General features: G+C 67.9%; 107 protein-coding genes, 1 tRNA gene and 1 riboswitch (1 of these 109 only partly in view). Of the genes, 74 read left to right on the forward strand and 34 right to left on the reverse strand.

What is annotated here, in order from left to right:
* The first annotated feature begins 77 nt into the window (after positions 1-77).
* The 7 genes from thiC to AC1Q6V_RS01140 all read left to right on the forward strand — a co-directional run bounded on the left by thiC (position 78) and on the right by AC1Q6V_RS01140 (position 6,565).
* The gene (gene thiC / locus AC1Q6V_RS01110; protein ID WP_010813323.1) at positions 78-1,958 is read left to right on the forward strand and encodes a phosphomethylpyrimidine synthase ThiC; all 1,881 of its coding nucleotides are present in this window, start codon (positions 78-80) and stop codon (positions 1,956-1,958) included.
* Positions 1,959-2,094: 136 nt separating this feature from the next.
* Positions 2,095-3,288, forward strand: a complete 1,194-nt coding sequence (locus AC1Q6V_RS01115) for an FAD-dependent oxidoreductase (protein ID WP_011614417.1) — start codon at positions 2,095-2,097, stop codon at positions 3,286-3,288.
* A gap of 12 nt (positions 3,289-3,300) precedes the next feature.
* On the forward strand, positions 3,301-3,498 hold the full coding sequence (thiS, locus tag AC1Q6V_RS01120) for a sulfur carrier protein ThiS (RefSeq protein ID WP_211982083.1): 198 nt from the start codon (positions 3,301-3,303) through the stop codon (positions 3,496-3,498).
* Positions 3,499-3,501: 3 nt separating this feature from the next.
* On the forward strand, positions 3,502-4,338 hold the full coding sequence (locus AC1Q6V_RS01125; RefSeq protein ID WP_010813326.1) for a thiazole synthase: 837 nt from the start codon (positions 3,502-3,504) through the stop codon (positions 4,336-4,338).
* Entirely contained in the window at positions 4,335-5,471 is a 1,137-nt protein-coding gene (locus AC1Q6V_RS01130) for a thiamine phosphate synthase (protein WP_454750760.1), read from the forward strand. The genes AC1Q6V_RS01125 and AC1Q6V_RS01130 overlap by 4 nt, the downstream gene beginning before the upstream one ends.
* 14 nt (positions 5,472-5,485) lie before the next feature.
* Positions 5,486-5,995 carry a GNAT family N-acetyltransferase gene (locus AC1Q6V_RS01135; RefSeq protein WP_010813328.1) on the forward strand — a complete coding sequence of 170 codons (510 nt, stop codon included), beginning with the start codon at positions 5,486-5,488 and terminating at the stop codon, positions 5,993-5,995.
* Positions 5,996-6,112: 117 nt separating this feature from the next.
* Positions 6,113-6,565, forward strand: a complete 453-nt coding sequence (locus tag AC1Q6V_RS01140) for a PaaI family thioesterase (protein WP_010813329.1) — start codon at positions 6,113-6,115, stop codon at positions 6,563-6,565.
* Between the two features lie 21 nt (positions 6,566-6,586).
* Here the strand turns inward: AC1Q6V_RS01140 and AC1Q6V_RS01145 are convergent, their stop codons facing one another.
* Entirely contained in the window at positions 6,587-7,021 is a 435-nt protein-coding gene (locus tag AC1Q6V_RS01145) for a PGDYG domain-containing protein (RefSeq protein ID WP_011614421.1), read from the reverse strand.
* Between the two features lie 5 nt (positions 7,022-7,026).
* Complete coding sequence (thiD, locus tag AC1Q6V_RS01150; protein ID WP_051398454.1) at positions 7,027-7,854, reverse strand: bifunctional hydroxymethylpyrimidine kinase/phosphomethylpyrimidine kinase; 828 nt, start codon at positions 7,852-7,854, stop codon at positions 7,027-7,029.
* Between the two features lie 58 nt (positions 7,855-7,912).
* A riboswitch (S-adenosyl-L-homocysteine riboswitch) is annotated at positions 7,913-8,028 on the forward strand.
* Between the two features lie 122 nt (positions 8,029-8,150).
* Between thiD and ahcY the strand changes: the two genes are divergently transcribed.
* From ahcY to AC1Q6V_RS01175, 5 genes are all read left to right on the forward strand, one after another.
* Positions 8,151-9,569 carry an adenosylhomocysteinase gene (ahcY, locus tag AC1Q6V_RS01155; protein WP_011614423.1) on the forward strand — a complete coding sequence of 473 codons (1,419 nt, stop codon included), beginning with the start codon at positions 8,151-8,153 and terminating at the stop codon, positions 9,567-9,569.
* A gap of 71 nt (positions 9,570-9,640) precedes the next feature.
* On the forward strand, positions 9,641-9,991 hold the full coding sequence (locus AC1Q6V_RS01160; RefSeq protein ID WP_011614424.1) for a phage holin family protein: 351 nt from the start codon (positions 9,641-9,643) through the stop codon (positions 9,989-9,991).
* 61 nt (positions 9,992-10,052) lie between these two features.
* On the forward strand, positions 10,053-10,883 hold the full coding sequence (gene metF, locus AC1Q6V_RS01165) for a methylenetetrahydrofolate reductase [NAD(P)H] (protein WP_011614425.1): 831 nt from the start codon (positions 10,053-10,055) through the stop codon (positions 10,881-10,883).
* An 8-nt stretch (positions 10,884-10,891) separates the two neighbouring features.
* Complete coding sequence (locus AC1Q6V_RS01170; RefSeq protein ID WP_058698558.1) at positions 10,892-11,251, forward strand: TfoX/Sxy family protein; 360 nt, start codon at positions 10,892-10,894, stop codon at positions 11,249-11,251.
* A 97-nt stretch (positions 11,252-11,348) separates the two neighbouring features.
* On the forward strand, positions 11,349-12,107 hold the full coding sequence (locus AC1Q6V_RS01175; protein ID WP_011614427.1) for a Mut7-C RNAse domain-containing protein: 759 nt from the start codon (positions 11,349-11,351) through the stop codon (positions 12,105-12,107).
* On the opposite strand, the gene AC1Q6V_RS01180 is transcribed toward AC1Q6V_RS01175, so the two are convergent.
* Positions 12,104-12,688 (reverse strand): 5-formyltetrahydrofolate cyclo-ligase, encoded by a 585-nt coding sequence (locus AC1Q6V_RS01180; RefSeq protein WP_011614428.1) that lies wholly within the window; start codon positions 12,686-12,688, stop codon positions 12,104-12,106. The genes AC1Q6V_RS01175 and AC1Q6V_RS01180 overlap by 4 nt on opposite strands.
* 105 nt (positions 12,689-12,793) lie before the next feature.
* Between AC1Q6V_RS01180 and AC1Q6V_RS01185 the strand changes: the two genes are divergently transcribed.
* From AC1Q6V_RS01185 to AC1Q6V_RS01200, 4 genes are all read left to right on the forward strand, one after another.
* A complete protein-coding gene (locus AC1Q6V_RS01185; protein WP_010813338.1) occupies positions 12,794-14,746 on the forward strand; it encodes a lytic transglycosylase domain-containing protein in 1,953 nt (650 codons plus the stop codon).
* 106 nt (positions 14,747-14,852) lie between these two features.
* The gene (locus AC1Q6V_RS01190) at positions 14,853-15,875 is read left to right on the forward strand and encodes a complex I NDUFA9 subunit family protein (RefSeq protein WP_011614429.1); all 1,023 of its coding nucleotides are present in this window, start codon (positions 14,853-14,855) and stop codon (positions 15,873-15,875) included.
* A 185-nt stretch (positions 15,876-16,060) separates the two neighbouring features.
* Entirely contained in the window at positions 16,061-16,759 is a 699-nt protein-coding gene (locus tag AC1Q6V_RS01195) for a glutathione S-transferase family protein (RefSeq protein WP_011614430.1), read from the forward strand.
* A gap of 55 nt (positions 16,760-16,814) precedes the next feature.
* The gene (locus tag AC1Q6V_RS01200) at positions 16,815-18,050 is read left to right on the forward strand and encodes a multifunctional CCA addition/repair protein (RefSeq protein ID WP_011614431.1); all 1,236 of its coding nucleotides are present in this window, start codon (positions 16,815-16,817) and stop codon (positions 18,048-18,050) included.
* A 188-nt stretch (positions 18,051-18,238) separates the two neighbouring features.
* Here the strand turns inward: AC1Q6V_RS01200 and AC1Q6V_RS01205 are convergent, their stop codons facing one another.
* The 4 genes from AC1Q6V_RS01205 to AC1Q6V_RS01220 are packed head-to-tail and all read right to left on the reverse strand — an operon-like array spanning position 18,239 to position 20,470.
* Positions 18,239-18,676: a universal stress protein gene (locus AC1Q6V_RS01205; RefSeq protein WP_010813342.1), complete on the reverse strand. Its 438-nt coding sequence runs from the start codon at positions 18,674-18,676 to the stop codon at positions 18,239-18,241.
* 41 nt (positions 18,677-18,717) lie between these two features.
* Positions 18,718-19,005, reverse strand: a complete 288-nt coding sequence (locus tag AC1Q6V_RS01210) for a hypothetical protein (protein ID WP_454750265.1) — start codon at positions 19,003-19,005, stop codon at positions 18,718-18,720.
* Between the two features lie 54 nt (positions 19,006-19,059).
* A complete protein-coding gene (locus AC1Q6V_RS01215; protein ID WP_010813344.1) occupies positions 19,060-19,254 on the reverse strand; it encodes a DUF2905 domain-containing protein in 195 nt (64 codons plus the stop codon).
* 16 nt (positions 19,255-19,270) lie between these two features.
* Positions 19,271-20,470 (reverse strand): class I SAM-dependent methyltransferase, encoded by a 1,200-nt coding sequence (locus AC1Q6V_RS01220; protein ID WP_010813345.1) that lies wholly within the window; start codon positions 20,468-20,470, stop codon positions 19,271-19,273.
* Positions 20,471-20,485: 15 nt separating this feature from the next.
* Between AC1Q6V_RS01220 and AC1Q6V_RS01225 the strand changes: the two genes are divergently transcribed.
* From AC1Q6V_RS01225 to ttcA, 3 genes are all read left to right on the forward strand, one after another.
* Positions 20,486-21,340 (forward strand): SDR family oxidoreductase, encoded by an 855-nt coding sequence (locus AC1Q6V_RS01225; RefSeq protein WP_010813346.1) that lies wholly within the window; start codon positions 20,486-20,488, stop codon positions 21,338-21,340.
* Positions 21,341-21,426: 86 nt separating this feature from the next.
* Positions 21,427-21,828 (forward strand): dihydroneopterin aldolase, encoded by a 402-nt coding sequence (locus AC1Q6V_RS01230; protein WP_011614433.1) that lies wholly within the window; start codon positions 21,427-21,429, stop codon positions 21,826-21,828.
* Between the two features lie 109 nt (positions 21,829-21,937).
* Positions 21,938-22,882 (forward strand): tRNA 2-thiocytidine(32) synthetase TtcA, encoded by a 945-nt coding sequence (ttcA, locus tag AC1Q6V_RS01235; RefSeq protein ID WP_011614434.1) that lies wholly within the window; start codon positions 21,938-21,940, stop codon positions 22,880-22,882.
* A gap of 64 nt (positions 22,883-22,946) precedes the next feature.
* Here ttcA and AC1Q6V_RS01240 read toward each other — a convergent pair whose 3' ends face one another.
* Positions 22,947-23,774 (reverse strand): DUF6279 family lipoprotein, encoded by an 828-nt coding sequence (locus AC1Q6V_RS01240; protein WP_010813349.1) that lies wholly within the window; start codon positions 23,772-23,774, stop codon positions 22,947-22,949.
* Between the two features lie 290 nt (positions 23,775-24,064).
* Between AC1Q6V_RS01240 and glmU the strand changes: the two genes are divergently transcribed.
* A complete protein-coding gene (gene glmU / locus AC1Q6V_RS01245; RefSeq protein WP_454750103.1) occupies positions 24,065-25,429 on the forward strand; it encodes a bifunctional UDP-N-acetylglucosamine diphosphorylase/glucosamine-1-phosphate N-acetyltransferase GlmU in 1,365 nt (454 codons plus the stop codon).
* Positions 25,430-25,546: 117 nt separating this feature from the next.
* Positions 25,547-27,385 (forward strand): glutamine--fructose-6-phosphate transaminase (isomerizing), encoded by a 1,839-nt coding sequence (glmS, locus tag AC1Q6V_RS01250; RefSeq protein ID WP_011614436.1) that lies wholly within the window; start codon positions 25,547-25,549, stop codon positions 27,383-27,385.
* 76 nt (positions 27,386-27,461) lie between these two features.
* On the opposite strand, the gene AC1Q6V_RS01255 is transcribed toward glmS, so the two are convergent.
* Positions 27,462-27,848: a TetR/AcrR family transcriptional regulator gene (locus AC1Q6V_RS01255; RefSeq protein ID WP_232626213.1), complete on the reverse strand. Its 387-nt coding sequence runs from the start codon at positions 27,846-27,848 to the stop codon at positions 27,462-27,464.
* On the opposite strand from AC1Q6V_RS01255, the gene AC1Q6V_RS01260 reads away from it, so the two are divergent.
* Positions 27,833-28,021 (forward strand): hypothetical protein, encoded by a 189-nt coding sequence (locus AC1Q6V_RS01260; RefSeq protein WP_454750104.1) that lies wholly within the window; start codon positions 27,833-27,835, stop codon positions 28,019-28,021. The two genes, AC1Q6V_RS01255 and AC1Q6V_RS01260, sit on opposite strands and share 16 nt — an antisense overlap.
* A gap of 29 nt (positions 28,022-28,050) precedes the next feature.
* Here the strand turns inward: AC1Q6V_RS01260 and AC1Q6V_RS01265 are convergent, their stop codons facing one another.
* Entirely contained in the window at positions 28,051-28,992 is a 942-nt protein-coding gene (locus tag AC1Q6V_RS01265; protein WP_058698562.1) for a LysR family transcriptional regulator, read from the reverse strand.
* Positions 28,993-29,098: 106 nt separating this feature from the next.
* Between AC1Q6V_RS01265 and AC1Q6V_RS01270 the strand changes: the two genes are divergently transcribed.
* The 4 genes from AC1Q6V_RS01270 (at position 29,099) to AC1Q6V_RS01285 (ending at position 31,781) form a co-directional block, all read left to right on the forward strand.
* Positions 29,099-30,091 carry a Bug family tripartite tricarboxylate transporter substrate binding protein gene (locus tag AC1Q6V_RS01270; protein WP_010813354.1) on the forward strand — a complete coding sequence of 331 codons (993 nt, stop codon included), beginning with the start codon at positions 29,099-29,101 and terminating at the stop codon, positions 30,089-30,091.
* 294 nt (positions 30,092-30,385) lie between these two features.
* Positions 30,386-30,862, forward strand: coding sequence for a bacterioferritin (gene bfr / locus AC1Q6V_RS01275; RefSeq protein ID WP_010813355.1), 477 nt, complete (start codon positions 30,386-30,388; stop codon positions 30,860-30,862).
* 82 nt (positions 30,863-30,944) lie between these two features.
* Positions 30,945-31,019, forward strand: a tRNA-Cys gene (locus tag AC1Q6V_RS01280).
* A gap of 318 nt (positions 31,020-31,337) precedes the next feature.
* Positions 31,338-31,781, forward strand: coding sequence for a GNAT family N-acetyltransferase (locus tag AC1Q6V_RS01285; RefSeq protein ID WP_010813356.1), 444 nt, complete (start codon positions 31,338-31,340; stop codon positions 31,779-31,781).
* A gap of 24 nt (positions 31,782-31,805) precedes the next feature.
* Here the strand turns inward: AC1Q6V_RS01285 and dmeF are convergent, their stop codons facing one another.
* Both dmeF and AC1Q6V_RS01295 read right to left on the reverse strand, forming a co-directional pair.
* Positions 31,806-32,795 carry a CDF family Co(II)/Ni(II) efflux transporter DmeF gene (dmeF, locus tag AC1Q6V_RS01290; protein ID WP_011614438.1) on the reverse strand — a complete coding sequence of 330 codons (990 nt, stop codon included), beginning with the start codon at positions 32,793-32,795 and terminating at the stop codon, positions 31,806-31,808.
* Positions 32,796-33,172: 377 nt separating this feature from the next.
* A complete protein-coding gene (locus tag AC1Q6V_RS01295; protein ID WP_439671183.1) occupies positions 33,173-34,633 on the reverse strand; it encodes an aminotransferase-like domain-containing protein in 1,461 nt (486 codons plus the stop codon).
* A 329-nt stretch (positions 34,634-34,962) separates the two neighbouring features.
* On the opposite strand from AC1Q6V_RS01295, the gene aptA reads away from it, so the two are divergent.
* From aptA to AC1Q6V_RS01310, 3 genes are all read left to right on the forward strand, one after another.
* Positions 34,963-36,294 (forward strand): omega-aminotransferase AptA, encoded by a 1,332-nt coding sequence (aptA, locus tag AC1Q6V_RS01300; RefSeq protein ID WP_010813359.1) that lies wholly within the window; start codon positions 34,963-34,965, stop codon positions 36,292-36,294.
* Between the two features lie 108 nt (positions 36,295-36,402).
* Complete coding sequence (locus AC1Q6V_RS01305; protein WP_492344478.1) at positions 36,403-37,920, forward strand: CoA-acylating methylmalonate-semialdehyde dehydrogenase; 1,518 nt, start codon at positions 36,403-36,405, stop codon at positions 37,918-37,920.
* A 13-nt stretch (positions 37,921-37,933) separates the two neighbouring features.
* Positions 37,934-38,284 (forward strand): glyoxalase superfamily protein, encoded by a 351-nt coding sequence (locus AC1Q6V_RS01310; protein ID WP_439671185.1) that lies wholly within the window; start codon positions 37,934-37,936, stop codon positions 38,282-38,284.
* A 6-nt stretch (positions 38,285-38,290) separates the two neighbouring features.
* On the opposite strand, the gene AC1Q6V_RS01315 is transcribed toward AC1Q6V_RS01310, so the two are convergent.
* Positions 38,291-39,268 carry a GlxA family transcriptional regulator gene (locus AC1Q6V_RS01315; RefSeq protein WP_011614442.1) on the reverse strand — a complete coding sequence of 326 codons (978 nt, stop codon included), beginning with the start codon at positions 39,266-39,268 and terminating at the stop codon, positions 38,291-38,293.
* A 157-nt stretch (positions 39,269-39,425) separates the two neighbouring features.
* Between AC1Q6V_RS01315 and AC1Q6V_RS01320 the strand changes: the two genes are divergently transcribed.
* From AC1Q6V_RS01320 to bcaP, 3 genes are all read left to right on the forward strand, one after another.
* Positions 39,426-40,676, forward strand: coding sequence for an MFS transporter (locus AC1Q6V_RS01320; protein ID WP_439671186.1), 1,251 nt, complete (start codon positions 39,426-39,428; stop codon positions 40,674-40,676).
* 7 nt (positions 40,677-40,683) lie between these two features.
* Entirely contained in the window at positions 40,684-40,887 is a 204-nt protein-coding gene (locus AC1Q6V_RS01325) for a hypothetical protein (protein ID WP_454749512.1), read from the forward strand.
* A 176-nt stretch (positions 40,888-41,063) separates the two neighbouring features.
* Positions 41,064-42,461 (forward strand): branched-chain amino acid transporter BcaP, encoded by a 1,398-nt coding sequence (bcaP, locus tag AC1Q6V_RS01330; RefSeq protein WP_439671187.1) that lies wholly within the window; start codon positions 41,064-41,066, stop codon positions 42,459-42,461.
* Positions 42,462-42,467: 6 nt separating this feature from the next.
* On the opposite strand, the gene AC1Q6V_RS01335 is transcribed toward bcaP, so the two are convergent.
* Positions 42,468-43,874 (reverse strand): aminotransferase-like domain-containing protein, encoded by a 1,407-nt coding sequence (locus tag AC1Q6V_RS01335; RefSeq protein ID WP_010814886.1) that lies wholly within the window; start codon positions 43,872-43,874, stop codon positions 42,468-42,470.
* A gap of 225 nt (positions 43,875-44,099) precedes the next feature.
* Here AC1Q6V_RS01335 and AC1Q6V_RS01340 point away from each other — a divergent pair, with 225 nt between their 5' ends.
* The 5 genes from AC1Q6V_RS01340 to AC1Q6V_RS01360 all read left to right on the forward strand — a co-directional run bounded on the left by AC1Q6V_RS01340 (position 44,100) and on the right by AC1Q6V_RS01360 (position 50,024).
* Positions 44,100-44,438, forward strand: coding sequence for a DUF2917 domain-containing protein (locus AC1Q6V_RS01340; RefSeq protein ID WP_010814885.1), 339 nt, complete (start codon positions 44,100-44,102; stop codon positions 44,436-44,438).
* Positions 44,439-44,721: 283 nt separating this feature from the next.
* Positions 44,722-48,012, forward strand: coding sequence for a fused isobutyryl-CoA mutase/GTPase IcmF (gene icmF / locus AC1Q6V_RS01345; RefSeq protein WP_011614445.1), 3,291 nt, complete (start codon positions 44,722-44,724; stop codon positions 48,010-48,012).
* A 142-nt stretch (positions 48,013-48,154) separates the two neighbouring features.
* A complete protein-coding gene (locus AC1Q6V_RS01350; RefSeq protein WP_010814883.1) occupies positions 48,155-48,592 on the forward strand; it encodes an HIT family protein in 438 nt (145 codons plus the stop codon).
* Positions 48,593-48,643: 51 nt separating this feature from the next.
* Positions 48,644-49,498, forward strand: coding sequence for a 3-hydroxybutyryl-CoA dehydrogenase (locus AC1Q6V_RS01355; RefSeq protein ID WP_010814882.1), 855 nt, complete (start codon positions 48,644-48,646; stop codon positions 49,496-49,498).
* A gap of 184 nt (positions 49,499-49,682) precedes the next feature.
* Positions 49,683-50,024, forward strand: a complete 342-nt coding sequence (locus tag AC1Q6V_RS01360) for a hypothetical protein (protein ID WP_454749513.1) — start codon at positions 49,683-49,685, stop codon at positions 50,022-50,024.
* 49 nt (positions 50,025-50,073) lie between these two features.
* Here the strand turns inward: AC1Q6V_RS01360 and AC1Q6V_RS01365 are convergent, their stop codons facing one another.
* Together AC1Q6V_RS01365 and AC1Q6V_RS01370 are read right to left on the reverse strand one after the other, a co-directional pair.
* Entirely contained in the window at positions 50,074-50,496 is a 423-nt protein-coding gene (locus AC1Q6V_RS01365; protein ID WP_010814880.1) for a DUF3293 domain-containing protein, read from the reverse strand.
* A 1-nt stretch (position 50,497) separates the two neighbouring features.
* Positions 50,498-51,166 (reverse strand): Crp/Fnr family transcriptional regulator, encoded by a 669-nt coding sequence (locus AC1Q6V_RS01370; protein ID WP_010814879.1) that lies wholly within the window; start codon positions 51,164-51,166, stop codon positions 50,498-50,500.
* Positions 51,167-51,403: 237 nt separating this feature from the next.
* On the opposite strand from AC1Q6V_RS01370, the gene AC1Q6V_RS01375 reads away from it, so the two are divergent.
* The 7 genes from AC1Q6V_RS01375 to AC1Q6V_RS01405 all read left to right on the forward strand — a co-directional run bounded on the left by AC1Q6V_RS01375 (position 51,404) and on the right by AC1Q6V_RS01405 (position 60,029).
* A complete protein-coding gene (locus tag AC1Q6V_RS01375; RefSeq protein ID WP_010814878.1) occupies positions 51,404-53,362 on the forward strand; it encodes an AMP-dependent synthetase/ligase in 1,959 nt (652 codons plus the stop codon).
* 14 nt (positions 53,363-53,376) lie between these two features.
* Positions 53,377-54,339, forward strand: a complete 963-nt coding sequence (locus tag AC1Q6V_RS01380) for an ABC transporter ATP-binding protein (protein WP_037025387.1) — start codon at positions 53,377-53,379, stop codon at positions 54,337-54,339.
* An 11-nt stretch (positions 54,340-54,350) separates the two neighbouring features.
* A complete protein-coding gene (locus AC1Q6V_RS01385) occupies positions 54,351-55,265 on the forward strand; it encodes a branched-chain amino acid ABC transporter permease (protein WP_010814876.1) in 915 nt (304 codons plus the stop codon).
* 24 nt (positions 55,266-55,289) lie between these two features.
* Positions 55,290-56,366, forward strand: a complete 1,077-nt coding sequence (locus AC1Q6V_RS01390) for a branched-chain amino acid ABC transporter permease (RefSeq protein ID WP_454749514.1) — start codon at positions 55,290-55,292, stop codon at positions 56,364-56,366.
* Between the two features lie 91 nt (positions 56,367-56,457).
* On the forward strand, positions 56,458-57,795 hold the full coding sequence (locus AC1Q6V_RS01395; RefSeq protein ID WP_010814874.1) for an ABC transporter substrate-binding protein: 1,338 nt from the start codon (positions 56,458-56,460) through the stop codon (positions 57,793-57,795).
* A 78-nt stretch (positions 57,796-57,873) separates the two neighbouring features.
* On the forward strand, positions 57,874-58,692 hold the full coding sequence (locus tag AC1Q6V_RS01400; RefSeq protein ID WP_010814873.1) for an ABC transporter ATP-binding protein: 819 nt from the start codon (positions 57,874-57,876) through the stop codon (positions 58,690-58,692).
* An 86-nt stretch (positions 58,693-58,778) separates the two neighbouring features.
* Positions 58,779-60,029, forward strand: a complete 1,251-nt coding sequence (locus AC1Q6V_RS01405) for a phenylacetate--CoA ligase family protein (protein ID WP_010814872.1) — start codon at positions 58,779-58,781, stop codon at positions 60,027-60,029.
* 140 nt (positions 60,030-60,169) lie between these two features.
* On the opposite strand, the gene AC1Q6V_RS01410 is transcribed toward AC1Q6V_RS01405, so the two are convergent.
* The 8 genes from AC1Q6V_RS01410 to AC1Q6V_RS01445 all read right to left on the reverse strand — a co-directional run bounded on the left by AC1Q6V_RS01410 (position 60,170) and on the right by AC1Q6V_RS01445 (position 70,235).
* Positions 60,170-60,538: a YbaN family protein gene (locus tag AC1Q6V_RS01410; protein WP_454749523.1), complete on the reverse strand. Its 369-nt coding sequence runs from the start codon at positions 60,536-60,538 to the stop codon at positions 60,170-60,172.
* 119 nt (positions 60,539-60,657) lie between these two features.
* Positions 60,658-61,635, reverse strand: coding sequence for an NAD(P)H-dependent flavin oxidoreductase (locus AC1Q6V_RS01415; RefSeq protein WP_010814870.1), 978 nt, complete (start codon positions 61,633-61,635; stop codon positions 60,658-60,660).
* 126 nt (positions 61,636-61,761) lie between these two features.
* Positions 61,762-63,198 carry a two-component system sensor histidine kinase CreC gene (gene creC, locus AC1Q6V_RS01420; RefSeq protein WP_454749515.1) on the reverse strand — a complete coding sequence of 479 codons (1,437 nt, stop codon included), beginning with the start codon at positions 63,196-63,198 and terminating at the stop codon, positions 61,762-61,764.
* Positions 63,199-63,207: 9 nt separating this feature from the next.
* Positions 63,208-63,906, reverse strand: a complete 699-nt coding sequence (gene creB, locus AC1Q6V_RS01425) for a two-component system response regulator CreB (RefSeq protein WP_011614449.1) — start codon at positions 63,904-63,906, stop codon at positions 63,208-63,210.
* 250 nt (positions 63,907-64,156) lie between these two features.
* Positions 64,157-65,284 carry an NAD(P)/FAD-dependent oxidoreductase gene (locus tag AC1Q6V_RS01430; protein WP_010814867.1) on the reverse strand — a complete coding sequence of 376 codons (1,128 nt, stop codon included), beginning with the start codon at positions 65,282-65,284 and terminating at the stop codon, positions 64,157-64,159.
* Between the two features lie 238 nt (positions 65,285-65,522).
* On the reverse strand, positions 65,523-66,848 hold the full coding sequence (locus AC1Q6V_RS01435; protein ID WP_041687124.1) for a sigma-54-dependent transcriptional regulator: 1,326 nt from the start codon (positions 66,846-66,848) through the stop codon (positions 65,523-65,525).
* Between the two features lie 8 nt (positions 66,849-66,856).
* Positions 66,857-68,854 (reverse strand): sensor histidine kinase, encoded by a 1,998-nt coding sequence (locus tag AC1Q6V_RS01440; protein WP_439668502.1) that lies wholly within the window; start codon positions 68,852-68,854, stop codon positions 66,857-66,859.
* An 82-nt stretch (positions 68,855-68,936) separates the two neighbouring features.
* The gene (locus AC1Q6V_RS01445; protein ID WP_010814864.1) at positions 68,937-70,235 is read right to left on the reverse strand and encodes a dicarboxylate/amino acid:cation symporter; all 1,299 of its coding nucleotides are present in this window, start codon (positions 70,233-70,235) and stop codon (positions 68,937-68,939) included.
* A gap of 393 nt (positions 70,236-70,628) precedes the next feature.
* Between AC1Q6V_RS01445 and AC1Q6V_RS01450 the strand changes: the two genes are divergently transcribed.
* The 5 genes from AC1Q6V_RS01450 (at position 70,629) to AC1Q6V_RS01470 (ending at position 74,678) form a co-directional block, all read left to right on the forward strand.
* On the forward strand, positions 70,629-70,949 hold the full coding sequence (locus AC1Q6V_RS01450; protein ID WP_010814863.1) for a (2Fe-2S) ferredoxin domain-containing protein: 321 nt from the start codon (positions 70,629-70,631) through the stop codon (positions 70,947-70,949).
* 148 nt (positions 70,950-71,097) lie between these two features.
* Positions 71,098-71,739 (forward strand): alpha/beta hydrolase, encoded by a 642-nt coding sequence (locus AC1Q6V_RS01455; RefSeq protein WP_010814862.1) that lies wholly within the window; start codon positions 71,098-71,100, stop codon positions 71,737-71,739.
* A gap of 62 nt (positions 71,740-71,801) precedes the next feature.
* Complete coding sequence (locus AC1Q6V_RS01460) at positions 71,802-73,001, forward strand: D-alanyl-D-alanine carboxypeptidase family protein (protein ID WP_010814861.1); 1,200 nt, start codon at positions 71,802-71,804, stop codon at positions 72,999-73,001.
* A 61-nt stretch (positions 73,002-73,062) separates the two neighbouring features.
* Positions 73,063-73,368 carry a YbeD family protein gene (locus tag AC1Q6V_RS01465; protein ID WP_454749516.1) on the forward strand — a complete coding sequence of 102 codons (306 nt, stop codon included), beginning with the start codon at positions 73,063-73,065 and terminating at the stop codon, positions 73,366-73,368.
* A 113-nt stretch (positions 73,369-73,481) separates the two neighbouring features.
* On the forward strand, positions 73,482-74,678 hold the full coding sequence (locus tag AC1Q6V_RS01470; RefSeq protein WP_454749517.1) for a class I SAM-dependent rRNA methyltransferase: 1,197 nt from the start codon (positions 73,482-73,484) through the stop codon (positions 74,676-74,678).
* Positions 74,679-74,697: 19 nt separating this feature from the next.
* On the opposite strand, the gene AC1Q6V_RS01475 is transcribed toward AC1Q6V_RS01470, so the two are convergent.
* The 3 genes from AC1Q6V_RS01475 to AC1Q6V_RS01485 form a co-directional block, all read right to left on the reverse strand.
* The gene (locus AC1Q6V_RS01475; RefSeq protein ID WP_454749518.1) at positions 74,698-76,797 is read right to left on the reverse strand and encodes an ATP-dependent helicase; all 2,100 of its coding nucleotides are present in this window, start codon (positions 76,795-76,797) and stop codon (positions 74,698-74,700) included.
* Between the two features lie 159 nt (positions 76,798-76,956).
* Positions 76,957-77,493, reverse strand: coding sequence for a TlpA disulfide reductase family protein (locus AC1Q6V_RS01480; protein ID WP_439671195.1), 537 nt, complete (start codon positions 77,491-77,493; stop codon positions 76,957-76,959).
* Positions 77,494-77,604: 111 nt separating this feature from the next.
* Complete coding sequence (locus AC1Q6V_RS01485; RefSeq protein WP_454749519.1) at positions 77,605-78,108, reverse strand: SoxW family protein; 504 nt, start codon at positions 78,106-78,108, stop codon at positions 77,605-77,607.
* A 154-nt stretch (positions 78,109-78,262) separates the two neighbouring features.
* On the opposite strand from AC1Q6V_RS01485, the gene AC1Q6V_RS01490 reads away from it, so the two are divergent.
* The 3 genes from AC1Q6V_RS01490 to AC1Q6V_RS01500 all read left to right on the forward strand — a co-directional run bounded on the left by AC1Q6V_RS01490 (position 78,263) and on the right by AC1Q6V_RS01500 (position 79,862).
* Positions 78,263-78,865, forward strand: coding sequence for a hypothetical protein (locus AC1Q6V_RS01490; RefSeq protein WP_010814855.1), 603 nt, complete (start codon positions 78,263-78,265; stop codon positions 78,863-78,865).
* Positions 78,866-78,947: 82 nt separating this feature from the next.
* Entirely contained in the window at positions 78,948-79,595 is a 648-nt protein-coding gene (locus AC1Q6V_RS01495; protein WP_010814854.1) for a LysE family transporter, read from the forward strand.
* Between the two features lie 78 nt (positions 79,596-79,673).
* Positions 79,674-79,862, forward strand: coding sequence for a hypothetical protein (locus AC1Q6V_RS01500; RefSeq protein WP_081050386.1), 189 nt, complete (start codon positions 79,674-79,676; stop codon positions 79,860-79,862).
* Here AC1Q6V_RS01500 and AC1Q6V_RS01505 read toward each other — a convergent pair.
* Entirely contained in the window at positions 79,844-80,566 is a 723-nt protein-coding gene (locus AC1Q6V_RS01505; RefSeq protein ID WP_010814853.1) for a GntR family transcriptional regulator, read from the reverse strand. The genes AC1Q6V_RS01500 and AC1Q6V_RS01505 overlap by 19 nt on opposite strands.
* A gap of 392 nt (positions 80,567-80,958) precedes the next feature.
* Between AC1Q6V_RS01505 and ptsP (AC1Q6V_RS01510) the strand changes: the two genes are divergently transcribed.
* The 6 genes from ptsP (AC1Q6V_RS01510) to zwf all read left to right on the forward strand — a co-directional run bounded on the left by ptsP (AC1Q6V_RS01510) (position 80,959) and on the right by zwf (position 90,175).
* On the forward strand, positions 80,959-83,511 hold the full coding sequence (ptsP, locus tag AC1Q6V_RS01510; RefSeq protein ID WP_454749520.1) for a phosphoenolpyruvate--protein phosphotransferase: 2,553 nt from the start codon (positions 80,959-80,961) through the stop codon (positions 83,509-83,511).
* A gap of 57 nt (positions 83,512-83,568) precedes the next feature.
* Positions 83,569-85,278 (forward strand): N-acetylglucosamine-specific PTS transporter subunit IIBC, encoded by a 1,710-nt coding sequence (gene nagE, locus AC1Q6V_RS01515; protein WP_011614455.1) that lies wholly within the window; start codon positions 83,569-83,571, stop codon positions 85,276-85,278.
* Positions 85,279-85,394: 116 nt separating this feature from the next.
* Entirely contained in the window at positions 85,395-86,459 is a 1,065-nt protein-coding gene (locus AC1Q6V_RS01520; RefSeq protein WP_011614456.1) for a porin, read from the forward strand.
* 42 nt (positions 86,460-86,501) lie between these two features.
* On the forward strand, positions 86,502-87,605 hold the full coding sequence (gene nagA, locus AC1Q6V_RS01525) for an N-acetylglucosamine-6-phosphate deacetylase (RefSeq protein ID WP_454749521.1): 1,104 nt from the start codon (positions 86,502-86,504) through the stop codon (positions 87,603-87,605).
* Positions 87,598-88,629 carry an SIS domain-containing protein gene (locus tag AC1Q6V_RS01530; RefSeq protein ID WP_010814848.1) on the forward strand — a complete coding sequence of 344 codons (1,032 nt, stop codon included), beginning with the start codon at positions 87,598-87,600 and terminating at the stop codon, positions 88,627-88,629. Before nagA ends, AC1Q6V_RS01530 begins: the two co-directional genes overlap by 8 nt.
* Before the next feature lie 58 nt (positions 88,630-88,687).
* Entirely contained in the window at positions 88,688-90,175 is a 1,488-nt protein-coding gene (zwf, locus tag AC1Q6V_RS01535) for a glucose-6-phosphate dehydrogenase (protein WP_010814847.1), read from the forward strand.
* A 59-nt stretch (positions 90,176-90,234) separates the two neighbouring features.
* Here the strand turns inward: zwf and AC1Q6V_RS01540 are convergent, their stop codons facing one another.
* Both AC1Q6V_RS01540 and AC1Q6V_RS01545 read right to left on the reverse strand, forming a co-directional pair.
* Positions 90,235-91,779, reverse strand: a complete 1,545-nt coding sequence (locus AC1Q6V_RS01540; RefSeq protein ID WP_010814846.1) for a YifB family Mg chelatase-like AAA ATPase — start codon at positions 91,777-91,779, stop codon at positions 90,235-90,237.
* A gap of 80 nt (positions 91,780-91,859) precedes the next feature.
* Positions 91,860-92,138: an accessory factor UbiK family protein gene (locus AC1Q6V_RS01545; protein WP_010814845.1), complete on the reverse strand. Its 279-nt coding sequence runs from the start codon at positions 92,136-92,138 to the stop codon at positions 91,860-91,862.
* 386 nt (positions 92,139-92,524) lie between these two features.
* Here AC1Q6V_RS01545 and AC1Q6V_RS01550 point away from each other — a divergent pair, with 386 nt between their 5' ends.
* The 11 genes from AC1Q6V_RS01550 to mnmH all read left to right on the forward strand — a co-directional run bounded on the left by AC1Q6V_RS01550 (position 92,525) and on the right by mnmH (position 103,104).
* Positions 92,525-93,322: a TorF family putative porin gene (locus tag AC1Q6V_RS01550; protein ID WP_010814844.1), complete on the forward strand. Its 798-nt coding sequence runs from the start codon at positions 92,525-92,527 to the stop codon at positions 93,320-93,322.
* 52 nt (positions 93,323-93,374) lie between these two features.
* Positions 93,375-93,713: a P-II family nitrogen regulator gene (locus tag AC1Q6V_RS01555; protein WP_010814843.1), complete on the forward strand. Its 339-nt coding sequence runs from the start codon at positions 93,375-93,377 to the stop codon at positions 93,711-93,713.
* A 32-nt stretch (positions 93,714-93,745) separates the two neighbouring features.
* The gene (gene amt, locus AC1Q6V_RS01560) at positions 93,746-95,302 is read left to right on the forward strand and encodes an ammonium transporter (RefSeq protein ID WP_010814842.1); all 1,557 of its coding nucleotides are present in this window, start codon (positions 93,746-93,748) and stop codon (positions 95,300-95,302) included.
* A 552-nt stretch (positions 95,303-95,854) separates the two neighbouring features.
* The gene (gene gshA / locus AC1Q6V_RS01565; protein WP_011614459.1) at positions 95,855-97,150 is read left to right on the forward strand and encodes a glutamate--cysteine ligase; all 1,296 of its coding nucleotides are present in this window, start codon (positions 95,855-95,857) and stop codon (positions 97,148-97,150) included.
* Positions 97,151-97,158: 8 nt separating this feature from the next.
* A complete protein-coding gene (gshB, locus tag AC1Q6V_RS01570) occupies positions 97,159-98,112 on the forward strand; it encodes a glutathione synthase (RefSeq protein ID WP_010814840.1) in 954 nt (317 codons plus the stop codon).
* A gap of 68 nt (positions 98,113-98,180) precedes the next feature.
* A complete protein-coding gene (locus AC1Q6V_RS01575) occupies positions 98,181-98,636 on the forward strand; it encodes a PTS sugar transporter subunit IIA (protein WP_010814839.1) in 456 nt (151 codons plus the stop codon).
* Positions 98,605-98,874, forward strand: a complete 270-nt coding sequence (locus AC1Q6V_RS01580; RefSeq protein ID WP_010814838.1) for an HPr family phosphocarrier protein — start codon at positions 98,605-98,607, stop codon at positions 98,872-98,874. The genes AC1Q6V_RS01575 and AC1Q6V_RS01580 overlap by 32 nt, the downstream gene beginning before the upstream one ends.
* A gap of 49 nt (positions 98,875-98,923) precedes the next feature.
* Entirely contained in the window at positions 98,924-100,684 is a 1,761-nt protein-coding gene (gene ptsP / locus AC1Q6V_RS01585) for a phosphoenolpyruvate--protein phosphotransferase (protein ID WP_010814837.1), read from the forward strand.
* 214 nt (positions 100,685-100,898) lie between these two features.
* Complete coding sequence (locus tag AC1Q6V_RS01590) at positions 100,899-101,204, forward strand: (2Fe-2S)-binding protein (protein WP_010814836.1); 306 nt, start codon at positions 100,899-100,901, stop codon at positions 101,202-101,204.
* Between the two features lie 125 nt (positions 101,205-101,329).
* Positions 101,330-101,809, forward strand: coding sequence for a bacterioferritin (gene bfr / locus AC1Q6V_RS01595; RefSeq protein WP_010814835.1), 480 nt, complete (start codon positions 101,330-101,332; stop codon positions 101,807-101,809).
* A gap of 191 nt (positions 101,810-102,000) precedes the next feature.
* Entirely contained in the window at positions 102,001-103,104 is a 1,104-nt protein-coding gene (gene mnmH / locus AC1Q6V_RS01600; RefSeq protein WP_010814834.1) for a tRNA 2-selenouridine(34) synthase MnmH, read from the forward strand.
* 9 nt (positions 103,105-103,113) lie between these two features.
* On the opposite strand, the gene AC1Q6V_RS01605 is transcribed toward mnmH, so the two are convergent.
* The 3 genes from AC1Q6V_RS01605 to gpmA form a co-directional block, all read right to left on the reverse strand.
* A complete protein-coding gene (locus tag AC1Q6V_RS01605; protein ID WP_010814833.1) occupies positions 103,114-103,878 on the reverse strand; it encodes a HesA/MoeB/ThiF family protein in 765 nt (254 codons plus the stop codon).
* 140 nt (positions 103,879-104,018) lie between these two features.
* Positions 104,019-105,626, reverse strand: a complete 1,608-nt coding sequence (locus AC1Q6V_RS01610) for a S41 family peptidase (protein ID WP_011614461.1) — start codon at positions 105,624-105,626, stop codon at positions 104,019-104,021.
* A 179-nt stretch (positions 105,627-105,805) separates the two neighbouring features.
* The gene (gene gpmA / locus AC1Q6V_RS01615) at positions 105,806-106,552 is read right to left on the reverse strand and encodes a 2,3-diphosphoglycerate-dependent phosphoglycerate mutase (protein WP_010814831.1); all 747 of its coding nucleotides are present in this window, start codon (positions 106,550-106,552) and stop codon (positions 105,806-105,808) included.
* A 187-nt stretch (positions 106,553-106,739) separates the two neighbouring features.
* Between gpmA and AC1Q6V_RS01620 the strand changes: the two genes are divergently transcribed.
* From AC1Q6V_RS01620 to AC1Q6V_RS01640, 5 genes are all read left to right on the forward strand, one after another.
* Positions 106,740-107,153 carry a rhodanese-like domain-containing protein gene (locus AC1Q6V_RS01620; protein WP_010814830.1) on the forward strand — a complete coding sequence of 138 codons (414 nt, stop codon included), beginning with the start codon at positions 106,740-106,742 and terminating at the stop codon, positions 107,151-107,153.
* A gap of 85 nt (positions 107,154-107,238) precedes the next feature.
* Complete coding sequence (gene grxC, locus AC1Q6V_RS01625) at positions 107,239-107,496, forward strand: glutaredoxin 3 (protein ID WP_010814829.1); 258 nt, start codon at positions 107,239-107,241, stop codon at positions 107,494-107,496.
* Positions 107,497-107,695: 199 nt separating this feature from the next.
* Positions 107,696-108,214 carry a protein-export chaperone SecB gene (secB, locus tag AC1Q6V_RS01630; RefSeq protein ID WP_010814828.1) on the forward strand — a complete coding sequence of 173 codons (519 nt, stop codon included), beginning with the start codon at positions 107,696-107,698 and terminating at the stop codon, positions 108,212-108,214.
* Positions 108,215-108,307: 93 nt separating this feature from the next.
* Positions 108,308-109,324, forward strand: a complete 1,017-nt coding sequence (locus AC1Q6V_RS01635; protein WP_010814827.1) for an NAD(P)H-dependent glycerol-3-phosphate dehydrogenase — start codon at positions 108,308-108,310, stop codon at positions 109,322-109,324.
* Positions 109,325-109,360: 36 nt separating this feature from the next.
* A complete protein-coding gene (locus tag AC1Q6V_RS01640) occupies positions 109,361-110,338 on the forward strand; it encodes a Bug family tripartite tricarboxylate transporter substrate binding protein (protein ID WP_010814826.1) in 978 nt (325 codons plus the stop codon).
* A gap of 16 nt (positions 110,339-110,354) precedes the next feature.
* Here the strand turns inward: AC1Q6V_RS01640 and trmL are convergent, their stop codons facing one another.
* A protein-coding gene (gene trmL / locus AC1Q6V_RS01645) for a tRNA (uridine(34)/cytosine(34)/5-carboxymethylaminomethyluridine(34)-2'-O)-methyltransferase TrmL (protein WP_011614463.1) crosses the window boundary here: on the reverse strand, positions 110,355-110,498 show its 3' end. Its footprint extends 327 nt past the window's final position; the window shows 144 of its 471 coding nt (coding positions 328-471); its start codon lies off the right edge, out of view — the gene reads right to left on this strand; the stop codon is at positions 110,355-110,357.

A 110,498-nucleotide genomic window follows, 5' to 3' on the forward strand; every position in this document is an offset into this window, starting at 1 on the left:
GCCTCAGGCCTCAGGCCCCGGGCAGCGCTCACAAGGCTCCTGGTTTCGTCCACCCCGCAAGAGAGAGGACGACACCCATGGCCCGTACTGCCCCCGCTGCATCCTTCGAATCGCTCGAAAGCGACCTCGACCAGAAATTCGCCTACCCGGCTTCCAGCAAGACCTACCTGACGGGCAGCCGCCCCGATATCCGCGTACCGCTGCGCACCATCCTGCAAACGTCGACGCGCACCGACAAGGGTGAGATGCAGAATCCGCCGATCCCGGTGTACGACACCTCGGGCCCGTACAGCGATCCGGACGTGCATATCGACCTGAAGGCCGGCCTGCCCGCCGTGCGCGCCAAGTGGATCGAAGAGCGTGGCGACACCGAAGTGCTGCCGGGCCTGTCGTCGGAATACGGACGCGACCGTGCCAACGACCCCGCCACCGCACACCTGCGCTTTGCCCAGCTGACCAATCCGCGCCGCGCCAAGGCCGGTGCCAACGTGTCGCAGATGCACTATGCGCGCAAGGGCATCATCACGCCTGAAATGGAGTATGTGGCGCTGCGCGAATCGCTGAACCTGCAGGCGCTGTACGACAAGCCCGACTACAAGGCGCTGCTGCGCCAGCATCCCGGCAATGCGCTGGGCGCCGGCCTGCCGCTGCGTCCGGAAGACATCACGCCGGAATTCGTGCGCCAGGAAATCGCCTCGGGCCGCGCCATCATTCCCGCCAACATCAACCACACCGAACTGGAGCCGATGGCGATCGGGCGCAATTTCCGCGTCAAGATCAACGGCAACCTGGGCAACTCGGCGGTGACCTCGTCGCTGGCCGAGGAAGTGGAAAAGATGGTGTGGTCGATCCGCTGGGGCGCCGACACCATCATGGACCTGTCCACCGGCAAGCACATCCACGAAACCCGCGAATGGATCCTGCGCAACTCGCCGGTCCCGATCGGCACGGTGCCGATCTACCAGGCGCTGGACAAGACCGGCGGCATCGCCGAGGACCTGACCTGGGAGATGTTCCGCGACACGCTGATTGAACAGGCCGAGCAGGGCGTGGACTACTTCACCATTCACGCAGGCGTGCTGCTGCGCTACGTGCCGCTGACCGCCGACCGCGTCACGGGCATCGTTTCGCGCGGTGGTTCGATCATGGCCAAGTGGTGCCTGGCACACCACAAGGAAAACTTCCTGTACACGCACTTCGACGAGATCTGCGAAATCATGAAGGCCTATGACGTGTCGTTCAGCCTCGGCGACGGCCTGCGTCCGGGTTGCATCGCCGACTCGAACGACGACGCCCAGTTCGGCGAACTGCGCACACTGGGCGAACTGACCGCCAAGGCATGGAAGCACGACGTGCAGGTGATGATCGAAGGCCCGGGCCACGTGCCGCTGCAGCGCATCCAGGCCAACATGGACGAAGAGCTCAAGCATTGCTACGAGGCGCCGTTCTACACCCTGGGACCGCTGGTGACGGACATCGCCCCCGGCTACGACCACATCACCAGCGGCATCGGCGCGGCCAATATCGGCTGGATGGGCACCGCCATGCTGTGTTACGTCACGCCCAAGGAGCACCTTGGCCTGCCGGACAAGGAAGACGTGCGCGAAGGCATCATCACCTACAAGATCGCTGCCCACGCTGCCGACCTTGCCAAGGGCTGGCCCGGCGCGCAGCTGCGCGACAACGCGCTGTCCAAGGCACGCTTCGAGTTCCGCTGGGAAGACCAGTTCAACCTGGGCCTCGACCCGGAACGCGCGCGTTCCTACCACGACGCCACGCTGCCGGCCGAGGGCGCCAAGATCGCCCACTTCTGCTCGATGTGCGGGCCGAAGTTCTGCTCGATGAAGATCACGCAGGAAGTGCGCGACTACGCGGCGTCGCTGCCCAAGGAAGCGCAGCAGGGCATGGAAGAGAAGTCGATCGAGTTCCTGAAGAAGGGCAGCAAGATCTACTCGTGATGCAGTGACTGGCAGTACGGGCATGGCTTCGCATCCATGCCCGCTCGTGTTTCGCCGCCGCGCAGCGCCTCGCGCGGCGGCACCGACAACAAGGAGGCCGGCGCGGCCGCACGCGCCGTCCGGCACAACACCCCTCATGACAGCAGTGCAGTCGTTTGACGTCGCCATTCTCGGGGCCGGTCTTGCCGGGCGCCTGGCCGCCTGGCAACTGGTACGCAGCGGCGCCCGCGTGGCGCTGGTGGAGCGGGCCGGTCCGGACGGCGCGGGCTCGGCCGCCTATGTGGCCGCGGCCATGCTGGCGCCGCTGGCGGAATCGGCCATCGCCGAGCGCCGCATCGTCGACCTGGGCATCGCCAGCGTCGACCTGTGGCGCGCGTGGCTGGCCGAGTTGCCTGAGCCGGTCTTCTTCCAGGAGGACGGCACGCTGGTGGTCTGGCATGCGCGCGACCGCGCCGAGATGTCGCTGTTCACCAGCCGCGTGCGCGCGGTGGCGCCGCCCGAACTGGTGTCGCAGCGGCTGCGCGCGCTGGACGGCAAGGGCGTGGGCGAAGTCGAGCCCGCGCTGGCGGGCCGCTTCCCGCAGGGCCTGCTGCTGGCCGGCGAAGGCCAGCTCGACAACCGTGGCGCGCTGCGCGCGCTGTTGTCGTGCGCGGTCAGCGAAGGCGTGCATTGCGTCTGGGAGGCTGGCGAGGTCGATGCCGAATCGCTGCCCAAGCTCGGCATCCGTGCCGACGTGGTGCTGGATTGCCGCGGCCTGGGCGCGCGCTCGGCCTGGCCCGCACAGCCGGGCGGCGACAAGCCGGGCCTGCGCGGCCTGCGCGGCGAAGTGGTGCGCGTGCATGCGCCCGACGTCAGGCTGCATCGGCCGGTGCGGCTGCTGCATCCGCGCTACCCGATCTATATCGCGCCCAAGCCCAACGACCTGTACGTGATCGGTGCCACCGAGCTGGAAAGCGAGGATGATTCGCCCATGAGCGTGCGTTCCGCGCTGGAGCTGCTGTCGGCGGCGCATTCGCTGCATCCCGCCTTCGGCGAGGCCCGCGTGCTGGAACTGAACGTGCAGCGGCGCCCGACGCGGCCCGACCACCTGCCGGCGATCCGCGTGGACCAGCGCGCGCGCGTGGTGCGCGTCAACGGCTTGTACCGGCATGGCTTTCTGATTGCGCCGGCGGTGACCGAGGCCGCGTGCGCGGTGGTTGGCGCGCTGCTCAAGGGCGATCCCGCGGCCCATGCCGTGCCGGCCGCGCTGCGCTGGCCTGGCATGATCGAAGCCGTGACCGAAGCGCCCGCTGCCGCTACCATGGCCGCACCCGGCGGGCTGCTGCACTAACGCATGACTGACATGGAAATCCTGCTCAACGGCCGACCGCTCGCCCTTGCCGATTCCGCCACGCTGGCGGACGCGGTGAGCGCGGCGCAGATCGTGCCCCCCTTTGCCGCGGCGGTCAACGGCCAGTTCGTGCCGCGCGGCGCCCACGCCAACACCCTGCTTGCGGCCGGCGACCGCATCGACCTCGTGCAACCCGTAACGGGAGGCTGACCCATGACATTCGAACCTTCCGAAACCTTGCGCGACCCGTTCGTGCTGTATGGCGAGTCGTTCGGCTCGCGCCTGCTGCTGGGCACCGCGCGCTACCCGTCGCCGGCCACGCTGGAGGCGGCCGTGCAGGCCTCCAGGCCCGCCATGATCACCGTTGCGCTGCGCCGCCAGGGCGCGGTCGGCGCCGGCGAGGGCGGCCAGGCCTTCTGGCAGATGCTCAAGGCGCTGGACGTGCCGGTGCTGCCCAATACCGCCGGCTGCTTCACCGCGCAGGAAGTGATCACCACTGCGATGATGGCGCGCGAGGTCTTCGAAACACCGTGGATCAAGCTGGAGCTGATCGGCGACGACTACACGCTGCAGCCCGATACGCTGAACCTGCCGGCCGTGGCCGAGACCCTGATCAAGGAAGGCTTCAAGGTGCTGCCGTACTGCACCGAGGACCTGGTGCTGTGCCGCCGCCTGCTCGACGTGGGCTGCCAGGCGCTGATGCCATGGGCCGCGCCGATCGGCACCGGCCGCGGCGCGGTCAACCCGCACGCGATGCGCGTGCTGCGCGAGCGCCTGCCCGACACGCCGCTGATCGTCGATGCCGGCCTGGGCCTGCCGTCGCATGCGGCGCAGGTGCTGGAGTGGGGCTACGACGGCGTGCTGCTCAATACCGCGGTGGCGCAGGCCGCCTACCCGGTCAATATGGCGCGCGCCTTTGCGCAGGCCGTTGAGGCTGGCCGCACCGCCTACCTGGCCGGGCCGATGCCCGAGCGCGAGGTGGCGCAGGCCAGCACCCCGGTGGTCGGCATGCCGTTCTGGCACGCCGACAGCACGGAGCAGCGCGCATGACCCGCCGCGCCGTGCATGCCGCCAGCGACGGCCCGCTGCGCCAGGCGGTGCTGGAACACTATGGCGAGACCTTCGGCGTCGATGACAAGCCGTGGCAGGCCTGGCGCCTGGCCGACGCGCCCGCGCAACCCGGCGCCCACGACGTGCTGCTGTTCGACGGCGAAGCCGACGCAGGCACGATCGCGCGCGTCGCCGCCGCGGGCGCCACGCTGATCGAGACCGATCGCGAGGGCGGCCAGTGGATCGACACCGTGCGCTCGCCGATGGGCACGTGGGTCTTCTCCGTCGCCGCCGACACCGACCAGCCGCATTCGCCCGCCTTCGTCGCGGTGCTGCTGGCCAGCCTGGCGCTGCATTTCCCCGCGCACGACGCGCTGTGCCTGGCGCGCGCCTGGGAGCCGGGCTCGGCCGACTGGCCGTCTGACTTTGCCCGCTTCCCGCATGTACGGCACGCCGCCCTGGTGGCACCCGAGCAGGCCGCGGCGCCGTTCGCGCCGTGCCCCGCGCTGGGCCTGTACGTGGTGGTGCCAAGCGCCGAATGGATCGAGCGCCTGGCGCCACTGAACGTACCGACGGTGCAGCTGCGCTTCAAGTCCGAAGACCCGGCCGCGGTGCGCGCCGAGATCGCACGCGCGGCGAAGGCCATGCAGGGCTCGTCTTCGCGCCTGTTCGTCAACGACCACTGGCAGGCCGCGATCGACTACCGCGCCGCCAACGGCGGCGATCAGAGCGGCATCTACGGCATCCACCTTGGCCAGGAAGACCTGGATGATGCCGACCTCGATGCGATCCGCGCTTCGGGCCTGCGCCTGGGTGTCTCCACCCATGGCTATGCCGAGATGCTGCGTGTGGCCGCGATCCGCCCCAGCTACCTGGCGCTGGGCGCGATCTTCCCGACCACCACCAAGGTGATGCCGACCCAGCCGCAGGGCATGGGCCGCTTCCGCGCCTACGTGAAGCTGATGCAGCCGGTGATCCCGTCGCTGGTGGGCATCGGCGGCGTCAACGCGGCCAATATGCGCGAGGTGCTGGCGGTGGGCGTCGGCAGTGCCTCCGTGGTGCGCGCGGTGACCGAGGCTGACGACGTGCCGGCCGCGGTGGCCCAACTGATCAGCCTGTTCCCGGCTGCCTGAGCGCGGAGCCAGCCATGGCTGCTGCTGCGCACATCCGCCTGGCAGCGGCGGACGAGGTGCCGCGCCTGGCCGATATCGAACTGGCCGCCGCGGCGCTCTTCCCTGATACGGACCTGCCGGCACTGCTGCGCCTGGTCAGCACGCCCGAGCCGGTGCTGGCCGCCGCGCAGCGCGAAGCGCGCCTGTGGGTAGCCGAGCGCGATGGGGAACTGGCCGGCTTTGCGCTGGCCAGCCGCAACGGCGAGTGCGCCTACCTTGATGAAATGGATGTGCACCCCGACCACGGGCGCCGCGGCATTGGGCGGGCGCTGGTAGGGGCGGTGCAGGGCTGGGCGCGGGCGGGGGGATCGCACTCGCTCAACCTGACCACGTTTGCCCACCTGCCCTGGAATGCGCCGTTCTATGCATCGCTCGGGTTTCGCCAGTTGCGTGACGACGAGCTGTGTCCGCTGCTGGCCGATGCATTGGCGGCGCAGCGTGCTGCGGGGCTGCGGCAGCGGGTGGCGATGCGGCAGGTGCTCTGAAGGGCGCGCGCGGTGCCAGGATTTGTGCGACATTCGCCCAGCCGCGGGAACCGAACGGGACCCCGCCGTTATGATGTTGGGCAGCATTCCCCCGCCAACCACCCAGCATCCCCCATCATGTCCAGCCAGACCGCCCCCGAAATCACCCCCGTCGCCCCCGGCACGCCCGAGAAGCCCTACTTCGGCATCGACGTGCCGCTGATGCGCTATTTCGGCCTGCAGCCGGAGCTTATCGAGGAGGGCTATTGCCGCACGCGGCTGCCGGCGCACCCGTCGCTGGTCAACAGCCGCGGCGATGTGCATGGCGGCACGCTGATGGCGACGCTGGACTTCACCCTGAGCGGCGCCGCGCGCTCGCATGCGCCGCTGGAAACCGGCGTGATCACGATCGACATGTCCACGCATTTCCTGGCGGCAGCGCGCGGCGAGCTGATGCTGGAGGCGCGCTGCCTGCGCCGCGGCGCGCGCATTGCATTCTGCGAGGGCGAGGTCAAGGATGCTGCCGGCACCGTGGTGTGCGTGGCGCGGGCCGCGTTCAAGCTGGTGCCGCTGTCCGCCGGCGGCAACTGACCCCGGCATCGGCCTGGTCGCTCAGTCCTGCAGCGGCCGGTACACCTGTTCGAAACGAGCGCGCTCGGTGATGCCATAGTCGCCGGGCGCGTATTGCATCAGCCAGTCGCCCGGCTTGCCGTGCAGCACGTCGCCGCCGGCGCTGCGCGCGATGCTGAAGGCCTCGTGCATTTCGCGCGCCAGTACCGGGATCGGCTTGTTGCGGTAGGCGCCGTCCTGGCCGTGCGCCAGCGGCGGCACGGCCTCGTATTTCGGGTCGAAGCGGTCGCGCGAGACGCACCAGCGGTCGCCGCCGCGACTGGTGATCAGCGCATCGCCAGGTTGGTAGCGGTTGGGTCCCTCGCGGCTGATCAGCTCGCCGGGTTCGGTGGCGAACACCACGTCGACAACTTCATGCTTGAGGTAGAACGCGGCAGCCGGGTCGCTGCGCAGGTCGATATCGGCCAGCATCGGCATGTCCGTCAACCCAGCGCGCGCGGCGCGAACAAGTGGTTCAGCGGGCCGTTGCCGGCACCCAGCCGCAGCCCCGCGCCCGCCGCGATGGCCTGCGCCACGTAGTCCAGCGCCGTGCCCACCGCCGGCTCCAGCGCATCGCCGCGCGCAAGCTGCGCGGCAATCGCGGCGGCCAGCGTGCAGCCGGTGCCGTGCAGGTTGCGGGTATCGACACGCGGATGCGTGAACACGCGCACGCTGCCGTCGGCCAGCATCAGCAGGTCATCCAGGCCGCCGGCGGCGGCACCGTCTTCCAGGTGGCCGCCCTTGAGCAGCACCGCGGGGCAGCCCATCGCGATCAGGTCGGCGGCGGCCTGTTCCATCTCCGCACGGCGCGTGATCCTGCGGCCCAGCAGGTAGGAAGCCTCGGGCAGGTTGGGCGTGACCAGCAGCGCGCGCGGGAACAGCAGCCGCACCATCGCCTGCGTGGTGGCGTCATCGGACAGCGTCGCGCCCGAGGTCGAGATCATCACCGGGTCCACCACCAGCTTGCTGATGCCGTGCCGGTCAGCCGCCGCGGCCACGGCCTCGACGATGGCGGCGGTGCCCAGCATGCCGGTCTTGGCCGCGTCCATGCCGATATCGCTGGCCACGGCATCGATCTGCGCGGCCACCATGTCGGCGGGAATGGCGTGCACGCCGGTCACGCCCAGCGTGTTCTGCGCGGTGATCGCGGTGATGGCGCTCATGCCGAAGCAACCCAGCGCGGAAAAGGTCTTCAGGTCGGCCTGGATGCCGGCGCCGCCGCCGGAGTCGGAACCGGCGATGGTCAGGGTACGGGGTGGCGTTGGGATCATCTGTGCAGGAATCGGAGGGAGCCGGTGCGCAAGGCGCCCGGGCACGCTACAATACCGCCACTCCGAGGAGCGTTGCAACGGATGGAGGCCTGCGAAGCACATCGCGCGGCCGGCGGCACAGCCGCCCCATGCCATCCGCCAGGCTCGGACTGTCTTCAACGGCGCTCGCTGATCCGTGGTCCGCACGGAGGCGAGTCGACCTATCCGCGTGCTTCGCATGTGCCCTTGCGCCATGCCACGGCTGCCAGATTCCCCGTACTCGTCACCTGCGTGCCACTCTTCACCGGGAGTGAAACATGAACGCTGTGACCGACCTGAAGCAAGACTACCTCGTCGCCGACATCAACCTGGCCGGCTGGGGCCGCAAGGAAATCGCCATTGCCGAGACCGAGATGCCCGGCCTGATGGCGATCCGCGACGAATTCGCAGCGGCGCAGCCGCTCAAGGGCGCGCGCATTGCCGGCTCGCTGCACATGACGATCCAGACCGCCGTGCTGATCGAGACGCTCAAGGCACTGGGCGCCGACGTGCGCTGGGCCTCGTGCAACATCTTCTCGACGCAGGACCACGCCGCTGCCGCGATCGCCGCAGGCGGCACGCCCGTGTTCGCGTTCAAGGGCGAATCGCTGAAGGAATACTGGGACTTCACCCACCGCATCTTCGACTGGGCGGACGGCGGCACCCCCAACATGATCCTGGATGACGGCGGCGACGCCACGCTGCTGCTGCACCTGGGCGCGCGCGCCGAGAAGGACCAGTCCGTGATTGCCAAGGCCACCAGCGAGGAAGAAACCTACCTGTTTGCCGCGATCAAGGAAAAGCTGGCCAAGGACCCGAGCTGGTACAGCCGCAACCTGGCAGCCATCCGCGGCGTGACCGAGGAAACCACCACCGGCGTGCACCGCCTGTACCAGATGGCCCAGAAGGGCGAACTGCGCTTCCCGGCCATCAACGTCAACGACTCGGTGACCAAGAGCAAGTTCGACAACCTGTACGGCTGCCGCGAGTCGCTGGTGGACGGCATCAAGCGCGCCACCGACGTGATGATCGCCGGCAAGGTTGCCATCGTGGCCGGCTACGGCGACGTGGGCAAGGGCAGCGCACAGGCGCTGCGCGCGCTGTCGGCCCAGGTGTGGGTGACCGAGATCGACCCGATCTGCGCGCTGCAGGCCGCGATGGAAGGCTACCGCGTGGTGACCATGGACTACGCCGCCGAGCATGGCGATATCTTCGTCACCTGCACCGGCAACTACCATGTCATCACCCATGACCACATGGCGAAGATGAAGGACCAGGCCATCGTCTGCAATATCGGCCACTTCGACAACGAGATCGACATCGCCTCGATCGAGAAGTACGAATGGGATGAGATCAAGCCGCAGGTCGATCACGTCAAGTTCCCGGACGGCAAGAAGCTGATCATCCTGGCCAAGGGCCGCCTGGTGAACCTGGGCTGCGCCACCGGCCACCCGTCGTACGTGATGAGCAGCTCGTTCGCCAACCAGACCATCGCCCAGATCGAACTCTGGCAGGAACGCGACAGCGGCAAGTACCCGGTCGGCGTCTACACGCTGCCCAAGCACCTGGACGAGAAGGTGGCGCGCCTGCAGCTGCGCAAGCTGAACGCGCAGCTGACCGAGCTGACCGAACAGCAGGCCGCGTACATCGGCGTGAAGAAGGAAGGCCCGTACAAGGCCGACCACTACCGCTACTGATCCGCACAGGAAGGCAGGGCTCCCCCTCCCGTTTGCGGGAGAGGGGGAGAAACCACATTCAAGGAGCCGTCATGAGATTACTGGTCGTCTGGATCATCAACGCTGTTGCGCTGTTCGTGCTGCCATACATCATCTCGTCGATCCACATCCAGAGCTTTGGCTCGGCGATGCTGGCGGCGCTGGTGCTGGGCCTGGTCAATACGCTGATCCGTCCGATCCTGGTGATCCTGACGCTGCCGGTCACGCTGCTGACGCTGGGGCTGTTTATCTTCGTCATCAACGCGCTGCTGTTCCTGTTTGTCGGCAACCTGCTGTCGGGCTTTACCGTCGGCGGTTTCTGGGCGGCCCTGCTGGGCTCCATCCTGTACAGCGTGATCTCGTGGCTGCTGGCCAGCCTGCTGCTGGGCGAACGCACCGCCTGACGCGGCCTGCACTGACACGAATCCCATACCGCGCGCCGCGCCAACGCGGTGCGCCACCATCATGCAAGACCGCTACTTCAGCTTTGAATTCTTCCCGCCCAAGACGGCGGAGGGCACGGAGAAACTGCGCAACACGCGTGCGCAGCTGGCCCCGCTCAAGCCCAAGTACATCTCGGTGACGTTCGGCGCCGGCGGCACCACGCAGCAGGGCACGCTGGACGCGGTGCTGGAAATCCAGCGCGAAGGCATCGAGGCCGCGCCGCACCTGTCGTGCGTGGGCTCGTCGCGCGAGAGCATCCGCGCTATCCTGCAGCAGTACCGCGACGGCGGCATCCGCCATATCGTCGCGCTGCGCGGCGACATGCCCTCGGGCATGGGCGAGATCGGCGAGTTCCGCTACGCCAACGAACTGGTCGAGTTTATCCGTGCCGAGACCGGCGACTGGTTCAACATCGAAGTCGCGGCCTACCCGGAGTACCACCCGCAGGCCAAGTCTCCGCGCCACGATCTCGAGAACTTCGTGCGCAAGGTCAAGGCCGGCGCCAACTCGGCGATCACGCAGTATTTCTACAACGCTGACGCCTACTTCCGCTTTGTCGATGACGTGCGCGCGACCGGCCTCGAGGTGCCGATCGTGCCGGGCATCATGCCGATCACCAACTACACGCAGCTGATGCGCTTCTCCGAGTCGTGCGGCGCCGAAGTGCCGCGCTGGGTGGCCAAGCGGCTGGAGAGCTTCGGCGACGACCGCGAATCGATCCGCGCCTTCGGCCTGGACGTGGTCACCGCGCTGTGCGAGCGCCTGCTCGCAGCGGGCGTGCCGGGCCTGCACTTCTACACGCTCAATGCCGCCGGCGCCACCAAGGCGATCTGGCAGCGCCTGAAGCTGTAAAGGCCGCCATGGCCACGCGCCGCCCCGATCCCTTCATCGAACATCTGCTCGAGCTGATGGGGCCGCTGGCGGCGCGCATCGGTCCCATTACGGCCAAGCGCATGTTTGGCGGCCATGGCCTGTTCTATGACGGGCTGATGTTTGCGCTGGTGTCGGGAGGCACCTGCTACCTGAAGGCGGATGACGCCACGCGCGGCAAGTTCGAGGCCGAGGGCAGCGAACCCTTCCGCTACCAGTCGGCAAAGCGTGAGGTCACCATGCGCCACTACCTGAGCCTGCCGCCGGCGGCGCTGGAATCGCCTGGCGCGATGACGCCATGGGCGAAGCTGGCGGTGGAGGCGGCGCTGCGGCTGGGGAATGCGGGCTGAGTGTTTGCTCCCCTCTCCCGCAAGCGGGCGAGGGGAGCCTGCTGCGGGCGCTTGTGGTGCTCCCACGATGCCTGCGATCGGTGCCATACTCGGCACCATGGTCACCGCCACCTTCCGCTTCTACGAGGAACTGAACGACTTCCTCGCGCCGGACCAGCGCCGGCGTGACCTGTCCTGCGCCTGCGCGCGCGCCGCCACGGTCAAGCACATGATCGAGGCGCTTGGCGTGCCGCATACCGAAGTCGAGCTGATCCTGGTCAATGGCGAATCGTCCGGGTTCGAGCGGCAGCTGTGCGATGGCGACCGGGTCTCGGTCTATCCCAAGTTCGAACGGCTCGACGTGTCCCCGCTGCTGCGGGTACGCGAGCAGCCGCTGCGGGTGATGCGCTTTGTCGCCGATGCGCACCTGGGCGGCCTGGCGCACCTGCTGCGCATGACCGGCTTCGACACCCTCTACGACAACCATTTCGAAGACAGCGAGATCGAGCGCATCGCCGTCGACCAGGGCCGCGTCGTGCTGACGCGCGACCGCGAGCTGCTCAAGCGCCGCGGCATCACCCACGGCTGCTATGTGCGCGCGATCAAGTCGCAACTGCAGGTGCGGGAGATCTTTGCGCGGCTGGACCTGGCGCGCAGCGCACGGCCGTTTTCGCTATGCCTGGACTGCAATGCGCCGCTGCGCTCGCTGGATGCGGCGGGTGCGGCCGGGCGCGTGCCGCAAGGGGTGCTGGAGCGCCATCGCAGCTTTGTCACCTGCGACCAGTGCCGGCGCGTGTTCTGGGAGGGCTCGCACTGGCGCTGCATGCGTGCGCTGGTGGACGAGCTGGTGCGGCGCGACGAGGCCAAGCAAGGTTAGAACGCGCCGGATTCCGTGACGATCCAGTCCATGGCGATGTCATGCGGCTGCGCCTGCAACGGTGCCCGGCAGTTTTCGTAGCCAATGCCGATCGCCACCGGCCGCTGCGCCATGGCCGCCAGCGTGCGGTCGTAGAAGCCGCCGCCGTAGCCCAGGCGGAACTTGTCCGGGCTGAACCCGACACAGGGAATGAGCAGCGCATCGGGCGTCGCGGCCTCAGTGCCGTCCGGCACCGGGATGCCGTAGTGGCCGGTGGCCATGGGCGTGTCCGGTGTCCACAGGTGGAAATCCAGCGGCGCGCCCGGGCGGCTGACCGACGGCAGCGCGGCGCTGCGGCCAGGCATGGCGGCGAGCCAGATGCCGACCGCGTCGCGTGCGTCGAACTCCTGCTGGATCGGCCAGTAGAAACCGAGGCAGCGCACGGCCAGGCCGGCCAGCAATCCGGACAGCGCGGCGGCGATGCGGGCGTCGGCTTCGGCGCGTGCGGGCAGGGCGGCGCGCTGCGCCAGCAACTGCGTGCGCAGGGCGCGACGGTCTTCGGCGGCGGGGGTGGGTGCGGTCGTGGCAGGAGTGGATGACATGGCGTGGGATAATGCCCCTCGTCCGAACCAACACGAACGGCGGAACCGCGGCTGGGCACAAGATTGCAGGCGCCGGCGCCGCCGTCATCGACAAGGAAGCAAAGAATGCTGAAGGGAGTATATCTGCAGCGTGCCGGCCGGGCCGCCTGGATCGCGCTCGCATGTGCACTGCTTGTCACGCCCGTCCATGCGCAGAAGCGCCCGCAGGCGGTGTCGCGCCCGCAGGCGGCGGTGATCCCGAGCGATCCCGACGAGGCCTTCACCGCGCTGCGCGAAGCCGCGCGCAAGAACGACGTGGAGCGTGCCTACGCGATCTCGGCCACGCTGGTGGACTACCCGGTCCCGTCCTATGTCGAGTACTTCCGCATCAAGCCGCAATTGTTCGACGCCAGCGGCCTGGCGCGCATCGATGCGCCCGACGACCAGGTGCGCGTGTTCCTGCAGCGCTACAAGGGCGACGCCATTGCCGACCGCATGCGCAATGACTGGCTGCTGGTGCTGGGCAAGAAGCGCGACTGGGCCAATTTCGATGTCGAATATCCGCAGTTCGCGCTCAAGGACGATACCCAGGTCGAGTGCTATGCGCTGCTGTCGCGCGCGCTCAAGGGCCAGAACGTGGCCGCCGATGCGCGCAATGTGCTGAGCGACCCCAGGTACTACGGCGAAGGCTGTGTCGACCTGATCGGCTACCTGGCGCAAAGCCAGCAGATCCAGCGCAGCGATGTCGCCTACCAGGCGCGGCTGGCGCTGGAGCAGAACTATGTCACGCTGGCCGGCAAGATCGCCGCGCTGGTGCCCGACGCGCGCGCGGATGGCGATACGCTCGCCACCATCGTCAAGATGGCGCGCAGCGACCCGTCGCAGGCTGCCGCCTACCTCGGCACGGCCCAGGGCGCGCTGTCGCGCGACGAGCAGGGCGCGGCCTGGGGCGTGATCGGCCAGTTCGCGGCCAGGAAGCTGTTGCCCGACGCGGCCGGCTACTACCGCCGCCAGATGGACCTGGGCGGCAACCAGTGGCTCTCCGACGACACCCAGGAATGGCGCGTGCGCGCCGCGCTGCGCCAGGGCGACTGGAAGCAGGTGCGCCAGGCGGTGGAGCTGATGCGCCCCGAACTGCGCGCCAAGGACCCGGCCTGGATCTACTGGTATGGCCGTGCGCTCAAGGCCGACGGCCGCGACACCGAGGCCCAGCAGAACTTCCAGCAGATCGCCGGCCAGTTCAACTTCTACGGGCAGCTGGCCAGCGAAGAGCTGGGCAACCGCATCACGCTGCCGGCGCGCACCACCGTCAGCGACGCCGAGGCCATGGCCATGCGTTCGCGCCCCGGTTTTCAGCGGGCGCAGAAGTTCTACAACATGAACCTGCGCTTCGAAGGCAACCGCGAGTGGAACTGGGAACTGCGCAATATGAGCGACCGGGAGCTGCTGGCCGCGGCCGAGTATGCGCGCCGCCTGGAGCTGCTGGACCGCACCGTCAACTCCGCCGACCGCACCCGCAACGAACATGATTTCACGCTGCGTTTCCTGATGCCGTACCGCGACATCATGCAGCGCGCCACCGACGATGTCGGCCTTGACATGGCGTGGGTTTACGGCCTGATCCGCCAGGAATCGCGCTTCATCATGAATGCGCGCTCGTCGGCGGGCGCACATGGCCTGATGCAGGTGATGCCGGCCACGGCCAAGTACGTCGCGCGCAAGATCGGCATGAACGACTTTTCGCCGTCGATGATGGGCGATCCCAATATCAACATCCTGCTTGGCACCAATTACCTGAACATGGTGCTGACCGACCTGGACAGCTCGTGGACGCTGGCTTCGGCTGCGTACAACGCCGGCCCGGGCCGGCCCAAGGCCTGGCGCAGCACACTGGTGCGGCCGGTGGAAGGCGCGATCTTTGCAGAGACCATTCCGTTCAATGAAACGCGCGGCTATGTGAAGAATGTGCTTTCCAACGCCACGTACTATGCTGCATTGATGAGTGGCCGTCCGCAGTCGCTGAAATCGCGCCTGGGCATGGTCGCGCCGTCGGCGGTGACTACCACCAGCCTGCCCTGAAATTGCCCCTGCGGGGGCGGGCAGGACGGGCCCTGCCGGGACGATCCGGCGGGCCCGGGCTGGCTCAGGGTGCCGCGGCGTGCAGTTTTCTTGGCACGGAGGCATCATGCAGACCAGCAACGTCCTCGTTATCGGTGGCGCCGGCTTTATCGGCAGCCACCTCGTCTCGCGCCTGGCCGGGGCTGCCTCGGCCTCGGGCGCGCCGCTTGAGCCTGGCGCCAACCCCGATTCCCCCATCGCCCCCGACCGCATCGTGGTCGGCACGCGCAATATCGAGCACGCGCAGCATCTGCTGCTGCTGCCGCGCGTGGAAGTGGTGGAGCTGGGCCTGGCCGACAATGCCGCGCTGGACGACGCCATCGGCTCTCTGGGCGTGGATGGCATCGTCGTCAACCTGGTGGGCGTGCTGCACGGCGAGCGCGCCGACCCCTACGGCGAAGCCTTTGCCAGCGCGCATGTGGAGATGGTGCGGCAGATCGCGGCGTCGTGCCTGTCCACCGGCGTGCGCCGGCTGTTGCATATGAGCGCGCTGGGCGCGGACAGCAATGGGCCGTCGATGTACCTGCGCAGCAAGGGCGACGGCGAGCGCGTGGTGCGTGCCAGCGGGCTGGACTGGACCATCTTCCGGCCCTCGGTGGTGTTCGGCCCCGACGACCATTTCCTGAACCTGTTCGCCCACATGCAGCAGATGGCCCCGGTGGTGCCGCTGGCGTGCGCGCATGCGCGCTTCCAGCCGGTATTCGTGCAGGATGTGGTGCAGGCCTACCTGAATGCCATGGTGAACCCGGCAACCATCGGCCACGGCTATGAGTTGGGCGGCCCGCGGGTCTATACACTGGAAGAGCTGGTGCGCTTTGCCGGCCGCGCTTCCGGGCATCCGCGCCCGGTGATCGCGCTGCCCGATGCGCTGGCACGGGTGCAGGCCACCATCATGGAGCATATGCCGGGCGAACCGATGCTGTCGCGCGACAACCTCGACTCGATGCAGCTCGACAATGTGCTGGAGCACCCGGTCGCACCCGAACTGAACCTGCATCCGGTCAGCCTGGAGTCGGTCATGACCGACGCGCTGGCCGGGCGCAACCGCGATACCGCGATGACGCATATGCGGGCCAGTGTGCACCGCTGACGCGCCGGCAGCCCGGTGCGCCCTATGTGACCGGATTTCATATCGGTTGCTAGCGCAATTCACTTTGACGCGGGCGGCAGCACTGGCAGAATGACCAGTCCGGCGCGCGGCCGCCACGCCGTCCTGCAGGCGGCAGGCGCCGCGCCTGCGCCGTCTCCCTCCGTTTCCTCCCCCAAGGACCCACGATGAAGCTTGTCATCGGCAACAAGAACTATTCCTCCTGGTCGCTGCGTCCGTGGCTGTTGCTGCGCCAGGCCGGCATTGATTTCGAAGAAGTGCAGGTGCGCCTGTTCACCGGCAGCTTCGCCGCCGAGATCGCGCGCTACTCGCCCGCGGGCAAGGTGCCGGCGCTGGTCGATGGCGAGGTCACGGTGTGGGATTCGCTGGCGATCTGCGAATACCTGGCCGAGCGCTTCCCGGAAAAGAACCTGTGGCCGGCCGAGCGCGCCCAGCGCGCGGTGGCGCGCGCCGTCTGCGCCGAGATGCATTCGGGCTTCGGCAACCTGCGCAGCCAGTTGCCGATGAACGTGACCGCGGTGCTGCCCGGGCGCGGCTGGAACGTGGCCGTGCAGCGCGACGTGGAGCGCATCGCCGCGATCTGGGAAGGGCTGCGCCAGCAGCACGGCGCGAACGGGCCGTTCCTGTTCGGCGGGTTCACCGTGGCCGACGCGTTCTTTGCGCCGGTGGTGAGCCGCTTTGCCACCTACGGCATCCACCTGCCCGATGACGCCGAGGACGCCAAGGCCTACGCCGACTTCATGCTGGCGCTGCCGGCAATGCAGCAATGGATTGCCGGCGCACGCGAGGAGCGCGACTTCCTGGCCGACGACGAACCCTACCGGCTGGCCCCTGATCGTCCCGATGCGATAATCATCAACCACTGAGCAATACCCGCCGGCGGGCCAGGTCCGGGCGCCGGCACATGACGAGGCCAGAACGATGCAGGTGTATGCCGTCGGCGGCGCGATCCGCGACGAATTGCTGGGCAAGCCCAGCCAGGACCGCGACTACGTGGTAGTGGGCGCGACCCCGGCGCAGATGGAAGCTGCCGGCTACAAGCCGGTCGGCAAGGACTTCCCGGTGTTCCTGCATCCGCGCACCAAAGAGGAATACGCGCTGGCCCGCACCGAACGCAAGACGGCGATGGGCTACAAGGGCTTTGCCTTTTATTGCGAGCCCGATGTCACGCTGGAAGACGACCTGGTGCGGCGCGACCTCACCATCAACGCGATGGCGCGCGCGGTCGATGCCGACGGTAACCTGACCGGCCCGGTCATCGATCCGCACGGCGGCCAGCGCGACCTGGCCGCGCGCCTGTTCCGCCATGTCTCCGACGCTTTTGCCGAAGACCCGGTGCGCATCCTGCGCGTGGCCCGCTTTGCCGCGCGCTTCCATGAATTCGGCGTCGCCGCCGAGACCATGCGGCTGATGCGTGAGATGGTCGCCGCGGGCGAGGTCGACGCGCTGGTGCCCGAGCGCGTCTGGCAGGAGCTGGCGCGCGGGCTGATGGAAGCGAAGCCGTCGCGCATGTTCGAGGTGCTGCGCGAATGCGGCGCGCTGGCGCGGCTGCTGCCCGAGCTGGAGCGGCTGTGGGGCGTGCCCCAGCGCGCCGATTACCATCCGGAAATCGATACCGGCGTGCACGTGATGATGGTGATCGATCAGGCCGCCGCCATGGGCGCGCCGCTCACGGTGCGCTTTGCCGCGCTGGTGCATGATCTGGGTAAGGGCACCACGCCCGCAGACGTGCTGCCGCGCCATATCGGTCACGAATCACGCAGCGCGCAGCTGCTCGAAGACGTCTGCGTGCGCCTGCGCGTGCCCAATGAATGCCGCGACCTGGCGCTGGTGGTGGCGCGCGAGCACGGCAATATCCACCGTTCGCAAGAGTTCAGCGCCGCGGCGGTGATGCGCCTGCTCGAGCGCTGCGATGCGCTGCGCAAGCCGGCACGCTTCGCCGAGGCGCTGCAGGCCTGCGAGGCCGACCTGCGCGGGCGCAAGGGCTTCGAGTCGAGCGCCTACCCGCAGGCGGCGCGCCTGCTGGCGGCGCTGGAGGCGGCGGCGGCGGTCGACGCCGGCGCTATCGCGCGTGCCTGCGGCGATGACGTCGGCCAGATCCGCGACCGTGTCCAAGCGGCGCGCGTGGCGGCGGTGGCGGCGCGCATCGGCGGTTGAGCGCAGCGCACCGGGCGCACCGGCGCGCTAGGTCCTGTTCCGCAGATAACTTGCCAAAGTGAAATTGTCCAGTTGGCTGTCAGGCTAGGCGCGAGGAGGCGCCATAGCCGTAGCTATGGCAACGACGAGCAACGACGCACGGCGGCCAACTGGGCGATTTCATGGCAAGGTATTTGCGGAACAGGACACTAGCGGTAGACCAGCACCGGGATCTTCGTGTGCGTGAGCACCTTCTGCGTCTCGCTGCCGATCACCAGCGCCTGCATCCCGCGCCGCCCGTGCGAGGCCATCACGATCAGGTCGCACTTCCTTGCCTCGGCCTCATCGACGATGGCCTGGAAGATGTGGTCGCCGGTGGGGCAGGCGATTTCGCAGGGCACGCCGGCCGCGGCAGCCTCCTGCACGATCGTCGCCAGGTAGGCCTCGGCCTGCCGGTAGGCTTCCTGCATGAAGCGTTGCCGGGTTTCCTGGAGCATGGCGGTCTGCAGGCGCATCACGTCATAGTGCGCAACGACCTGGATCGCGGTAAGGCGGGCCTGTATCGAGCTGGCCAGCGCGATGGCTTTGCGGTAGGCCGTATCGGACAGGTCCGAGCCGTCGACCGCTACGAGCAGATGCTTGAACATTTGGATCTCCTTGTAAGGCGTCACCGCGCCGCAGCAGTGGTTCAGGTGCCAAGAAACAACCTGCCGACCTCCGGGTCCCGGCCCAGTTCGCTACCCGTTCCGGCCATGGCCAGCTGGCCGGCCACCAGGACATAGCCGACCTTCTCCGTATCGAACGAGCCGGCACGCTCGAAGGCGTCGGCGAAGGCCAGCACCGCGGCGGGGGACCCGGCTGCCTGGTATGGCGCCTCGTAGCGGTACTCCTTCTCGAAGCGCTGCGCATACTGGTCGGCCGTGCCGAACCAGCGGACCTTGTAGCTCAGCGTGCGGTCCCATTGCGAGCCGCACACCGCGAATTCGGCACTCTTGCCGAAATGCCGCTGCCGTCGAAGGGATTCCGAAAACTACAGCAGCTTGCCGATCGCCAGCGCCATCAGCGAAATCAGGATCGTCGACGCAAACGGAAGCACGAATTCGCGCCCGAAAACGCGGAAGCGCACGTCGCCGGGCAGCCGTCCCAGCCCGATCCTCTGCAGCCATGGCAGCGCCGCGGACAGGATGATCACGCTCAGGAAAATGGTCAGGGTCCAGCGCAGCATGGCGGCTCCGGTGCCGTTACAAGGTATGGCAGCGGTCGCCGCGGGTAAAGCCGTCCATCGGTTCGCTGTCGTCCAGGCCGCGCGTGAGCGCGATCACCTTGAACAGCTCGCCCATCTCGGCTTCCGACAACAGCTTCTGCACCGCATTGGCCTGCGGCAGGAAGGCGCGGGCGTCGGACGGGTCCAGCGCCATCAGCAGCTCGGTGATGCCTGCATTCATCAGGAAGCGCGCCTGCGAGGCAAAGCCCGCCACGGTCAGTCCCGCATCCACCGCGGCGAGCGCAATGCCGCTGAAATTCACGTGCGCGGTGATGTCCTGCAGGCCCGGGTACAGGAACGGGTCCGGGTGCGCATGATGGCGGTAGTGGCACATCAGCGTGCCGCCGGCGCGCTGCGGGTGGTAGTACTCGCCCGCCGGGAAGCCGTAGTCGATAAAGAAGGCCGCGCCGCGCGCCAGCATGGCGCCGACCGCGCGGATAAAGCCCTCGGCCTCGGCATGGGTCTCGGTGACGAGGTCGTGGTCGCCGGGGATGGCGCGCAGTGCCTCGGGCATGTCGGCATCGGCCAGCGGGCGGTCCTCGAAGCGGAAGGCGGGGGCGGCATCGTCGCTGCGCGCTACGCTGTGCACTACGCCGCGCTCATGCCAGCGGCCGCCGCTGCGTGCGTAGAGCTGCACCGGCATCGCATCCAGCACTTCATTGCCGACGATCACGCCTTCAAAGCTGGCCGGCAGCGTATCGAGCCAGGTGACGCGGTCCGCCAGGTGCGGCGCGCGCTGCGCCAGCGTGGCCTGCTGGCGCGCACGCAGTTCGCCCGACAGCTCGACGATGGCGTACGTGTCCGGCAACTGGCCTTCCTGCTCCAGCCCCAGCAGCAGGTCCGCCGCCAGCCGGCCGGTGCCGGCGCCGAATTCCAGCATGCGCGGCAATCCCTGTGCCATCAGCGGCGCGAACTGGCGCGCCAGCGTGCGCGCGAAGAAGGGGCTCAGTTCCGGGGCGGTGATGAAGTCGCTGCCGTCGCGGGCATCGCGCCCGAACTTGGCCGAACCGCCGCTGTAATAGCCCAGGCCGGGCGCGTACAGTGCCAGCGCCATATAGCGGTCAAAGCCGATCCAGCCGCCGGCCGCATCGATGGATTCGCCAATGCGGGCCGTAAGGGTATCGGACGCGGCCTGCGCGTCGGCGGGGGGAAGGGGTAAACTAGCGGCTTTCTGCATCCTGCGATTGTAGCAATGCCCGCATCCAAGACTCCTGCCAGCCAGACCGCTGACCAGACCCATAGCCAGACTGGTAGCCAGCGCGCCACCGCCCGCGGCGTGGCGCTGGTGACCGGCGGCGCGCGCCGCCTGGGCCGCGCCATCGCGCTTGAACTGGCGGCGCAGGGCTGGGACGTGGCCGTGCACTGCCATCGCTCGGTGGACGAGGCCGAGGCCCTGGCCACGCAGATCCGCGCGCTGGGCCGCCGTGCCGCGGTGCTGCGCGCCGACCTGGCCGACGAGGCCGCCACCGGCCGCCTGGTGGCCGACTGCACCGCCGTGCTGGGCGTGCCCGCTTGCCTGGTCAACAACGCTTCGCTGTTCCAGTACGACGTGGCGACCAGCTTCTCATATGCGTCGCTGGATACGCATATGCGCACCAACGTCGCCGCGCCGCTGCTGCTGGCGCGGGAACTGCACAAGGCGCTGGGCGCCGCCGCCGGCAAGGACAAGGCCGCCGAACCGCGCGGGGTGGTGATCAACCTGCTGGACCAGAAGCTGGATAACCTGAATCCGGACTTCCTGTCCTACACGCTGTCCAAGGCCGCGCTGCAGACCGCCACGGTGCAGCTGGCCCAGGCGCTGGCGCCGCGCCTGCGCGTGGTGGGCGTGGCCCCGGGTATCACGCTGGTGTCGGGCGAGCAGTCCGAGCAGAGCTTCCGCCGCGCGCACCGGGTGACGCCGCTGGGCCAGTCATCCACGCCCGAGGACATCGCCCAGGCGGTGGCCTACCTGGCGCAGGCGCGCGCCGTGACCGGCACCACGCTGTATGTGGACGGCGGCCAGCACCTGATGCCGCTGGCGCGCGACGTGATGTTCCTGACCGAGTAAGCTGGAAGCCAGCAACCGAATACCGTAGTGCCTGATGTGCCGCGCCCGCCGGGCGCGGCTTCCTTTTCCCCCTCAGCAGCCCGCTCATGACCATGCTCGCCGCCCTTTCCCACCCCAGCCTGCAAGACTGCCGACGCATGTTCCTGCGCAACTACGAAGTGCAGATCAATATCGGCGTGCACGAATTCGAGAAGAAGGGCGAACAGCGGGTGCTGATCAATATCGACCTGTTCGTGCCGCTGGCGCAGAGCACCCCGCAGGCCGACAAGCTCGACGAAGTGGTCGACTACGACTTCATGCGCAACACCGTGGCCGAGCGCATGGCGCAGGGCCACGTGCACCTGCAGGAAACCTTGTGCGACGACGTCGCGCGCGCCATGCTGAAGCATCCCAAGGTGCGCGCGGTGCGTGTCTCGACCGAGAAGCCCGACGTGTACCCGGACTGCGATTCGGTCGGCGTCGAGGTCTTCCATATCAAGCAGGCCTGAGTCGCGGTTCCACTGGCGCCAGCACCGTGCGGGCGCCTAAAGTAAAATGTTGCCCCTTCGCGCCGCGCCGGCCATTCCATCCGGCGGGCGCCACGCAACAGGATGCTCCATGAGCCACTCTAACAACTTCTACCGCCTCGAGACGAGGCTGCAATCGCAAACCGGCAAGGCCATCGGCGACTTCGGCATGATCGAGGACGGCGACACCGTGCTGGTCTGCATGAGTGGCGGCAAGGACTCGTACACCATGCTGTCGGTCCTGATGGCGCTGCAGAAGCGCGCGCCGATCAAGTTCAAGCTGATCGCGATGAACCTGGACCAGAAGCAGCCCGGCTTCCCGGAACACATCCTGCCGGAGTACCTGAAGTCGGTCGGCGTGGAATATGTGATCGTCGAGGCGGATACCTACTCGATCGTCAAGGAGAAGGTGCCCGAGGGCAAGACCACCTGCTCGCTGTGCTCGCGCCTGCGCCGCGGCGTGATCTACCGCACCGCCAAGGAGCTGGGCGCCAACAAGATCGCGCTGGGCCACCACCGCGACGACATCGTCCAGACCTTCTTCCTGAACATGTTCTTCGGCGGCAAGATGAAGGCGATGCCGCCCAAGCTGTCGACCGACGACGGCCAGCACATCGTGATCCGCCCGCTGGCGTATTGCTCGGAGAAGGACATCGCGTCGTACGCGCGCGCCATGGAATTCCCGATCATCCCGTGCAACCTGTGCGGCTCGCAGGAAAACCTGCAGCGCAAGAAGGTCAGCGAGATGCTGCAGGACTGGGAGCGCCAGAACCCGGGCCGTATCGACAATATCTTCTCGGCGCTGCGCAACGTGGTGCCGTCGCACCTGGCCGATACCGACCTGTTCCCGTTCACCGGGCTGGCCACCGGCCTGGCCAAGGTGGATGAGGCGTCACTGTTCGGCGAAACCACCTTCCAGCAGCAGCCGCTGATGTTTGCCGGCAACGTGGAAGAGAACCGGATGGAGTTCGTGCGCTTCGAGCGCCCGCCCGCGGCTGCTGCGGCACCGGCGGCGGAGCAGGCCGGCACGCAGTAGCGCCAGCGCCCGCCGCATGGAAAAACGCCCGCTTGCGCGGGCGTGCTTCGTTTTGGGCAGGGCTTCAGTTTGTCGCCGCCGACTGCACCGGGGCGTTTGCCTTCTCGCGTATCAGCGCATGCGTGTCGTCGATCCATTTCTGGAACCGGTCTTGCGCATGCGCTTTCTGCTGCGGCGTGGTCATGTTGGCGATGGCCACGGTCAGCGCGATGCCCGCATTGATGCTGGCCTCGTGGCTGGCGGCATGCTTGGCTGGCGGGTTCTGCCAGTATTCGCGGAAGCGGCGCAGCACGTCTATCACCTGCGCCTTGGGCGGCTGCGTGGCCTGCACGTAGCGCACCATCCTGAGCCATTCCTGCTGCCGGGCGACGCGCTCGGCGTAGCGCGCCTCGGCATTCTGCACCACCGGGCCCATCCTGGCGCGGATGGCCTTTTCCTGATCGCTGGAGAAGTTGCCGTAGACCAGCCTCGCGTAGTCCATCACCTTGTCATAGCGCGCTTCCTCGCGCTCGGCAGGGTCTGGATTCAGGAATTTCTTGCGGTACTTGGCATTGCCCTCGGCAAATTTCTTTTCCATGCGGCCGATCTGCTCAGGCGTCAGCGTCAGCAACAGGTCGGCGAGGTCGGGCATCGCCTGTTCGAACGACTTGCGCGCCAGTTGCTGCGAGGCATCCTGGAAGTGCTCGACCGTGGCCGGGGTCACCGGTTGGCGCACGTCGGCCTTGGCCTGCTGCAGCAAGGTGGCGATTTCCGGCAACTGCGCCTTGCGATGCCAGGCAAAAAAGCGTGCAATGGCCTCGCGCGTGAGCGGTTCCTGGGCCGTGCTGACATCGACGTAGTTGTCGATCCACCAGTAGGCCAGGTGGTCACCCTGCTGGTATCCCAGCTTCATGGCGCTGCAGGCGCACAAGGCCGCCGCGCCCAGAATCGCGAAAATCCGCCGGGCCCAGCAATTGTGAAATTCGGAAACGACGGTCTGATGCGCAGAAACCGCCATGTTAAAATCGGCGCGCATCGCAACCGGGCCACCCAGATGACTGCCAGCCAAGTCCTGGCAAGGGTTTGCGGGATTATGCGCAGGCCTGGCTGCAGGTTTTCGCCAAGCCTGGCGGCGCAGTCCGCCAAACACCCGGCTGGCGTTTTCAAGAATATTTTCGGACACACTCACCTAGGGGTCTCCTTGTGAATATCGTCATTCTCGCCGCGGGCATGGGCAAGCGGATGTATTCCGATTTGCCCAAGGTACTGCACCCGGTAGCCGGGCGGCCCATGCTCGCGCATGTCCTGGACACGGCACGTGCGCTGTCGCCGTCGCGGCTGGTGGTCGTGGTCGGCCACGGTGCCGGGCACGTGCGCGAGGCCGTTGCCGCCGACGATGTCGCCTTTGCCGAACAGCCCCAGCAGCTGGGCACGGGCCATGCGGTGATGCAGGCACTTCCCTTGTTGGACGACAGCCAGCCCACGTTGGTTCTGTATGGTGACGTTCCGCTCACCAGCGCTGCCACGCTCCAGGCACTCGTGGCCGAAGCCGGCACCCAGCGCTTGGGCGTGCTGACCGTGGAAATGCCCGACCCGACCGGCTACGGCCGCATCGTGCGCGATGCCGCGGGCAGCATCGTCCGCATCGTCGAGCAGAAGGACGCCAGCGAGGCCGAGAAGGCAATCCGCGAGATCAACACCGGCATTATCGTGTGCCCCACCGGCCACCTGCGCAAGTGGCTGTCGACGCTGCGCAACGACAATGCCCAGGGCGAGTACTACCTGACCGACACGGTCGAGCGCGCCGTGGCCGATGGCGTGGAGACTGTCTCGGCCCAGCCGGCGGCGATCTGGGAGACGCTCGGCGTCAACAGCAAGCTGCAGCTGGCCGAGGTCGAGCGCATCCACCAGGGCAACCAGGCCCGGCGGCTGCTGGAAGCCGGCGTAACGCTGCTGGATCCGGCCCGCATCGACGTGCGCGGCGAACTGAGCTGCGGGCGCGACGTCACCATCGACGTCGGCTGCGTATTCGAAGGGCGCGTGCACCTGGAAGACGGTGTGCGCATCGGCGCCCATTGCGTGATCCGCAACAGCACCGTCGGCGCCGGCGCCCAGGTGCACCCGTTCTGCCATATCGACGAGGCCAGGGTTGGCCCCGCCGGGCGCATCGGGCCGTACGCGCGGCTGCGCCCCGGCACCGAGCTGGGCGAGGACGTGCATATCGGCAACTTTGTCGAGGTCAAGAATGCCCAGGTGGCCGCGCACAGCAAGGCCAACCACCTGGCTTATGTGGGCGATGCCACGGTGGGGTCGCGCGTCAATATTGGCGCGGGTACCATCACCTGCAACTATGACGGCGTGAACAAGCACCGCACGGTGATCGAGGACGATGTCTTTATCGGCTCCGACACCCAGCTGGTGGCCCCGGTGACGGTGCGCCGCGGCGCCACGCTGGGCGCCGGCACCACGCTGACCAAGGAGGCGCCCGCCGACAAGCTGACGCTGTCGCGGGCCAAGCAGCTGACCATCGACGCCTGGCAGCGGCCGGTCAAGCAGCCGAAGAAGTAAGCGTCAGAGGGCCGCCCGCGGGCGGCCAGGGCACGCGCCGCCTCGGCGAGGCGGCGCCACAGGATTCATACCGGCGCCTGAGGTCTACGGGCAGGCGCCAGCAAACGGGGGTTCAGCATGTGTGGCATCGTCGGCGCGGTTTCCACGCGCAATATCGTTCCGGTCCTGATCGAAGGGCTGCGCCGCCTGGAGTATCGCGGCTATGACTCGTGCGGCGTCGCCGTCGTGCGCGACGATGCGGTCGAGCGTGCGCGCACCGTGTCGCGCGTGGCCGACCTGGAGGCGCAGACGCAGGCTTCCGGCCTGTCCGGCTTCACCGGCGTGGCGCATACGCGCTGGGCCACGCATGGCAAGCCCGATACCGTCAACGCGCACCCGCACCTGTCGGGCGAGACCATCGCGCTGGTGCACAACGGCATCATCGAGAACTACGAGCCGTTGCGCGAAGAACTGCGCGCGGTCGGCTACGGCTTTGAATCGCAGACCGATACCGAGGTGGTTGCCCACCTGATCCACCAGGCCTACACCTACCCCAGCAGTGCCACGCGCGGCGACCTGTTCGCCTCGGTGCGCGCGGTGACCAAGCGCCTGCACGGCGCCTACGCCATCGCCGTGTTCGCCAAGGACCAGCCCGGCCGCGTGGTCGGCGCGCGCGCCGGTTCGCCGCTGGTGGTGGCGCTGGGCGAGAACGAGGCCTTCCTGGCCTCCGACGCGCTGGCTGTGGCCGGCACCGCCAACCGCATCATCTACCTGGAAGAGGGCGATGTGGTCGAGCTCACGCTGGACGGCGTGACCATCCACGACGTCGACGACCATCCGGTCGAGCGCGAGGCGCGCGTGGTCGAAGCGCACGCCGCGTCGGTGGAGCTGGGCCCGTACCGCCACTTCATGCAGAAGGAGATCTTCGAGCAGCCGCGCGCGCTGGGCGACACGCTGGAAGGCATTGAAAGCATTTCGCCGGAGCTGTTCGGCAGCGGCGCCGCCGAGGTCTTTGCCGGCATCGACAGCGTGCTGATCCTGGCCTGCGGCACCAGCTACTACTCCGGCTGCACCGCCAAATACTGGCTGGAGAGCATTGCCAGGATCCCGACCCAGGTCGAGGTCGCCAGCGAATACCGCTACCGCGAGACCGTGCCCAATCCGCGCGCGCTGGTGGTGGTGATCTCGCAGTCCGGCGAGACCGCCGACACCATGGCCGCGCTGCGCCATGCGCGCGCGCTTGGCCACGTGCACACGCTGGCGGTCTGCAACGTGGCCACCAGCGCCATGGTGCGCGAGACCGAGCTGCGCTTCCTGACGCGCGCCGGCACCGAGATCGGCGTGGCCTCGACCAAGGCCTTCACCACGCAGCTGGCCGCGCTCTACATGCTGACGCTGGCGCTGGCCAAGGTGCGCGGCCTGCTGACCGAAGACGCCGAGGCCAAGGCCCTGACCAACCTGCGCCACCTGCCCGCCGCGCTGCATGGCGTGCTGGCGCTGGAGCCGCAGATCATCGCCTGGTCGGAAGACTTCGCGCGCCGCGAGAACGCATTGTTCCTCGGCCGCGGACTGCATTACCCGATCGCCCTGGAAGGCGCGCTCAAGCTCAAGGAAATCTCCTATATCCATGCCGAGGCCTACCCGGCGGGCGAGCTCAAGCACGGCCCGCTGGCACTGGTCACCGAAGCCATGCCGGTGGTCACCGTCGCCCCCAACGACGCACTGCTGGAAAAACTCAAGTCCAACATCCAGGAAGTGCGCGCCCGCGGTGGCCGCCTGTACGTGTTTGCCGACAGCGACACCCAGATCCAGTCGTCCGACGGCATCCAGGTGATCCGCCTGCCCGAGCACTACGGCGATCTCTCGCCGATCCTGCACGTGGTGCCGCTGCAGCTGCTGGCCTACCACACGGCCTGCGCGCGTGGCACCGACGTGGACAAGCCGCGTAACCTGGCGAAGTCAGTGACGGTGGAGTAAGGCGCGGGCAGCCCCGCTGCACTTGCTGGAAGAACCAAGAGGCCCCGCGGGGCCTCTTGGCATTGGCGGCGCGTGGCTATGCCACGTACAGCAGGAACGCCCGTGCCATCTCCATATCCAGCCGCCGGTCCGACAGCGCAAAGGTGCTGTCGCGGTTGATCAGCGCGTACAGCAGCGTGCCGGCCAGCGCCTGGTGCGCAAAGCGGATGCGCAGTTCCAGTTCCGGCGAGGCGCCCGCCGGGTGGAGTTGCGCAAGCGGCTCGGCCATGCCCTTGCGCAGCGTGGCCAGCACCAGGGCTTGCAGCGCCCTGAAATAGCTATCCTTGCCTTCGAAGCGGCTGTAGAACGCGCCGGTCGTGACGCCGGCCTGCGCGCAGATTTCCTGGATCGAGACCTGTTCCAGCGTGCGCTCGCAGCAGCCGGCGGCCGGCTTCCAGCAGCAGCAGCGTGGTGCGCAGGCCACGCGAACAGCGCGGTGCGATCCTCGCCATCGACGCATCGGTGTCGTCGCTGGCCGGCGTGCTGGTGGCGCTGGCCGGGCTGTACGTGGTCAACCCTGAGCGCTCGCGCCGCCGGCTGGCCGCGCACCTGCCGTCGCGTGTCGAAGCTGTGCAGCCCGCGGTCGCTGCTGGCTGAATCCCCAACGCCCGGGCCATGACCTGGTCCTACAGCCCGGCACCGCCGCCGGCTTGCGCCACTGCTTCATGCACCAGCGCCGCGAAGACGCGCATGGCCGGCGACGGTGAGCGCCCGGCCAGCGACACGATCCCATACTGCGCCCTCAGCTCGGTTGGCGGGTGCATCGGCAGGGCCACGGCCATGCCTTGCGCGCAGGCCTCGGCCATCATCGCCACGGGTACCAGCGCCACGGCATCGACGGCCAGCAGCAGCGAGCGCAGCGCGTGCATGTCGTTGCAGGTGACGGTCATCAGCCCGGGCGCGTCCTCGGAAACCGGGCCGCTGCCACCGCTGGCTTGATGCAGTGCCTGCCGGAAGAAGCGCAGGATATGCGCCGGCAGCCGCGTCCCTGCCACCGGATAGGCGCGCAGCTCGGCCAGGGTGACTTCGCGCTGCCGCGCCAGCGGGTGCCCGCTGCGCACGAAGAATGCCGTTTCCAGTGCCGGCAGCCGGTCAATCTGCAGGTGTCCCAGTTCCGCCAGGCTGCGGCTTTCGCCTACAAAGACATCGAGGCGTTCCGCTTCGAGCGAACGCCGCATGGCCGGCGTGTCCGCGGTTTCCAGGTCGATGCGCAGATGCGGGTAGCGCCGCACCAGCGTCTCGAGCACGGGATCGAGCAGGAACGATGCCGCGAACGGCCCGAAGCCCGCGCGGATCGTGCCGATCTCTACTTCCTCCAGCAGTTGCAGGTCGCGCCGCAACTCGCGCTGTTCGCGCAGCATGCGGCGCGCGCGTTCGAGCGCCAGCATGCCCGCCGCGGTTGGCCGCACCTTGCCGTAGCTGCGGTCGATCAGCGGCCCCAGGTCCGCTTCCAGCGCCTGGATGCTGCGGGTGAGCGCCGGCTGCGACAGGTGCAGGGCGCCGGCGGCTCGGGCAAAACTGCCTTGCTCGACCAGCGTGACGAAGTGATGCAGCTGCCTTAGACCCATGAATTAATCATTCTTGCATCAAAAACTGAAAAATATTGCATTGGACGTAATTTCTCAAGCCAGCTAACGTTGTCCCCCAAAACCATAAAGACGACCTGGAGACGACATGAACCGACGCGCATCGCTCGCGCTGGCCGCTGGTGGGCTGATTGGCGGGCTTTCGCTCAGCCTGGCCCTGCCCGCCGCGGCACAGACCTATCCCGCCAAACCGATCCGCATCGTGGTGCCTTATGTGGCCGGCGGCGGCACTGACACCATCGCCCGTGCCATGGGCGAAAAGCTCAGCAAGCGCCTGGGCCAGCCCGTGGTGGTGGACAACAAGGCGGGCGCCTCGGGCATCATCGGCACCGACGCCGTGGCCAAGGCCGCGCCGGATGGCTACACGTTGTTGATGACCCTGACGCAGTCGGTGCTGACCAACCAGTTCCTGTACCAGAAACTGCCCTACGACCCGCGCAAGGACCTGACCATGATCAGCGTGCTGGCCGATGCGCAGCTGGTGCTGGTGGCCCATCCGTCGGTGCCGGCGCGCACCGTGCGCGAACTGGGCGATTACGCGCGCAGCCGGCCGGGCAAGCTCAGCTATGCCTCGTGGGGCGTGGGTTCGCTGTCGCACCTGAGCGGCGCCTACTACAGCAAGCTGGTGCATGGCCAGGCCGCGCACGTGCCCTACAAGGGCGAGGCGCCGATGATGCAGGACCTGCTGGGCGGGCAGGTGCAGTTCGGCTTTGCCAGCATCCTGACCGCCAAGCCCTATATCCAGAGCGGCAAGCTCAAGGCGCTGGCGGTGACCGGCACGCAGCGCAGCAGCGCGCTGCCTGACATGCCCACCTTCGCTGAGTCCGGCATGCAGGACAGCGCCTTCAAGACCGTCGGCTGGATCGGCCTGGTGGCGCCGGTGGGCGTGCCCGCGCCGATTCTCGCCAGGCTTGAAGGCGAAGTGCGCGCCATCCTGCAGGCGCCCGACATGCAGGAGCGACTGGTCGCGCTGGGGCTGCGCACGGTGGGCAGCTCGCCGGCCGAGGCGCAGGCGCTGTATGCGCGCGACTGGCCGGTGCTGAAGACGCTGGTGGCGGATTCGGGCGCGAAGCTCGACTGATTTTCACGGGTGGCTCCCGATGGCGGGCGGCGCGGCAATTGCCGTGTGCGCCCGCTCTTCTATTTGCACGATGCCGAGCGAAGCGCTTTTGAAAACCGAATGGAAACCATTGGTATTCGCATCCGCAATGGCGCGTGAAAACCCGGCGAAAATGCGGCGGCGAGGCCGAATCTGCTTGATGTCCGCTCTTGCCGGACTACCATGAAGTTCGCGGCGGGATAATCACTGCGGGGTTTTCGTGATTACGAAAATGAGAGTGGGTCCATCGGTTTTGAGGGGGCGTTGGGGGCAGTCATGAAAAGCGACAAAAAGGTGATCCAGTTGCTCAATGGCCAGCTACGCCATGAGTTGACTGCGATCAACCAGTATTTCCTGCATGCCCGCATGTACCGGCATTGGGGGCTCGGTGCGCTGGGCAAGCACGAGTACGAGGAATCGATCGAGGAAATGAAGCACGCGGACAAGCTGATCGAGCGCATCCTGCTGCTCGATGGCCTGCCCAACCTGCAGGACCTGGACAAGCTGCTGCTCGGCGAGAACACCGAGGAGATGCTCGGCTGCGACCTGAAGCTCGAACAGGTGTCGCAGGCCAGCTGCAAGGAAGCGATCAAGTTCTTCGAGTCAGTCGGCGATTATGTCTCGCGCGAGATCGTGGTCGATATCCTTGCCGACACCGAGGAACATATCGACTGGCTCGAGGCGCAGCTGGAACTGGTGAACAAGGTCGGGTTGCAGAACTACATCCAGTCCGCGATGGGCGGCATCGGCTAGCCTTGCCGTCTCCTGCAAAGATTTCCATTTCCCGCTACACTGCGGCCCGCAGCACGTAGCGTCGCACAGACGCGGCGTCAGCGGCGGGGTGGCAGAGTGGTGATGCAACGGCCTGCAAAGCCGTATACGACGGTTCGATTCCGTATCCCCGCCTCCAGTTTTCTTTGCCTGGCACAAGTTGCCGGGCAGTCTTGCGTGCGCCCGCGCAATTTCCCCCATTTTCATACGCGTGTCACAGGGACCGTTCATGCGCGGCAGCCATGTCGTGGTGCGCGTAGTTGCCGTGATCGCGAGGGCCATTTCGGACACCTCTGTTCCGTTACTTCCCCAATAGAACAACGCCACTGAATCGGGTAATGTTGCCTGCCAGGCCACATGGCCTGCGTGCAACCCGTGCCGCCGGATGGCGGCACAACCATGTCCGGGCTTCCATGGTGTCCCCGTCGCGAGGTGATGTGAGAAAGAGAGGCTCCAGATGATCAAGGACTTGCGGATCCGGGCGGCCATGCCCTCGGACGCGCCAGCCGTGGGCAGCGTGCTGGAACGCTGCGGCCTGCCCGTGGACGATGTGGCCCGCTTGCTCGAGCACTTCCACGTCGCCATCCTTGGATCGCAGATCATTGCTTGCGCTGCCGGCGAGCGTTTCGGCGAGACCGTGGTGATCCGCAGCGTTGCCGTATTGCCGGAACACCGCGACCAGGGCGTGGCCACGCATGTGGTGCGCGCCGCGCTGATGCGCGCACGCGCCAACGGCGCGCGGCGCGCGGTGCTGCTGGCCTCAAGCTGCCCGAGCTATTTCTCGCGTTACGGTTTTACGCTGGTGCCGGCCGCGAAGCTGCCGGCCGAAGTCATGTCATCGAGCGAATTCCACCGCCATACCGATACGCCGCCGCTATGCATGTGGTGCGAGTTGGACTGAACCCGCAAGCACCGCTGGCACGCCTCAGTGCGCGCCCTCGCAGCGGCTGATCTCCACCGTCACGTGCACCAGTTCCTCATGCACGGATAGCGCCTCGCGCACGCGCTGCGGGGTCAGCGCCGGATCGTGCGTGACCAGGCAGGCGATGCAGGCAAACTGCTGCCGGCCCACGCGCCAGACATGCAGGTCGGTCACACTGGTGCGCTCCTCGCCGTTGGCGTCGGCAGGGTCCAGGCCCGCCAGCACCTCGCGCACTTCTTCCACCACCGGGTGGTCCATCTCGCGGTCCAGCAGCACGGCGCCGCTCTGGCGCAGGAGGCAGACGGCCCACCTGCCGACCAGCGCGGCGCCCACCAGACCCATCACCGGATCCAGCCACGCCCAGCCCAGCCACCAGCCGCCGGCCAGCGCGACCAGCGCCAGCACCGAGGTCGCGGCGTCGGCCAGCACATGCATGTAGGCGGCGCGCAGGTTGATGTCGTGGTGGTGGCTGTGGCCGTGATCATGGTCGTGGCCGTGGTGATGGTGGCCATGGTCGTGCCCGTGGTCGTGTCCGTGCGCATGGCCGCCCAGGATCAGCGCGCAGCCCAGGTTGACCAGCAGGCCGAGCGCGGTCACGGCCATGGCCTCGCGGTAGTGGATGTCCTGCGGGCTGAGCAGCCGCTCGACCGAGCCGGCCGCCATCAGCGCCGCGATGCCAAGCAGGAACACCGCGCTGGCAAAGCCGGCCAGCACCTCGATCTTCCACGTGCCGAAGGCAAAGCGCCGGTCACCGGCGTAGCGGCGCGCGGCGGCGTAAGCGAAGGCCGACAGGCCGATGGCCAGCGCGTGCGAGCTCATGTGCCAGCCATCGGCCAGCAGCGCCATCGAGTTGAACCAAAGGCCGGCAGCGATCTCTACCACCATAGTGGCGGCGGTGATCGCCATCACCAGGCGTGTGCCGCGTTCGGCGGCGCGGTTGCCGGCGTCGAAGGCGTGGCTGTGGGTCCAGGCGGACAGGTCGTGGCTATGCATGGTCTGGTTCTGCTGCGCTGGAGAGCTGAAATCGTCACCCCGTGTGGGGCAATGCAGGCTCAAGGGTAGCAGAGCCCCGGCGCTTCGGCGGCCGCGTCCCTGACGGTTGCAGGGACAGCTGGCGCGTACTTTGTGTGCTCCCTGCGGTACAAATAGACCCTGGCTGCCAGCGGGGAATCCACGCTGCCCTTACATACATTCATGAATGGATGTATGATTTAACGAAAAATTCACACTGCCTCCACGACTTTGTTGTCCATTCCAAGATGAGTTATCGCTTTATCGCTATCTGCCTGACCGCCTGGCTGGGACTCTGCGCCACCGCAGGCTGGCTCGTCGAGCGCCTCTGGAGCTGACCGCTCCATGCTGCCCGGGTGCTACGCCGCGCGCGGCGCCTGCGCCAGGCGGTCGAAGAACTGCCACAGCTGTGGCGCATCGCCGGTGGCCACGTTGAAGCGGATCCATGGCGAATCGGTCTCGTCCGGCTCGAAATACGACCCTGGCGCGAGCCAGATGCCATGCTCCAGCGCCAGCGTGGCGAGGCGGTTGCCGTGCAGCGGCCCGCCGCGGCGGCTGGCCTGCAGCCGCGCCTGCGCCGCCTCGTTCAGGCGCGCCCAGGCGAACATCCCGCCCTCGGGGCGCAGCAGCACTTCCAGCCCGTGGGCTTCCATCTTTTCCGTCACGCGATCCTGCTGCGCACGCAGCCGCTCGGCCAGCGCCGCCACATGGCGGCCGTAGTGGCCGCTGGTCAGCACCGAGTAGACCAGCCGCTCGGTGACTTCCGATGAGGTCAGGCCGACCGCCATCTTGGTGCGCGCGAAGGCCTTGGCCAGGTCGGGGCTGGCGGCCAGATAGCCGACACGCAGCGACGGCGTGATGGTCTTGGAAAAACCATTGATGTAGACCACCTGCGACAGCCCGTCCATGGCCGCCAGCATCGGCGAGCCGGCCGGCGCCAGCTCGCGGTAGATATCGTCCTCGACCACCAGCAGCCGGTGCTGCTCGGCCAGCTGCAGCACGCGGAAGGCGTTCATGCTGCTCAGGCTGGCGCCGGTCGGGTTCTGCAGCACGGTATTGATAAAGAGCGCGCGCGGGGCATGGGCGCGGATGGCATCGTCCAGCGCGTCGGTATCCAGCCCCGCCGCCGAGCGCGGCACGCCCACCACGCGCAGCCCCGCCAGCCGCAGGATCTGCAAGAGGTTGCAGTAGCAGGGCGATTCCACCAGCACCCTGTCGCCGGCACGCAGCAGTGTGCGCACCACCAGGTCCAGCGCCTGCGTAGCGCCCTGCGTCAGTACTACCTGCTGCGCCTGCAGCGGGATGCCGTACTGGCCCAGGCCGGCGGCGATATGCTCGCGCAGCGGAGCAAAGCCATACGGATGGCCGTAGCCCGACAGCTGCGCCGCCGGCACCCGCGCCGAGGCGCGCATGGCCTGGTGCAGCCCTTCCTCGTTGAGCCAGTCGCCGGGCAGCCAGCCGGCGCCGGCCTTGATCGGCACCGAGTGGTCGGCGAACACATCCGACAGCAGCCACGCTGCGTTCAGTCCCGGCGCCTCCCATTGCGGCGCGCGCGCGTGCCCGGCCGGGGCATGGCGATGTGCAACCGTATAGCCCGAGCCCGGGCGCGCCGCCAGGTAGCCCAGCGCCGTCAGCCGGCCGTAGGCCTCGGCCACGGTGAAGGTGCTGACATGGTGGTGCTGCGCAAAGCGGCGCACCGAGGGCAGGGCGGTGCCGGCGCGCAGCGCGCGCTGCTCGACCAGTGCGGCGATGCCGGCCACGATCTGCTCGGTCAGGGTGTCGCCGTCGCGGCGGGTGCGGGTCAGGTTCAGGGTCAGCATCAGGCACTCGGGCAGGCGTGAACCTGTACAGTTTAGCGGCTGGAGGCAGGCCAGGACGCGGTGGTCTTCCGCAAAGCGAAATTTGCCGCAGTGCAGCGTGGGAAGGCGTACCGCGGTCCAGAGCGGTCGTGGCACAGCGGCGGGCTGGCGGCACCCCGATGACGCTTGCCTGTACGGTTTTGCGTGTTCAAACTGCACGGTAAGGCAATCTTGTCCGGACTGTATATTTTGTCGGCCAGACGCCGCCGGTAGAGTGGCCCTCATTGCCGCCGCGCTGCCAGTCAGCGTGCCACCAGCCAATCCGACCCGATTCCCCCTTAGGAGGACGTATGGACGCCGCCAAGACCGTGATTCCCGATCTCGATGCCCTGTGGATGCCCTTCACCGCCAACCGCCAGTACAAGGCGGCGCCGCGCCTGCTGGCGTCGGCCAGCGGCATGTACTACACCACCCACGACGGCCGCCAGATCCTGGACGGTTGCGCCGGCCTGTGGTGCGTGGCCGCCGGCCACTGCCGCACGGAAATCGCCGAGGCGGTAGCGCGCCAGGCCGCCACGCTGGACTATGCGCCGCCGTTCCAGATGGGCCATCCGCTGTCATTCGAGGCCGCCACCAAGGTGGCCGCGATCATGCCGCAGGGGCTCGACCGCATCTTCTTCACCAACTCTGGCTCGGAGTCGGTCGACACCGCGCTGAAGATCGCGCTGGCCTACCACCGTGCACGCGGCGAAGGCCAGCGCACGCGCTTTATCGGGCGCGAGCGCGGCTATCACGGCGTGGGCTTCGGCGGCATGGCGGTGGGCGGCATCGGCCCCAACCGCAAGGCGTTCTCGGCCAACCTGATGCCGGGCACCGACCACCTGCCGGCCACGCTGAATATCGCCGAGGCCGCCTTCTCCAAGGGCCAGCCGCAGTGGGGCGCGCACCTGGCCGATGAGCTGGAGCGCATCCTCGCGCTGCACGACCCGTCCAACGTTGCCGCCGTGATCGTCGAGCCGCTGGCAGGCTCCGCCGGCGTGCTGGTGCCGCCGGTCGGCTACCTGGAAAAGCTGCGTGAAATCACCAGCAAGCACGGCATCCTGTTGATCTTCGACGAGGTCATCACCGCCTTCGGCCGCCTCGGCGCCGCCACCGCGGCCGAGCGCTTCAAGGTTACGCCGGACCTGATCACCATGGCCAAGGCGATCAACAACGCCGCGGTGCCGATGGGCGCCGTCGCCGTGCGCCGCGAAGTGCATGACACCGTGGTCAATTCGGCCGCGCCGGGCGCGATCGAGCTGCTGCATGGCTACACCTACTCCGGCCACCCGCTGGCCGCGGCTGCCGCCATTGCCACCCTTGACCTGTACCAGCGCGAAAACCTGTTCGGCCGCGCCGCCGAACTGGCGCCGGTGTTCGAAGCCGCGGTGCACGGGGTACGCGGTGCGCCGCACGTGAAGGACATCCGCAACTACGGCCTGGTTGCCGGCATCGAGCTGGAGCCGCGTCCCGGCCAGCCCGGCGCGCGCGCGTATGAGGCCTTCCTGAAGTGCCTGGAACTCGGCGTGCTGGTGCGCTACACCGGCGACATCCTGGCGTTCTCGCCGCCGCTGATCATCTCTGAAGCCCAGATCGGGGAACTGTTCGATACGGTGAAGAAGGCGCTGCAGGACATCAAGTAAGCGGCGCGCGCCGCATCGCATTGCCGCCGGACCTGCGGGTCCGGCCTCCCTGATTGCATGCCGGGGGCGCGCTGACTTGCGTGCCGCGGCTATCGAAGGAAATCCCAAGTGAGCATCGCAGAAAACCGGCAACTGGCCGAGATCCACCATTTCATCGGCGGCGCTGTGCGCCGCGCCGGCGGCCAGCGCCTGGCGGACGTGTTCAACCCCGCCACCGGCGAAGTCGCAGCACGCGTGGCGCTCGGCACCACGCAGGACGTGGCCGACGCCGTTGCCGCCGCCCATGCGGCATTCCCCGCCTGGGCCGACACCCCGCCGCTGCGCCGCGCGCGCATCCTGTTCAAGTTCAAGGAACTGCTCGACCAGCACCACGACGACCTGGCCGCGCTGATCACGCGCGAGCACGGCAAGGTGTTCTCGGACGCCAGGGGCGAAGTCACGCGCGGCATCGAGGTGGTGGAATTTGCCTGCGGCATCCCCAACCTGCTCAAGACCGACTTCACCGACAACATCGGCGGCGGCATCGATAACTGGAACCTGCGCCAGCCGCTGGGCGTGGTGGCCGGCATCACGCCGTTCAACTTCCCGGTGATGGTGCCGATGTGGATGTTCCCGGTGGCGCTGGCGTGCGGCAATACCTTCGTGCTGAAGCCGTCGGAACGTGATCCGTCGCCGAGCCTGCTGATTGCCGACCTGCTGCGCCAGGCTGGTTTGCCCGATGGCGTGTTCAATGTCGTGCAGGGCGACAAGGAAGCCGTCGATGCATTGCTTGCGCATCCGGATGTGCAGGCGCTGTCGTTCGTCGGCTCGACGCCGATCGCCGAGTACATCTACACGGAAGGGACCAGGCACGGCAAGCGCGTGCAGGCATTGGGCGGCGCCAAGAACCACCTGGTGGTGATGCCCGATGCCGATCTCGACCAGGCGGTCGATGCGCTGATCGGTGCCGCGTATGGTTCTGCCGGCGAACGCTGCATGGCGATCTCGGTCGCCGTGGCCGTGGGCGATGTCGCTGACAAGCTCGTGCCGCGCCTCGCCGAACGTGCGAGCTCGCTGAAGATCCGCAACGGCATGGAGTCCGACGCCGAAATGGGTCCGCTGGTAACCGCTGCGCACAAGGCGAAGGTGGAGGGCTATATCGCCAAGGGCGTGGAAGAGGGCGCGACGCTGGTCACGGATGGCCGCGGTCATACCGTACCCGGCCATGAGAACGGCTTCTATGTCGGCGGCACGCTGTTCGACAACGTCAAGCCGGATATGACGATCTACAAGGAAGAGATCTTCGGCCCGGTGCTGTCGGTAGTGCGCGTGCATGACTTTGCCGAAGCGGTGGCGCTGATCAATGCGCATGAATACGGCAACGGCGTGTCGTGCTACACCAGCGATGGCGGCATCGCGCGTGCATTCGCGCGGCAGATCCAGGTCGGCATGGTCGGCATCAATGTGCCGATCCCGGTGCCGATGGCCTGGCATTCGTTCGGTGGCTGGAAGCGATCGCTGTTCGGTGACCACCATGCTTATGGCGAAGAGGGCGTGCGCTTCTACACGCGCTACAAGAGCGTGATGCAGCGCTGGCCGGATTCGATCGCCAAGGGCGCTGAGTTCACCATGCCGGTGGCGAAGTAAGGGGAGAGCGGGCATGAAGGTCAACCGGATCGTTGCCAACATCGCGGTCGCCGACCCGGCCAGTGCCCGCGCTTTCTACCAGGACATCCTGGGCCTGGACGTATTGATGGACCACGGCTGGATCCGGACCTACGGCAGCACCTCGACCATGACCGTCCAGCTCAGTTTCGCCACGGAAGGCGGCAACGGCACGCCGGTGCCGGACCTGTCGATCGAGGTCGATGACGTGGACGAGGCGCATCGCCGCATGCTGGCCGGCGGCTTCGCCATCGAGTACGGTCCCGCGGACGAGCCGTGGGGTGTGCGCCGCTTCTACGTGCGCGATCCGTTGGGCCGGCTGGTCAATATCCTGATGCACACCTGAGCGCGGTCATTCCGCGCTGCCGGCGCGGGCTTGCCGGTAGGCCTTCGGCGTGGCCGGCTCTGCCTTGTTCCAGCACGCGCGGAAGGCCTGCACGCTGGCGAAGCCGCTTTTCAGCGCAATCTCTTCCACCGGCAACGATGACGACGCCAGCAGCTTGCGCGCGCGCGCCATGCGTAGCGTGAGCTGGTACTGCTTGGGCGTGAGGCCGGTTTCTTCGTGGAACACGCGGGACAGGTGCCGCACGCTGATGGCAAAGCGGTCGGCAAAGCGCGGGTCGGCAACATTGGTGTCGAGTTCCCGCGAGATCGCGTCCTGTACCGCATGCACCAGCGGATTGCCGTGCGAGCGCGCGCGCAGCTGCGGGGCGAGCTGCGGATCGCCGCCGAAGCGGCGGAAGGGCACCACGTTGTCGCGCGCCACGGCGATGGCGGCTTCGTCGCCATAGGCATCGGCCACCAGACGCAGCGCCAGATCGATGCCCGAAGCCACGCCGGCTGACGTCCACACATTGCCATCGCGAACGAAGACCCGGTTCTCGATGACCGAGGCGGCGGGGTGCCGCGTGCGCAGGCGGCGGGTATGGGCGTGGTGGGTGGTACACAGGCGGCCGTCGAGCAGGCCGGCGGCGCCGAGCAGGAAGGCACCGGTGCAGACCGCGGCAACCTGTACGTCGGCGTTCCTGCCGTCGGCGAAAGACCTCTTCAGCCAATTCACGCTATCGTGCCATGCCGGCGAACGGGTCAGTGTGTCCAGAAGTTTGCTGCCGATGGCCAGCACCACATCGCCGGAGGCGAGTCGTGCAGGCAGGCGTTCGACCTGGCTCAGTGCCGGCCCCTGGAACGAAGGGACGCTCGAATGTGGCCCGACGCAGCGCACCTTGAGTGGCCCAATACCCAGTTCCGATACGCTGGCCAGGATCTGCAGCGGGCCGCCAAGGTCGAGCATGTGGACGTTGGGCAGCACCAGGAGATAAGCGGTAGTCATCGCGGCAAGGGAAGAGCGAGCGGTACGATGCCGCCATTCTCGCGCGAATCACACCAGGGATGGCCGAAAAGTTGCTTTTCTGGGCCAGGCGGTTGCCATGGCCGGAGGGCGGGCTGGCTTAGCATGGCACCAGGCCTCGCACGACTGAGAGATCGACATGCCCCGCACACGCATCCCCGCCATCACCCTTGCCCTGGTCGCCATCGGCTTCGCCGCGATGTTTGTCTCGACCGCGGTCAAGGGCCTCTACCAGGTGTACTTCGTCGACCTCGCCACGCACTTCGGGCAGGGCCGTGCGCAGTTTGCCTGGTCCGGCAGTGTCTTTATGCTCGCCACCGGGCTGATGTCGCCGGTGGTCGGCGCGCTCAGCGATCGCGTCGGCCCGCTGCGCACCGCGGCCGCTGGGGCGCTGGCGGCAGGCATTGCGCTGGGTGGCGCGGCGCTGTGGCCGGGATCGCTGACGTTCTTCGTGCTGATGTTCGGCCTCGCCGGTGCGTTCGGGCTGGCGGCCATGACCTTTGTGCCGATGGGCATCCTGGTGGACCGGCTGTTCGAGGAGCGCAAGAAGGGGCTGGCCTATGCGGTGGTTACCAACGGCACCGCGATCGGTTTTATCGTGCTGTCGCCGCTGTGGATCTGGCTGCAGCCGCAGGCGGGCTGGATCACGGCGTTCGGCGTGGCCGGTGCGGTGTTTGCGTTGCCGGTGGCCGGCGCCTTGTGGCTGACTTCGCGCTGGGAGCCGGCGTCCGCACCGGCGCCACGCACGGCCGGGGCCGATGTGCCGGCATGGACGGTGGTGCGGCGTGACCCGGTGTTCTATGCGCTGGCGGCCGGCTTCTTCGGCTGCGGTGCCACCATGGCCTTTATCGACGTGCACCTGATCGCGTACTGGCAGGGGCAGGGCGTGCCGCGGCTGGCGATGGGCTATGCGATGAGCACGCTCGGCGCGCTGGAGCTGGCCAGTGGCCTGGTCTCCGGCGCGCTGGCGCTGCGCTGGGACAAGCACCGGCTGCTGGCCGCGTTCTACGCGCTGCGCTCGGCATCGATGCTGTTGCTGCTGGTGCCGGGCCTGGGCGTGCTGCCGTTTGCGGTCGGCTTTGGCGCCAGCTATCTGGGCACGGTGATCCTGACCTCGATGTTCTGCTTCGAGCGCTACGGCAGCCGGATCAAGGGCAAGGTGTTTGGCCTGCTGTTCCTCGGGCACCAGCTGGGCGCCTTCCTGACGGTGCAGCTGGGGGCGTGGTCGTTCGATGCCACGCGCAGCTACCAGCACAGCATCACGGCGCTGGTGGCGGTGACGCTGTGCTCCGCCGCGTGCTCGTGGCTTGGCCTGCGCCGCGCGGGGCCGTTGCCGGCACTTGCCAAGGGCCCGGCACACGCCGCGGTTCCCGAGGCTGCCAGCCGCTGAAGTGCCGATGCTGCCGCGGCTCCTTCTTGCCTGCGCGGCCCTCGCCCCGCTGGGGTTGGCGGCCCTGGCGGTGCCGTGGCCGCTGCGCGCGAGGATTGCAGCGCTGGCGGCACTGGTCCTTGCCGGCGCTGCACTGCTGGCGCTCGATCCGCTTGCCGCCGCCCTGGCGCGCGTGGACGGCATCCTGTCGGCGCCCGGCTGCGGCGGCTGACTTTGCCTGCGGTCAGTGCCGGCCAGCCTGGCCTTTCCTATCATTCGATGACGTGCCTGCCGCGCGCGGGCGCGCAATGTGACGCCTTCGCGCCGCGGCGGGCGTAAACTACCGCCCTTTTTCCGGGCCCGCGCGGCTTGCCGCCGCGTGCCCGGCCACAGTTGCATGGAGTCTGAATGAGCTTGTTCCGCACCAAGGACATCGACGCGATGCTGGCCGTCGCGCGCGATGACGGCCTGAAGAAGGTGCTGGGTCCAACCGACCTGGTGATGATGGGCATCGGCGCCATCATCGGCACCGGCATTTTCGTGCTGACCGGCACCGGCGCGCTGACCGCGGGGCCGGCGCTGACGGTGTCGTTCGTGATCGCGGCGCTGGCGTGCGGCTTTGCCGCGCTGTGCTACGCGGAGTTTGCCTCGGCGATCCCGGTGTCGGGATCGATCTATACGTACAGCTATGCCACGCTGGGCGAGATCGTCGCGTGGATGATCGGCTGGGACCTGCTGCTGGAATACGGGCTGGCCACGTCCGCCGTGTCGGTGGGGTGGTCGGGCTACTTCCAGTCGCTGATGGCGGGCTTCGGGCTGAAACTGCCGGCGGCGCTGACCGCGGCGCCAGGCTCGGTGCCGGGGGTGAAGTCCATGCTGAACCTGCCGGCGTGCCTGATCATGCTGGCCATCACCTGGGTGGTGTCGTACGGCGTGCGCGAATCCACGCGCATCAACAACCTGATGGTGGCGGTCAAGATCGGCGTGGTGCTGCTGTTTATCGCGGTGGGCGTGTGGCATGTGCAGCCGGCCAACTGGCAGCCGTTCGCGCCATTCGGCTTTGCCGGCATCTTCAATGCGGCGGCGCTGGTGTTCTTTGCCTTTATCGGCTTCGACGCGGTGACCTCGGCCGCGGAAGAGGTGCGCAACCCGCGCCGCGACCTGCCGATCGGCATCATCGGTTCGCTGGCGGTGTGCACGATGCTGTATGTGGTGGTGGCCGCCATCATGACCGGCATCGTGCCGTTCGCGAAGTTTGCCGGCGTGGACCACCCGGTCTCACTGGCGCTGCAGTTCGCGGGCCAGAACTGGGTGGCGGGCTTTGTCGACCTGGGCGCGATCCTGGGCATGACCACGGTGATCCTGGTGATGACCTACGGCCAGACCCGCGTGATCTTTGCGATGTCGCGCGACGGCCTGCTGCCCGAGCGGCTGTCATCCGTGCACCCGGTGCATGCCACGCCGTATTTCGCCACCTGGATCGTCGGCATCGTGTTTGCCGCGATTGCCGCCTTCGTGCCGCTGAACGTGCTGGCCGAGCTGATCAATATCGGTACGCTGGCGGCCTTCACGCTGATCTCGGTGGCGGTGCTGGTGCTGCGCAAGACGCGCCCGGAACTGCCGCGCGCATTCCGCTGCCCGGGCGTGCCGGTGGTACCGCTGCTGTCGATCGGCTTCTGCCTGTTCCTGATGGCGCATCTGCAGGCGCTGACCTGGATTGCCTTCCTCGTGTGGCTGTCGGTGGGGCTGGTGATCTACTTCGGCTACGCGCGGCGTAATGCCGTGCTGCATAACCACGGCGGCTGAGCGCCTTCAGCCGCCGCGCCCGGCCGCGGCCTTCATGAAGGCCACCGCGCGCGGCTCGTTGGCATAGGCGGCGTTGATCCGGATCCATGCCGAGGTCTCGCCGCCCGGACGGAAGTAGTTGCCTGGGGCCAGCGTCACGCCGTATTCCTCGCCTAGCGTCACCAGTTCGCGCGAATCCTCGATGCCGGGCGGGCGCGCCCACAGGAAGTTGCCGCCGGACGGCTGGCAGAACACCTCCCAGCCGTTGCCGGTCAGCTGCCGCACGGCATTGGCGCAGGCCTCGCGCACGCGCAGGCGCAGCCGCTCCACATACTTGCGGTAGCCGCCGCGCTCCAGCAGCGCCGCCGTGACTGCTTCCGCGAAGTGCGAACCGGCCACGCTGGTCAGCACCTTCACATCGACCAGGTCCTTGACCAGCGCCTTGTCCGCCACCAGGTAGCCGACCCGCAGCGAGGCCGACACCGTCTTGGAAAAGCCGCCGATGTAGATCACGTGCTCAAGCTGGTCCAGCGTGGCCAGCCGGTCGGTGAAGTGGGTCTGGAAGTCCGAGAAGATATCGTCCTCGACAAAGCGGAAGCCATGCCGGCGCGCCAGCTCCAGCAGCCGGAATGCCACCGGCGGCGCCAGCGTCGATCCGGTCGGGTTCTGCAGCACGCTGTTGGTGAAGAACAGCTTGGGCTTGTGCTGGCGCAGCAGCGCCTCGGTGGCGTCCGGGTCGGGGCCGTTGGCCGTGTGCGGCACGCCCACCAGCTGCACCCCATGCAGCCGCAGCAGCCCGAACAGGTTGTAGTAGCCGGGATCTTCCACGAACACGGTATCGCCGGGCTTGAGCAGGTGGCGTACCACCAGGTCCAGCGCCTGGCTGGCACCGGTGGTGATCAGCACTTGCGGCAGTTCGGCGGCGATGCCCAGCTGGCGCACGCGCAGCAACACCTGGCGACGCAGTTCCGGATGCCCCATCGGCGTGGCGTAGTGGATCACGCTGTCGATCTCATTGCGCGAGATCGCGCGGATCGCCTGCGTCAGCCCCTCGACGTCGCGCCAGGTCTCCGGCACGAAGCCCCCGGCCAGCTTGAGCGTGCCGCTGGGGTGGTTGAACTGCTCGAGGATGTGGTCGGAAAGATCCTCGGCCAGGCTCGGATCGGACCATCCGCACGCCGAGCGCCCCGCCAGCGGGCTGTCCGCCACATAGAAGCCCGAACCCTGGCGCGAATCCAGCAGCCCCTGCGATACCAGCCGGTCATAGGCTTCGATCACCGGGAAGCGGCTGATGCCGTTCTCCGCCGCCAACTGCCGGATTGACGGCAGGCGTGCGCCGGGCCGTGCTTCGCGGTTGCCGATCCACGCTTTCACGCCGGCAACGATCTGCTCGGTCAGTGGAATTCCGGTGGAAGCATCTAAGATTAGTTTCATGGGCAGGCAGCCGGGGGAAGCCGGTAGGCGCAGATCGCTACAAGCGACAACTGTCAGGGAAAACTACTGAACAGTTCATCGAAAACTGTTCACAACTGTACATGGGATTGTAGTGAGGGATGCGAATAATGGAAGCGTGGCGGAGGAAGGCGCCGGCTACCGTGATCATTCGGCATCCACGGGGGCCGGCGCCGGACGCGACCGCCGGGCTATGAGGAGTGGGACATGCGCGAACTACGGACTTTCGAGCTGGACGAGCCTGGGCTGCCAGTGAGCTGGCGCGCCGGTTACGGGCAGACCGTCTGCGCGGTGGCGGGCAAGTTGTGGGTGACGGTGGAAGGCAGTCCCAACGACATCTGGCTGGAGCCGGGCACTGAGCTGGCGTTGCCGGAGGGCTACCGGGTGTGGCTGTCGGGCGATGGCGCGGGCGCGCGCTTTACGCTGGCACAGGTGCCGGCGCCGTGGTCGCTGCGGCGGCTGGTGGCGTGGCTGCGGGCGATGCGGCACCGGGTGGAGGAGCACAGCACGGATGCGTTCGGGGAGTGCCCCAGGATCTGGGCCTGAGCGGACCACTCAAGCTTTGCCGGAACGGCCACCTGAGGGTGGCCTTTCGTTTGCCCGGATGCTTGCGCGGCGCCTGCCGCGGGCGCCTACTCTATAGGGACAGCCTCGTCCCATGCACGCCGGGCTCGGGGTTCCGCCCCATTGCTTTACGTTAACGTCAACGTCATATAATCGATCGGCCCCGACCCGGGGGCGCAGCCCGCGCGTTTGCGGCCAAGCCGGCACAGAGCGGTACTTCAGGCGCACGCCGCGGTGGCAGCCAACACCACAGACGGTGGAGACAATGACCGACCTTTCCGATGTGCATGATGTGCGCCGCGGTGCGCCCCAGCCCAAGCCCACCGCGCAAGGCCGCGGTCCGGTCAACAAGGTGCGCTTTGTCACGGCGGCGTCGCTGTTCGATGGCCATGACGCCTCGATCAACATCATGCGCCGCATCCTGCAGTCGCATGGCTGCGAGGTGGTCCACCTCGGCCACAACCGCTCGGTCGAGGAAGTGGTGACGGCGGCGCTGCAGGAAGACGCGCAGGGCATCGCGATTTCCAGCTACCAGGGCGGCCATGTCGAATATTTCAAGTACATGGTCGACTTGCTGCGCGAGAAGGGCGGCGAGCACGTGCAGGTCTTTGGCGGCGGTGGCGGCGTGATCGTGCCGGACGAGATCCGCGAGCTGCAGGCCTACGGCGTGGCGCGCATCTTCAGCCCCGAGGACGGCCAGCGCATGGGCCTGGCCGGCATGATTGCAGATATGGTGCAGCGCTGCGACATCGACCTGTCGCGCTATGCGCCGGCCTCGCTCGAACCCGTCACCGGCGGCGACCGCCGCGCGCTGGCCCAGTTGATTACCGCGCTGGAGAACGGCAAGGCCGATCCGGCGCTGGTGCAGGCGATGCATGCGCAAGCGGCAGCGGCATCGATCCCGGTGCTCGGCATCACCGGCACCGGCGGCGCCGGCAAGTCTTCACTGACCGACGAACTGATCCGCCGCTTCCGCCTCGACCAGCAGGATGCGCTGTCGATCGCCGTGATCTCGATCGACCCGTCGCGGCGCAAGTCGGGCGGCGCGCTGCTGGGCGACCGCATCCGCATGAACGCGATCAACCACCCGAACATCTTCATGCGCTCGCTGGCCACGCGCGAGGCTGGCTCCGAGATCTCGCAGGCGCTGCCGGACGTGATCGCCGCGTGCAAGGTGGCGGGCTTCGACCTGGTGATCGTCGAGACCTCGGGCATCGGCCAGGGCGACGCGGCCATCGTGCCGCACGTGGACCTGTCGCTCTATGTGATGACGCCCGAGTTCGGCGCGGCCAGCCAGCTCGAGAAGATCGACATGCTGGACTTTGCCGACTTCGTCGCCATCAACAAGTTCGACCGCAAGGGCGCGCAGGACGCGTGGCGCGACGTGGCCAAGCAGGTGCAGCGCAACCGCGAGCAATGGCACGGCAAGGCCGAGGACATGCCGGTCTACGGCACGCAGGCGTCGCGCTTCAATGACGATGGCGTGACCATGCTGTACCAGGGGCTGCGCGCGGCGCTGGCCGAACGCGGCCTGAAGCTGCAGCCGGGCGTGCTGCCGGCGCAGGCGGGGCGCATCTCCACCGGCCAGAATGTGATCGTGCCGCCGGCGCGCAGCCGCTACCTGGCGGAACTGGCAGACACGGTGCGCGGCTACCACCGCCGCGTGATGGAGCAGAGCCGCATTGCACGCGAGCGCCAGCAACTGCGTGAATCGAGCCGCATGGTGCAGGCCGCGCAAGGCGATGGCGCGGCGCTGGATGCGCTGGCGGCGGAGCGCGACAGCGCCCTCGGCCAGGTCGAGCGCAAGCTGCTGGCGATGTGGCCGCAGATGCGCGAAGCCTACAGCGGCGACGAGTACGTAGTGAAAATCCGCGACCGGGAGATCCGCACCGGGCTGGTTACGACCACGCTGTCCGGCACCAAGGTGCGCAAGGTGGTGCTGCCGCGCTTCGAGGACGACGGCGAGGTGCTGAAGTGGCTGATGCGCGAGAACGTTCCCGGCAGCTTCCCGTACACCGCCGGCGTGTTCGCCTTCAAGCGCGAGAACGAAGACCCCACCCGCATGTTCGCCGGCGAGGGCGATGCCTTCCGCACCAACCGGCGCTTCAAGCTGGTGTCCGAAGGTATGGATGCCAAGCGGCTGTCGACCGCGTTCGACTCGGTCACGCTGTATGGCGAAGACCCGCATGTGCGTCCGGACATCTACGGCAAGGTCGGCAACTCCGGCGTGTCGATCGCCACGCTCGACGACATGAAGGTGCTGTACGACGGCTTCGACCTGACCAGCCCGAGCACCTCGGTGTCGATGACCATCAACGGCCCGGCCCCGACCATTTTGGCGATGTTCATGAACACCGCCATCGACCAGCAGCTCGACAAGTTCCGCGCCGACAACCAGCGCGAGCCCACCGCCGACGAAGAAGCCAAGATCCGCGCCTGGGTGTTGCAGAACGTGCGCGGCACGGTGCAGGCCGACATTCTCAAGGAAGACCAGGGCCAGAACACCTGCATCTTCTCCACCGAGTTCTCGCTCAAGGTGATGGGCGATATCCAGGAGTACTTTGTCCACCACCAGGTGCGCAACTTCTACTCGGTGTCGATCTCCGGCTACCACATCGCCGAGGCCGGCGCGAACCCGATCTCGCAGCTGGCGTTCACGCTGTCCAACGGCTTCACCTATGTGGAGGCGTACCTGGCGCGCGGCATGCATATCGACGATTTCGCGCCCAACCTGTCGTTCTTCTTCTCCAACGGCATGGACCCGGAGTACAGCGTGCTGGGCCGCGTCGCGCGCCGCATCTGGGCCGTGACCATGCGCGACAAATACGGCGCCAACGAGCGCAGCCAGAAGCTGAAGTACCACATCCAGACTTCGGGCCGCTCGCTGCATGCGCAGGAGATCGACTTCAACGATATCCGCACCACGCTGCAGGCGCTGATCGCGATCTACGACAACTGCAATTCGCTGCATACCAATGCCTACGACGAGGCCATCACCACGCCCACCGGCGAGTCGGTGCGCCGCGCGCTGGCGATCCAGCTGATCATCAACCGCGAGTGGGGCGTGGCCAGGTGCGAGAACCCCAACCAGGGCAGCTTCCTGATCGAGGAGCTGACCGACCTGGTGGAAGAGGCGGTGCTGCAGGAGTTCGAGCGCATTGCCGAGCGCGGCGGCGTGCTCGGTGCGATGGAGACCGGCTACCAGCGCGGCAAGATCCAGGAAGAGTCGCTCTACTATGAGCAGCTCAAGCACGACGGCACGCTGCCCATCATCGGCGTGAACACGTTCCGCAACCCGGACGGCGACCCGACCCCGCAGAAGCTGGAGCTGGCGCGCTCCAGCGAGGCCGAGAAGCAGAGCCAGCTCGACCGCCTGCATGCGTTCCAGCAGGCCCACGCGGCCGAGGCGCCGGCCATGCTGGCGCAGTTGCGCCAGGCGGTGATCGACAACCAGAACGTATTTGCGGTGCTGATGGACGCGGTGCGGGTTTGCTCGCTGGGGCAGATCACCCATGCGCTGTTCGAAGTGGGCGGGCAGTACCGGCGCAATATGTAGAGCCGGCGGCACCGCGCAGCAAGCAGTGCCCGATTACCGCGCAGGGCGGCCGCAGTGAGGGGTCGCCCTGCGTTACACTCGAAGGCTGTGCCGGCGGCCGCGCCACGGCAAACGTATTCGAGACAACCGCAAGCCAAAGATCATGGACACCCAGTACAACCCGACCAATATCTTCGCGAAGATCCTGCGCGGCGAGCTGCCGTGCATCAAGGTCTACGAGGACGACGATACCATCGCCTTCATGGACATCATGCCGCAGGCCGACGGCCATACGCTGGTGGTGCCCAAGGAAGCCGCGGTCAACCTGTTCGACCTGTCCGAGCAGGGCGCGCAGGCCGCCATTGTCGCCACGCAGCGCGTGGCGCGCGCGGTGCGCGCGGCGTTTGCGCCCGACGGCATCTCCATCGGCCAGTTCAACGGCGCGGCCGCGGGCCAGACCGTGCCGCACGTCCATTTCCATATCGTGCCGCGCTATGCCGACAGCGCGCTGCGCGGCCATGCACGCGAGATGCAGGACCCGGAACAGCTCAAGGGCCATGCCCAGCGCATCATCGCCGCGCTGCGCGAGCAGGGCGCCTGAGCCGCGCCTGAACCGATCAATCAGCAATCCAACCAAGCAGAGGAAGACAAGATGAGCATCAGGACAGTGGGCATCGTCGGTGCCGGCACCATGGGCAATGGCATCGCCCAGGCCTGCGCAGTGGTAGGTCTCAACGTGGTGATGGTCGACATCAGCGATGCCGCCGTGCAGAAGGGTGTCGCCACCGTGGCAAGCAGCCTGGACCGTCTGATCAAGAAGGAAAAGCTGACCGAGGCCGACAAGGCCAGCGCGCTGGCGCGCATCAAGGGCAGCACCTCGTATGACGATCTCAAGGCCACCGATATCGTGATCGAGGCCGCCACCGAGAACTACGACCTGAAGGTCAAGATCCTCAAGCAGATCGACGGCATCGTCGGCGAGAACGTGATCATCGCGTCCAACACTTCGTCGATCTCGATCACCAAGCTGGCTGCCGTGACCTCGCGCGCCGACCGCTTTATCGGCATGCACTTCTTCAACCCGGTGCCGGTGATGGCGCTGGTGGAACTGATCCGCGGCCTGCAGACCAGCGACACCACCCACGCCGCCGTCGAGGCCCTGTCGAAGCAGCTCGGCAAATACCCGATCACGGTCAAGAACAGCCCGGGCTTCGTCGTCAACCGCATCCTGTGCCCGATGATCAACGAGGCCTTCTGCGTGCTGGGCGAAGGCCTGGCCTCGCCGGAAGAGATCGACGAAGGCATGAAGCTGGGCTGCAACCACCCGATCGGGCCGCTGGCGCTGGCTGACATGATCGGCCTGGACACCATGCTGGCCGTGATGGAAGTGCTGTACACGGAGTTTGCCGATCCGAAGTACCGCCCGGCGATGCTGATGCGCGAGATGGTCGCTGCCGGCTACCTGGGCCGCAAGACTGGCCGCGGCGTGTACGTCTATAGCAAGTAAGCTGCCCGGCACTTGCCGCGTGGTACAGCGGCCGCCTGCGGGCGGCCGCTGCTTTTTCCGGGGCCGGTTCCGGTTGCCGCCAAATCCCGCTTACACGGCGTTATATGCCGAAACACTCCGCCGCATCCGGTAACAGGAATGCGCGGTAGAGTGCACTCATTCCCATTACGACAAAACAAGCTCCATGGCTCCCCCGATTCTCTTTGCTGCGCTGCTCGCGGGCGCAATGTCCCTGCTGGCGGCCCGTTCGGCGATGGCCCATGTGGACGTGGGCGTGCAGATCGGCGCGCCGGTCTATGCGGCGCCGGCCCCGGTCTATGTGGCACCCCCGCCGCACGTGGTGTATGCGCCGCGCCATCACGGCTGGCATGGCGACCGTTATTGGGATGGCCGTCGCTGGTATGGCCGCCATGAGTGGCGCGGCCGCAATCACCACTATCATCGGCATCATCACTATCGCCACCACGGCCATGGGCATCGCGGTCATCACGGTCATCACGGCCATCGTGGTCATCACGGCCACTGACCGCCGCACCGGCTGAGGCGCCGGCCGGCACCACCGCCCGGCCCGGCGTTCAGCGCAGCAGCACCAGCCGCGGCACCGCGTCCGCGCCGCTCCAGACCACCGCGTTCTGTTCGTATTTCTCGCCGAGTGCCCGTGCATCCGCCAGCGACAGCCCCGGCACCAGGAAGCTCGGCTCGGCCGGCCAGCCGTTGCGTGGATGCTCGCCGGCGGCTTCGATTGCGCGCAATCCCATCCTTGCCAAGTCTTGCGCCAGCGCTTGCTGGCGCTTTGCGTTGGTGTCGTCGTCGCAGCGCAGGCTGAACGGGTTGGCGGCGGTAATGAAGGCGCTCGCTGCCACGCCCAGCGCGCGGTGCAGCGCCGCCAGCGGGGCGCTGGGTTGGTCGACCCGCAATACCATCGGCAGGTCGCCCAGCACGCGGTAGTGCGTCTCGCGATAGGCCTGCAGCGTGGCGTCGTCGATGGCGCTGGCCATGTCATTCGCCGTACTGCCGCAACCCCTCCAGGTCCAGCACCTCGATCACGCCGTAGTCCACCCGCACCAGGCCCTGCTGTTCCAGCACCTTGAGCGCCTGGTTGGCGCGCTGGCGCGAGATGCCAGCGAGCAGGCCGATCTCTTCCTGCGAGATCTCCAGCGTCTTGCCGATCCCCGGATACAGGTGCTCATTGAACAGCGACGACACCGCGCGCGCCACGCGCGAATCGATGTCGAGCAGCCGCTCATATTCCACCGCGGCGATGAACTGTCCCAGGCGTTCGTTGAACTGGGTCAGCAGGAAGCGCGTGAACGGCAGGCTGGTATCCAGCAACCACAGAAAAGTGTCGCGCGGCAGGAAGGCGATGGTCGAGCGGCGCAGCGCCATCACGTCGTACTTGCGGATTTCCGACTTGAGCACCGCGCCTTCGCCGAACCAGCCGCCGGTGGGCACGCCGGTGAATGTGACCGACTTGCCCGAGGGCGACACCGTGGTGATCTTGACGATGCCTTCGAGCACGCCCATCCAGTGCTCGGCCATGTCACCCTTGTGACAGACGTAGTCGCCCTGGGTGTACTCGTGCACGAACATGGCGCGGCGCACGCGCTCGCGCTGCTCGGGACTCAGGTCTGCTGCCCACACGCAGCGGTCGACAAAATCGTTCAGCATGGCCTGAATTTGCTCCGGTAGGGATTAACCCGGAATTGTCACCGGCGTGACAACCCGGGTGGATGGCATGGGCTATCTTACGATCACCACGGAGCCGGGAAGTGCCGCAAAACAAGGCACCACGGGCTTGATGCGCTGCGGCATGACTGCCGCCAGGCAAAACAAGCCAAGTATAACCACCGGACCGACGCTTGACACCGCGCGTGGATCCCCACGCCGGAGGGACAGGAGACAGCGATGCAGGAATCGTCGGCGACGACCTTCCCGCGATGGCTGCTGGCGCACGCCCAGCAGCGGCCGGATCATCCGGCTCACCGCGAGAAGGATCTCGGCATCTGGCAGACATACAGCTGGGCCCAGGCGGCGCAGCAGGTGAGGGCACTGGCTTGCGGGCTGGCCGCACTCGGTTTCAGGCGTGGCATGAATCTGGCGGTGGTGGGCGACAACCGCCCGCGGCTGTACTGGGCCATGACCGCGGCGCAGGCGCTGGGCGGTGTGCCGGTGCCGCTGTACCAGGACGCCATCGCCAACGAGATGGTCTACGTGCTCAACGATGCGGAGATCGAGTTCGCCATCGTCGAGGACCAGGAGCAGGTCGACAAGCTGCTGGAAGTGGAAGCGCAGCTGGCCGAGTCCGGCCGCGCCGTGCGCCACGTCATCTTTGAAGACCCGCGCGGCCTGATGGACTACGACCATCCGTCGCTGATGTCTTATGAACAGCTACAGGAACTGGGCCGCGAGTTCGACCAGGCGCACCCGGGCTTCTATGACGAGGCCATCGCCGCCGGCCAGCCCGACGACACCGCGATCATCCTCTATACCTCCGGCACCACCGGCAAGCCCAAGGGCGTGTGCCATTCGCACTACGGCCTGATCGGCGCGGCGCGCAACGGCTGCGCCTTCGACAAGCTCAGCGCGGACGACGACGTGCTGTCCTACCTGCCGATGGCATGGGTGGGCGACAATCTGTTCTCATACGCGCAGGCGATGGTGGCGGGCTTCACGGTGAACTGCCCGGAATCGCGCGAAACGGTGATGACCGACCTGCGCGAGATCGGCCCCACCTACTACTTTGCGCCGCCGCGCATCTATGAAGGGCTGCTGACGCAGGTGATGATCCGCATGGAGGATGCCGGCTGGATCAAGCGCAAGCTGTTCCACTGGGCCATGGACGTGGCGAAGCGCTGCGGCACCGATATCCTCGACGGCAAGCCGGTATCGCTCGCGGACCGCGCGCGCTACGCCCTTGGCGAAGCGCTGGTCTACGGCCCGTTGCGCAATGTGCTGGGCATGAGCCGCATCCGCGTGGGCTATACCGCGGGCGAGGCGATCGGACCGGACCTGTTCCGCTTCTACCGCTCGATCGGCGTGAACCTGAAGCAGTTCTACGGCCAGACCGAGACCTGCGCCTATGTGTGCCTGCAGCCGGACGGCAAGGTCAAGTTCGATTCAGTCGGCCCGGCGGCGCCCGGCATGGAAATCCGCATCGCCGACAACGGCGAGGTGCTGGTGCGCGGCGTGGGCCTGCTCAAGTCCTACTACAAGCGCGATGACGCCACGCGCGAGGCCATCAACGACGAGGGCTACTTCATGACCGGCGACGCCGGCGTGATCGACGCCGACGGCCACCTGAAGATCATCGACCGCGCCAAGGACGTGGGCAAGCTGGCCGATGGCTCGATGTTCGCGCCAAAGTACATCGAGAACAAGCTCAAGTTCTTCCCGTACATCAAGGAAGCGGTGGCCTTCGGCAATGACCGCGACCAGGTCTGCGCGTTTATCAATATCGACTTCGAGGCCGTGGGCAACTGGGCCGAGCGCCGCCACCTGCCGTACGCCGGCTATGTCGACCTGGCCGCGCAGCCCGAGGTGCTGGAAATGATCGGCGAATGCGTGAACCAGGTGAATGCCGACCTGGCCAACGACCCGATGCTGGCCGGATCGCAGGTGGCACGCTTCCTGGTCCTGCACAAGGAACTGGATCCGGACGACGACGAGCTCACGCGCACGCGCAAGGTGCGCCGCGGCTTTATCGCCGACAAATACGGCGTGCTGGTGGAGGCGCTCTATGCGGGCAAGTCCGAGCAGTTCATCGAGACGCGCGTCAAGTTCGAAGACGGACGCGAGGGCAGCGTGTCGGCCACGCTGAAGCTGGTCAATGCGAAGCGCCTGCCGGTGGCGGCGCGCGCGGCATGAGCGAGGGCAGCAAGATGACGCAAGTAGCCTGGCAAGGCGCGGGGCAGCGCGAATGGGCGGGGACGGCACGCACGGATGCCAGCGGTGCCGGCAGCGGCGGCGCGATCGCACCTACGGGTCCGATGTCTCCTGCGGAACTGACGGATGACAGCGGCGCGCATCCCGGCACGCAGCGCGCGCAGCGCACCGGCGAACAGGCGCGCACCGGCGGCGAGGTGATCCTGGACCTGCAGCATATCTCGCTGTCGTTCGGCGGGGTCAAGGCGCTGACCGATATCTCGTTCGATGTGTGCGAGCACGAGGTGCGCGCCATCATCGGCCCCAACGGCGCCGGCAAGAGTTCGATGCTCAACGTGATCAACGGCGTCTATCACCCGCAGCAGGGACGCATCGTGTTCCGCGGCGAGGAGCGCAAGCAGATGCACCCGACCGCCGCGGCGCGCCAGGGCATTGCGCGTACCTTCCAGAACATCGCGCTGTTCAAGGGCATGACGGTGCTGGACAACATCATGACCGGGCGCAACACGCAGTTCCGCACCGGGCTCTTCGCCCACGCGCTGTGGTGGGGCCCGGCGCGCAACGAAGAGATGCGCCATCGCCAGAAGGTCGAGGAAGTGATCGACTTCCTCGAGATCCAGTCGATCCGCAAGACCCCGGTCGGGCGCCTGCCGTATGGCCTGCAGAAGCGCGTCGAACTGGCGCGCGCACTCGCGGCCGAGCCCTCGATGCTGCTGCTGGACGAGCCCATGGCCGGCATGAACGTGGAAGAGAAGCAGGACATGTGCCGCTTCATCCTGGACGTGAACCGGCAGTTCGGCACCACCATCGTGCTGATCGAGCACGACATGGGCGTGGTGATGGATATCTCCGACCGCGTGGTGGTGCTCGACTACGGCAAGAAGATCGGCGACGGCACGCCGGAAGAGGTCAAGGGCAACCCTGACGTGATCAAGGCGTACCTGGGCACTTCGCACTGAGGCTCTGAACCATGACGTTCTTCTTTGAAATCCTGATCGGCGGCTTGCTCTCTGGCCTGATGTACTCGCTGGTGGCGCTGGGCTTCGTGCTGATCTACAAGGCCTCGGGCGTGTTCAACTTTGCCCAGGGCGCGATGGTGTACTTCGCCGCGCTGGCGGTGGTGGGGCTGATGGACAAGGGCCTGCCGATGTGGGCCGCGGTGATCGGCGCCTTCGTGGTGATGATCCTGGTCGGCATGAGCACCGAGCGCTTCGTGCTGCGCAAGCTGGTCAACCAGCCGCCGATCACGCTGTTCATGGCGACCATCGGGCTGTCGTTCTTCCTCGAGGGCCTGGGGCCGCTGCTGTTCGGCAATGAGGTGCGCCCGATCAACCTGGGCATCGTCGACGAGCCGATCGAGTCGATCATGACCAACTTCAACATCGTGCTGTCCAAGTTCGATATTGCGGCGGCGGCCATTGCCGGCCTGCTGGTCGGATCGCTGGCGCTGTTCTTCCAGTACACCAAGGTCGGACGTGCGCTGCGCGCGGTCGCTGACGACCACCAGGCGGCGCTGTCGCTGGGCATCCCGCTGCAGAACATCTGGGCGATCGTGTGGGGCGTGGCGGGTTTCGTCGCGCTGGTGGCCGGCATGCTGTGGGGCTCGCGCAATGGCGTGCAGTTCGCGCTCACGCTGACCGCGCTCAAGGCGCTGCCGGTGCTGATCCTGGGTGGCTTCACCTCGGTGCCCGGCGCCATCGTCGGCGGGCTGATCATCGGTGCCTCGGAGAAGCTGGCCGAGATCTATATCCCGCCGGTGTTCCAGTCGATGTTCGGGGGCAACTTCGGCGGCATCGAAGGGTGGTTCCCGTATGTGTTTGCCTTGCTGTTTCTGCTGGTGCGGCCCGAAGGGCTGTTCGGCGAGAAACACATCGATCGCGTCTGACCGACTTCGCACAGGAGACTTGCCATGTTTTATCGTGAAGCCGGCCAGTTCAAGACCAGCTACGTCGCCGACAGCCAGATCTTTCCCATCCGCCAGGACCGCATCGGCTTTGCCGTGCTGATGGCGGTGGCCTTCGTGGCGATCCCGTTCGTCGGGTCGGAATACTGGTTCTCGGCCATCCTGATCCCGTTCCTGATTTTCTCGCTGGCGGCACTGGGGCTGAATATCCTGACCGGCTATGCCGGCCAGCTGTCGCTCGGTACCGCGGCCTTCATGGCGGTGGGTGCCTACGCGGCCTACAATTTCCAGCTGCGCGTGGAAGGCATGCCGGTGCTGCTGACATTCGTGATGGCGGGCCTTTCCGCGGCATTGGTGGGGGTGGCCTTCGGCCTGCCGTCGCTGCGCATCAAGGGCTTCTACCTCGCGGTGGCGACGCTGGCGGCGCAGTTCTTCGTGGTGTGGGCGCTGACCAAGTTCCCCTGGTTCTCCAACAACAGCTCGTCGGGCGTGATCACGGCGCAGCGGCTGGGCCTGTTCGGCTTCGCCATCGACACCCCGCTGAAGAAGTACCTGTTCGTGCTGGCCATCGTCACGGTGCTGGCGCTGGCGGCCAAGAACCTGGTGCGCTCGGCCACCGGGCGCGCATGGATGTCGGTGCGCGACATGGACGTGGCGGCAGAGGTGATCGGCATCCCACTGATGCGCACCAAGCTGCTGGCGTTCGCGGTCAGCTCGTTCTACTGCGGCGTGGCCGGCGCGCTCTATGCGTTCTGCTACCTGGGCTCGGTCGAGCCGGATGGCTTCTCGCTGGACCTGTCGTTCCGCGTGCTGTTCATGATCATCATCGGCGGCGTGGGCAGCATCCTGGGCTCGTTCCTGGGCGCGGCCTTCATCCTGCTGCTGCCGATCTTCCTGGACAACGTGCTGCCGTCGCTGGCCGCGCTGCTGCACCTGCCATTCACCAATGCCACCGTGTCGCACATCCAGCTGATGGTGTTCGGCGGGCTGATCATCTTCTTCCTGATCGTGGAGCCGCACGGGCTGGCCCGGCTGTGGCAGATCGCCAAGGAGAAGCTGAGGCTGTGGCCGTTCCCTCATTGACGGGAGGGGGGCCTGTATTACCGCAGTTCCTGTGTGAAGTTCTGAAGCTTACGCATAACGAAACGCTCCCTTGAGGGCGATGGAGACTGTCATGACCAACCTGATTCGCAATGTGCAACGCGCCGCCCTGGTGGTCAGCGCCGCGGCGGCACTGCTGGCGCCGGCGGCGCCGGCCATGGCGCAGAGCAACGAGCAGTTCGTGGCGCTGCCAAGCTACCGCGTGGGGCCGTATGGCGCCAACGGCCAGTCCTGGTATGGCGGCTTCATCGACTACCTCAACTACGTCAACCTGAAGGAAGGCGGGGTCAACGGCGTCAAGCTGTCGTGGGAAGAGTGCGAGACCGAGTACAACAACGCCAAGGGCGTGGAGTGCTATGAACGCCTGAAGTCCAAGAACGCCACCACCAAGGGCACGGCCTACCACGCCATGTCCACCGGCATCTCGTACGCGCTGGTCGACAAGACCGCTGCCGACAAGGTGCCGCTGGTGATGATGGGCTACGGCCGCACCGACGCGGTGGATGGCTCGGTGTTCCCGTATGCGTTCCCGCTGGTGACTACGTACCAGATGCAGGTCTCGGCCATCGTCAAGTACCTGGCCTCGAAGAACGGCGGCTCGCTGGCCGGCAAGAAGATCGTCTACCTGTATCACGACTCGGCCTATGGCAAGGAGCCGATCGTGGCGCTGCAGGCCGAGGCCAAGCTGGGCAAGTTCAACCTGGTGGAGATCCCGGTGGCGCACCCCGGCAACGAGCAGGGCGCGCAGTGGCTGAAGATCCGCCAGGAGAACCCCGACTACGTGATCTTCTGGGGCTGGGGCGTGATGAACCAGACCGCGCTGAAGGCCGCGCAGAAGGTGGGTTTTGCGCGCGACAAGATAATCGGCTCGTGGTGGGCCGGCTCGGAGGAAGACACGGTGCCGGCGGGTGATGCCTCCAAGGGCTACATGAGCGCCACCTGGAACGTGGCGGGCCGCAACGTGCCGCTGATCGCCGATATCGAGAAGGTGGTCTACGGTGCCGGCAAGGGCAATATGCAGGACAAGAACAAGGTGGGTTCGGTGCTGTACAACCGCGGCGTGTCGGCGGCGGTGGTGACGGTGGAAGCGGTGCGCGTGGCGCAGGCCAAGTTCGGCAAGGGCAAGCCCATGACCGGCGAGCAGATGCGCTGGGCCTTCGAGAACCTGAACCTGACCAACGCGCGCCTGCAGCAACTGGGCGCGACCGGCCTGCTGCCCGAGATCAAGACCAGCTGCGACAACCACGAGGGCTCGGGCAAGGTGAAGATCCAGCAGTGGGACGGCACCAAGTGGGTGGTGGTGTCGGACTGGATCGAGGGCAACAAGGGCCTGATCCACCCGCTGTTCAAGGCCACGGCGGCGCAGTACGCGAAGGAGAAGGGGATTACGCCGGCTTGTTCGAAGTCCTGATAGCAACCTGGCGGGCATGCGGTGCCTGGCGCCGCGTGCTCGCCTGAGCCGAACCGTCTTACCAACACGAGCCGCACCATGAGCCTTCTGTCCGTCAACAATATCGAAGTCATCTACGATCACGTGATCCTGGTGCTCAAGGGCGTCTCGCTCGAAGTGCCGGAAGGCAAGATCGTGGCGCTGCTCGGCGCCAACGGCGCGGGCAAGACCACCACGCTCAAGGCCATCTCCAACCTGCTGCAGGCCGAGCGCGGCGATGTCACCAAGGGCTCGATCGAATATCGCGGCGACCGCGTCGACCAGCTCACGCCCAACGACCTGGTGCGCCGCGGCGTGATCCAGGTGATGGAAGGGCGCCACTGCTTCGCGCACCTGACCATCGAAGAGAACCTGCTCACCGGTGCCTACACGCGCGGCCTGTCGCGCGGCCAGACGCGCGACGAGCTGGAAAAGATCTACGAATACTTCCCGCGGCTGAAGACGCGCCGCAAGTCGCAGGCCGGCTACACCTCCGGCGGCGAGCAGCAGATGTGCGCGATCGGCCGGGCCATGATGGCCAAGCCCGCGATGATCCTGCTGGACGAGCCTTCGATGGGGCTGGCGCCGCAGATCGTCGAGGAGATCTTCGAGATCGTGCGCGGCCTGAATTCGCGCGAGAACGTCAGCTTCCTGCTGGCCGAGCAGAACACCATGGTGGCGCTGCGCTATGCCGACTACGGCTACATCCTGGAAAACGGCCGCGTGGTGATGGACGGCGACGCCGAGTCGCTGCGCACCAACGAGGACGTCAAGGAGTTCTACCTGGGCGTGGCCGCCAACGATGCGGACGACGGTGCCGGGCGCAAGTCGTTCCGCGATGTGAAGAGCTACCGGCGCCGCAAGCGCTGGCTGGCGTAGGCACCCGACCGATTTCATCCGGCATTGCCACCACGCGCCCAGCGGCGCGGCGGCATGCCGCATCCCATTCCCTGACGCATAGCACCATGCCAGAACACTTCGATTCGCTCGAAACCCGCGCGCCGGAAGTCCGCGAGCAGGCGCTCCTTGCCGCCCTGGCACGCCAGGTGGCCCATGCGCGCGACAACGCGCCTTACTTTGCCGAGATGCTGGGCGGCGTCGACCCGCGGCTGCTGAGCTCGCGCGCGGCGCTGGCGGCGCTGCCGGTCACGCGCAAGTCGGACCTGACCGCGCGCCAGCGCGCACTGCCGCCGCTGGGCGGGCTCAACGCCACGCCGCTGGGCAAGCTGCGCCATGTGTTCCAGTCGCCCGGCCCGATCCATGAACCCGACGGCCATGACGCCGACTGGTGGCGCGTGGCCCGCGCCATGCATGCGGCGGGCTTCCGCGCCGGCGAGCTGGTCTACAACACCTTCTCCTACCACTTCACCCCGGCCGGCATGATGATGGAGACCGGCGCGCACCGGCTGGGCTGCTGCGTGTTCCCGGCCGGCGTCGGCCAGACCGATTCGCAGGTGCAGGCGCTGGCCAGCCTGCAGCCCACGGCCTACGCCGGCACGCCGTCGTTCCTGAAGCTGCTGCTGGAGCGCGGCGACGAGCTGGGCACGCCCTGCACCAGCCTGGCCAAGGCGCTGGTCTCGGGCGAGGCGCTGCCGCCGTCGCTGCGTGCCTGGTTCCAGGCGCGCGGCGTGCGCGTGCAGCAGATGTATGGCACCGCGGATGTCGGCCTGATTGCCTATGAGACCGAGGGCGGCGATGGCTGGGTGGTGGACGAGGGCGTGCTGGTAGAGATCGTCGAGCCCGGCGGTTCCCGGCCGATGCCCGAGGGCGAGACCGGCGAGGTGGTGGTGACGGTGCTGGGCAACGGCGACTACCCGCTGATCCGCTTCGGCACCGGCGACCTCTCGGCCATCGTGGCGGAGTCGTCGCAGCGGCCCAGCCCGTGCGGGCGCACCAATATCCGACTCAAGGGCTGGCTGGGCCGTGCCGACCAGGCCACCAAGGTCAAGGGCATGTTCGTGCATCCCGGGCAGGTGGCAGACGTGCTGCGGCGGCATCCGGAGATCCGCGCGGCGCGGCTGGTGGTGACTGGCGACCCAGGCGCGGACGTGATGACGCTGCGCTGCGAGGCTACGCGCGAGGATGGTGACTTGCAGCGTGCGGTGGCGGAATCGCTGCGCGAAGTGATGCGGCTGCGCGGTGAGGTAGCTTTCGTTGCGGCGGGGTCGTTGCCGCAGGATGGGAAGCTGATCGAGGATGCGCGCAGCTACGATTGAGTTGGGTGGCGGCTGGCAGGATCGACTTCGTTGATACGCTGGCCCTCTCCCCCGGCCCCTCTCCCGCAGGCGGGAGAGGGGCCGGCCGGGGATAGGGCCGGTGCGTCGACGGAGTGACGCGCTTCAATACGCCCGCATCCTCAAGACTTCCCCCCCTCCACCGGCCGCGTCGGCAGCCGGGCCATCCAGACACTCACCCCCACCGCGCAAGCCAGCAACGCCGCCGAGGCAAGCGGCCGCGCCCGCAGCATCCACGCGGTCGTCCCCATCGACGCCCACATCATCGACAACGCCAGGCACTTGGCCCGGAAGGGAATGCTGCGATGGCGCTGCCAGTCGCTGACCAGCGGCCCGAAGCGCGGATGTCCCAGCAGCCATTCATGGAAGCGCCGGGATCCCCGCGCGAAGCATGCCGCGGCCAGCAGCACGAATGGCGTGGTCGGCAGCACCGGCAGGAAGATGCCGATCACCCCCAGCAGCAGGAAGACCGCGCCCAGCACCACCCACATGGCGCGCAGCGCCTGCTGCCGGCGGCTCAACGTGGCGTCGGAATCGGGCGGGGTGGTGGAGCTTGGACCAGGCAATGGTTGAATGAAGGGCCGCAATAGCGGCCCGGTAAAAACCTCGGTTAGCGCGCGATACCCAGGCGCGCCTTGGCGGCATCGTACTCCGCTTTCATGCGCGCGACGATTTCGCCGGCGGTGGGGATGTCGTGGATCTGGCCCACGCCCTGGCCGGCGCCCCAGACGTCCTTCCATGCCTTGGCCTTGGAGGCGCCGCTGGAGAAGTCCATCTTGCTCTTGTCGGCCACCGGCAGGTTGTCCGGATCCAGCCCCACGTTGCTGATGCTTTCGCGGATGTAGTTGCCGTGCACGCCGGTGAACAGGTTGGTGTAGATGATATCGGCGGCGGCCGAGCTGGTGATCGACTGCTTGTACGATTCCGCCGCGTGGGCCTCCTGCGAGGCGATAAAGCGCGTGCCGACGTAGGCAAAGTCCGCGCCCATGGCCTGCGCGGCCAGCACCGCCTCGCCGGTGGCGATCGAGCCCGACAGCGCGATCGGGCCGTCGAAGATCTTGCGCACCTCGCCCACCAGCGCGAACGGCGACAGCATGCCGGCATGGCCGCCGGCGCCGGCGGCCACCAGGATCAGGCCGTCGACGCCGGCCTCGATCGCCTTCTCGGCATGGCGCATGCTGATCACGTCGTGCAGCACGATGCCGCCATAGCTGTGCACCGCGTCGATCATTTCCTTGACCGGTGCGCGCAGCGAGGTGATGAAGATCGGCACCTTGTGGTCCACGCACACCTTTACGTCGTGTTCGAGCCGCGCGTTCGAGGTATGCACGATCTGGTTGACCGCGACCGGGCCCACCTGCGCGCCCGGGTTGGCGGCCTTGAAGGTGGCCAGCTCGCCTTCGATCTGGGTGAGCCACTCGTCGAGCAGCTCCGCCGGGCGCGCATTGAGCGCCGGGAATGAGCCGACGATGCCGGCCTTGCACTGCGCCAGCACCAGCTCCGGGTAGCTGACGATGAACATGGGCGAGGCGATGACGGGCAGGGCCAGGTTCTGCAGGGCCTGGGGCAGTTGCTTGGCGGCGGGCATGGTGTCTCCTGAACTACTGACGGGCACAGTGCAGGTGCCCTAAATGAACGGTCGTTCGATTATAGGGAGTTTCAGCGCGGTCACGTTAGAAGCCCCAGTCTATGCCGGTCCGGTCACCTCGTCGAACTACCCGGCCGGAAGGGTCAGTTCCGCCAGCGCGCCGCCGCCGGGGCGGTTGGCCAGCGTTACATCGCCATCATGCAACGTTGCCACCTCGCGTGCAAAGCACAGGCCCAGGCCGGTGCTCTTGTCCGCACCGTGCGGGCGTGGCAGCGAGTAGAAGCGCTCGAACACGCGCGGCAGCGCGTAGTCGGGGATGCCCGGGCCCTGGTCGGCGACGGCGATGGCCAGCGCGCCGCCGCGGCGCTCCAGCCGCACCATGACTTCGCTGTCCGGCGGGGCGAAATCGATGGCGTTCTCCAGCAGGTTGGCGATGGCCTGGCGCAGCAGGAACGGATCGCCGGCGACCAGGTCCGGGCTGGCGTCGGCGGCCAGCCGCAGCGTGACGCCGCGCTGGCGCGCGCGCGGTTCCAGCTCGCTGCCCAGTTGCGCCAGCAGCGGCGCCAGCCGCACCGGCTCGCGCACTTCCAGGCGCTGGCGCTGCTCGACATCGGCCAGTGCCAGCAGCTTGCGGATCATGGTTTCAAGCCGCCCGGATTGTGCACGGATATTGGCGACGAAGCGCTGGCGGTCCGCCGCCGGCATCTCTTCCTGCAGCAGCTCGGCGGCGCCGCCGATCGCGGCCAGCGGGCTCTTCATCTCATGGGTCAGCGTGTGGATGTAGTGCTCGACATACTGCTTGTCTTCCAGCCGCTCGCGCATGCCCTGCACCGCGCGGCCCAGCTCGGCCAGCTCGCTGCCGCCGCGCAGCGGCATCTCCGCGCGTTCGCCGGCCGCCACCGCGCGCGCATACCCGCGCAGCCGGCTAAGTCCATGCGCCAGCCACAGCGTGCAGGCCAGCCCGATCACGCAGGCAGCGCCGATCAGCAGGCCGCCGTAGAGCAGGATCTTGCGCTGGCTGCGCTCGATGAAGGGCGCCATCGCCGCATTGGGCTTGGCCACGGTCAGCACGCCGATGATGCGCTCGCCGTCCGCGTCGCGTATTGGCGCGGCCACGTGCATCACGGTGCTGGCCTCGTCGTCGGGGTCGGTGCGCGTGCTGCGTGCGCCGTACTTGCCGCGCAGCGTCAGGTAAACATCGTTCCAGCGCGAATAGTCGCGGCCCACGTCAGTACCGGTGGAGTCAAAGCGCACGATGCCGTTGGCATCGGTCACGTAGACGCGGTAGCCGATGCTGTCCTTGTGCAGGCCCGACACATCGGCATTCACCGCCACATCGCGCAGCGCCGCCATGTGCCGCGCGAAATCGCCGTCGGCAATGCGTCCGGCCTTCATGTCGTCGGCGGCAAGCGCCGCCAGCACGTGCGCGGTGTCGATCAGCGTGTCTTCCATGGCCTGGCGCACGCCGGGCTTGACCTCCTGCACAAACACGCGCAGCGTCAGCACCGTGGCCAGTCCAACGATCAGGAAGAAGCCGAAGAAGATGCGCAGGCCGATATGCATGGCGTGCGCTCAGGGTTCCAGCGAATAGCCCATGCCGCGATGGGTGCGGATGCGCTCGGCGCCGTCGGCGGAAGCCTCCCGCAGCTTGGCGCGCAGGGTCTTGATATGGGTGTCGACGGTGCGGTCGCTGGTGTCGAGTGCATCTTCCCAGACGCACTCCATCAGCTGCGCGCGCGAGTAGATGCGGCCCGGATGTGTCACCAGCCAGGCCAGCAGCAGGTACTCGTAGCGGGTCAGCTCCAGCCAGCGGCCGCGGTAGGCCAGGCGCGCGCCGTCCTTGTCGTGCGTGAAGCCGGCAACTTCGTCGCTCTTCGCCGCGGTAGCACCGCCGCCGCGCGCCCGGCGCAGGATGGCGCGCACGCGCGCGGCCAGCTCGCGCGGCGAGAAGGGCTTGACCACGTAGTCGTCGGCGCCGATTTCCAGCCCGACGATGCGGTCGATCTCTTCATGGCGCGCGGTCAGGAAGACCACCGGCGCATTGCTGAACGTGCGTAGCGTGCGGCAGACCTCGAAACCGCTCAGATCCGGCAGGCCCACGTCCAGGATTACCAGGTCGGCCGCGCCGGCGCGCATGCGCTCGAGCGCGGCGCCGCCGAGCGTGCAGTGCTCGGCCAGCATGCCGTCGGTGCGCAAGGCATAGAGGATGGTGTCGGCGATGGCCTGCTCGTCTTCCACCACCAGGATCCGCGGTTGTTCCATGCCCGGCATTTTAGTCCACTGAATCACTGAAATCGGTCGGCGCCTGCCATGTCATGCGGGCGCATCGCGTCGTTGCAAATGCTCGCAATAGCCGTGCTATTGCTGCGCCCTGCCCTTGCAGGGCGCACATGCGCTTGCAAGCGCATGCCGCTACGCAGGCGGATTGCCATGCAATCCGAAACCCCTGCTTCGCCCTAGCGCTGCATCCCGCATGACATGTCCTTCGCCTCCCATTTCAGTGATTCAGTGGACCAGCCGGTCAGGCGCTGGTGGCTGCGCGCGGCGGCGGCGCGGGATCCTCGCCTCGGCGCTTGTGGAAATAGATCTGCTCCGCCGCCCAGCGCAGCGGCGGCGAGTACAGCATCAGGTCGAAGGGCCAGTCGCACTGGAAGCGGTCGAACATCCAGCGCAGCGCACGTTTGGCGCGAAAGCGCGGCGCGCCGGCGGTGGCGACCGCTTCCGGGGCCGGGCCGCCGCGCAGCAGGTGCGCGGCCACGGCCTGGCCGACCGACTCGCCATGGGCAAAGGCATAGTGGATGCCCCCGGCGGTGACCGGCGACACGATGCCGGCGGCATCTCCCGTCAGGATCACGCCGTCGCGCGCCAGCGGGAAGGCCGGGCCGCCGCATGGGATCAGCCCCGCGCGCGTCGCCGCAGGCTGCGCCAGTTGCGGCAGGCCGGCGCGCTCGCGCACATGCGCCAGCAGACCGTCCAGGTCTGGCGCGCGGCCGTGCCGAGGCAGGTAGCGCAGCGCCAGGCCGGCCTGCACGCCGGTGGGGTTCTGCGCGATCCAGCCGATATAGCCGGGTGCGAAGCGCCGGGTGATGAAGCAGTGCAGCGCGCCCGGCTCGGGCAGCGCCAGTCCCGGGAACTCATACTCCACGCCATACAGGAAGCTGTGCACGCGCCCCAGCCCGGCACACTGGGCCACGCGCGATTTCGCGCCATCCGCGCCGACCAGATAGCGCGTATTGCCCACGCCGGTCACATGCCAACCGCCGTTGCGCGGCACCGCGCCCACGAACGCCTGGCCCAGGCGCAGCTCGACCCGGTGGCGCACCAGCTCGGCGGCCAGCCAGCGCATCAGGCGCGGCGTATCGGTGGTGTGGAAATAATAGCCGGGCGCACTCAGGTCGATGCTGCGCAGCCTGGGCGAGTACAGCCGCACCTGCTCCACGCGGTGCACGCAATCGGCCGGCGCGCGGCCCAGCCAGGTCTGCTCGATGGCTTCCTTGACCAGGATGCCGGTGGTGTGGAGCTTGTCGCCGGGATCGGTCTTGCGTTCCAGCACCAGCACGCGCAGGCCGGCGCGCGCCGCGGCCAGGGCGCAGGCGGCGCCGGCAAAGCTGGCGCCGGCGATGACGATGTCGTAGTCGAAGGAGGGCATGGCGGGTCCCGGAGATGGCAGGGCTCCAGTCTGGCCAGAGGGGGTGAGGGGAATGTGTGGCGAGTGTGAAGTGGCGGGGCGGGGTGCACAACCCAAAAAAACGCCCCGCATACGCGGGGCCGTCAATTACCACGAAGATTGATACACACGGCGGGCACCTGCCAATGCCGCAGCCGCCATCGAAGAATAGGCCGCCAATGTGACGGCGGCATGGCAGCGCAATGAAGGCAGCATGACATCACAGCCCGTAGCGCTTGATTTTGTCATAGAGCGTGGCCTTGCCGACTTGCAGCAAGTCCGCCGCCTGGCTGACCGCGCCGCCGGTGCGTGCCAGTGCATCCGCAATCACCGCGCGCTCGAAGTGCTCCATCCGCTCTCGCAGCGGCGCGGTTTCATCGGGGCCCGCGGCCTGCGCACCTGCCTGCCCGCCCTCCGGCACGCCCAGCACCATCCGATCCGCCGCATTGCGCAGCTCGCGCACATTGCCCGGCCAGGGACGCTGGGCCAGTGCCTGGCGTTGCGCCTCGGACAGGATCGGCGCCGGCCGCTGGTAGCGCACCGCGGACACCAGCGAGAAATGCTCGAACAGCGGCACGATGTCCTCGCGCCGCTCGCGCAGCGGCGGCAGCGCGATGGTGACCACGTTCAGCCGGTAATACAGGTCCTCGCGGAAGCTGCCCTGTACCACCAGCGCATCCATGTCGCCCTTGGCCGCGGCGACGATGCGCACATCGATCTTCACCGAGGCATTCGACCCCAGCCGCTCCAGCGAGCCTTCCTGCAGTACCCGCAGCAGCTTGACCTGCAGCGCCAGCGGCATGCTCTCGATCTCGTCGAGGAAGAGCGTGCCGCCCGAGGCATGCTCGAGCTTGCCGATGCGGCGCTTGCCGGCCCCGGTGAAGGCGCCGGCCTCGTGGCCGAACATCTCGCTCTCGAAGATGGCCTCGGGCACCGCGCCGCAGTTCAGCGCGATAAACGGGCCTTCGGCGCGGCCGGACAGCGCGTGCAGGCTGCGCGCCACCAGTTCCTTGCCGGTGCCGGTCTCGCCGTTGATCATCACCGGCACGTCGGTGGGCGCGACATTGGCCACCAGCGCGCGCACCTGCCCGATCGCGGGCGAGCGGCCGATGATGCGCGTGCCCGCCGCGGGGCCGGCCAGTTCGCGGCGCAGCGCCTGGTTTTCCAGTTCCAGCGCGCGGCGTTCCAGCGCGCGGCGCACAGTGTCGGTGAGGCGGTCGGCGCCGAAGGGCTTTTCGATAAAGTCGTAGGCGCCTTCGCGCATGGCTTGCACGGCCATGGTGATGTCGCCGTGGCCGGTCACCAGGATCACCGGCACGCCCGGCGCGGCGTTGCGGCAGTGCTGCAGCAGGTCCAGCCCGCTGGCGCCGGGCAGGCGCACGTCGGTCACCACCACGCCGGCAAAGGCGCCGTGCAGGTGCGGGATCGCGGCCTCGGCGGAGGGCAGCGCCAGCACCGCGAAGCCGGCCAGCTCCAGGCTCTGCGCGGTGGCCTGGCGCACCAGCGGCTCGTCTTCGACAAACAGGACACGCAGACCGTCTTGCATGGCAATACTCATTGAGAGGCGGAAACCGATGGCGCCGGATCGATGGCGGGGGCGCGCGCCAGCACCAGCGTGAACTGCGCGCCGCCGCCGGGCACGTTGGCCACGCTCAGCTGGCCGTTGAACTCGCGCACGATCGACGACGAGATCGCCAGCCCCAGCCCCAGACCCTGCCCGGTTTCCTTGGTAGTGAAGAAGGGTTCGAACAGGCGCGGCAGCGCTTGTGGCGCGATGCCGGTGCCGTTGTCGCGCACGACGATGGTGACGGCGTGGTCTTTTGCCTGTACCTCAAGATCGATCTGTCCCTGCGCCGGCGCGGCCGCCGCAATCGCATCCAGCGCGTTGCCGAGCAGGTTCAGCAGCACTTGCTCCAGCTTCAGCTCATCGGCGCGCACGGCCAGCCCGGGCAGGGCGTCCAGGCCGGTGACGTTGACGGTGACCGCGCCAAGGCGCGGTGCCAGCAGCGCCAGCACATGATCGACCGCGGCGCGCAGCGCGACCGGCCGGTGCACCGGGCGCGCCTTGCCGGCGAACAGCTTGAGCTGCCCGGTGATCTTGCCCATGCGCTCGGTCAGGTCGGCAATGGCGGTCAGGTTGCCTTCGGCCGCGGCCAGCTGGCCGCGCTCCAGCAGCACGCGGGTGTTGTCCGAGAACGTGCGCAGCGCCGCCAGCGGCTGGTTCAGCTCATGCGTGATGCCGGCCGCCATCTGCCCCAGCGCGGCCAGCTTGCTGGCCTGCACCAGTTCGTCCTGGGCCGCGCGCAGCTCGCTTTCAGCACGGGTACGCTCGGCCACTTCATCTTCCAGCTTTTCATTGATCGCCATCAGGTCGGCGGTGCGGGCCTCGACGCGGCGCTCCAGCTGGTCGTAGGCGGCTTCAAGCAGGCGGCGGCTGTACTGCATGTCGCGCGCGCGCTGGCGGCGCTGGCGCCAGTTGACCAGCAGCAGGCAGATGCAGGCATAGGCCAGCGCCGCCGCCACGGTGGCGTTGCGCGCATTGGCCAGCACCGGCTCCAGCGGCGCCATCACCTGCATGGTCCAGCCAGCCGCGCCGACCGTGCGGTCCAGTTCCAGGTAGCGGACGGCGCGTTCGGCGCCGTCCGGGGCAGAGGTGGTCTTGCTGGCGGGCGATTCGTCGCGCACGCGCACCAGCCGCGCGCCGTCGGCCAGCGTGGTGTCCGCCAGCCAGCGCGTGACCGGCGAGGTCAGCGGCTCCAGCGGCAGCGGCGTCACCGCGCGGCCGTGGTACTGGCGTGTCTTTTCGATCTCGGCCTGCAGCGGCGGCGGCAGCGGGCGCAGGGTGCGGTACTGCCAGGCCGATACCGACGACAGGAAGATCACGCCATGCTCGTCACTGACCATCAGCGGCTCGGCGCCGCTGCCGGCGCGCTGGAACCACTCCAGGTTGAGCTTGACCACGGTTACGCCGATGACCTTGCCGCCGGACTCGACCGGCTGCGCGAGGTAGTAGCCGGGCTCGTCGCTGGTGATGCCGATGGCATAGAAGCGCCCCATCTTGCCGCCCGCGGCGGTCTGGAAGTAGGGGCGGAAGCGGTAGTCTGTGCCGACAAAGCTGCCGGGCTGGCCGTGGTTGCTGGCCGCCAGCGCAATGCCGTTGGCGGCGATCACATAAGTGGCCGAGGCATGCGCGCGGCGGTTGACCTCCGCCAGGTACTGGTTGGCGGCGGCCACGCGTTGCGGGTCGTCGGGGGAGTCCAGCAGCCCGCGCACGAAGGGGTGCAGCGAGACCAGCGCGGGCAGGAATTCGTAGCGGTCGAGGGTGCTTTCCAGCGTGGCGGCGTAGCGGTCGGCGCGCGTGGCCGTGCTTTGCTGGAGGCTGGCCAGGCCGCGCTGGACCGAGACCAGCCAGGTCAGCGCGCACAGCAGCAGGAGACCCGCGGCCAGCGCCACGGCAAAGCCCCACCACCGCCCGCTGCCGACGTCCGGCGCGTGGGCCGGACGGGTGGCGGCGGGGTCATGCACGGCGAGAAAATCGTCTGAGTGGGTCATCGGCGCGCGCGGGGGCTGTCGCGCCGATGATACCTGCTGGCGGGCGGCCGGGGCAGCCGTCCGCGCAGCGGTGGTGGCGCCCTCAGCGGACGCCCTGGCCCACGTCGGCAAGATCCGCCACATCGCCGCTGCCGCCGTTCAGCACGCTGGCCAGGCGCTTGCGGTCAAGCTCGCGCTCCCATGCCGAGACCACCACCGTGGCCACGCCGTTGCCGATGATGTTGGTCAGCGCGCGGCACTCGCTCATGAAGCGGTCGATGCCGAGGATCAGCACCATGCCCGCCACGGGGATGGTCGGCACCACCGCCAGCGTCGCGGCCAGCGTGATGAAGCCCGAGCCGGTCACGCCGCTGGCGCCCTTGGAGGTGATCATCGCCACCGCCAGGATGGTCAGCTGCTGCATCAGCGTCAGCTCGATGCCGGTGGCCTGCGCGATGAAGATCACCGCCATCGTCATGTAGATGTTGGTGCCGTCCAGGTTGAACGAATAGCCGGTGGGCACCACCAGGCCCACCACCGAGCGCGAGCAGCCGAGCTTTTCCAGCTTCTCCATCATGTGCGGCAGCGCCGCTTCCGACGAGCTGGTGCCCAGCACGATCAGCAGCTCTTCCTTGATGTACGAGATGAAGCGCACGATGCTGAAGCCGGTCATGCGTGCGATCGTGCCCAGCACCACCAGCACGAAGATGATGGCCGTGAAGTAGAAGGTGCCGATCAGCTTGAGCAGCGGCACCAGCGAGCCCAGGCCGTACTTGCCGATGGTGAACGCCATCGCGCCGAAGGCGCCGATCGGGGCCACCTTGGTGATCACGTGGACGATATGGAAGAACACCTTGGAGACCTGCTCGATCAGCTGCACCACGATGCGCGCGCGTTCGCCGAGCACGGCCAGCGCGGCGCCGAAGAACAGCGACACCAGCAGGATCTGCAGGATGTCGCCGTTGGCAAAGGCGCTGAAGACCGTGTCCGGGATGATGTGCATCAGGAACTCGACCGTGCTCTGGCCGTGCGCCTTGGACACGTACTGGGCAATCGCCTTGGTGTCCAGCGTGGCCGGGTCGATGTTGAAGCCCACGCCCGGCTTGAGCAGGTGCGCGGCGCCCAGCCCGATCAGCAATGCGAAGGTCGACACCACCTCGAAGTACAGCAGCGCCTTGCCGCCGACGCGGCCGACCTTCTTCATGTCGCTCATGCCGGCGATGCCGGTCACCACGGTGCAGAAGATGATCGGGCCGATGATCATCTTGATCAGCTTGATAAAGCCATCGCCGAGCGGCTTCATGGCCACGCCGGTGTCGGGCCAGTAGTGGCCGAGCAGGATGCCGACGCAGATGGCGAACAGGACCTGCACGTACAGGATCTTGTAGAAGGGTTTTCTCATGATGTCGTCCTCGGTGTTGACCGTACCCGGGCGCTATCGCTCGGGCCGCGCGCCGTCACGGTTGCGGCGCGTTCAGGGACGGGAATTCGCAACCGCCGTGCCAGTCAAACCGGCATTGCTAACTGGTTGATTCACAAGGAAACACCGGCCCGGCAGGGGCGCGCGGCCTCCGGGATTCCGGAAATCCGGACGGCGCGACTCCGGGGTTTCGGAATGCCGGATGCATCGCAGGTGCGCGAAGCGCCACCCGATGGGGGCCGGCGGCAACTTAGACCGCCGTGCCAGGGCGCCGCCATCGCGGCCATGCCGCCGCGACACCGTATAATTCCGAGCTTCCGTTCAATGCCGTCCGGGCCGTGCCGCCGTCCGGGGCCGCCTTCTCACACCGTACGCATGAGCAGCTACTACCAGCACCACGTCTTCTTCTGCCTGAACCAGCGCGAGGCCGGCGAGAACTGCTGCGCCAACCACAACGCCCAGGCGATGCAGGAATACGCCAAGAAGCGTTGCAAGGAACTGGGCATCGCCGGCGGCGAAGGCCGCGTGCGCATCAACAAGGCAGGCTGCCTGAACCGTTGTGAACTCGGCCCGGTGCTGGTGGTCTACCCCGAGGCCATCTGGTACACCTTTGTCGACGAGCACGACATCGATGAAATCATCGACAGCCACCTGATGAAGGGCAAGCCTGTCGAACGGCTGATGGTGGACCGCTGAACCAACCGAAGCCGGCGCATGCCGGCTTGTTGCTTCCCTGTTTTGCCGCTTTGCCGTATTGCCCCGCCGCCCGCCAGCCGGACGGTTTTTTCATTTTTGCCCGGGCTTCCCGCCGGGCGCTGGCTTCACCGCCATCCTGACCGCCATCATGAACGCGCATACCCAGGTACTTTCCATCGCCGGTCCCGCCGGTGCGATCGATCTCTCGGTAGACCTGCCGCAAGGTGAGCCGCGCGGCCTGGCGCTGGTAGCGCATCCGCATCCGCTGTTCGGCGGCACCAAGGACAACAAGGTCGCGCAGACGCTGGCGCGCAGCTTCGTGCAACTGGGCTATGCCACGGTGCGCCCCAACTTCCGCGGCGTCGGCGGCAGCGCCGGCGAGCATGACAACGGCATCGCCGAGCAGGACGACCTGCTGGCCGTGGTGGCCTGGATGCGCCAGCAGACCGCGTGGTCGGCACAGGCCGCAACGCTGCCGCTGGCCATGGGCGGGTTCTCGTTCGGCAGCTTCGTCACCACCCACGTGGCGCGCCGCCTGGCCGAGGCCGGCACGCCCGCGCAGCGCCTGGTGCTGGTGGGCACCGCCGCCAGCCGCTGGCAGGTAGCCGAGGTGCCGGCCGACACCATCGTGATCCATGGCGAACAGGACGACACCGTGCCGCTGGCCAGCGTGTTCGACTGGGCCCGCCCGCAGGAGCTGCCGGTGATCGTGATCCCCGGCGCCGACCATTTCTTTCACCGCAAGCTGCACCTGATCAAGCAGCTCGTCGTCAATGCGTGGGACCGGTGAGGCCGGCACGCCGCCACCCGGACCATCCCCGCGCCACCTTCTTACTGTCGGAAAACAGAAACATGCTGAATCGAGCCACGACACGCCTTTCGTCCGCTTTTGCTCCCGCCGCCATCGCCGCCGCCATCGTGCTGGCCGCCGCGCCTGCCGCCGTCCTGGCGCAGGGCGTGCCGATGCCGCAAGTCGCAGCCAAGTCGTGGATGCTGTATGACGTGACCAGCGGCCAGGCCCTGGCGTCGCAGAATGCCGATGCGCGCATCGAGCCGGCCTCGCTGACCAAGCTGATGACCGCCTACCTGGCGTTCGAGGCACTCAAGGAAAAGCGCCTGACGCTGGACCAGGCGGTGGTGCCGACCAGCGTGGTGCTCAAGGTCAAAAGCGACGAGTCGCGCATGTTCATCGAGCCCAACAAGCCGGTCACCGTGCAGGACCTGCTGCTGGGCCTGATCGTGCAGTCGGGCAACGACGCCGCGCTGGCGCTGGCCGAAGCCGTGGGCGGCTCGGAAGAGGGCTTCGTCGCGATGATGAACCGCGAGGCCCAGCGCATGGGCATGAAGAACACCCACTTCACCAACACCGACGGCATTCCCGACCCGAACCACTACACCACCGCGGTCGACCTGGCCACGCTGACCACGCGCCTGATCAAGGACTTTCCCGAGTACTACGCCATGTACTCGCAGAAGGAGTTCACCTATAACAAGATCAGGCAGCCCAACCGCAACCGCCTGCTGTACATCGACCCGACCGTGGACGGTGTCAAGACCGGCCACACCAAGTCCGCCGGCTACTGCCTGATCTCGTCGGCCAAGCGGCCGCTGGCCAACGTGCCGGACGGCTCGCGCCGCCTGATCTCGATCGTGATCGGCACCACCACCGAACAGGTGCGCACCCAGGAAAGCCTGAAGATCCTCAACTACGGCTTCCAGTTCTTCGACACGCTGCGCCTGTACGACAAGGGCCAGGTGCTGGCCACGCCGGACATCTACAAGGGCAAGAGCGGCACGGTCAAGATCGGCGTGCAGAACGAGACCTTCGTCACCGTGCCCAAGGGCACCGGCGGACGCCTCAAGCCGGTGCTGGAGCGCCAGGAACTACTGATCGCGCCGATCTCGGCAGGCCAGCAGGTGGGCATGGTCAAGCTGATGGACGGCACCAACAAGGTGGCGGAGTTCCCGGTGGTGGCGCTGGAAGAAGTGCCCGAGGCCGGCTTCTTCGGCCGCCTGTGGGACACCATCCGCCTGTGGTTCAAGCGCAAGTGACCTGAATGCGCGTAAGCCGGCGCGCCATGCGGCGCGCCGGTTTCGTGCCGGAGAATCCGACATGACAACCGACAAGCAAGGCAGCAACAAGCCGGCCGACATCCCGCCGGAGCAGTCGCTGATCGAATACCCCAGCCACTTTCCCATCAAGGTGATGGGCGCGATGCAGGACGGCTTTGCCGAGGCCATCGTCACGCTGGTGCAGGAGTTCGATCCCGACTTCCACGCCGGCAAGATGGAAATGCGCCCCTCCAGCGGCGGCAACTACCTGGGCCTGACCGTGACGGTGTGGGTCACCAGCCGCGAGCAGCTCGACGACTTGTATCGGGCGCTGACTTCGCATCCGATGGTGAAGGTCGTCCTCTAACCCGTCCTTCCCGCATTGTTTTCTCCCCTCTCCCGCGCGCGGGAGAGGGGAGTCGCCTTGATGCGTTCGCGCCAGTTTCAATTGCTGGTGGTCTGCAGTTTCCCCATACCAACATGAACACCATCACCCTGAAACCCGGCAAGGAAAAATCCCTGCTGCGCCGCCACCCGTGGATCTACGCCACCGGCATTGCCACGACCGAAGGGCGCTGCGAGCCGGGCGCGACCGTGATTGTGCGCGCCGCCGACGGCCGCTTCCTGGCCAAGGCCGCCTACAGCCCCGAGTCGCAGATCCGCGCGCGCGCGTGGACCTTCGATGAAAACGAGCCGGTCGACCACGCCCTGTTCAAGCGCCGCGTGGCCGCGGCCGTTGCCTACCGGCGCCAATGGGTGAAGGACAGCGACGCAGTGCGGCTGATCTTCGGCGAATCCGACCGGCTGCCCGGCCTGATCGTCGACTACTACGGCAACGGTGATAAGGGCCAGCTGGTGTGCCAGTTCAATTCGGCCGGCGTGGAACACTGGAAGACCGCGATCGTGCAGGCACTGGTCAAGGAAACCGGCTGCCCCAACGTCTATGAGCGTTCCGACGCCGCCGTGCGCCAGCGCGAAGGCCTGGAGCTGGTGACCGGGGTGCTGGCCGGCGCCGAGCCGGATCCGGCGCTGTCGGTCACCGAGCACGGCGTGCGCTACTACGTCGACGTGCGCAACGGCCACAAGACCGGCTTCTATGTCGACCAGCGCGACAACCGCAAGCTGGTGGGCGACCTGGCCGGCGGGCGCGAGGTGCTGAACTGCTTCTGCTATACCGGCGGCTTCTCGCTGGCGGCGCTGCGCGGCGGCGCCACCTCGGTGACCTCGATCGATTCGTCGGGCGAGGCGCTGAAGATCGCCGCGGGCAATGTCACGCTCAACGGCTTCGAACCCGAGCGCGCCACCTGGCTCGATGCCGACGTGTTCAAGACCCTGCGTGAATTCCGCGCCGAGGGCCGCCAGTTCGACCTGATCGTGCTGGACCCGCCCAAGTTCGCCCCGTCGGCGCAGCATATCGACCGCGCCGCGCGCGCCTACAAGGAAATCAACCTGGTCGGCATGCAGCTGCTGCGCCCGGGCGGGCTGCTGTTCACCTACTCGTGCTCGGGCGCGATCAGCATGGAGCTGTTCCAGAAGATCGTGGCGGGCGCGGTGACCGATGCGCGCGCCGATGCACGCATCCTGCGGCGGCTGTCGGCCGGCACGGATCACCCGATGCTGGCGGCGTTCCCGGAAGGCGAGTACCTTAAGGGTTTGCTGTTGGAGAAGGTAGCGTAAGACGGATGTGTGGCGCTGGTCAGCGCCACATATTCCGCATCCGGCTGGCCAGGTCCACCGGCGCCAGCGCGGGTCTGGCCGGCCCTTCGCCCGGCATCGGCGGGGGTGGCCACGAGCGGCTGTAGAAGTTGGGCATCACGCGGTTGGGCAGGAAGCGCGTGCGCGACGCATACACATGCCGGTCGCCGAAGCCCACCTGCTGGTGCACGTAGAAGCGCTGCGGCACCACGATGTCCAGGTGGTCCCTGGCCCGCGTCATTGCCACATAGAGCAGCCGCCGTTCTTCCTCGATCTCTTCGGTGGTGCCGGTCGCCAGGTCGCTCGGCATGCAGCCGTCGACCGCATTGAGCACGTACACCGCCTTCCATTCCTGGCCCTTGGCCGAGTGGATGGTCGACAGGATCAGGTAGTCCTCGTCGCGCGAGGGCACGCCGGATTCGTCGCTGGAGGCGCTGGGCGGGTCCAGCGTCAGTTCGGTCAGGAAGCGCTCGCGCGCGCCGTAGGTGGCGGCGATGCGCTCCAGCTGCTGCAGGTCGGCCTGGCGCGCGGCGGCATCGTCGTGCAGGCGCTCCAGGTGCGGCGCGTACCAGGCCAGCACTTGCTCGAACTCCGACGGCCACGGCGAGGTGGGCGCCATCAGCGCGCGCGCCAGCGCCAGCAGGTCGGCCCAGGCGGGCGCTGCGGCCGGCGGCGGCTCGAATTGCTCCAGCGAGAACAAGGGCTCGGTGGCCAGCGCCAGCGCATCGAGCACGCGCGCCGCGGTCTTGGGGCCGATGCCGGGCAGCAGCTGCAGCGTGCGGAAGCCCGCCATGCGGTCGCGCGGGTTCTCCAGCCAGCGCACCACCGCCAGCGCGTCCTTGACGTGGGTCGATTCCAGGAATTTCAGCCCGCCGAACTTCACGAACGGGATATTGCGCCGGGCCAGCTCGATCTCTACCTGCGCGCTGTGGTCGGCGGCGCGGAACAGCACCGCCTGTGCCATCAGCGTCAGGCCGGCCTCGCGCCGCGCCAGCACCTGCTCGACCACGTAGCGGGCCTGGTCGGCCTCATCGTTGACCACGATCACGCCGGGCTTTTCGGCCGAGGCGCGCTCGGACCACAGGTCCTTGGTATAGCGCTCGGCCGCCAGCCCGATCACGGCGTTGGCGGCCTGCAGGATCGGCTGCGTCGAGCGGTAGTTCTGCGACAGCGTGACCTGCTGCGCGGCCGGCGTGAACTGCGCCGGGAAGTCCAGGATATTGCGCACGGTGGCGCCGCGGAAGGCGTAGATCGACTGCGCGTCGTCTCCCACCACGGTCAGGCCGCGGCCGTCCGGCCGCATGGCCAGCAGGATCGACGCCTGCAGCGCATTGGTGTCCTGGTATTCGTCGACCAGCACGTGGTCGAAGCGCGCGCCCATGTCCTGCGCGATGGTGGGCTCGGCCATGGCCTGCGCCCAGTACAGCAGCAGGTCGTCATAGTCCAGCACATGCTGCTTCTGCTTGGCCTCGACATAGCCGGCGAACAGGGTGCGCAGCGCATCCGCCCACATCGCGTAGCGCGGGAACTGCTGCTTGAGCACGTCTTCCAGCGGCGCCTGGGTGTTGACCACGCGCGAGTAGATCGCCAGGCAGGTTTCCTTCTTCGGGAAGCGGCTGGCGGTCTCCGACAGGCCCAGGTCGTGGCGCACCACGTGCATCAGGTCGGCGGCATCGCCGCGGTCGCTGATGGTGAAGGCGGGCGACAGGCCCAGGGTCTCGGCGTATTCGCGCAGCAGGCGCGCGCCGATGGCGTGGAAGGTGCCGGACCACTGCAGCGCCGCGCGCCCCGCGCCGGTCTGGGTGCCCAGCGCCTGGTCGACGATGCGCTCGACGCGCCGTCCCATCTCGGCCGCGGCGCGGCGCGAGAACGTCAGCAGCAGGATGCGGCGCGGATCGGCGCCGGCCAGCACCAGGTGCGCGACCCGGTGCGCCAGCGTATTGGTCTTGCCCGAGCCGGCGCCGGCGATGATCAGCAGCGGCGCGTCGCTGCCGTGTTCCACCGCGGCGCGCTGCTCCGGGTTGAGCCGGGACAGGTAGGCGGGGACATCATCGGCTTCAGGGGCAGCGAGGTCGGCGGCGGGGGCTAGGTCCAAAGTCACAGGCGGGGCTCGGGGAAGGCTCGGAAAACTCAGAAAAAGGCTGGCGCCAACTGTATATCCATACAGGGATGTCGCGCAACCTGCTGCCCTGGCGATCGTGCGTAAAAACAAAAAAAGGTGCTCGATGAGCACCTTTTCGCTGCGGTTGCCGCGGGAGCGTTACGCGGACTTTGCCAGCGCGCCATCCAGCAGCTTGTGCAGCGCATCCCACTCGGGCTCGCCCACATAGCGTTTCAGGATGCGGCCGTCCTTGTCGACCACGAAGGTGGTCGGCGTCAGCTGCACATTGCCGAAGGCCCTGGCCGCGGCGCCGTCGGAATCCATCGCCACCTTGAACGGCAGGCCGCGCGTCCTGGCGTAGTTCATCACATACATGGGCGGGTCGTAGTTCATCGCCACGGCGACGAATTCCAGCCCCTTGCCCTTGAACTGCTCATAGGTGCGGACCATGTCAGGCATTTCCTTGACGCAGGTGGCGCAGCTGGTGGCCCAGAAGTTGATCATATAGACCTTGCCCTTGAGGTCGGCGGTGCTGACCTTCTCGCCCGACAGCAGCGTGAAGGTGGCCGCCGGGGCCGTATTGGCCGGCGCCAGCGCGCGGTAGCCGAACCAGCCCAGCAGCGCGAGCACGACCACGGCCGCGACGATGGGCCAGGGCTTGCGGGAGGATTTGGTGGCAGGGGCAGCAGTGGTCATGGAATCCGGGTCAGGCAGGTTCGGTCAGCAATGGGACATTCTAATGCCGCAGGCGTTCGCGCGCTGCGCGGGGCCGGGCTGCGGCAATCCGCCGCAAGCGTCCCGATCGATTCAGCGCCGGACGGTGGCGCGTGCCTGGTCCAGCGCCTGTTCCAGGTAGGCGCCGTAGAAATCCGGCTGCATGCCGCGCAGCGGGCCGGCGGCGGCGCGGCCCTGGCGGTCCAGGAACAGCACCGTGGGCGCCACCCGCACCTGGTGCGCCCGGGCCCACGCGCGCGCGGTGGTCAGGCTGCCGTCGGCGTCGCGCAGCGGGGTGTCGGCGGTCATGTCGAGCTCGCGCACGGCAATCTCGCCGGCGGCGGCCTGCGGGCCCAGGTAGTTGCGGCGCACCGCGTCGCAATAGCTGCAGCCCGGCATCGACACCAGCACCACCAGCGGCTCGCCGCGGCGCGCGGCCTCGGTGCCGTGGGCGGCCAGGTCGGTGGCCGGCGGCAGGTGGGCGGGGCTGGCCGCGGCTGCGGGCATGCCGGCCGCGGCTGCCAGCAACGCACCCGCGGCCACCCAGCGCAGGCTGGCTATGGCGAAGGCGTGGCGGGCAATGAGGGCGGCAGGCATGGCTGGAACGTGGGGGCAGGGCGGTAGCGGGAGCGGGAGCGGCGCAGCAAGCACTGGAGCGCCGCTTTCGGGATAATACCGGTTTCCGCCCGCAGGCGATGGCGTCCGCCAGCGCCGCCCGCAGCCTGCGCGCGCCGTCCCCCATGGATTCCCGATGCGTCTTGTGCCGCCCCCGCCGAGCTTTCCTGCCGCTGTCCGCCGCCCGCTGCTGTGCTGTGCCGCCGTGCTGGCATTCGCCCTGTGCGCCTGTTCACCGCGCTATGACTGGCGCACCATCCAGTCCGGCGAGGGCGCCTACGCCGCGCTCTATCCGGGCAAGCCCACCAGCGCCGCGCGCGACGTGACCATTGCCGGGCGCAAGCTGCCGATGACGATGGAAGCTGCGCGCGTCGACGACACGCTGTTCGCCGTGGGCGTGGTGACGCTGCCCGCCGATGACGAAGCGCTGCGGCGCGAGGCGCTGGCGGCGATGCAGGCCGGCCTGCTGGCCAACCTCGGCACGCCGTCGGGCGAGCCGCGCGCGCGGCCCGTCACCGTGATGAGCGCCGACCGTCCGGGCCGCCCGCTTGCCGGCGTGGAAGTGCAGGCCAGCGGGGTGTCGCCGCAGGACCAGTCGCCGCGCCGGCTGACGGCGCGCCTGGTGGCGGTGGGTACGCGCGCGTACCAGGCGGTGGTGCTGGAATCGGGCGATGCCGCGCGCGACGCGCGCCAGGCCGAGCAGGTGGAGCAGTTCCTGGGCGGCTTCCACCCGTTCTGACGCGCCGCGTCGCAGGAAAGATTGTTGGTGCCGTGGCTGCGGGAGCGTGGCCCCGGCATGGTTGTCGTCAAAGGAGAGTGGGATGCGTTGGGAAGTATGGTTGGCTTTTTTCGCCGCGTGCTGGGTGATCGCCGTGTCGCCGGGGTCGGGCGCGGTGCTGTCGATGAGCCATGGGCTCTCGTACGGGCTGCGCAGGACCACCACCACCATCTTTGGCCTGCAGGCCGGGCTGGTGATCGTGCTGCTGGTGGCGGGCGGCGGCCTGGGCGCGCTGCTGCTGGCCTCGGAGCAGGCCTTCATGGTGGTCAAGACGATAGGCGCGCTGTACCTGATCTACCTCGGCGTGCAGCAATGGCGCGCGCAGGTAGAGAGCGGGGCGGACCAGGGTGGCAGCACCGCCCCCGTGCGCGTAGCGGTGATGAGCCGGCGCCGGCGCTTTGCCACCGGCCTGCTGACCAATGTGACCAACCCCAAGGGCATCATCTTCATGGTCGCGGTGCTGCCGCAGTTCATCGATCCCAACCGGCCGCTTGCGCTGCAGCTGGCGATCCTGGCGGCCACCATGTGCTGCGTGGACCTGGTGGTGATGCATGGCTATGCGCTGCTGGCGTCGCGCATGCAGGGGCTGTTCCGTAATGCGCGCGCGGTGCGCTGGCAGAACCGCTTCTTTGGCAGCGTGCTGATGGCGGTGGGCGCGGCGCTGTTCTTCGTGCGCCGGCAACACGCCTGAGCGGCGTCTGCATCAATACTGGCGCGCACCGGCCGGGTTTGCTTCAATGAGGAGGAAACCCGGCCACGGAGACCCCGCATGCCCGCCTTGCCGAACCCCCACGCCGGTGCGCGCCTGCAGCCGCGCCATACCGTGCCCCCGGTCGAAGAGCCCGGGCCGCCGGGCATCCCCCCGGACTTGCCGTTGCCGCCAGAGGAAGATCCGACCCCGCCCCCGGTCGAGCCGCCGGTTGCCGGGCGTGCCGGGCACTACTGCTTCAGCTCGTAGAAATCGTTCAGGCAGTAGCCGTCGGTCAGTTCGACCGGCTGGTCGCCATGGGTGTAGCCGGTGCGCAGGATATGCAGCAGCGGCTCGCCGGGCGCGATCTGCAGGCGCGCGGCCAGTGCTTCGCCGGCGACGATCGCGCGCAGCCTTTCGGTGACGCGCAGCACCGGCTTGCCGATCCGCTCCAGGTAGGCGTACAGCGATTCGCCGATGGCGCTGGCGTCGGGCAGCACGGCCAGTGCCAGCGTGGTGACATCCATCCAGAAGACCTGCCCGTCGGCCTTGCGCAGGCGGGTCAGGCTGACAATCTCTTCCCCTTCCTGCAGCGCCAGCGCCGCAGCCTCCTGGGGCGTGGCGCGGCGGCGTTCGAACGCCACCAGTTCGCTGGCCGGCGTCATGCCGCGCCGGCGCGCCAGCTCGCTGAAGTTGTCCAGCCGCGCCGCCTTCTGCTCAGGGCGCGGCGCGACAAAGGTGCCCGCGCCGCGGCTGCGCGTGATCGCGCCTTCCTCTGCCAGCACCTGCAGCGCGCGCCGCGCCGTGACGCGTGAAATCTCCAGTGAATCCACCAGCGTGCGCTCGGACGGCAGCGCGTCGCCAACCCGCCATTGGCCGGCCTGGATGGCCGCGGCCAGCCTGCGCGCCACTTGCAGGTAGATCGGCGTCGCCTCCGCTTCGTCCGGCTTGAGAGCCTGCAGCCGTTGATCCATTGCGAATCCTCGTAGGTACCAGAGTGTGGAGGTGATGATACCACTTTAGGACATTTGACGTCCATGGGGCGGCATTGCGTCATCTGGGCGATAACATCGCCATCGCTTCGCTTTACGTCAATTGGTATTGAAATGGCTCTGCTGATTATGGCGTCGGAAAATGCTGCTGTGATTTGGAAAAATCTTACCTATCTCCGTGGGTTATGGTGATTAAGGCGAATGTGAGGACCATCCAAAGACTGTTTTGCCTTGCCTCAATAAAGATGCCACTTAGATACAATATTGTCGTAGTGGTTTTCACTGGTATTTTTATTGTCGGTTGCCGTCTATCTTTCGCCTGACCCTGGCGCCGTCGCATTTCTGCACCGGCCGCCGCGACTTCTGGAAGCAAAATGGCTGAGACGAGCGAAACCCTGTTGCTGCGGGCTCCGGTGAGCGGAGTGCTGCTTCCCCTCGCGGCCGTGCCGGACCCGGTCTTTGCCGACGGCATGTTCGGCGACGGCCTGGCCATCGACCCCCTGAGCGACACGCTGGTGGCGCCTTGCGACGGCACCATCGTCCACCTGGCCGCCACCGGCCACGCCCTGACGCTGCAGGCTCCGTGCGGGGCGCAGGTGCTGCTCCATGTCGGCATCGATACGGTGTCGCTGCGCGGCGAAGGCTTTGCGCCTTGCGTGGCGCAGGGCGCTGCCGTGCGCCAGGGGGATGCGCTGATCCGTTTCGATGTCGACCGTGTCGCGCAGCAGGCGTCGAGCCTGGTGACGGTGATGGCAATCGCCAATGGCGATGCCTTCACGGTCGCCGGCAGGACCGGCGCGGCGCAGGCCGAGGCGGGCCGCACGGTGCTGCTGCAGGTGCGTGCCGCGGGTGCCGCGGCGCCCGCGCAGGAAGACCGCGCGAGCGCAGCCGAACAGCGGCGCACGGTCACGCTGGCCTGCCCTGGCGGCTTGCACGCGCGGCCCGCGGCACGGGCGCGCGAAGCCGCGCGCGGCCTGGACGCCGCCGTCGCATTGCACTACGGCGGCCGGCAGGCGAGCCTGGCCAGCCTGGTGGCGCTGCTGGGCCTGGCCGCCGACGAGGGCGCCGCGGTCGAGCTGGTGGCGACCGGCCGCGATGCCGGTGCCGCGCTCGATGCGGTCGCATACGAACTGCAGCGCGCCGGCGTGGGCGAAGAAGAACCCGTGCCCACGGTGGCCGCACCGATTGCGCAGCCTGGGCCGGGCGCCGGCCTGCCGGCGGATGGCATCCCCGGCGTGGCTGCCGCCCCCGGCATCGCGATCGGCACGCTGCACTGGTGGCGCGAGACCACGCCGGAGCCGGCCGAGGCCGGCCAGGGCATTGCTGCCGAGCGCGAGGCCCTGCGCGCCGCGCTGGCGGCCATCGACGCCCAGCTGGCGCATGAGAGCGAAGCCGCCACCGCACGCCGCGCCGGCGCCGAGGCCGGCATCTTCGCCATGCATCGCGCGCTGCTGGAAGACCCGGCCCTGCAGGCCGCGGCCGAGACCATGATCGCCGCCGGCAAGAGCGCGGGCTTTGCCTGGCGCGAGGCCACCCGGGCCGAAGCCGCCATGCTGTCCGCGATGGCCGACCGCCGCATGGCCGAACGCGCTGCCGACCTGCTGGACCTGGGCAAGCGCGTGCTGCGTGCGCTGGCCCCGGCGGGCAGTGTCCCGGTCCAGCTGCCCGCACCGGCCGCCGACGGCGATGTCATCGTGCTGGCCGCCGGGGAATTCACGCCGTCCGACCTGACCGGACTGGACCGCACCCGGGTTGCCGCACTGGTGATGGCGCGCGGCGGCCCGACCTCGCACGCGGCCATCATCGCGCGTCAGCTCGGCATCCCTTGCCTGGTGGCTCTGGGCAGCGCGCTGGAGCGCCTGCAGGACGGCACGCCGGTCATCGCCGACGGCGACAGCGCCCGCCTGCACGCCTGCCCCGATGCGCATTTGCTGGCCGCCGCCGCCAGCGCCGTCAGGCTGCGCGCGCAGCAGCGCGAGGCCGACCTGCGCGCCGCGCACGCCGCGGCCAGCACCCGCGACGGCGTGCCTATTGAGGTGGCCGCGAATATCGGCAGCCTCGACGACGCCCGCAATGCCGTGGCGCATGGTGCCGACGCGGTCGGCTTGCTGCGCACCGAACTGCTGTTCCTGCACGGCGACGCAGCCCCCGCGGCGGCGGACCACACCGCCAGCTGCCAGGCCATTGCCGATGCCCTGCAGGGCCGCAGCGCGATCGTGCGCACGCTTGATATCGGCGCCGACAAGGACGCCGCCTGGCTGCACCTGCCTGCCGAAGACAACCCCGCCCTGGGCCTGCGCGGCGTGCGCCTGGCGCAGGTGCGCCCGCAACTGCTGGACGACCAGCTGCGCGGCCTGCTTGCAGTGCGCGCGAGCGGGCCGCTGCGCATCCTGCTGCCGATGGTCAGCGAGGTCGGCGAACTGCTGGCCTGGCGCGAACGCATCCGTGCGCTGGCGGCCGAAGCCGGTACCGATCCCGAGATCGAGGTCGGCGTGATGATCGAAGTCCCTTCCGCCGCGCTGCTGGCCGACCAGCTGGCCGAGCACGCCGATTTCTTCTCGATCGGCACCAACGACCTGACCCAGTACACCCTGGCCATTGACCGCTGCCAGCCGGAGCTGGCGGCACGCATGGATGGCCTGCATCCCGCGGTGCTGCGCATGATCGCCGCCACCACCGAGGGCGCCGCGCGCCACGGGCGCTGGGTAGGCGTGTGCGGCGCGCTGGCGGGCGACCCGCTGGCCGTGCCGGTGCTGGTCGGGCTGGGCGTGACCGAGTTGTCAGTCGACGCCGGGCTGGTGCCGGGCGTCAAGGCGCGCGTGCGCGCGCTCTCGCATGCCGATTGCCGGCAGCGCGCAGGCGAATTGTTGCGGCTGCCGTCAGCCGCCGCGGTGCGCGACGCGTGCCGCCGCTACTGGCCGGCATAAGCGCCGGTCGACCACAACCCAATACGCGCCACGCGCGCACAGATTCGGAGAACGCCAATGAAGATGGACCTGCTGCCCAGGGTGCAACGCCTGGGCGCCACGCTGATGCTGCCGATTGCCGTGCTGCCCGTGGCCGGCCTGCTGCTGCGCCTGGGCCAGCCCGACGTATTCGACATCAAGCTGATGGCCGAGGCCGGCAACGCGGTCTTTGCCAACCTGGCCCTGCTGTTCGCGATCGGCGTGGCGGTGGGCTTTGCGCGCGACAACAACGGCGCGGCGGCACTGGCCGGCACCATCGGCTACCTGGTGCTGACCACGGTGCTGAAGACCATCGACAAATCGCTCGACATGGGCGTGCTGGCCGGCATCGTCGCCGGCGCGGTGGCGGGTGGGCTCTACAATCGCTATCGCAATGTCGCGCTGCCACCCTATCTGGGCTTCTTTTCCGGCAAGCGCTTCGTTCCCATCGTCACCGCGCTGTGCTGCCTGCTGCTGGGCATCGTGCTGGCCTATGCGTGGGCGCCGGTGCAGGCCGGCATCAACGCGGCCGGCGCGTGGCTGACCACGGCGGGCTCGGCCGGCGCCTTGGTGTTCGGGCTGCTGAACCGGCTGCTGCTGGTCACCGGGCTGCACCACCTGATCAATACCCTGGCGTGGTTCGTGTTCGGCAACTACGCCGATCCGGCCACGGGGGCGGCGGTATCGGGCGACCTGCACCGCTACTTTGCCGGCGACCCCGGCGCAGGCCTGTTCATGACCGGCTTTTTCCCGGTGATGATGTTCGGCCTGCCCGCGGCCTGCCTGGCGATGTACCACGAGACGCCGCCGGCGCGGCGCGCGCTGGTTGGCGGCATGCTGTTCTCGATGGCACTGACCTCGTTCCTGACCGGCATCACCGAGCCGATCGAGTTCAGCTTCATGTTCCTGGCGCCGGTGCTGTACGGCCTGCATGCGCTGATGACCGGCCTGTCGATGGCGCTGTGCCATGCGCTCGATATCCGGCTGGGCTTCACCTTCTCGGCCGGCGCGATCGACTATGTGCTGGGCTACGGGCTGTCCAGCCGCGGCTGGCTGGCGATTCCGCTGGGGCTGGCCTATGCGCTGGTCTATTACGGGCTGTTCCGCTTCTTTATCCGCCGCTTCAACCTGCTGACGCCGGGCCGCGATGAAGTGGTGCCCGTGGCGGCCGCCGGCGGTGCCGCGCAGCCGGCCGCGGGCAGCGTGGCGCAACAGTATGTCGAAGCGCTGGGCGGCCCTGCCAACCTGGTCGTGGTCGATGCCTGCACCACGCGTCTGCGGCTGAACGTGGCCGACATCGGCGCGGTGTCCGAGCCGCGGCTCAAGGCACTGGGCGTACGCGGCGTGCTCAAGCGCCCGCCCAATGTGGTGCAGGTGGTGATCGGGCCGCAGGCCGAGCAGGTTGCCGGTGATATCCGCGCGGTGCTGCAGCAGGCGCCGCAGGCCACGGCCGTGGTGGCTGCTGCGCCCGCCGTTGCTACCCAGGCGTCCGTGCCGGCTGCCGGTGCTTTCGATCCCGCCTGGTGGATCGATGCGCTGGGCGGCGCCGCCAATATCGCCTCGGTCGGCGTGGTGGCACTGACGCGGCTGCGCGTGGTGGTGCGCGAGCGCGCCCGGGTGCGCGCCGACCACCTTGCGGGCAGCCAGCTGATGTGGATCGGCGATGACACCGCCCATATCGCCTTCGGCCATGCGGCAGACGGACACGCTGCCGCCTTCGAGCGCGCCCTGCAGGCCATGCCCACCTGACCCCCGCCGCCGCAGCCGTGCGGCTGCGGTCGACCTTCCCCATCGGCAACAACAACGACGGCCGCGACGACAGCCGCGCCGGTGGATACCGTCTGCTTATCCAGGAGTCATTGATCGTGAAACGCATTGCACTGACGGCGCTGCTCGCAGCGTCGGCCGGGGGCGCCTGCGCCCAGTCCGCCGGCACCGGCATCACCTTGTATGGCCGCGCCGTGGCCGGCCTCGACTATGTCAACGGCATCGCCCGCCCGGGCGGCGACGTCGACACCTTCCGCTTCGGCAGCAACCAGTACGGCGTCAGCTTCTGGGGCATGCGCGGCGCAGAAGACCTTGGCGGCGGCCTGCGCGGGGTCTTCAACCTGGAGGGCATGATCACCTCCGGCACCGGGCGCTCCGATCCGCTGTTCAACCGGCGCGCGCAAGTGGGCCTGGCCAGTAACGACTGGGGCACGCTGCTGCTGGGCCGGGCCATGAGCCTGACCGACGACGAGAGCGGCGCGATCGACCCGATGGGCCTGCAGGCCAGCTCGGTCGCGACGCTGGTCTATGGCCGCAACTGGGGCTCGCGCACCAATGCCGTGACCTACAACTCGCCGGTGTGGGGCGGGCTGAGTGTGCGCGCGCAGGCCGGCAGCGACGGCGTGGCGGGCAGCTTCAACAGCGGCAAGCAGTTGAGCGCGGCCGTCAAGTACGCGCAGGGCAACCTGAGCCTGACCGGCATCTACGAGGAACTGCGCGACACGCAGGGCCGCATGGACAACCTGTATGTCAACTCGCGCCAGTACACGCTCGGTGGCAGCTATGCGCTGAACAACCTGCGCCTGTTCGCCGGCTATAACCTGACCGTGTCCTCGGGCGATACCGTGGCCACGCCGGAGAACCCCTACGCCGCCACGCGCAGCCAGATGGCATGGGTCGGCGCCAACTACCGCCTGCTGCCGGCGCTGACGCTGCTGTCCGGCGTCTACTACGCCACCCTGAACAATGGCGGCGGGCATGGCACGCTTGTCACACTGGGCGCAAAGTATGACTTGTCGAAGCGCACCTCGCTGTATGGCACGGTGGCGTCGGTGTTCAACTCGCGCAATGCCACCTTCTCGGTGGAGGCGTCGCCGGACACCATGCCGGGCGCCGGGGCGAACCAGCAGGGCGCCTATGCCGGCATCATCCACCTGTTCTGACGGTGGCTGGCCGGTGATCTGAATGTATTGGAGAGTATTGCCATGAAAGGAAACATCCTGACGCCGGCCGGCTGGATCTTCGGAGAGATCCATGCCGGCCCGGACGGACGCATCGCGCGCATCGAGGGCGTGCCCGCCTCGCCTGAGCACAACGATGCCCCGTACGTGCTGCCGGGGTTTGTCGACCTGCTCAACCACGGCGGCGGCGGCAAGGACTTCATGGATGGCGAGGCCGCGGTGCCGGTGATCCTGCGCGCGCATGTGCGCTTTGGCACCACCAGCCTGCTGGGCAGCACCATGACCTCGCCGCACGACGTGCTGCTGCCCGCACTGCAGGCGCTGAACCGCGCCTGCGCGCAGCGCCCGCCCGGCGCGGCGCGCATGCTGGGCGTGCACCTGGAAGGGCCGTATATCAACCCCGGCAAGCTGGGCGCGCAGCCCGATACCTCGGCCACTGCCACGCCGGAAGAACTGGAGCAGTACCTCGGCGCCGCGCCGCTGAAGGTGGTGACGCTGGCGCCCGAACTGCCGGGGCATCTGGACATCATCCGCCTGCTGGTCGCGCGCGGCGTGCGCGTGCAGCTGGGCCACACGCTGGGCACCTATGAGGACGCGGTGGCCGCGCTGGATGCCGGCGCCAGCGGCTTCACCCACCTGTTCAACGCGATGACCCCGCTGCAGCACCGCGCGCCCGGCATGGTGGCGGCAGCGCTGGCCCATGCCGAGTTTGCCGAGCTGATCCCCGACCTGCTGCACGTTCATCCGGGCGCGATCCGCGCCGCGCTGCGCGCGATTCCGCGGCTGTATGCGGTGACGGACGCCACCGCCGCCGCGGGCATGCCGGACGGCGTGTACCACCTGGGCAGCCAGACCGTCTACAAGGTCCACGGCAGCGTGCGCCTGGCCGATGGCACGCTGGCCGGCAGCGTGCTGACCATGGACCAGGCGCTGCGCAACTTCGTGTCGATCGGGCTGGACCTCGCCGATGCGTCGCGGCGCGTTTCGCTGTATCCGGCCCAGTACCTGGGCATGTCCGACCGCGGCATGCTGGCACAGGGCTGCTGGGCCGACGTGGTCGTGCTGGACCGCGCGCTCTTGGTGCGCACCGTTTATGTCGAAGGAGAATGCTGTGTCGAGAATGCTTGAAGAGGCGCTGAGCGCGCCGGCCGTGGTGGCCGCGCAGTTGGCGCAGGCGCCGCGCGTGGCCGCGCTGGCTGCGCAACTCGCCGCGCAGGCCTGGCCCGCGGCGCTGACCGTGGCGCGCGGCAGCTCGGACCATGCCGCCAGCTACTTCGCCACGCTGGTCACGCGCCGGCTGGGCGTGCCGGTGGCCTCGCTGCCGATGTCGACGGTGACGCTGCACGACAGCGCGCTGCGCGTGGCCGGGCAGCTGGCGGTGGCGTTCTCGCAGTCGGGCCGCAGCCCCGACCTGGTCGAGACCATGCAAGCGCTGCGCGACCGCGGCGCCGCCACCGTGGCGCTGGTCAACGCGCCCGATTCGCCGCTGGCGCAGGCGTGCGCGCATGAACTGCCCCTGCTTGCCGGCCCCGAGCAGAGCGTGGCCGCGACCAAGAGCTATATCGCCATGCTGTCGATGTCGGCGCTGCTGGTGGGGCATCTCGAGGCCGCACGCAGCGGCGAGCACGAACTGGTCGATGCCTGCGCAGGCTTGCCGGCCGCGCTGGCGCAAGCGGCCGCGCAGGACTGGTCGGCGCTGGTGCCAGCGCTGCGCGACGTCGAGCGCATGATCGTGCTGGGCCGCGGCGCGGGCCTGGCGATCGCGCAGGAAGCGGCGCTCAAGCTCAAGGAGACCTCCGGCATCCAGGCCGAGGCTTTCTCCGGCGCCGAAGTGCGGCATGGCCCGATGGAAATCATCGGCGACGGCTACCCGCTGCTGGTGTTCGCGCCGCGCGGACCGGAACAGGCGGGACTGCTGGCGCTGGCCGCCGAGATGCGCAAGCGCGGTGCGCGCGTGCTGCTGGCGGCGCCTCCTGGCACGGTTGATGCGGAGCTGCCCCTGGAGTTGCCGCTGGTGCCGGCCGGCCATCCGCTGCTCGATCCGGTCTGCGCCATCCAGGGCTTCTATGTCGCGGCGCAGGCGCTGGCGCTGGCACGCGGCCGCAATCCCGACCAGCCGCAGTACCTGCGCAAGGTGACCGAGACGCGCTGAGCCGGCCCATACCGCCCCAATACCGCCCCATGCCGCCCCGGCAAGCAAGGAGTCCGTCATGCAAACCACCCGAACCGCCTCTTCTTCCGGCACTGCCGACGCGCGGCCACTGGACCTCGTCATCTTCGGCGGCGCCGGCGACCTGTCGGCACGCAAGCTGCTGCCATCGCTCTACATGTGCCACCGCGACGGCAACCTGCCCGACGGCACCCGCATCATCGGCGTGGGCCGGCACCGCTGGGACCGCGAGGCCTTTGTCAATTTTGCCGATGAAAGCGCACAACCCTTTGTCGAAGCGCGCTATCTCGAGCCGGCCAAATGGCAGACCTTCCTGCAGCGGCTGGATTTCGTGCACGTTGACGCGTCGCAGTCCGGGGACTATCCGGCGCTGGCCGCGCAACTGCGCCAGGAGGCGCTGCGCATCTATTACATGGCGATGCCGCCGGGCTTGTTCGCGGCCACCTGCGACAACCTTGCCAGCCATGGCCTGATCGCCAACGACACCCGGCTGGTGCTGGAAAAACCGCTGGGCGTGGACCTGGCCTCGGCCATCGGCATCGGCGAGGTGGTCAGCCGCTACTTCAGCGAGGACCGCACCTACCGGATCGACCACTACCTGGGCAAGGAAACGGTGCAGAACCTGATGGCGCTGCGCTTCGGCAATTCGATCTTCGAGCCGCTGTGGCGCACGCCGTTCGTGCGCAGCGTGCAGATCACCGTGGCCGAGACCGTGGGCGTGGGCACGCGCGGCGGCTTCTACGACGAGGCCGGCGCCATGCGCGACATGGTGCAGAACCACCTGCTGCAGCTGGTCAGCATCCTGGCGATGGAGCCGCCGGCAGCGCTCACCTCCGATGCGGTGCGCGATGAAAAGCTCAAGGTGCTGCGCTCGCTGCGGCCGATGTCGCCCGAGGACGTACGCCGCAATACCGTGCGCGGCCAGTACACCGCGGGCGCCATCGCCGGCGAGCTGGTGCGCGGCTACCTGCAGGAAGAAGGCATTCCGCCAGACAGCCGCACCGAGACCTTCGTCGCGATGCGCGCCGAGCTCGGCACGTGGCGCTGGAACAAGGTGCCGTTCTATCTGCGCACCGGCAAGCGCATGCAGGAGCGCGTGACCGAGGTGGTGATCAACTTCGCCGAGGTGCCGCATTCGATCTTCGATGCCGGCAGCACGCTGCAGCCCAACCGCATGGTGATCCGGCTGCAGCCGGAAGAGTCGGTGCGGCTGACGCTGATGGTCAAGCAGCCAGGCGAGGGCATGAAGCTGAAGCCGCTGAGCCTGGCGCTGAACCTGGACTCGGCCTTCACCACCCGGCGCGCCGAAGCCTACGAGCGCCTGCTGCTCGACGTGATACGCGGACGGCTGGCGCTGTTCGTGCGGCGCGACGAACTGCAGGCCGCCTGGACCTGGGTCGACCCGATCCTGGAAGCGTGGCGCCAGCAGGACGAAGGCCCGCGCCCCTATACCGCCGGCACCTGGGGCCCGGCGGCTTCGTCGGCGTTCATGGCGCGCGAAGGCGTGCAGTGGTCTGAGGAGGCGTGATGCGGCTGACCGAACGCGGGCTGCGACGCTGGCTTCGCTTGTAGCTTAGGCCGAGGCATTCAACCGCCCGCCATCCGCAACGCCCGCCGGTACTGGATCGCCTCGCCCACATGCGTGGCGGTCAGCACCTCGGCACCTTCCAGGTCCGCGATGGTGCGGGCCACCTTCAGCACGCGGTAGTACGACCGCGCCGACCACGCCAGCCGCGTCATCGCGCCGCGCAGCAGTGCCTGCGCCTGTGCTTCCATCGTGCAGTGCTGTTCGATCTCGCGTCCGCCCAGTTCATTGTTGGGCTTGCCCTGCCGGGCCAGCTGGCGCTCGCGCGCGGCCAGCACGCGGGTGCGCACCACGGCGCTGGGTTCGCCAGGCGGGCCGTCGAGCATCTCGCCCTGGTCCTGCGCTGGGACTTCCACCTGCAGGTCGATGCGGTCGAGCATCGGGCCGGAGATGCGGGACTGGTAGCGCCGCACCTGGTCGGGCGTGCAGCGGCAGGGGCGGTCGGGATGGCCGAGGTAGCCGCACGGGCAGGGGTTCATCGCCGCGACGAACTGGAAGCAGGCGGGGAAGTCGGCGTGGCCGGCGGCGCGGGCGATGGTGATGCGGCCGGATTCCAGCGGCTCGCGCAGGACTTCCAGCACCCTGCGGTCGAATTCGGGCAGCTCGTCCAGGAACAGCACGCCGTGGTGCGCCAGCGAGATCTCGCCCGGGCGCGGGTTGCCGCCGCCGCCGACCATGGCCGGCCCCGATGCCGTATGGTGCGGCGACCGGAACGGGCGCTGGCCCCATAGCGCGGTGCGGAAGCCGCCCGGCGTCAGGCTCATGACCGCGGCGGACTCCAGTGCTTCCTGCAGCGTCATCGGCGGCAGCAGCCCGGGCAGGCGCTGCGCCAGCATCGACTTGCCGGTGCCCGGCGGGCCCACCAGCAGGGCGGAATGCTGGCCGGCGGCGGCCACTTCCATGGCCCGGCGCGCCTGGGCCTGGCCGCGCACGTCGCGCATGTCGGGGCCGCGGTCCGTGGCGGCGGGCAGCAACGCCGGCATGGAGCGGGGCAGCCGCGCGTCGGGCAGGGGGCAGAGATGGTCGCACGCCTGGCGCAGCGTCGCGGCGGCATGCACCGCCAGGTCCTCGATCAGCGCGGCTTCGGCGCCATTGCCTGCGGCCACCAGGAAGGCGCGCGGCGCCTCGCCGGCGGCGGCGCGGGCGGCGTTGTCGCGTGCCAGGCCCATGGCCATGGCCAGCGCGCCGCGCACGGGGCGCAGTTCGCCGGACAGGGACAGCTCGGCGGCGAACTCATGAGCATCCAGTGCCTCGGACGGGATCTGGCCGCTGGCGGCCAGGATGCCCAGCGCGATGGCCAGGTCGAAGCGGCCGGATTCCTTGGGCAGGTCGGCCGGGGCCAGGTTGACGGTGATGCGGCGGTTGGGGAACTCGTAACCGCTGTTGAGGATGGCGGCGCGCACGCGCTCGCGGCTTTCGCGCACGCCGGTGTCGGCCAGGCCGACGATGGTGAATGCCGGCAGGCCGTTGGCGAGGTGGGTCTCGACCCGCACCGGCGGCGCGGCGATGCCGGTCAGTGCCCGGCTGCGTAGGACGGCAAGGCTCATGTCATCGAACTGTTAACGAAAAAGGCCGCCAGGAGTGGCGGCCTTCAGGCGGCGGGTTGGATCGGGCAGGACCGGCGTGCTCACGCGCCCCCGGTCGAGTCCACCGAGCCGGCGCCGGGCGTGATGCCGGCGCGGCGCTCAAGCTCCGCCACGCGGCCCTCCAGTTCCTCCAGGCGGGCGCGGGTGCGGGCCAGCACCTGCGACTGGACGTCGAATTCCTCGCGCGTGACCAGGTCCAGCTTGGCAAAGCCCTGGGTCATCATGCTGCGCACGTTCTTTTCGATGTCCCTTGCCGGCGAGTTGCGCAGCGCCTCGCTGACCTTGTTCTGCAGGTCGTTGAAGAGATCGGTCGGTTTCATGGTTTCTCCTTTGCGCACCTAACTGGTGCCAATCCGGGTGGGCATCTGGCGTTTAGCGCGCTTTCGCACAGGAATTGGGCGCCCCGATTGCGGGCGCGCGGCCTGGGTGTCGCGCACGCGGCCACCGTCAGGACTCAATTATCGCCCGTGAGGCACGTGGGCGAAAGCTCCGGCGCATCCGCGTTCACACCTTTTAACCTGATCTGGCTTCGCTGCAGGGCAGATTCAAGTCTGGCTTTGGTCACGGCACGCCATCACGGCCAACATGGGCCGCCGATTTCCGAAGAGCTGGCATGGCAGTTGCAGTAGTTGGTGCGCCAGCGTCATTGAATCACCGAAATCCAAGAAACGAAATCCGAGCCTCAGGAAAAAAGGAGAAGAAACCCATGAAGAAGTTGGCCCTTGCAGTCAGCGCGCTTGTCCTGACTAGTGCCGCCGCCACCGCCCACGCGCAAAGCACGGACGCGGCGGCCCCGGCACCGGCCGCCGCCGCTGCCGAGCCGGCATCGCCGCATACGTTCACGGCCAACGTGTCGCTGGTCTCGGACTACCGCTATCGCGGCATCAGCCAGACCAACCTGCGCCCGGCCATCCAGGGTGGCTTTGACTACGCCCACGAAAGCGGCTTCTATCTGGGCAACTGGAACTCCAGCATCAGCTGGCTCGAGGATGCCAACCCGGCGGTCTCGGCCCCGGTCGAGATGGATTTCTACGGCGGCTTCAAGAACACCTTCAAGGTTGCCGGCACCGAGTTCAGCTATGACCTGGGCGTGCTTGAGTACTACTACCCGGGCGGCTACAACAACCCGCGCCCGTACACCACCGAGCTGTACGCCGGCATCGGCTGGGGCCCGGTGTTCCTGAAGTACTCGCACTCGGTCACCAACCTGTTTGGCTGGGCCGACAGCAAGAACAGCGGCTACATCGACCTGAGCGCCAACGTGCCGCTGAACTTCTGGGACCTGACCCTGAATGCGCACGTCGGCTACCAGGACGTCAAGCACAACAGCGACGCCTCGTACACCGACTGGAAGATCGGCCTGACCAAGGACCTGGGCAAGGGCTTCGCGCTGGCGGTTGCCTATGTCGACACCAACGCCAAGGAAGTGGCCTACACCAGCGCCAACCGCGGCCGCTACCTGGGCAAGGCCACGGCCTGGGCCTCGATCACCAAGACTTTCTAATCATTGCCGCAGGCCGGGCAGGCAGCGCCGGCCTGCCCCGAGGAGAAATCGGATGAAACTCATCATCGCAGTCATCAAGCCGTTCAAGCTCGACGAAGTGCGCGAAGCGCTGTCGGACGTGGGCGTGTCCGGCATTACCGTGACCGAAGTGAAAGGCTTCGGCCGCCAGAAGGGCCACACCGAGCTGTACCGCGGCGCCGAATACATCGTCGACTTCCTGCCCAAGGTGAAGATCGAGGTGGCGGTGCCCGACGACGTGGTCGAGCGCGCCATCGAGGCGGTCGAGAAATCGGCCCGCACCGGCAAGATCGGCGACGGCAAGATCTTCGTGGCACCGATCGAGCAGGTCATCCGCATCCGCACCGGCGAGACCGGCGGCGATGCCCTGTGACCCGAGACAGCACATCACAAGAGGTTAAGCACATGAAAACCTGGTTCAAGCGATTCCTGACGGCCGGCGCGATGGCGCTGGCCATCGGCACGGCGGGCGTGGGCATCTCCACGCCGGCCGCCGCACAGGACAAGCCGGCCGCCGAGGCATCTGCCCCGGCCGCCTCCGCCGCCCCCGCTGCAGCCGCTGCCGAAGCTTCGGCGCCGGCTGCTCCCGCTGCCGCCGCGGCCGCACCGGCCGCCGCCCCCGCGGAAGCGGCCGCCGCGCCGGCCGCACCGGTGCCCAACAAGGGCGACACCGCCTGGCTGCTGGTCTCGACCGCCTTCGTGATCCTGATGACGCTGCCCGGCCTGGCGCTGTTCTACGGCGGCCTGGTGCGCTCCAAGAACATGCTGTCGGTGCTGATGCAGTGCCTGGTGATCTTCTCGCTGGTGGCGCTGCTGTGGGCGATCTATGGCTACAGCTTTGCCTTCACCGAGGGCAACGCCTTCTTCGGCGGCACCGACCGGCTCTTCATGAAGGGGCTGACGGTCGAGGCCGTGGCCGCCACCTTCAGCAAGGGCGTGGTGGTGCCGGAACTGGGCTACTTCGCCTTCCAGTGCGCCTTCGCCTGCATCACCTGCGGCCTGATCATCGGCGCCTTCGCCGAACGCGCCAAGTTCTCGGCCGTGCTGGTGTTCGTGGTGCTGTGGTTCACCTTCTCCTACATCCCGATGGCCCACATGGTCTGGTTCTGGCCGGGTCCGGACGCCTACACCGACGCTGCTGCCGGCGCCGCCGCGACCGCCAAGTCGGGCTGGCTGTTCCAGAAGGGCGCGCTCGACTTCGCCGGCGGCACCGTGGTGCACATCAACGCGGCCGTGGCCGGCCTGGTGGGCGCCTACATGTTCGGCAAGCGCATCGGCTTCGGCCGTGAGGCGATCCGTCCGCACAGCCTGACCTTCACCATGGTGGGTGCCTCGCTGCTGTGGTTCGGCTGGTTCGGCTTCAACGCCGGCTCGGCGCTGGAAGCCAACGGCTCGGCCGCGCTGGCCTTCGTCAACACGCTGCTGGCCACCTGCGCAGCAGTGCTGGCGTGGACCTTCGGCGAGTGGATCGGCAAGGGCAAGCCGTCGATGCTGGGCGGCGCCTCGGGCGCGGTGGCTGGCCTGGTGGCGATCACCCCGGCGGCCGGCTTTGTCGGCCCGATGGGCTCGATCGTGATGGGCCTGATCGCCGGCCTGCTGTGCCTGTGGGGAGTGACCGGCCTGAAGCGCATGCTGGGCATGGACGACTCGCTGGATGTGTTCGGCGTGCACGGCGTGGGCGGCATCGTGGGTGCGCTGCTGACCGGCGTGTTTGCCGCGCCCAGCCTCGGCGGCACGGGCATCTACGACTACGTGGCCAACAAGGTGGCGGACGACTACTCGATCGCCGGCCAGCTGTGGATCCAGTTCGAAGGCGTGCTGACCACCGTGGTGTGGTCCGGCGTGGTCGCCTTCGTGGCCTACAAGCTGGTGGACATGCTGATCGGCCTGCGGGTGCCGGAAGACGAAGAACGCGAGGGCCTGGATATCACCTCGCACGGCGAGACCGCGTATGAAGTCTGAGCGCAAAAGTGTTGTGCTGGAGAGCTGATTGGGAATCTTCTCTCAGGAGTTTTCGCCCGGCCGCGTGCCGGGCTTTTTTCTTTCCGGCATTGCCTGAGATTGCATACATTTGGCGGTCAGCCATGGCCGAACAACGCGTGCCGCGAATGCTTCGGGGGGACTTCCGAGCTTTCTCGCAAAACCCGCCAGCCGAGCGCCGGCAAGGGCTGGCTGGCGATCCCCCCGCGCGCTGCGCGGGCTTTTCGCAAAGTGCTTAACTCCGATCTTAAAAAGCTTCAATTGTCTTTAATGTGCGGGGCACATACATTGCCAGTGAGGCAGTTTCCTCCACCTGCAGAACGCTCCCCGTATCTGTCAGGCCATTTAAGAGCGCGGCATTGCCGCGCTTTTTTTTTGCCGGTGCGGCCGGCTCTTTATTTCGCGCCGCCCATCCCCATATCGTTATCCCTCAGGCCCGGCCATGCATATCCTTATAAGGGGTGTGCCAGCGCCTGGTTGGCCGTTCCTCTACAATCGGGGCGAACGATTAAGACGACGATTTATAGGATGGATATGGTCCCGCATCTCATCACCGCGCTGAACGGTCCGCTGCTCGAACTGGAAAAGAAAATCCTGGACGCCACGCCGTCCATCGAGCGCTGGTTCAGGCTGGAATGGCAGGAGCATACCCCTCCGTTCTATTGCTCGGTGGACCTGCGCAACGCCGGCTTCAAGCTGGCGCCGGTCGACACCAACCTGTTCCCGGGCGGATTCAACAACCTGGCCCCGGAAATGCTGCCGCTGGCGGTGCAGGCGGCGATGGCGGCGATCGAGAAGATCTGCCCGGACGCCAAGAACCTGCTGCTGATCCCCGAGCGGCATACCCGCAACATGTTCTATCTGCAGAACGTGGCGCGGCTGTCGCTGATCATGCGCCAGGCGGGCCTGAACGTGCGCCTGGGCTCGCTCTCCGAGGAAATCACCGAACCGACCCCGATCGAGCTGCCGGACGGCCAGACCCTGGTGGTCGAGCCGCTCGCGCGCCTGGGCACCAGGGGCCGCCGGCTGGGGCTGAAGGACTTCGACCCCTGTTCGATCCTGCTGAACAACGACCTGTCGGCCGGCATCCCGCCGATCCTGGAAAACATCAACGAGCAGTACCTGCTGCCGCCGCTGCATGCCGGCTGGTCCACGCGCCGCAAGAGCAGCCACTTTGCCGCCTATGACGAGGTGGCCAAGAAGTTCGCCAAGCTGATCGACATCGACCAGTGGATGGTCAACCCGTACTTCGCCCGCTGCTCCGGCGTGGACTTCCACGAGCGCGTGGGCGAGGAAGAACTGGCCGACGCGGTCGAGGGCGTGCTCAAGAAAATCGCCAAGAAGTACCGCGAGTACGGCATCAAGGAAACCCCGTACGTGGTGGTCAAGGCCGATGCCGGCACCTACGGCATGGGCATCATGACCGTGCGCGATCCGTCCGAGGTCAAGGGCCTGAACCGGAAGGAGCGCAACAAGATGAGCGTCGTCAAGGAAGGCCTTGAGGTCAGCGACGTCATCATCCAGGAAGGCGTGCACACCTTCGAGAAGGTCAATGAAGCGGTGGCTGAGCCGGTGGTGTACATGATCGACCGCTACGTGGTCGGCGGCTTCTACCGCGTGCACACGGGCCGCGGCAACGACGAGAACCTGAACGCGCCGGGCATGCATTTCGTGCCGCTGGCGTTTGCGCCCAACGGTATCCCCGACTCCCACGCCAAGCCCGGCGCGGCGGTGCCTAACCGGTTCTACATGTACGGCGTGGTGGCGCGATTGGCGCTGCTGGCGGCGTCCCTGGAACTCGAGAAAACCGACCCGAACCCGATCCTGTGACGAGCCCCATGCGCATCCTCTTCATCACTGACCCGCTGGAGACCTTCAAGACCTACAAGGACTCCACCTACGCCATGATGACCGAGGCCGCCGCGCGCGGCCACGAGCTGTACTGGTGCTTGCAGCCGCAACTGACCCTGTCCGGCCGTGTGGTCGAGACCATGGCCACGCGACTGCACCTGACCGGCGACGACCACGCCTGGTACCGCGAAGGCAACAGCGCGCTGGAGCCGCTGTCGGCATTCGACGCGGTGCTGATGCGCAAGGACCCGCCCTTCGACATGGAGTACGTCACCAGCACCTGGCTGCTGGAGCTGGCCGAGGCGCAGGGCGCGCGCGTGTTCAACAAGCCGCGCGCGATCCGCGACCATTCCGAGAAGCTGGCGATTGCCCAGTACCCGGAATTCATCACGCCGACGCTGGTTACGCGCGACCTGGCACGCATCCGCGACTTCCACGCCGAGCACCGCGACATCATCGTCAAGCCGCTCGACGGCATGGGCGGCATGGGCGTGTTCCGCGTCGGCGCGGACGGCATGAACCTGGCCGCGATCGTCGAGACTTTGGGCCACGACGGCGCCCGCACGCTGATGGTGCAGCGCTATATCCCGGCGATCAAGGACGGCGACAAGCGCATCCTGCTGATCGGCGGCGTGCCGGTGCCATATTCGCTGGCGCGCGTGCCGATGGCCGGCGAGGTGCGCGGCAACCTGGCTGCCGGCGGCACCGGCCGCGCGCAGGAACTGAGCCCGCGCGACCGCGAGATCGCCGAGGCTCTGGCGCCGGGGCTGTGGGAGCAGGGCCTGCTGCTGGTGGGCCTGGACGTCATCGGCGACTACCTGACCGAGGTCAATGTGACGAGTCCGACCTGTTTCCAGGAGATCACCCAGCAAACCGGCTTCCATGTCGCGGCGATGTTCATCGACGCGCTGGAGCACGCCGTGGACGCGGCCGGGCGCTGAGCCTGGCCGGCAGCGGGAGCGCGGGGGGCCGCCTGCTACAATCGGGGCAATCCAACGGATTCACCATCATGGCAGGCATTCTGATCATCGCGCACACCCCGCTGGCTTCGGCGCTGCGCGATTGCGCCGCCCACGTCTACTGCGGCCAGCCGCAGCGGCTGGAATCCATCGACGTCCTTCCCGATGCCGACCCCGCCGTCGTGCTGGCCGAGGCCAGGCGCCGGCTGGCGGCCATCTGCGAGGACAACGGCGCGCTGGTCCTCACCGATATCTTCGGCGCCACCCCCGCCAATATCGCCGCACGCCTGGCCGAGCCGGGCCGCGTGCGGGTGCTGGCCGGCGTCAACCTTCCCATGCTCGTGCGCGCGATCTGCTACCGCGGCGAAAAGCTCGACCAGCTTGCCACCAAGGCCCTGGCCGGCGGCTCGCAGGGTGTGCTGCAGGTCGGCACCACGACTGTCCAGAACCAAACCGCAAACCATCCCGACAAATATGCTGCAGAGGGACACCACCATCATCAATAAACTCGGCCTGCATGCGCGCGCGTCCGCCAAGCTGACCCAGCTCGCCGGCAACTTTGTCAGCCAGGTCAAGATGTCCCGCAATGGTCGCCAGGTCGACGCCAAGAGCATCATGGGCGTCATGATGCTGGCCGCCGGGATCGGCTCGACGGTGACCCTCGAGACCGACGGCCCCGACGAGCAGGAGGCGATGGACGCGCTGCTGGCGCTGATCGCCAACCGCTTTGGTGAGGGAGAGTGAGGCCGGCGGCCTCGACCCGAATTCTTAAACGTTCCTGACGGAGCGGTACATGCCTTTCGCCCTGCACGGCATCCCGGTCTCGCGCGGCGTCGCCATCGGGCGCGCGCACCTGCTTGCGCCCGCGGCGCTGGACGTGTCGCACTACCTGGTCGATGAAGACCAGCTCGACGCCGAGGTCGAACGGCTGCGCGCAGCGCGCGCCGCGGTGCGGGCGGAGCTGGCCGCGCTCAAGCGCGACCTGCCGCGCGATGCGCCCGAGGAGCTGGGCGCATTCCTGGACGTGCACGCGATGATCCTCGACGACGAGGCGCTGGCGCGCGAGCCCGAGGCCCTGATCCGGGGCCGCCGCTACAACGCAGAGTGGGCACTTACCACGCGCCTCGAAGAGCTGATGCGCCAGTTCGACGAGATCGAGGATGAATACCTGCGCGAGCGCAAGACCGATATCCGGCAGGTGGTCGAGCGCATCCTGAAGGCGCTCGCCGGGGCTCCGGTGCTGGTGCCCGCGCCGGTGCCGGCGCTGGCCGCCGACGGCGAGGCCGCGACCGGGGTGATCGTGGTGGCCCACGATATCGCCCCGGCCGACATGCTGCAGTTCCGCCATACCATCTTCCACGGCTTCGTCACCGACATGGGCGGACGCACCTCGCATACCGCCATCGTCGCGCGCAGCTTGGACATCCCGGCCGCGGTCGGCGTGCAGAGCGCGAGCGAGCTGATCCGCCAGGACGACTGGATCATCATCGACGGCGATGCCGGGCTGGTGATCGTCGACCCGACCGCCATCATCCTGGAAGAGTACCGCCACCGGCAGAGCGAGCGCGCGCTGGAAAAGAAGCGCCTGCAGCGGCTGCGGCATACCCCGGCGGTGACGCTGGACGGGCTGGAAATCGACCTGCTGGCCAATATCGAGATGGCCGAGGACGCCGGCGCGGCGCTGGCGGCCGGCGCGGTCGGCGTGGGCCTGTTCCGTTCCGAATTCCTGTTCATGAACCGGCGCGACGAGTTGCCGGGCGAGGACGAGCAGTTCCAGGCCTACCGCGGCGCGGTCGATGCCATGCACGGGCTGCCGGTGACTATCCGCACCATCGACATCGGCGCCGACAAGCCGCTCGATGCCCGCGGCGATGAATTCGAGACCGCGCTGAACCCGGCGCTGGGCCTGCGCGCGATCCGCTGGTCGCTGTCCGAGCCGGGCATGTTCCTGACCCAGCTGCGCGCGCTGCTGCGGGCTTCGGCCTTCGGCCCGGTGCGGCTGCTGGTGCCGATGCTGGCGCATGCCAGCGAGATCGACCAGACCCTGGCGCTGATCGCCAAGGCCAAGCGCCAGCTCGACGAGCGAGGCGAGGCCTATGACCCGGGCATGAAGGTCGGCGCCATGATCGAGATCCCGGCGGCGGTGCTGCTGCTGCCGCTGTTCCTGCGCAAGATGGACTTCCTGTCCATCGGCACCAACGACCTGATCCAGTACACGCTGGCCATCGATCGCGCCGACAACGCGGTGGCGCACCTGTTCGACCCGCTGCACCCGGCGGTGCTGCAGCTGGTGGCGCGCACCATCCGCGAGGCCAACCGCGCCGGCGTGCCGGTGGCCGTGTGCGGCGAAATGGCGGGCGACCCGTCCATGACCCGGCTGCTGCTGGGCATGGGGCTGCGCGAGTTCTCGATGCACCCGGCGCAGCTGCTGCGGGTCAAGCAGGAGATCCTGCATGCCCACTGCGAACGGCTCGAGCCGCTGGTCGACCAGGTCCTGCAGGCCTTCGATCCCGAGGAGCAGGCGGCCGCCCTGCGGCAGCTGGCACGACCCTGAAGCCATCAGGGTTTTCTGATGCGGAAAGGCGGCTGGTGCAGCACTTCTGCAAGCCGGAAAGTGCCGCCTCAGCCGCCTTCCTTTTGCATCCTGTGCCGCCTACCCGACCTCTCCCAATGTGGCTTAATGGGAATTGTTATCATTATTGATCTCTGATATTCTGACGTTCATTCGCAGTGGCATGCCGGTGCCACGCGCCCCAACGGAGGGACTTGTGTACGTCTGCATCTGCAACCAGATCACCGATCGTGAGATTCACGGTGCTGCGCACCTGGGCATCGAAACCCTCGACGAACTGGCCGAAACGCTTGGCGTCGGCACCTGCTGCGGCCGCTGCCGCGAGTGCGCGCACCAGGTGTTGCAGGAAGGCGTGGCGGCGGTGCGCAATGTCACCGTTGCGACCCTCGCCAACATCCAGGTTGTGGAGATTTCTTCCTGTTCCGCGTCGGGCCCATGTACCATAATGGACACTCGGGATCCGGCAGTCGCGAACGACCAGCGCAAGGCGCTGGTGGCCTGAACGCGCCCATGAACTGAAGACCAGTTCACGGCGCGCTTTTGCGCTTTTTCCTTTTTCACTGACTGCACGGCGCCATTGGCGCCGTTTCGTGTTTTTGCGCGGGCCCGGTGCAACAGGAGCCGCCAATGAAAGGTGACAAGAAGGTCATCCAGCATCTGAACGCCCAGCTCAAGAACGAGCTGACCGCGATCAACCAGTATTTCCTGCACGCCCGCATGTATCGCCACTGGGGCCTGAAGAAGCTCGGCGACGTGGAGTACAAGGAATCGATCGGCGAAATGAAGCACGCCGACCGCCTGATCGAGCGCATCCTGATGCTGGACGGCCTGCCCAACCTGCAGGATCTGCACAAGCTGCTGCTCGGCGAAGACACGCCCGAGATGCTCAAGTGCGACCTGAAGCTGGAGCAGACCGCGCACGCCACCGTCAAGGAAGGCATCGCCTACTGCGAATCCGTAGGCGATTACGTCAGCCGCGAAATCCTGGTCGATATCCTCACCGATACCGAGGAACATATCGAATACCTGGAAACGCAGCTGGACCTGATCGACAAGGTCGGGCTGCAGAACTACCTGCAGTCGCAGATGGAGCCGGGCGAGCAATAAGCCGGTTTCCGGCGTGGCCGCTCTCGATGAGCGGCCGCCCCAGCGCGCGGCGCCGTTCGGCTCCGCCTTGTTGCTCGCCTGCAGGCAGTAACCCTTCTCATTCCGATTCCTGTTCTTTATCCAGGCGTCCCTGGCGGGCAAAGGCTCCTGTCCCGCCACGGCGCCGCGCAAATCTCACCCTACGATTAATGATGCGCCCTGACACCGCGGACTTCCGCACCCTGTTCCTCAGCGGCGTGGCCATGCTTGACGTGCGCGCGCCGCTGGAATTCGCGCGCGGGGCCTTCCCCGGCGCGGTCAACCTGCCGCTGATGGATGATGCCGAGCGCCACGAGGTGGGCCTGTGCTATGCGCAGAAGGGCCAGCAGGCGGCAATCGAACTTGGCCACCAGCTGGTGTCCGGGCTGCGCAAGGCCGCGCGGATCGCAGCCTGGGCGGAGTTTGCGCGCGCGCATCCGGACGGCTACCTGTATTGCTTCCGCGGCGGGCTGCGCTCGCAGCTGGTGCAGCAATGGCTGCATGCGGCCGGTGTCGATTACCCCCGCGTGACCGGCGGCTACAAGGCCATGCGCGGCTTCCTGATCGAGACCACCGATGCCGCGGCGGCCGAGCAGCAATGGTTTGTGCTGGGCGGCCTGACCGGCAGCGGCAAGACCGATGTGCTGGCCGACGTGCCCGCCGCGATCGACCTCGAAGGCCATGCGCGGCACCGCGGCTCGGCCTTCGGCCGGCGCGCGCTGGCGCAGCCGCCGCAGATCGATTTCGAGAACGCGCTGGCCATCGACGTGCTGCGGCATATTGACGCAGGCTGGCGCGCGCTGCTGGTGGAGGACGAGGGCCGCTTTATCGGCAGCCGCGACGTGCCGCAGGTGCTGACGCAGCGCATGCAGGCCAGCCCGCTGGTGTGGCTGGAAGCGTCGTTCGACGAACGCGTGGAGCGCGTGCTGCGCGACTATGTGCAGGGGCTGGCGGCGGAGTTCATTGCCGAGAAGGGCAGCACGGAAGGCTTCGAAGCCTACGCCACGCGCCTGCGCGAGGCCATGGCCGGGATCTCGCCGCGGCTGGGCGGTGCCCGCTACGGCAAGCTGTCGGCGTTGCTGGACCAGGCGCTGGCGCAGCAGGCGGAGCGGGGCGAAGTGGATCTGCACCGCGGCTGGATCGAAGTGCTGCTGCGCGAGTACTACGATCCGATGTACGCCTTCCAGCGCGAACAGCGCGAGGCGCGCATCGTCTTTCGCGGTGACCGCGCCGCAGTCACCGACTGGCTGCGGGCGCACACGGCGCAGCGGGGCTAGTCTGCCGATTCAGTGCCCGGCGCAGACCGGGCAATCCGGCGTGCGTGCCAGCCGCATCGTGGTCCATTCCATCGACAGTGCATTGACCATCAGCAGCCGGCCCGCCAGGCTCTCGCCGACACCCGCGAGCAGCTTGAGCGCCTCGGCCGCCTGCACGGTGCCGACCATGCCGACCAGCGGCGCGAACACGCCCATGGTGGCGCAGGCCACTTCCGGCGCGGGTTCGGCCGGCGGGAACAGGCAGGCGTAGCAGGGCGCGTCGGGCTGGCGCCGGTCGAACACGCTGATCTGGCCATCGAAGCGCAGCGCCGCGCCTGACACCAGCGGCACCTTGTGGCGCACGCAGGCGCGGTTGACTGCCTGGCGCGTAGCGAAGTTGTCGCAGCAATCGAGCACCACGTCGGCGCTGGCGACGAGCTGGGCAAGCTCTGCATCGCCCACGCGCGCGGGCACCGTCACGATCTCCAGCCCCGGGTTGATGCGCAGCATGCCTTCGCGCGCCGAATCCACCTTGGGCCGGCCCACGTTGGCGGTGGTGTGGATGATCTGGCGCTGCAGGTTGGTCAGGTCGACTTCATCGTCGTCGACCACCGTGATGCGGCCCACCCCGGCCGAGGCCAGGAAGGGCAGCGCGGCCGCGCCCAGGCCGCCGGCACCGATCACCAGCGCATGGCCGGCAAGCAGGCGCCGCTGGCCCTCGATGCCGAGCTCGTCCAGCAGGATGTGGCGCGAGTAGCGCAGCAGTTGTTCGTCGTTGAGGCCGTCGTCGCTCATGAGGTAATCCCTCGAGTGCTGAAGGGGAGGGCGGCTTTGGGTGCTCCAAAGCCGCCCGAGCTAGCCCAAGCAAGGTGTACTCCCTCTCCCCTCATGGGGAGAGGGGAGCAAACCGGCAGCCTGAATAAAGCCTCAGGCTCTCAGGGTGCCTTGCCCGTCGGCGTGCCCAGCGGCTCGCCGATCGGAGCGCTGGCCGGCGGCTGCTTGCCGGGGGCCGGCACCGCCGGCTTGGCTGCCGGTGCGCTGGCGCCCTTGGCGCCGCTCTTGCCCGAGGGCTTGGCCGCCTTGCCGTTGTCGGCCGGCGGATTGGTTTCCAGCTTCGACTTGGAGCGCTTGACCGGCTGGCCGTTGAGCTGGGCGATGGCCTGCTGCAGCATGAAGTCGTCGGCCGTACCGAATTCAACCGGCTTCTTGCGGCGGTCCTTCTCGCGCTCTTCCGGCGTCTTCTTCGCGTTCTCTTCTTCCAGGCGGCGCAGTTCGTCCACGCGGCGCTGCTCGCGCTCGGTCATTTCCGGCTGTTCCGATTCCTGCTTGTTGTGCAGGTGGCGCTCGGTGTCGATTTCGCGCGTGATCAGCGCGTCGTCCGGATCGCCTTCGGGGTTCTGGTCGACCGGGATGTCCGGACGGATGCCCTTGGCCTGGATCGACTTGCCGCTCGGCGTGTAGTAGTACGCGATGGTCAGCTTGATGCCGGTGTCGTTGGTCAGCGGGCGCACGGTCTGCACCGAGCCCTTGCCGAAGGTGGTCTTGCCCATGATCTGCGCGCGGTGATGATCCTGCAGCGCGCCCGCCACGATCTCGGAGGCCGAGGCCGAGTAGGCGTTGGTCAGCACCACCATCGGGATCTTCTTGTAGAGCGCGGGCAGGTCCTTGAGCGGATCGTCTTCGAGCGACGACAGGCGGTAGTTGTTGTACGTCGCCTTGTACACGCGCTTGGCATCGGGCACCTGGCCGTTGGTGGACACCACCGTGGCGTCTTCCGGCAGGAAGGCCGCGGCCACGCCGACCGCGCCCTGCAGCACGCCGCCGCCGTTGTTGCGCAGGTCCAGCACCAGGCCCTTCATGTTGGGGTTCTTCTGCGCCAGTTCGGCCAGCTTGCGGGACAGGTCGGCGATGGTGCGTTCCTGGAAGCTGGTCAGGCGGATCCAGCCGATATTGTTGTCCAGCATCTTGGCCTTGACCGACTGCACGCGGATCTCGGCGCGCGTGATCGAGACCGGGAAGGTGCGTTCCTCGCTCTTGCGGTAGATGGTCAGCGTGACCTTGGTGCCGGGCTCGCCGCGCATGCGCTTGACCGCCTGCTCCAGCGGCAGGCCGCGCACGGGCTTGTCGTCGATGCGGGTGATCAGGTCGCCCGGCTGGATGCCGGCGCGGAAGGCAGGGGTGTCCTCGATCGGGTTGATCACCTTGACCAGGCCTTCTTCCTGCGAGATCTCGATGCCCAGGCCGGCGAAGCGTCCGCGCGTGCCTTCTTGCAGTTCCTTGAAGTCTTTCTCGTCGAGATAGGACGAATGCGGGTCGAGGCTGGCGACCATGCCCTTGATGGCTTCGGTCAGCAGCTTCTTGTCATCGACCGGCTCCACGTACTCGCGCTTGATCTGCCCGAAGATATCGGCCATCAGCCGCAGCTGGTCAAGCGGCAAGGGCCCCGATGAATTCTGGGCGGTCGCCGAAATCTGCAGCGTGGCGAGCACGCCGGCGACGAGGCCGACAGAAACCAGGCTGATGTTCTTGAGGGTCTTGCGCATGAGGGCTGCCTGAACGTGTACTCGAAGTACTGGTGTACGGTATGGGGATTATGCCGGCTGCGGCCGCCCGGCGCCGGGCGGTTTGTCGGACAGTATAAGTGCGAGTGGTGGAAAGGGCCTGTCCCGTCCCGGCTCAGGGTGGGCGGCCGCACATCCGCGCGCGGCCGCCCGGGCGGGCTTCAGCGTGCCTTGCCCTGGCTGGCCACGGCCGCCAGCGAGGCGGCGATGGCGTCCTGGTCACCCAGGTAGTAGTGGCGCAGGGGGCGCAGGTCGGCGTCCAGCTCATAGACGAGCGGGGTGCCGTTGGGGATATTGAGTCCGACGATATCGTCATCCGAGATCTGGTCCAGGTATTTCACCAGCGCGCGGATGCTGTTGCCATGGGCGGCAATGACCACGCGCTTGCCCGATTGGATGTCGGGGGCAATGGATTCGTTCCACAGCGGCATCACGCGGGCCACGGTGTCCTTCAGGCATTCGGTCAGCGGGATCTCATTGCGCGGCACATTGGCGTAGCGCGGATCGTCGTACGAGGCACGCGGATCGGTGGGCTCCAGCGCGGGCGGCGGCGTGTCATAGCTGCGGCGCCACACCAGCACCTGCTCGTCGCCGAACTTGGCGGCCGTTTCTGCCTTGTTCAGGCCGGCCAGCGCGCCGTAGTGGCGCTCGTTCAGGCGCCATTCGTTGCGCACCGGGATCCACATCAGGTCCATTTCATCCTGCACATGCCACAGCGTGCGGATGGCACGCTTGAGCACCGAGGTATAGGCCACGTCAAAGCCCAGGCCGGCATCCTTGAGCAGCTTGCCGGCCTGGCGCGCCTGGTCGGCGCCGGTTTCGGTCAGGTCGACGTCGACCCAGCCGGTAAAGCGGTTTTCAAGGTTCCACGTGGATTCGCCGTGGCGGATGAGGACGAGCTTGTACATGCTGCTGCTTCCAGAGAGTAGGTAACCTGCATGCGTCCGCGCCGTCACCTGGAAGGGCTGATGGGTTCCTCGTGGACATCCCATGTCTCAGACAGGCGACAATGGCGGATGGCCATGCGACGGCAGGGCCTGGACGCCAAACCGCGTATTTTATAATGCCGCCGACCCAACCTACCGGAATGCCAACGTGAATTTCTTCGCCGACTACAACAACCTCGCTCTGATCGCCCTTGCCGTGGTCTCGGGCGGCCTGCTGGCCTGGCCCGCGATCTCGCGCAGCACCCGCGGCAAGACCGTCAATACGGCCACCGCGACCCAGCTGATCAACAAGCGCGGCGCGGTCGTGGTCGACATCCGCGAGCCCGCCGAGTATGCCAAGGGTCACCTGCCGCAAGCCAAGAGCGCTCCGCTGGCCGACCTGCCCTCGCGCGCGGCCGGCCTTGCAAAGGACAAGGCTGCCCCCATCATCGTCGTGTGCCAGACCGGCCAGCGCTCGGGCAAGGCCCAGGCAGCGTTGAAGGAAGCCGGTTACAGTGAGATCTACGCGCTCGAGGGCGGCATCGCCGCCTGGCAGCAGGCAGGCCTGCCGCTGGTGAAGTAATCCCGGGCAGCACCGCCGTATCCGTCACAAGGCGCGCCCCCGGCCAGGCCGGGCCGCGCGCGCATTGCATTCAAGGAGAACCCGCATGGCCCGTGTCGTCATGTACAGCACCGTGGTGTGCCCGTATTGCCTGATGGCTGAACGCCTGCTCAAGTCCAGGGGCGTGGAAACGATCGAGAAGGTCCTGATCGACCGCGAACCCGGCAAGCGTGAAGAGATGATGGCCCGTACCGGTCGCCGCACCGTGCCGCAGATCTACATCGACGAGACCCACGTGGGTGGCTTCGACGACCTCTCGGCGCTGGACCGCCAGGGCGGCCTGGTGCCGCTGCTGGCCGCCTGAGCCGGTTGCGCCGGCGCTGGCGCGGAATCGTCTGATTCCGCGCCGCGCTGGTTCCGGCTTACCCCCGGCGCGGGTGAATTCGCCACCCGCGTCATGTACCATATGCGTTTTTCAAGCGGGCACCGGCCAGCCTTGCACGATGCAAGGATTGCGGCCGCCGCGCCCGATGCACACCAGCCCATCCTCCCGGAAGCCTTTCATGAGCGACCAGCAAAACACCCAGCAGGACGATCAACCCTTCTTCAACATCCAGCGCGTCTACCTGAAAGACATGTCGCTGGAGCAGCCCAATTCGCCCGGCATCTTCCTGGAATCGGAAGCCCCGTCGGTGGAAGTGCAGGTCAACGTCGGCGCTTCGCAGCTGCAGGAAGGGATCTTCGAGGTGGTGGTGACGGGCACCGTGACGACCAAGGTGCAGGACAAGGTTGCCTTCCTGGTGGAAGCGCACCAGGCCGGCATCTTCGATATCCGCAACGTGCCGGTGGAGCAGCTGGACCCGCTGCTGGGCATCGCCTGCCCGACCATCCTGTACCCGTACCTGCGCGGCAATATCGCTGACGTGATCACCCGCGCCGGCTTCCAGGCCATCCACCTGTCGGAAATCAACTTCCAGGCGCTGTATGAGCAACGCCTGCAGGCCGCCATGGAAGAAGCCCAGGGTGCCGAAGGCGGCAACAGCGGCATCGTGATGCCCGACGGCAGCCAGGCCCGCCACTGATTCCGGCGTCCTGAGCCATCATCGAAACGGGGCTGCGGCCCCGTTTTGCCTTTGGGCTACCATCGACTGCGTCCATCCTCGGATCAAGCTGCCATGAAACTGACCTTCCTCGGTGCCGGTGCCTGGGGCACCGCCCTCGCCAGCCATGCCGCGGCCGCCAATGACGTGGTGCTGTGGGGGCGCGACCCCGCGCAACTCGCGGCCATCGCGGCCACGCGTGAGAACGCCGCCTACCTGCCCGGCGTGACGCTGTCCGAGAGGCTGGCGGTGCAGGCAGACTTCGAGCAGGCCGTGGCGCATGCCGCCGACGATGCCGACGGCATCGTGGTGGTGGCCACGCCGGTGGCGGGCCTGCGCGAGATGACGCGCCGGCTGGCCGCGCGCGGCGCCAGGCCGGTGTCGATGCTGTGGCTGTGCAAGGGCTTCGAGTCCGGCACCCACCTGCTGCCGCACCAGATGGTGCGGGCCGAACTCGACGCCGCCGGGCGTACCGAGGGCTTTGCCTACGGCGTGCTGACCGGCCCCAGCTTCGCGCGCGAGGTGGCGCTGGGGCTGCCGTGCGCGCTGACCGTGGCAGGCAACGAGCCGTCGCTGGCCGAACGCGCGCAGGCGGCCTTCCACCATCATGCGATGCGCATCTACGGCAGCGACGACCTGATCGGCGTGGAAGTCGGCGGTGCGGTCAAGAACGTGCTGGCCATTGCCACCGGCGCCAGCGACGGGCTGGGCCTGGGCCTGAACGCGCGCGCCGCGCTGGTGACGCGCGGGCTGGCCGAGATGACGCGCCTGGGGCTGGCGCTGGGCGGCCGGGTCGAGACCTTCATGGGCCTGGCCGGCGTGGGCGACCTGATCCTGACCGCCACCGGCGACCTGTCGCGCAACCGCAAGGTCGGCCAGCAGCTGGCGGCGGGGCAGAGCCTGGAGCAGATCCTGGCCGGTCTGGGCCACGTCGCCGAGGGCGTGCGCTGCGCCCAGGCTGTGGCAGAGCTAGCCTCGGCTAACGGTGTCGAGATGCCGATCGCCCGCGCGGTCTGCGCGGTGCTGTTCGACGGGCTGAGCGCCGCCGATGCGGTGGCGCAGCTCCTGCAGCGCGACGCGCGCGACGAATGATGACTCGCGTATCCAAGTTCTGATCCTCCGCACCGCATGCCCACACGACGACAAGCGCTGATCGCGCTGGCTGCCGCCTGCGCCGCCGGGACTTCCGGCGGCGTCTTCGCCCAACCCTGGCCCGCGCGGCCGATCCGCATGGTGGTGCCGTTCCCGCCGGGCTCATCGCCCGACCTGATCGCGCGCATCGTGACCGAAAAGCTGGCCGCCGCGCTGGGCCAGCCGGTGGTGGTGGAAAACCGTCCCGGCGCCGGCGGCAATATCGGCACCGGCATGGTGGCGCGCGCCGCTCCGGATGGCTACACCCTGCTGTTCACCATCAACGGCCCGCTGGTGACCGCGCCGACGCTGTCGCGCAACCTGAACTACGACCCGTTCCGCCAGCTGGCGCCGGTCACGCTGGTGGCGACCTCGCCCAACGTGCTGGTGGTGGATGCACGCCTGCCGGTGCACAACCTGCGCGAGTTCGTCGCGCTGGCACGGGCCAAGCCGGGTGAGTTGAACTATGGCTCGCCCGGCAACGGCAGTGCCTCGCACCTGGCGATGGAGCAACTCAAGGCGATGGCGGGCATCGACCTGCAGCACGTGCCATACCCCGGCTTCCCGCAGATCACCACGGCGATGGTGGGCGGGCAGGTGCAGGCGGGTTTCATGGTGCCGGCGATCGCGATGCCGCAGGTCAACGCGGGCAAGCTGCGCGTGCTGGCCGTGACCACGACGGGGCGCACGGCGGTGTTGCCGTCGGTGCCGACAGTGGCGGAATCCGGCTACCCGGGCTTCGAGGCGATTTCCTGGCAGGCGGTGCTGGCGCCGGCGGGCACGCCGCAGGCTGTGATCGACCGGCTCTACCGCGAGCTGGTGGCGATCATCGGCAGCGCCGACGTGCGCGACAAGATGCGCGCGCAGTATTTCGTGCCGGCCGGCACCGCGCCGGCCTCGCTGCGCCAGACCATGGTGAGCGAGAAGGCGCGCTGGGACAAGGTGATCCGCGCCGCCGGCGTGCAGCCGGAGTAGGCGCTGGCCGGGCGGCTCAGCTGCCGCCTTCGAACCCGTTCTGGCGCCACGCCTCGAACACCACCACGGCGACCGTGTTCGACAGGTTCAGGCTGCGGTTGTCGGGCCGCATCGGCAGCCGGATGCGCTGCGCGGGCGGGAACCAGTCGCGCCGCTCCGG

This window comes from Cupriavidus sp. GW823-FHT07B10, assembly GCF_058794355.1.

Excerpts from the sequence above, each read along its gene's own strand:
- thiC (WP_010813323.1), top strand. The coding sequence starts at position 78 with ATGGCCCGTACTGCCCCCGCTGCATCCTTCGAATCGCTCGAAAGCGAC.
- AC1Q6V_RS01115 (WP_011614417.1), top strand. The coding sequence starts at position 2,095 with ATGACAGCAGTGCAGTCGTTTGACGTCGCCATTCTCGGGGCCGGTCTT.
- thiS (WP_211982083.1), top strand. The coding sequence starts at position 3,301 with ATGGAAATCCTGCTCAACGGCCGACCGCTCGCCCTTGCCGATTCCGCC.
- AC1Q6V_RS01125 (WP_010813326.1), top strand. The coding sequence starts at position 3,502 with ATGACATTCGAACCTTCCGAAACCTTGCGCGACCCGTTCGTGCTGTAT.
- AC1Q6V_RS01130 (WP_454750760.1), top strand. The coding sequence starts at position 4,335 with ATGACCCGCCGCGCCGTGCATGCCGCCAGCGACGGCCCGCTGCGCCAG.
- AC1Q6V_RS01135 (WP_010813328.1), top strand. The coding sequence starts at position 5,486 with ATGGCTGCTGCTGCGCACATCCGCCTGGCAGCGGCGGACGAGGTGCCG.
- AC1Q6V_RS01140 (WP_010813329.1), top strand. The coding sequence starts at position 6,113 with ATGTCCAGCCAGACCGCCCCCGAAATCACCCCCGTCGCCCCCGGCACG.
- AC1Q6V_RS01145 (WP_011614421.1), bottom strand. The coding sequence starts at position 7,021 with ATGCCGATGCTGGCCGATATCGACCTGCGCAGCGACCCGGCTGCCGCG.
- thiD (WP_051398454.1), bottom strand. The coding sequence starts at position 7,854 with ATGATCCCAACGCCACCCCGTACCCTGACCATCGCCGGTTCCGACTCC.
- ahcY (WP_011614423.1), top strand. The coding sequence starts at position 8,151 with ATGAACGCTGTGACCGACCTGAAGCAAGACTACCTCGTCGCCGACATC.
- AC1Q6V_RS01160 (WP_011614424.1), top strand. The coding sequence starts at position 9,641 with ATGAGATTACTGGTCGTCTGGATCATCAACGCTGTTGCGCTGTTCGTG.
- metF (WP_011614425.1), top strand. The coding sequence starts at position 10,053 with ATGCAAGACCGCTACTTCAGCTTTGAATTCTTCCCGCCCAAGACGGCG.
- AC1Q6V_RS01170 (WP_058698558.1), top strand. The coding sequence starts at position 10,892 with ATGGCCACGCGCCGCCCCGATCCCTTCATCGAACATCTGCTCGAGCTG.
- AC1Q6V_RS01175 (WP_011614427.1), top strand. The coding sequence starts at position 11,349 with ATGGTCACCGCCACCTTCCGCTTCTACGAGGAACTGAACGACTTCCTC.
- AC1Q6V_RS01180 (WP_011614428.1), bottom strand. The coding sequence starts at position 12,688 with ATGTCATCCACTCCTGCCACGACCGCACCCACCCCCGCCGCCGAAGAC.
- AC1Q6V_RS01185 (WP_010813338.1), top strand. The coding sequence starts at position 12,794 with ATGCTGAAGGGAGTATATCTGCAGCGTGCCGGCCGGGCCGCCTGGATC.
- AC1Q6V_RS01190 (WP_011614429.1), top strand. The coding sequence starts at position 14,853 with ATGCAGACCAGCAACGTCCTCGTTATCGGTGGCGCCGGCTTTATCGGC.
- AC1Q6V_RS01195 (WP_011614430.1), top strand. The coding sequence starts at position 16,061 with ATGAAGCTTGTCATCGGCAACAAGAACTATTCCTCCTGGTCGCTGCGT.
- AC1Q6V_RS01200 (WP_011614431.1), top strand. The coding sequence starts at position 16,815 with ATGCAGGTGTATGCCGTCGGCGGCGCGATCCGCGACGAATTGCTGGGC.
- AC1Q6V_RS01205 (WP_010813342.1), bottom strand. The coding sequence starts at position 18,676 with ATGTTCAAGCATCTGCTCGTAGCGGTCGACGGCTCGGACCTGTCCGAT.
- AC1Q6V_RS01215 (WP_010813344.1), bottom strand. The coding sequence starts at position 19,254 with ATGCTGCGCTGGACCCTGACCATTTTCCTGAGCGTGATCATCCTGTCC.
- AC1Q6V_RS01220 (WP_010813345.1), bottom strand. The coding sequence starts at position 20,470 with ATGCAGAAAGCCGCTAGTTTACCCCTTCCCCCCGCCGACGCGCAGGCC.
- AC1Q6V_RS01225 (WP_010813346.1), top strand. The coding sequence starts at position 20,486 with ATGCCCGCATCCAAGACTCCTGCCAGCCAGACCGCTGACCAGACCCAT.
- AC1Q6V_RS01230 (WP_011614433.1), top strand. The coding sequence starts at position 21,427 with ATGACCATGCTCGCCGCCCTTTCCCACCCCAGCCTGCAAGACTGCCGA.
- ttcA (WP_011614434.1), top strand. The coding sequence starts at position 21,938 with ATGAGCCACTCTAACAACTTCTACCGCCTCGAGACGAGGCTGCAATCG.
- AC1Q6V_RS01240 (WP_010813349.1), bottom strand. The coding sequence starts at position 23,774 with ATGAAGCTGGGATACCAGCAGGGTGACCACCTGGCCTACTGGTGGATC.
- glmS (WP_011614436.1), top strand. The coding sequence starts at position 25,547 with ATGTGTGGCATCGTCGGCGCGGTTTCCACGCGCAATATCGTTCCGGTC.
- AC1Q6V_RS01265 (WP_058698562.1), bottom strand. The coding sequence starts at position 28,992 with ATGGGTCTAAGGCAGCTGCATCACTTCGTCACGCTGGTCGAGCAAGGC.
- AC1Q6V_RS01270 (WP_010813354.1), top strand. The coding sequence starts at position 29,099 with ATGAACCGACGCGCATCGCTCGCGCTGGCCGCTGGTGGGCTGATTGGC.
- bfr (WP_010813355.1), top strand. The coding sequence starts at position 30,386 with ATGAAAAGCGACAAAAAGGTGATCCAGTTGCTCAATGGCCAGCTACGC.
- AC1Q6V_RS01285 (WP_010813356.1), top strand. The coding sequence starts at position 31,338 with ATGATCAAGGACTTGCGGATCCGGGCGGCCATGCCCTCGGACGCGCCA.
- dmeF (WP_011614438.1), bottom strand. The coding sequence starts at position 32,795 with ATGCATAGCCACGACCTGTCCGCCTGGACCCACAGCCACGCCTTCGAC.
- AC1Q6V_RS01295 (WP_439671183.1), bottom strand. The coding sequence starts at position 34,633 with ATGCTGACCCTGAACCTGACCCGCACCCGCCGCGACGGCGACACCCTG.
- aptA (WP_010813359.1), top strand. The coding sequence starts at position 34,963 with ATGGACGCCGCCAAGACCGTGATTCCCGATCTCGATGCCCTGTGGATG.
- AC1Q6V_RS01310 (WP_439671185.1), top strand. The coding sequence starts at position 37,934 with ATGAAGGTCAACCGGATCGTTGCCAACATCGCGGTCGCCGACCCGGCC.
- AC1Q6V_RS01315 (WP_011614442.1), bottom strand. The coding sequence starts at position 39,268 with ATGACTACCGCTTATCTCCTGGTGCTGCCCAACGTCCACATGCTCGAC.
- AC1Q6V_RS01320 (WP_439671186.1), top strand. The coding sequence starts at position 39,426 with ATGCCCCGCACACGCATCCCCGCCATCACCCTTGCCCTGGTCGCCATC.
- AC1Q6V_RS01325 (WP_454749512.1), top strand. The coding sequence starts at position 40,684 with ATGCTGCCGCGGCTCCTTCTTGCCTGCGCGGCCCTCGCCCCGCTGGGG.
- bcaP (WP_439671187.1), top strand. The coding sequence starts at position 41,064 with ATGAGCTTGTTCCGCACCAAGGACATCGACGCGATGCTGGCCGTCGCG.
- AC1Q6V_RS01335 (WP_010814886.1), bottom strand. The coding sequence starts at position 43,874 with ATGAAACTAATCTTAGATGCTTCCACCGGAATTCCACTGACCGAGCAG.
- AC1Q6V_RS01340 (WP_010814885.1), top strand. The coding sequence starts at position 44,100 with ATGCGCGAACTACGGACTTTCGAGCTGGACGAGCCTGGGCTGCCAGTG.
- icmF (WP_011614445.1), top strand. The coding sequence starts at position 44,722 with ATGACCGACCTTTCCGATGTGCATGATGTGCGCCGCGGTGCGCCCCAG.
- AC1Q6V_RS01350 (WP_010814883.1), top strand. The coding sequence starts at position 48,155 with ATGGACACCCAGTACAACCCGACCAATATCTTCGCGAAGATCCTGCGC.
- AC1Q6V_RS01355 (WP_010814882.1), top strand. The coding sequence starts at position 48,644 with ATGAGCATCAGGACAGTGGGCATCGTCGGTGCCGGCACCATGGGCAAT.
- AC1Q6V_RS01360 (WP_454749513.1), top strand. The coding sequence starts at position 49,683 with ATGGCTCCCCCGATTCTCTTTGCTGCGCTGCTCGCGGGCGCAATGTCC.
- AC1Q6V_RS01365 (WP_010814880.1), bottom strand. The coding sequence starts at position 50,496 with ATGGCCAGCGCCATCGACGACGCCACGCTGCAGGCCTATCGCGAGACG.
- AC1Q6V_RS01370 (WP_010814879.1), bottom strand. The coding sequence starts at position 51,166 with ATGCTGAACGATTTTGTCGACCGCTGCGTGTGGGCAGCAGACCTGAGT.
- AC1Q6V_RS01375 (WP_010814878.1), top strand. The coding sequence starts at position 51,404 with ATGCAGGAATCGTCGGCGACGACCTTCCCGCGATGGCTGCTGGCGCAC.
- AC1Q6V_RS01380 (WP_037025387.1), top strand. The coding sequence starts at position 53,377 with ATGACGCAAGTAGCCTGGCAAGGCGCGGGGCAGCGCGAATGGGCGGGG.
- AC1Q6V_RS01385 (WP_010814876.1), top strand. The coding sequence starts at position 54,351 with ATGACGTTCTTCTTTGAAATCCTGATCGGCGGCTTGCTCTCTGGCCTG.
- AC1Q6V_RS01390 (WP_454749514.1), top strand. The coding sequence starts at position 55,290 with ATGTTTTATCGTGAAGCCGGCCAGTTCAAGACCAGCTACGTCGCCGAC.
- AC1Q6V_RS01395 (WP_010814874.1), top strand. The coding sequence starts at position 56,458 with ATGACCAACCTGATTCGCAATGTGCAACGCGCCGCCCTGGTGGTCAGC.
- AC1Q6V_RS01400 (WP_010814873.1), top strand. The coding sequence starts at position 57,874 with ATGAGCCTTCTGTCCGTCAACAATATCGAAGTCATCTACGATCACGTG.
- AC1Q6V_RS01405 (WP_010814872.1), top strand. The coding sequence starts at position 58,779 with ATGCCAGAACACTTCGATTCGCTCGAAACCCGCGCGCCGGAAGTCCGC.
- AC1Q6V_RS01410 (WP_454749523.1), bottom strand. The coding sequence starts at position 60,538 with ATGTGGGTGGTGCTGGGCGCGGTCTTCCTGCTGCTGGGGGTGATCGGC.
- AC1Q6V_RS01415 (WP_010814870.1), bottom strand. The coding sequence starts at position 61,635 with ATGCCCGCCGCCAAGCAACTGCCCCAGGCCCTGCAGAACCTGGCCCTG.
- creC (WP_454749515.1), bottom strand. The coding sequence starts at position 63,198 with ATGCATATCGGCCTGCGCATCTTCTTCGGCTTCTTCCTGATCGTTGGA.
- creB (WP_011614449.1), bottom strand. The coding sequence starts at position 63,906 with ATGCCGGGCATGGAACAACCGCGGATCCTGGTGGTGGAAGACGAGCAG.
- AC1Q6V_RS01430 (WP_010814867.1), bottom strand. The coding sequence starts at position 65,284 with ATGCCCTCCTTCGACTACGACATCGTCATCGCCGGCGCCAGCTTTGCC.
- AC1Q6V_RS01435 (WP_041687124.1), bottom strand. The coding sequence starts at position 66,848 with ATGCAAGACGGTCTGCGTGTCCTGTTTGTCGAAGACGAGCCGCTGGTG.
- AC1Q6V_RS01440 (WP_439668502.1), bottom strand. The coding sequence starts at position 68,854 with ATGACCCACTCAGACGATTTTCTCGCCGTGCATGACCCCGCCGCCACC.
- AC1Q6V_RS01445 (WP_010814864.1), bottom strand. The coding sequence starts at position 70,235 with ATGAGAAAACCCTTCTACAAGATCCTGTACGTGCAGGTCCTGTTCGCC.
- AC1Q6V_RS01450 (WP_010814863.1), top strand. The coding sequence starts at position 70,629 with ATGAGCAGCTACTACCAGCACCACGTCTTCTTCTGCCTGAACCAGCGC.
- AC1Q6V_RS01455 (WP_010814862.1), top strand. The coding sequence starts at position 71,098 with ATGAACGCGCATACCCAGGTACTTTCCATCGCCGGTCCCGCCGGTGCG.
- AC1Q6V_RS01460 (WP_010814861.1), top strand. The coding sequence starts at position 71,802 with ATGCTGAATCGAGCCACGACACGCCTTTCGTCCGCTTTTGCTCCCGCC.
- AC1Q6V_RS01465 (WP_454749516.1), top strand. The coding sequence starts at position 73,063 with ATGACAACCGACAAGCAAGGCAGCAACAAGCCGGCCGACATCCCGCCG.
- AC1Q6V_RS01470 (WP_454749517.1), top strand. The coding sequence starts at position 73,482 with ATGAACACCATCACCCTGAAACCCGGCAAGGAAAAATCCCTGCTGCGC.
- AC1Q6V_RS01480 (WP_439671195.1), bottom strand. The coding sequence starts at position 77,493 with ATGACCACTGCTGCCCCTGCCACCAAATCCTCCCGCAAGCCCTGGCCC.
- AC1Q6V_RS01485 (WP_454749519.1), bottom strand. The coding sequence starts at position 78,108 with ATGCCTGCCGCCCTCATTGCCCGCCACGCCTTCGCCATAGCCAGCCTG.
- AC1Q6V_RS01490 (WP_010814855.1), top strand. The coding sequence starts at position 78,263 with ATGCGTCTTGTGCCGCCCCCGCCGAGCTTTCCTGCCGCTGTCCGCCGC.
- AC1Q6V_RS01495 (WP_010814854.1), top strand. The coding sequence starts at position 78,948 with ATGCGTTGGGAAGTATGGTTGGCTTTTTTCGCCGCGTGCTGGGTGATC.
- AC1Q6V_RS01500 (WP_081050386.1), top strand. The coding sequence starts at position 79,674 with ATGCCCGCCTTGCCGAACCCCCACGCCGGTGCGCGCCTGCAGCCGCGC.
- AC1Q6V_RS01505 (WP_010814853.1), bottom strand. The coding sequence starts at position 80,566 with ATGGATCAACGGCTGCAGGCTCTCAAGCCGGACGAAGCGGAGGCGACG.
- ptsP (WP_454749520.1), top strand. The coding sequence starts at position 80,959 with ATGGCTGAGACGAGCGAAACCCTGTTGCTGCGGGCTCCGGTGAGCGGA.
- nagE (WP_011614455.1), top strand. The coding sequence starts at position 83,569 with ATGAAGATGGACCTGCTGCCCAGGGTGCAACGCCTGGGCGCCACGCTG.
- nagA (WP_454749521.1), top strand. The coding sequence starts at position 86,502 with ATGAAAGGAAACATCCTGACGCCGGCCGGCTGGATCTTCGGAGAGATC.
- AC1Q6V_RS01530 (WP_010814848.1), top strand. The coding sequence starts at position 87,598 with ATGCTTGAAGAGGCGCTGAGCGCGCCGGCCGTGGTGGCCGCGCAGTTG.
- zwf (WP_010814847.1), top strand. The coding sequence starts at position 88,688 with ATGCAAACCACCCGAACCGCCTCTTCTTCCGGCACTGCCGACGCGCGG.
- AC1Q6V_RS01540 (WP_010814846.1), bottom strand. The coding sequence starts at position 91,779 with ATGAGCCTTGCCGTCCTACGCAGCCGGGCACTGACCGGCATCGCCGCG.
- AC1Q6V_RS01545 (WP_010814845.1), bottom strand. The coding sequence starts at position 92,138 with ATGAAACCGACCGATCTCTTCAACGACCTGCAGAACAAGGTCAGCGAG.
- AC1Q6V_RS01550 (WP_010814844.1), top strand. The coding sequence starts at position 92,525 with ATGAAGAAGTTGGCCCTTGCAGTCAGCGCGCTTGTCCTGACTAGTGCC.
- AC1Q6V_RS01555 (WP_010814843.1), top strand. The coding sequence starts at position 93,375 with ATGAAACTCATCATCGCAGTCATCAAGCCGTTCAAGCTCGACGAAGTG.
- amt (WP_010814842.1), top strand. The coding sequence starts at position 93,746 with ATGAAAACCTGGTTCAAGCGATTCCTGACGGCCGGCGCGATGGCGCTG.
- gshA (WP_011614459.1), top strand. The coding sequence starts at position 95,855 with ATGGTCCCGCATCTCATCACCGCGCTGAACGGTCCGCTGCTCGAACTG.
- gshB (WP_010814840.1), top strand. The coding sequence starts at position 97,159 with ATGCGCATCCTCTTCATCACTGACCCGCTGGAGACCTTCAAGACCTAC.
- AC1Q6V_RS01575 (WP_010814839.1), top strand. The coding sequence starts at position 98,181 with ATGGCAGGCATTCTGATCATCGCGCACACCCCGCTGGCTTCGGCGCTG.
- AC1Q6V_RS01580 (WP_010814838.1), top strand. The coding sequence starts at position 98,605 with ATGCTGCAGAGGGACACCACCATCATCAATAAACTCGGCCTGCATGCG.
- ptsP (WP_010814837.1), top strand. The coding sequence starts at position 98,924 with ATGCCTTTCGCCCTGCACGGCATCCCGGTCTCGCGCGGCGTCGCCATC.
- bfr (WP_010814835.1), top strand. The coding sequence starts at position 101,330 with ATGAAAGGTGACAAGAAGGTCATCCAGCATCTGAACGCCCAGCTCAAG.
- mnmH (WP_010814834.1), top strand. The coding sequence starts at position 102,001 with ATGCGCCCTGACACCGCGGACTTCCGCACCCTGTTCCTCAGCGGCGTG.
- AC1Q6V_RS01605 (WP_010814833.1), bottom strand. The coding sequence starts at position 103,878 with ATGAGCGACGACGGCCTCAACGACGAACAACTGCTGCGCTACTCGCGC.
- AC1Q6V_RS01610 (WP_011614461.1), bottom strand. The coding sequence starts at position 105,626 with ATGCGCAAGACCCTCAAGAACATCAGCCTGGTTTCTGTCGGCCTCGTC.
- gpmA (WP_010814831.1), bottom strand. The coding sequence starts at position 106,552 with ATGTACAAGCTCGTCCTCATCCGCCACGGCGAATCCACGTGGAACCTT.
- grxC (WP_010814829.1), top strand. The coding sequence starts at position 107,239 with ATGGCCCGTGTCGTCATGTACAGCACCGTGGTGTGCCCGTATTGCCTG.
- secB (WP_010814828.1), top strand. The coding sequence starts at position 107,696 with ATGAGCGACCAGCAAAACACCCAGCAGGACGATCAACCCTTCTTCAAC.
- AC1Q6V_RS01635 (WP_010814827.1), top strand. The coding sequence starts at position 108,308 with ATGAAACTGACCTTCCTCGGTGCCGGTGCCTGGGGCACCGCCCTCGCC.
- AC1Q6V_RS01640 (WP_010814826.1), top strand. The coding sequence starts at position 109,361 with ATGCCCACACGACGACAAGCGCTGATCGCGCTGGCTGCCGCCTGCGCC.